Source organism: Streptomyces sp. NPDC001492 (assembly GCF_053597275.1).
Genome location: NZ_JBSFHW010000031.1, coordinates 1 through 115,343 on the forward strand (window position 1 = coordinate 1; position 115,343 = coordinate 115,343).

General features: G+C 68.9%; 76 protein-coding genes and 6 pseudogenes (1 of these 82 running past the window's edge). 46 read left to right on the plus strand and 36 right to left on the minus strand.

Going from position 1 to position 115,343, the window contains the following annotated elements:
• Window positions 1–136: 136 nt before the first annotated feature.
• Together ACWC1K_RS32785 and ACWC1K_RS32790 are read right to left on the minus strand one after the other, a co-directional pair.
• Window positions 137–1,447, minus strand: coding sequence for an AMP-binding protein (locus tag ACWC1K_RS32785; protein WP_450836561.1), 1,311 nt, complete (start codon window positions 1,445–1,447; stop codon window positions 137–139).
• 142 nt (window positions 1,448–1,589) lie between these two features.
• The gene (locus ACWC1K_RS32790) at window positions 1,590–2,840 is read right to left on the minus strand and encodes a helix-turn-helix domain-containing protein (RefSeq protein ID WP_450836562.1); all 1,251 of its coding nucleotides are present in this window, start codon (window positions 2,838–2,840) and stop codon (window positions 1,590–1,592) included.
• A gap of 553 nt (window positions 2,841–3,393) precedes the next feature.
• Here ACWC1K_RS32790 and ACWC1K_RS32795 point away from each other — a divergent pair.
• The 16 genes and pseudogenes from ACWC1K_RS32795 (at window position 3,394) to ACWC1K_RS32870 (ending at window position 29,265) form a co-directional block, all read left to right on the plus strand.
• Window positions 3,394–3,615 (plus strand): MbtH family protein, encoded by a 222-nt coding sequence (locus ACWC1K_RS32795; protein ID WP_450836563.1) that lies wholly within the window; start codon window positions 3,394–3,396, stop codon window positions 3,613–3,615.
• Window positions 3,616–3,688: 73 nt separating this feature from the next.
• Complete coding sequence (locus ACWC1K_RS32800; RefSeq protein WP_450836564.1) at window positions 3,689–4,984, plus strand: MFS transporter; 1,296 nt, start codon at window positions 3,689–3,691, stop codon at window positions 4,982–4,984.
• Between the two features lie 84 nt (window positions 4,985–5,068).
• Window positions 5,069–10,783 (plus strand): amino acid adenylation domain-containing protein, encoded by a 5,715-nt coding sequence (locus ACWC1K_RS32805; RefSeq protein ID WP_450836565.1) that lies wholly within the window; start codon window positions 5,069–5,071, stop codon window positions 10,781–10,783.
• Between the two features lie 23 nt (window positions 10,784–10,806).
• Entirely contained in the window at window positions 10,807–18,396 is a 7,590-nt protein-coding gene (locus ACWC1K_RS32810; RefSeq protein ID WP_450836566.1) for an amino acid adenylation domain-containing protein, read from the plus strand.
• The gene (locus ACWC1K_RS32815) at window positions 18,389–18,979 is read left to right on the plus strand and encodes a DUF6817 domain-containing protein (protein ID WP_450836567.1); all 591 of its coding nucleotides are present in this window, start codon (window positions 18,389–18,391) and stop codon (window positions 18,977–18,979) included. Before ACWC1K_RS32810 ends, ACWC1K_RS32815 begins: the two co-directional genes overlap by 8 nt.
• Entirely contained in the window at window positions 18,955–22,104 is a 3,150-nt protein-coding gene (locus ACWC1K_RS32820; RefSeq protein WP_450836568.1) for a non-ribosomal peptide synthetase, read from the plus strand. Before ACWC1K_RS32815 ends, ACWC1K_RS32820 begins: the two co-directional genes overlap by 25 nt.
• Window positions 22,098–23,117, plus strand: a complete 1,020-nt coding sequence (locus ACWC1K_RS32825) for a TauD/TfdA family dioxygenase (protein WP_450836569.1) — start codon at window positions 22,098–22,100, stop codon at window positions 23,115–23,117. Before ACWC1K_RS32820 ends, ACWC1K_RS32825 begins: the two co-directional genes overlap by 7 nt.
• Entirely contained in the window at window positions 23,114–24,400 is a 1,287-nt protein-coding gene (locus ACWC1K_RS32830) for a phenylacetate--CoA ligase family protein (protein ID WP_450836570.1), read from the plus strand. The genes ACWC1K_RS32825 and ACWC1K_RS32830 overlap by 4 nt, the downstream gene beginning before the upstream one ends.
• Window positions 24,397–25,629 (plus strand): aminotransferase class V-fold PLP-dependent enzyme, encoded by a 1,233-nt coding sequence (locus ACWC1K_RS32835; protein ID WP_450836571.1) that lies wholly within the window; start codon window positions 24,397–24,399, stop codon window positions 25,627–25,629. The genes ACWC1K_RS32830 and ACWC1K_RS32835 overlap by 4 nt, the downstream gene beginning before the upstream one ends.
• Before the next feature lie 27 nt (window positions 25,630–25,656).
• On the plus strand, window positions 25,657–26,403 hold the full coding sequence (locus ACWC1K_RS32840; protein WP_450836572.1) for a thioesterase II family protein: 747 nt from the start codon (window positions 25,657–25,659) through the stop codon (window positions 26,401–26,403).
• A 32-nt stretch (window positions 26,404–26,435) separates the two neighbouring features.
• Complete coding sequence (locus ACWC1K_RS32845; protein WP_450836573.1) at window positions 26,436–26,630, plus strand: hypothetical protein; 195 nt, start codon at window positions 26,436–26,438, stop codon at window positions 26,628–26,630.
• Between the two features lie 372 nt (window positions 26,631–27,002).
• Window positions 27,003–27,206 (plus strand): hypothetical protein, encoded by a 204-nt coding sequence (locus tag ACWC1K_RS32850; RefSeq protein ID WP_450836574.1) that lies wholly within the window; start codon window positions 27,003–27,005, stop codon window positions 27,204–27,206.
• Entirely contained in the window at window positions 27,203–27,697 is a 495-nt protein-coding gene (locus tag ACWC1K_RS32855) for a cysteine dioxygenase (protein ID WP_450836575.1), read from the plus strand. Before ACWC1K_RS32850 ends, ACWC1K_RS32855 begins: the two co-directional genes overlap by 4 nt.
• Before the next feature lie 182 nt (window positions 27,698–27,879).
• Window positions 27,880–28,299: pseudogene (locus ACWC1K_RS32860) on the plus strand (transposase); the annotation flags it as partial.
• Between the two features lie 64 nt (window positions 28,300–28,363).
• Window positions 28,364–28,939 (plus strand): GNAT family N-acetyltransferase, encoded by a 576-nt coding sequence (locus ACWC1K_RS32865; protein ID WP_450836576.1) that lies wholly within the window; start codon window positions 28,364–28,366, stop codon window positions 28,937–28,939.
• Window positions 28,940–29,079: 140 nt separating this feature from the next.
• Window positions 29,080–29,265 (plus strand): hypothetical protein, encoded by a 186-nt coding sequence (locus ACWC1K_RS32870; RefSeq protein WP_450836577.1) that lies wholly within the window; start codon window positions 29,080–29,082, stop codon window positions 29,263–29,265.
• A 144-nt stretch (window positions 29,266–29,409) separates the two neighbouring features.
• Here ACWC1K_RS32870 and ACWC1K_RS32875 read toward each other — a convergent pair.
• A pseudogene (locus ACWC1K_RS32875) lies at window positions 29,410–29,604 on the minus strand (helicase associated domain-containing protein); the annotation flags it as partial.
• Between the two features lie 37 nt (window positions 29,605–29,641).
• Window positions 29,642–30,055, minus strand: a complete 414-nt coding sequence (locus ACWC1K_RS32880; protein ID WP_450836578.1) for a hypothetical protein — start codon at window positions 30,053–30,055, stop codon at window positions 29,642–29,644.
• A gap of 362 nt (window positions 30,056–30,417) precedes the next feature.
• On the opposite strand from ACWC1K_RS32880, the gene ACWC1K_RS32885 reads away from it, so the two are divergent.
• From ACWC1K_RS32885 to ACWC1K_RS32905, 5 genes and pseudogenes are all read left to right on the plus strand, one after another.
• Window positions 30,418–32,241 carry an ATP-dependent nuclease gene (locus ACWC1K_RS32885; RefSeq protein ID WP_450836579.1) on the plus strand — a complete coding sequence of 608 codons (1,824 nt, stop codon included), beginning with the start codon at window positions 30,418–30,420 and terminating at the stop codon, window positions 32,239–32,241.
• A 375-nt stretch (window positions 32,242–32,616) separates the two neighbouring features.
• Window positions 32,617–33,435, plus strand: a pseudogene (locus ACWC1K_RS32890) (metallophosphoesterase family protein); the annotation flags it as partial.
• 478 nt (window positions 33,436–33,913) lie between these two features.
• On the plus strand, window positions 33,914–34,447 hold the full coding sequence (locus ACWC1K_RS32895) for a hypothetical protein (RefSeq protein ID WP_450836580.1): 534 nt from the start codon (window positions 33,914–33,916) through the stop codon (window positions 34,445–34,447).
• A gap of 423 nt (window positions 34,448–34,870) precedes the next feature.
• Window positions 34,871–35,794 (plus strand): hypothetical protein, encoded by a 924-nt coding sequence (locus ACWC1K_RS32900; protein ID WP_450836581.1) that lies wholly within the window; start codon window positions 34,871–34,873, stop codon window positions 35,792–35,794.
• Window positions 35,795–35,983: 189 nt separating this feature from the next.
• The gene (locus tag ACWC1K_RS32905) at window positions 35,984–36,241 is read left to right on the plus strand and encodes a hypothetical protein (protein ID WP_450836582.1); all 258 of its coding nucleotides are present in this window, start codon (window positions 35,984–35,986) and stop codon (window positions 36,239–36,241) included.
• Window positions 36,242–36,321: 80 nt separating this feature from the next.
• Here the strand turns inward: ACWC1K_RS32905 and ACWC1K_RS32910 are convergent, their stop codons facing one another.
• Window positions 36,322–38,712: a hypothetical protein gene (locus tag ACWC1K_RS32910; RefSeq protein WP_450836583.1), complete on the minus strand. Its 2,391-nt coding sequence runs from the start codon at window positions 38,710–38,712 to the stop codon at window positions 36,322–36,324.
• A gap of 126 nt (window positions 38,713–38,838) precedes the next feature.
• Here ACWC1K_RS32910 and ACWC1K_RS32915 point away from each other — a divergent pair, with 126 nt between their 5' ends.
• From ACWC1K_RS32915 to ACWC1K_RS32925, 3 genes are all read left to right on the plus strand, one after another.
• Window positions 38,839–39,042: a hypothetical protein gene (locus tag ACWC1K_RS32915; protein ID WP_450836584.1), complete on the plus strand. Its 204-nt coding sequence runs from the start codon at window positions 38,839–38,841 to the stop codon at window positions 39,040–39,042.
• A gap of 83 nt (window positions 39,043–39,125) precedes the next feature.
• Window positions 39,126–39,455: a hypothetical protein gene (locus ACWC1K_RS32920; protein WP_450836585.1), complete on the plus strand. Its 330-nt coding sequence runs from the start codon at window positions 39,126–39,128 to the stop codon at window positions 39,453–39,455.
• Between the two features lie 51 nt (window positions 39,456–39,506).
• Window positions 39,507–40,121, plus strand: a complete 615-nt coding sequence (locus ACWC1K_RS32925; protein ID WP_450836586.1) for a hypothetical protein — start codon at window positions 39,507–39,509, stop codon at window positions 40,119–40,121.
• Here ACWC1K_RS32925 and ACWC1K_RS32930 read toward each other — a convergent pair.
• Both ACWC1K_RS32930 and ACWC1K_RS32935 read right to left on the minus strand, forming a co-directional pair.
• Window positions 40,106–41,320: a hypothetical protein gene (locus ACWC1K_RS32930; protein ID WP_450836587.1), complete on the minus strand. Its 1,215-nt coding sequence runs from the start codon at window positions 41,318–41,320 to the stop codon at window positions 40,106–40,108. The genes ACWC1K_RS32925 and ACWC1K_RS32930 overlap by 16 nt on opposite strands.
• A gap of 4 nt (window positions 41,321–41,324) precedes the next feature.
• Window positions 41,325–42,434: an ImmA/IrrE family metallo-endopeptidase gene (locus ACWC1K_RS32935; protein ID WP_450836588.1), complete on the minus strand. Its 1,110-nt coding sequence runs from the start codon at window positions 42,432–42,434 to the stop codon at window positions 41,325–41,327.
• Window positions 42,435–42,763: 329 nt separating this feature from the next.
• Here ACWC1K_RS32935 and ACWC1K_RS32940 point away from each other — a divergent pair, with 329 nt between their 5' ends.
• A complete protein-coding gene (locus ACWC1K_RS32940) occupies window positions 42,764–43,939 on the plus strand; it encodes a hypothetical protein (RefSeq protein WP_450836589.1) in 1,176 nt (391 codons plus the stop codon).
• A gap of 195 nt (window positions 43,940–44,134) precedes the next feature.
• Here the strand turns inward: ACWC1K_RS32940 and ACWC1K_RS32945 are convergent, their stop codons facing one another.
• The 4 genes from ACWC1K_RS32945 to ACWC1K_RS32960 all read right to left on the minus strand — a co-directional run bounded on the left by ACWC1K_RS32945 (window position 44,135) and on the right by ACWC1K_RS32960 (window position 52,339).
• The gene (locus ACWC1K_RS32945) at window positions 44,135–45,883 is read right to left on the minus strand and encodes a UvrD-helicase domain-containing protein (protein WP_450836590.1); all 1,749 of its coding nucleotides are present in this window, start codon (window positions 45,881–45,883) and stop codon (window positions 44,135–44,137) included.
• Entirely contained in the window at window positions 45,880–47,763 is a 1,884-nt protein-coding gene (locus ACWC1K_RS32950; protein ID WP_450836591.1) for an ATP-dependent nuclease, read from the minus strand. Before ACWC1K_RS32950 ends, ACWC1K_RS32945 begins: the two co-directional genes overlap by 4 nt.
• Window positions 47,764–48,050: 287 nt before the next feature.
• Window positions 48,051–51,926: an NACHT and WD repeat domain-containing protein gene (locus ACWC1K_RS32955; RefSeq protein WP_450836592.1), complete on the minus strand. Its 3,876-nt coding sequence runs from the start codon at window positions 51,924–51,926 to the stop codon at window positions 48,051–48,053.
• The gene (locus ACWC1K_RS32960; RefSeq protein ID WP_450836593.1) at window positions 51,923–52,339 is read right to left on the minus strand and encodes a hypothetical protein; all 417 of its coding nucleotides are present in this window, start codon (window positions 52,337–52,339) and stop codon (window positions 51,923–51,925) included. Before ACWC1K_RS32960 ends, ACWC1K_RS32955 begins: the two co-directional genes overlap by 4 nt.
• A gap of 281 nt (window positions 52,340–52,620) precedes the next feature.
• Here ACWC1K_RS32960 and ACWC1K_RS32965 point away from each other — a divergent pair.
• Window positions 52,621–53,366, plus strand: a pseudogene (locus ACWC1K_RS32965) (IS5 family transposase).
• A gap of 95 nt (window positions 53,367–53,461) precedes the next feature.
• On the opposite strand, the gene ACWC1K_RS32970 reads toward ACWC1K_RS32965, so the two are convergent.
• The 5 genes from ACWC1K_RS32970 to ACWC1K_RS32990 all read right to left on the minus strand — a co-directional run bounded on the left by ACWC1K_RS32970 (window position 53,462) and on the right by ACWC1K_RS32990 (window position 59,945).
• Window positions 53,462–54,529, minus strand: a complete 1,068-nt coding sequence (locus tag ACWC1K_RS32970) for a hypothetical protein (protein ID WP_450836594.1) — start codon at window positions 54,527–54,529, stop codon at window positions 53,462–53,464.
• Between the two features lie 90 nt (window positions 54,530–54,619).
• A complete protein-coding gene (locus tag ACWC1K_RS32975; protein WP_450836595.1) occupies window positions 54,620–55,756 on the minus strand; it encodes an ATP-binding protein in 1,137 nt (378 codons plus the stop codon).
• Window positions 55,757–55,790: 34 nt separating this feature from the next.
• Window positions 55,791–58,016, minus strand: a complete 2,226-nt coding sequence (locus tag ACWC1K_RS32980) for a transposase (RefSeq protein WP_450836596.1) — start codon at window positions 58,014–58,016, stop codon at window positions 55,791–55,793.
• On the minus strand, window positions 58,013–58,726 hold the full coding sequence (locus ACWC1K_RS32985; RefSeq protein ID WP_450836597.1) for a TnsA-like heteromeric transposase endonuclease subunit: 714 nt from the start codon (window positions 58,724–58,726) through the stop codon (window positions 58,013–58,015). The genes ACWC1K_RS32980 and ACWC1K_RS32985 overlap by 4 nt, the downstream gene beginning before the upstream one ends.
• A gap of 196 nt (window positions 58,727–58,922) precedes the next feature.
• A complete protein-coding gene (locus ACWC1K_RS32990; RefSeq protein WP_450836598.1) occupies window positions 58,923–59,945 on the minus strand; it encodes a TniQ family protein in 1,023 nt (340 codons plus the stop codon).
• Between the two features lie 225 nt (window positions 59,946–60,170).
• On the opposite strand from ACWC1K_RS32990, the gene ACWC1K_RS32995 reads away from it, so the two are divergent.
• On the plus strand, window positions 60,171–62,486 hold the full coding sequence (locus ACWC1K_RS32995; protein WP_450836599.1) for a Helicase associated domain protein: 2,316 nt from the start codon (window positions 60,171–60,173) through the stop codon (window positions 62,484–62,486).
• A gap of 127 nt (window positions 62,487–62,613) precedes the next feature.
• Here ACWC1K_RS32995 and ACWC1K_RS33000 read toward each other — a convergent pair.
• From ACWC1K_RS33000 to ACWC1K_RS33010, 3 genes and pseudogenes are all read right to left on the minus strand, one after another.
• A pseudogene (locus ACWC1K_RS33000) lies at window positions 62,614–62,771 on the minus strand (AraC family transcriptional regulator); the annotation flags it as partial.
• A gap of 217 nt (window positions 62,772–62,988) precedes the next feature.
• A complete protein-coding gene (locus ACWC1K_RS33005; protein WP_450836600.1) occupies window positions 62,989–63,381 on the minus strand; it encodes a hypothetical protein in 393 nt (130 codons plus the stop codon).
• Window positions 63,382–63,510: 129 nt separating this feature from the next.
• The gene (locus ACWC1K_RS33010; RefSeq protein WP_450836601.1) at window positions 63,511–64,389 is read right to left on the minus strand and encodes a 3'-5' exonuclease; all 879 of its coding nucleotides are present in this window, start codon (window positions 64,387–64,389) and stop codon (window positions 63,511–63,513) included.
• Between the two features lie 282 nt (window positions 64,390–64,671).
• Between ACWC1K_RS33010 and ACWC1K_RS33015 the strand changes: the two genes are divergently transcribed.
• Entirely contained in the window at window positions 64,672–69,681 is a 5,010-nt protein-coding gene (locus ACWC1K_RS33015) for a hypothetical protein (RefSeq protein ID WP_450836602.1), read from the plus strand.
• A gap of 19 nt (window positions 69,682–69,700) precedes the next feature.
• Here the strand turns inward: ACWC1K_RS33015 and ACWC1K_RS33020 are convergent, their stop codons facing one another.
• Window positions 69,701–70,123 carry a hypothetical protein gene (locus ACWC1K_RS33020; protein ID WP_450836603.1) on the minus strand — a complete coding sequence of 141 codons (423 nt, stop codon included), beginning with the start codon at window positions 70,121–70,123 and terminating at the stop codon, window positions 69,701–69,703.
• Between the two features lie 233 nt (window positions 70,124–70,356).
• On the opposite strand from ACWC1K_RS33020, the gene ACWC1K_RS33025 reads away from it, so the two are divergent.
• The 3 genes from ACWC1K_RS33025 (at window position 70,357) to ACWC1K_RS33035 (ending at window position 74,809) form a co-directional block, all read left to right on the plus strand.
• Complete coding sequence (locus ACWC1K_RS33025) at window positions 70,357–71,772, plus strand: VMAP-C domain-containing protein (RefSeq protein WP_450836604.1); 1,416 nt, start codon at window positions 70,357–70,359, stop codon at window positions 71,770–71,772.
• Window positions 71,700–73,262 carry an SAV_2336 N-terminal domain-related protein gene (locus tag ACWC1K_RS33030; protein WP_450836638.1) on the plus strand — a complete coding sequence of 521 codons (1,563 nt, stop codon included), beginning with the start codon at window positions 71,700–71,702 and terminating at the stop codon, window positions 73,260–73,262. The genes ACWC1K_RS33025 and ACWC1K_RS33030 overlap by 73 nt, the downstream gene beginning before the upstream one ends.
• A gap of 839 nt (window positions 73,263–74,101) precedes the next feature.
• On the plus strand, window positions 74,102–74,809 hold the full coding sequence (locus ACWC1K_RS33035) for an MBL fold metallo-hydrolase (RefSeq protein ID WP_450836605.1): 708 nt from the start codon (window positions 74,102–74,104) through the stop codon (window positions 74,807–74,809).
• A 24-nt stretch (window positions 74,810–74,833) separates the two neighbouring features.
• Here ACWC1K_RS33035 and istB read toward each other — a convergent pair whose 3' ends face one another.
• From istB to ACWC1K_RS33050, 3 genes and pseudogenes are all read right to left on the minus strand, one after another.
• The gene (gene istB, locus ACWC1K_RS33040) at window positions 74,834–75,622 is read right to left on the minus strand and encodes an IS21-like element helper ATPase IstB (RefSeq protein ID WP_450711037.1); all 789 of its coding nucleotides are present in this window, start codon (window positions 75,620–75,622) and stop codon (window positions 74,834–74,836) included.
• Window positions 75,619–77,249 (minus strand): annotated as a pseudogene (gene istA / locus ACWC1K_RS33045) (IS21 family transposase). Before istA ends, istB begins: the two are co-directional and overlap by 4 nt.
• Window positions 77,250–77,480: 231 nt before the next feature.
• Window positions 77,481–77,642 (minus strand): hypothetical protein, encoded by a 162-nt coding sequence (locus ACWC1K_RS33050; protein ID WP_450836606.1) that lies wholly within the window; start codon window positions 77,640–77,642, stop codon window positions 77,481–77,483.
• Window positions 77,643–77,889: 247 nt separating this feature from the next.
• Between ACWC1K_RS33050 and ACWC1K_RS33055 the strand changes: the two genes are divergently transcribed.
• Complete coding sequence (locus ACWC1K_RS33055) at window positions 77,890–78,732, plus strand: hypothetical protein (protein WP_450836607.1); 843 nt, start codon at window positions 77,890–77,892, stop codon at window positions 78,730–78,732.
• A complete protein-coding gene (locus ACWC1K_RS33060) occupies window positions 78,710–79,873 on the plus strand; it encodes a Crp/Fnr family transcriptional regulator (protein ID WP_450836608.1) in 1,164 nt (387 codons plus the stop codon). The genes ACWC1K_RS33055 and ACWC1K_RS33060 overlap by 23 nt, the downstream gene beginning before the upstream one ends.
• Window positions 79,874–80,563: 690 nt before the next feature.
• On the opposite strand, the gene ACWC1K_RS33065 is transcribed toward ACWC1K_RS33060, so the two are convergent.
• The gene (locus ACWC1K_RS33065; RefSeq protein ID WP_450836609.1) at window positions 80,564–80,752 is read right to left on the minus strand and encodes a hypothetical protein; all 189 of its coding nucleotides are present in this window, start codon (window positions 80,750–80,752) and stop codon (window positions 80,564–80,566) included.
• 220 nt (window positions 80,753–80,972) lie between these two features.
• Here ACWC1K_RS33065 and ACWC1K_RS33070 point away from each other — a divergent pair, with 220 nt between their 5' ends.
• Together ACWC1K_RS33070 and ACWC1K_RS33075 are read left to right on the plus strand one after the other, a co-directional pair.
• Window positions 80,973–81,833: an RNA polymerase sigma factor gene (locus ACWC1K_RS33070; RefSeq protein ID WP_450836610.1), complete on the plus strand. Its 861-nt coding sequence runs from the start codon at window positions 80,973–80,975 to the stop codon at window positions 81,831–81,833.
• Window positions 81,830–83,494, plus strand: a complete 1,665-nt coding sequence (locus tag ACWC1K_RS33075) for an SsgA family sporulation/cell division regulator (RefSeq protein WP_450836611.1) — start codon at window positions 81,830–81,832, stop codon at window positions 83,492–83,494. The genes ACWC1K_RS33070 and ACWC1K_RS33075 overlap by 4 nt, the downstream gene beginning before the upstream one ends.
• 228 nt (window positions 83,495–83,722) lie before the next feature.
• Here the strand turns inward: ACWC1K_RS33075 and ACWC1K_RS33080 are convergent, their stop codons facing one another.
• Together ACWC1K_RS33080 and ACWC1K_RS33085 are read right to left on the minus strand one after the other, a co-directional pair.
• The gene (locus ACWC1K_RS33080; RefSeq protein WP_450836639.1) at window positions 83,723–83,920 is read right to left on the minus strand and encodes a hypothetical protein; all 198 of its coding nucleotides are present in this window, start codon (window positions 83,918–83,920) and stop codon (window positions 83,723–83,725) included.
• Window positions 83,921–84,220: 300 nt separating this feature from the next.
• Window positions 84,221–84,883 (minus strand): hypothetical protein, encoded by a 663-nt coding sequence (locus tag ACWC1K_RS33085; RefSeq protein WP_450836612.1) that lies wholly within the window; start codon window positions 84,881–84,883, stop codon window positions 84,221–84,223.
• Window positions 84,884–85,189: 306 nt separating this feature from the next.
• Between ACWC1K_RS33085 and tap the strand changes: the two genes are divergently transcribed.
• The 3 genes from tap (at window position 85,190) to ACWC1K_RS33100 (ending at window position 88,997) form a co-directional block, all read left to right on the plus strand.
• The gene (gene tap, locus ACWC1K_RS33090) at window positions 85,190–87,307 is read left to right on the plus strand and encodes a telomere-associated protein Tap (protein WP_450836613.1); all 2,118 of its coding nucleotides are present in this window, start codon (window positions 85,190–85,192) and stop codon (window positions 87,305–87,307) included.
• A gap of 6 nt (window positions 87,308–87,313) precedes the next feature.
• Window positions 87,314–87,868: a telomere-protecting terminal protein Tpg gene (gene tpg / locus ACWC1K_RS33095; protein WP_450836614.1), complete on the plus strand. Its 555-nt coding sequence runs from the start codon at window positions 87,314–87,316 to the stop codon at window positions 87,866–87,868.
• 277 nt (window positions 87,869–88,145) lie between these two features.
• The gene (locus tag ACWC1K_RS33100; protein WP_450836615.1) at window positions 88,146–88,997 is read left to right on the plus strand and encodes an IS5 family transposase; all 852 of its coding nucleotides are present in this window, start codon (window positions 88,146–88,148) and stop codon (window positions 88,995–88,997) included.
• A 1,503-nt stretch (window positions 88,998–90,500) separates the two neighbouring features.
• Here ACWC1K_RS33100 and ACWC1K_RS33105 read toward each other — a convergent pair.
• The 4 genes from ACWC1K_RS33105 to ACWC1K_RS33120 all read right to left on the minus strand — a co-directional run bounded on the left by ACWC1K_RS33105 (window position 90,501) and on the right by ACWC1K_RS33120 (window position 100,341).
• Window positions 90,501–91,406 (minus strand): Dyp-type peroxidase, encoded by a 906-nt coding sequence (locus ACWC1K_RS33105; RefSeq protein WP_450836616.1) that lies wholly within the window; start codon window positions 91,404–91,406, stop codon window positions 90,501–90,503.
• Window positions 91,407–91,635: 229 nt separating this feature from the next.
• Complete coding sequence (locus ACWC1K_RS33110) at window positions 91,636–92,172, minus strand: hypothetical protein (protein ID WP_450836617.1); 537 nt, start codon at window positions 92,170–92,172, stop codon at window positions 91,636–91,638.
• Complete coding sequence (locus ACWC1K_RS33115) at window positions 92,162–98,905, minus strand: RHS repeat-associated core domain-containing protein (RefSeq protein ID WP_450836618.1); 6,744 nt, start codon at window positions 98,903–98,905, stop codon at window positions 92,162–92,164. The genes ACWC1K_RS33110 and ACWC1K_RS33115 overlap by 11 nt, the downstream gene beginning before the upstream one ends.
• 854 nt (window positions 98,906–99,759) lie before the next feature.
• A complete protein-coding gene (locus ACWC1K_RS33120; protein WP_450836619.1) occupies window positions 99,760–100,341 on the minus strand; it encodes an RICIN domain-containing protein in 582 nt (193 codons plus the stop codon).
• A 330-nt stretch (window positions 100,342–100,671) separates the two neighbouring features.
• Between ACWC1K_RS33120 and ACWC1K_RS33125 the strand changes: the two genes are divergently transcribed.
• Window positions 100,672–101,208: a GNAT family N-acetyltransferase gene (locus tag ACWC1K_RS33125; RefSeq protein WP_450836640.1), complete on the plus strand. Its 537-nt coding sequence runs from the start codon at window positions 100,672–100,674 to the stop codon at window positions 101,206–101,208.
• On the opposite strand, the gene ACWC1K_RS33130 is transcribed toward ACWC1K_RS33125, so the two are convergent.
• The 4 genes from ACWC1K_RS33130 to ACWC1K_RS33145 all read right to left on the minus strand — a co-directional run bounded on the left by ACWC1K_RS33130 (window position 101,192) and on the right by ACWC1K_RS33145 (window position 106,163).
• Window positions 101,192–102,067 carry an IS5 family transposase gene (locus ACWC1K_RS33130; protein ID WP_450836620.1) on the minus strand — a complete coding sequence of 292 codons (876 nt, stop codon included), beginning with the start codon at window positions 102,065–102,067 and terminating at the stop codon, window positions 101,192–101,194. The genes ACWC1K_RS33125 and ACWC1K_RS33130 overlap by 17 nt on opposite strands.
• Window positions 102,068–102,438: 371 nt before the next feature.
• Window positions 102,439–103,581: an acyltransferase family protein gene (locus ACWC1K_RS33135; protein WP_450836621.1), complete on the minus strand. Its 1,143-nt coding sequence runs from the start codon at window positions 103,579–103,581 to the stop codon at window positions 102,439–102,441.
• Between the two features lie 671 nt (window positions 103,582–104,252).
• The gene (locus ACWC1K_RS33140; protein WP_450836622.1) at window positions 104,253–104,915 is read right to left on the minus strand and encodes a hypothetical protein; all 663 of its coding nucleotides are present in this window, start codon (window positions 104,913–104,915) and stop codon (window positions 104,253–104,255) included.
• Window positions 104,916–105,104: 189 nt separating this feature from the next.
• Window positions 105,105–106,163 (minus strand): hypothetical protein, encoded by a 1,059-nt coding sequence (locus tag ACWC1K_RS33145; RefSeq protein WP_450836623.1) that lies wholly within the window; start codon window positions 106,161–106,163, stop codon window positions 105,105–105,107.
• A gap of 178 nt (window positions 106,164–106,341) precedes the next feature.
• Between ACWC1K_RS33145 and ACWC1K_RS33150 the strand changes: the two genes are divergently transcribed.
• The 4 genes from ACWC1K_RS33150 to ACWC1K_RS33165 all read left to right on the plus strand — a co-directional run bounded on the left by ACWC1K_RS33150 (window position 106,342) and on the right by ACWC1K_RS33165 (window position 109,612).
• On the plus strand, window positions 106,342–106,605 hold the full coding sequence (locus tag ACWC1K_RS33150) for a helix-turn-helix transcriptional regulator (protein ID WP_450836624.1): 264 nt from the start codon (window positions 106,342–106,344) through the stop codon (window positions 106,603–106,605).
• Between the two features lie 170 nt (window positions 106,606–106,775).
• Window positions 106,776–107,633, plus strand: a complete 858-nt coding sequence (locus tag ACWC1K_RS33155; RefSeq protein WP_450836625.1) for a DUF6083 domain-containing protein — start codon at window positions 106,776–106,778, stop codon at window positions 107,631–107,633.
• A gap of 3 nt (window positions 107,634–107,636) precedes the next feature.
• Window positions 107,637–108,113, plus strand: a complete 477-nt coding sequence (locus ACWC1K_RS33160) for a hypothetical protein (protein WP_450836626.1) — start codon at window positions 107,637–107,639, stop codon at window positions 108,111–108,113.
• The gene (locus tag ACWC1K_RS33165) at window positions 108,110–109,612 is read left to right on the plus strand and encodes a UvrD-helicase domain-containing protein (RefSeq protein ID WP_450836627.1); all 1,503 of its coding nucleotides are present in this window, start codon (window positions 108,110–108,112) and stop codon (window positions 109,610–109,612) included. Before ACWC1K_RS33160 ends, ACWC1K_RS33165 begins: the two co-directional genes overlap by 4 nt.
• A 246-nt stretch (window positions 109,613–109,858) precedes the next feature.
• Here the strand turns inward: ACWC1K_RS33165 and ACWC1K_RS33170 are convergent, their stop codons facing one another.
• A complete protein-coding gene (locus tag ACWC1K_RS33170) occupies window positions 109,859–110,164 on the minus strand; it encodes a hypothetical protein (protein ID WP_450836628.1) in 306 nt (101 codons plus the stop codon).
• A gap of 1,670 nt (window positions 110,165–111,834) precedes the next feature.
• Between ACWC1K_RS33170 and ACWC1K_RS33175 the strand changes: the two genes are divergently transcribed.
• The 3 genes from ACWC1K_RS33175 (at window position 111,835) to ACWC1K_RS33185 (ending at window position 114,690) form a co-directional block, all read left to right on the plus strand.
• Window positions 111,835–112,506 (plus strand): hypothetical protein, encoded by a 672-nt coding sequence (locus ACWC1K_RS33175; RefSeq protein WP_450836629.1) that lies wholly within the window; start codon window positions 111,835–111,837, stop codon window positions 112,504–112,506.
• A 658-nt stretch (window positions 112,507–113,164) separates the two neighbouring features.
• On the plus strand, window positions 113,165–113,548 hold the full coding sequence (locus ACWC1K_RS33180) for an effector-associated constant component EACC1 (RefSeq protein WP_450836630.1): 384 nt from the start codon (window positions 113,165–113,167) through the stop codon (window positions 113,546–113,548).
• Window positions 113,545–114,690, plus strand: a complete 1,146-nt coding sequence (locus tag ACWC1K_RS33185) for a caspase family protein (protein ID WP_450836631.1) — start codon at window positions 113,545–113,547, stop codon at window positions 114,688–114,690. The genes ACWC1K_RS33180 and ACWC1K_RS33185 overlap by 4 nt, the downstream gene beginning before the upstream one ends.
• Window positions 114,691–115,160: 470 nt before the next feature.
• On the opposite strand, the gene ACWC1K_RS33190 is transcribed toward ACWC1K_RS33185, so the two are convergent.
• Window positions 115,161–115,343, minus strand: partial view of a hypothetical protein gene (locus ACWC1K_RS33190; RefSeq protein ID WP_450836632.1) — the final stretch only. 393 nt of this gene lie beyond the right edge of the window; only the last 183 of its 576 coding nucleotides appear in the window; its start codon lies off the right edge, out of view; its stop codon occupies window positions 115,161–115,163.

Sequence of the window (115,343 nt, forward strand, 5' to 3'; positions counted from 1 at the left end):
GGTGTAGTGGTGCGGGCTGGCGGGGGGCTGGGTGGTGGTGGGGGGTTCTGTGTTTTTGGTGGTGGGGGGGGTGTGTGTGGTGTGTTGGGGGGTGTGGGGGTTTTTTGTGCGTGTGGTGGTGGGTGGTGGGGGTGGGTCAGGTGGTTGTTGTGGGTGGTTCGGTGAGTTGGAGTGTGCCGTTGGGCAGGCGTCGTCCGGTTATTCCGGAGTGCAGTAGTGGTGTGTGCTGGGGGGTCGGTGGGGTGTGTCGGGGGTGGTGGAGGGTGTCGAAGGGGAGTGCGGGGCCGGTGGCGCATACTTCGCCTGTCTGTCCGTCCGTGAGGGGCTGGTTTTGGTGGTCTATCACGCTTACTTGTATGTGGGGTCCGGGAGTGCCGGGTGTGTCTGTGCGGGTTGTCGTGGCGTGGGTTTGTGTGAATTCGTGGGATGTCCAGGGCAGGGCGCCGTCGGCGGGGGCGAAGTCGGCTCGCAGCCGGGTGCCGGGCAGTGCTGTGAAGTGCCGGGTCACGAGGTCGTGGGGCACGGGCTGGCCGATGAGTTGTACGAGCCGTGGTCGGACGGGGAGGACGTCCACGAGGGCGTCGTACTCTTCGGGGCTGAACACGGCGGCGGAGGGTGTCCCGTTGTGGTGTGCGGGGGTTCTTGTGCCGGGGAGTGTGCGCAGTGATGCTGCGCCGGCGAACGCCCACCACATCGCGGACAGCGCCGGCCGGCCGGCGGGCGGGCCGGCCACGAAGACCCGGTGCGGAGCGGGGCCCGCTGTGCGGATCCGCTCGGCGACGGCGAGTCGCCAGGCGTAGTGGTCGACCAGGTATCCGGTGAACCTGTGCCGGCGGCCGTTGCGGACGAGCAGGTAGGCGGCTTCCCTGGGGTGTGAGAGGGGGAGTGCGGGTTCCGGCCGCTGAGCGGTGATCCGGCGGCGGGTCTCGTCGTCGTCGAGCGGGAAGGCGGTGTGCCGCCGTGGCCAGGCGTCCCGGGTGGAACGGCTGCACAGGATGGTCGAGGCGCCGCTGACCGCGGCGATGCCGCGGAGTTCCGTGCGGCCGAGACCGTGGGTGGCGGGCACACAGACGCCTCCCGCCTTCAGGACGGCCAACTGCGCTATGAGCGCCTGCCGGTGGTCGTCGCAGTGGATGATCACGGGATCGCCGAGCTGGACTCCCCTGTGCACCAGGACCGATGCCAGCCGTGCGGCCCATGACTCGGCCTGGGCGAAACGCAGTTCGCCTCGGGCGTCCTGGACGGCCACAGCGTCCGGGTGGCGCTGGGCCACCTGGGTGAACAGGGCGTCCAGGGTGGTTGGTGCCGGCGAGGGCGGGGGCGTCCGTTGGCCGGCTGCGGTGCGCGCACCGGGACGCGCGGGGCGTGCCGGGGGGAGGGCGGTTGCGGCATGAGGTGTACGCGCGGTGTGCGGACGGCGGGTGGCCGGGGCGGGATCGGTGATCACTGTGCTTCCTCCAGCTCAGGAATGAACCCGCCTCTGTCCTCCTTCGCTGAAGTCCCTGGTGCATGCCCGTCCCGCCGCGCAGCGGAAAGCGGGGCGGGCGGACTGCGGGGGCGGGGACCAGGTGGGGGCTGTGAGGCGGGGACTATGAATGGACTGCCCCGGGGCCTGACTTCGCCGACTGGACGAAGGCCAGGGTTTCCGCGAGGTTCTTCCAGATCTGCGCGGCGAGATCCATGTTGGACGCCTCGTGCGCCTGGTCGGCCAGCGCCTCGATGGCGCGCACCCCGGCCTCCACCTGCCCGGAGATGATGTCGAGCAGATGGATCAGTACCTCGAACCGGATCATGTCGCGGAACTCGAGCTTCTTTGCGTCAGGGCGGATCTCCTCGCACAGGGTGCGCGCCGCGTCGAGTTCCCCTGCCTGGAAATGTGCGTGGGCGCGGATCGTGCGGAACTCCAGGTGCTGCCTGGCGTCCCCGACCAGGGCGAGTGCGGGCTCGGTCTCCTTGAGGATCTGCTGGGCGTCGGAGAGCCGGCAGGGGTGCATCTGCAGGTAGAGCGACGCGGCGGCGAAGCGCAGCCGCATCCACAGCCGGAGGTCGTCGGCGCTGCTGCTCAGTGCCAGTGCCTCGGCCAGCCGGTCCGCGGCGGCCGGGTGGTTGCCCTGCCGGACGTACACGCTGGCCGCGGTCCACAGCGCTTCGACGCGCAGGGCCCGCGTGGTGTGCTTCGAGAGCACCTCCAGGTCCGCCACGTACCGCAGTGCGTCGTGCAGCCGGCTCTCCTCGGCCTCCGTGGAGATCAGCACCATGAGCGCGCGTACCGTGTCGGCTCTGGGCACGTCATGTCCGATCGCGGTGGAGTAGGCGTCGTCGGCACAGGCGTTGGCCGCCTTCATGTCACCGAGTGAGCGGTGGAGGCGGGAGACCAGGACCAGGGAGCGGACACGCAGCTCGGGGATGCCGCACTCCTCGGCGGTCTGGAGCAGCTCCTGCGCCAGGGGCAGTTGGGCCTCGTGCGTGGTGCCCTGCGACCGGATGCCGGCCAGCGACCACAGGGCCAGCCACCGCAACGGCAGGGACAGACCGGTCTGGTGGTGTGTCAGGCGTTCCAGCAACTCGCCCGCCTGGCCGTCGCCGTCAGCGGTGACCGCTCTGACCAGGTCCGCGACCGGTGCCTCGTGCGCGGCCGGCGGGCCGTCGAAGGCGGACGGGGACACACCGAGCCGTTCGGCGAGATAGCTGATGATCTTGGGGGTGGGCGGTCGCGCACCGGACTCCAGGCGGGATAGGTAGCCGGCGGAGATCTCGTCACCGGCCAACTGCGCCTGGGACATGCCTCGTTCCTGCCTCAGTGTTCGCAGTCGCTTGCCGAAGTCTGACCGATCGGACACCGCTCCATCCTTCCTTGCCAATGGGTATGGGGGCGGGGAGAGCCGTTGGTCGCGGCTCTCTCCACCCCCATGTCACCGACAGTTTGGCAGTTGCCGGATCAGTTGTCAATTTTTGGTAAACACCCTGGGGTCGGGTTGGCAACTTTCCGGCATGTCCGTCGCGGGACCTCGGGGGGACCGGCGGTCACGGCCAGTCGATCGCGGGACCTCCGGAGCCTGCCTGTGAGGCCGTCCAGGTCGGGCTTGGCTTCCCTGTCCCGGTCATGCCGTAACCAACGGCGAAGATGACCGCGACCAGACCGAGAACGGCGCAGAGTCGGTGTAAACATCGCATGCCAGGGGATCCCCTCGTGAAGCGCGGAGAGAGCGTCGCTGCCGTGGTGTCCGAGTCGGACGTGACGTCACGCTAGCGGTCAGGCACAACATTTGACAAGGGTTGCCAAAAGTCTGTGCGTCATGGAAAGGTGATGCCATCGATGTGACAACGTGAGTCCCGTGAAGCGGTCTGCTGTGGCACGCCGCTGGGACGATCGGGCATGGGAGGAGTGAACCGATGGTGAACGCGTTGGACGATCCCGGGGGCCGTCTGGTCGTGGTGGTGAATGGCGAAGGGCAGCACGCGCTCTGGCCGGACCACTGCACCGTGCCCGCCGGCTGGACTGTCGTGCACGGCCCGGCGGACCGGCCGACGTGCGTCGCCTACGTCGACGCGCACTGGACGGACATGAGGCCGCTGAGCCTGCGCCTTTCCGCGGGACGTCCACCTGTGGAGTGACGGCCACCAGCCATGCTGCCCACTCCTCCTCTCCCTCCCCCCATCTCGCTCCCGCCGACACCGGAGGTCTGCCGTGGAGGCACCCCAACCGCCCGGCTCCCTCTTCCGGAACAGGCCGTTCGCCGTGTTCTGGTCGAGCCAGTCGATCTCTTTCCTGGGCACACAGATCACCTATGTGGCACTGCCCCTCACCGCGGTCGTCGTCCTGCACGCGTCACCGATGGAGGCCGGCCTGCTGAGCGCCCTGGAGACGCTCCCCTTCCTGCTGTTCGGACTCTTCGTCGGTGTCCTGGTGGACCGGCGGGCCCGGCGGCCCATCCTGATCACGGCGAACGCGATCAGGTTCGCCGCGCTCGCCTGGATCCCCACCGCCTACGTGCTCGACGTGCTGACGGTCCCCCAGCTTCTCGTCGTGACCTTCCTCGTGGGCGTCATGACCGTCTTCTTCGAGATCGCCTACATGTCCTATCTCCCCGGACTGGTCGGCCGCGAGCGATTGATGGAGGCCAACGGCAAGCTGCAGGCCTCCGCCTCGACCGCCGAGGTCGCGGGCCCGGGCATCGCCGGGGGACTGATCGGCGTGATGAGCGCCCCCCTGGTGATCGCCATCGACGCCGTGAGCTATCTGCTCTCGGCTCTCGCCCTGACCAGGCTGCCTGCGGACACCGCGCCCCCGGCCGACCGGGACGCCCAGGGCAAGCAGTCGGTCCGGGCTTCACTGCGCGAGGGATTCGCCGTCGTCGGCCGCAACCCCCTGCTCCGCTGGTGCACCGCCGCGGTCTTTTTTCTCAGCCTGTTCTTCAGCTCGGTCATGGCCGTCTACTTCCTCTACCTCATCCGCGAGGTGCGACTCGCTTCGACGGCGGTGGGACTGATCGTGGCCGTCGGCAGCGTCGGCGGGCTCGTCGGTGCCCTGCTGTCCGAGCGGTTGAACGCCCGGCTGGGCATCGGCGCGACCCTGGCGGCCGCCGTGGCCCTGCCCGGCGTCGGCTTTCTCCTGCTGGCCGCCGTGCACGGGAATTCCCTCGGTTCCGCCGCGCTGGCCGGCCTCGCCACCTTCATCGGGTTCTTCGGCATTCCCGTGTGGGACGTGACCGTGATCAGCTTCCGTCAGTCGATCACCCCCGACCATCTGCAGGGCCGGGTGAACGCGACCGTGCGCTCCCTGTCCTGGGGAACCCTGTCGCTGGGCTCCCTGATGGGCGGTGCCCTGGCCGGCGTCTGGGGCCTGCGCGAGACGGTCGTCGTCTCGGCGGTCGGACTGTTCGTGCCCTCCCTGGTCGTACTCCTCTCCCCGGTGCGCGCGATGCGGCACCTGCCCGAGCAGGTGGACGGGCCGGCGCAGCCGAGCCCGGTCAGCTCCTCCTGAGACATCCCGTCCGGCGAGCAGGCCCGATCCGAAACCCCGGCTCCGTCCCCGGTGAGCCATGCCCTTTCGAAGGAGAAGCCCGACGTGGCGGACATCGCACACGAGCGGTACCGGTCCGACGAAGCGCCCTCGTCGCCCGTATGCCCCACCGACCGCCTGCGGTCCTCGACGCGCGGTGAACCGCGCGGTTCGGTGAGGATCGCACTCGGCGACCCGGTTGCACGGCGTGTGGACCGGGTCGCGACCGCCCACGACACCGACCGGTTCACGACGCTGACGGCCGTGTTCGTCCTGCTGGCCGGCCGTTACGAGGGAGCGGCCGACGTCAGCGTCGGCGTGTCGCCCAGGGCTCTTGCGAACGCCCCGCTGCTGCTGCGCTCCCGCTGGGAGCCCACGCGGGCCTTCGGGGAGTTCCTCACCGGAGTCCGGGACGGCCTGCGGGACGCCGCCGAGCGCCCGGACCAGCGAGACGACTGTGCCGGGACGGCGCGGTCGCGGCTGATGACGGCGATGCGCGACGCCTACCCCGCCACCTTGCCCCCCGGCCTCGACGTCGGCCTCGCCCTGCTCTGGGACGGGCCGTCACCGGACGGCACCCTGCGCGGCACGATCGAGTACGACACAGCCCTCTTCGACCGGGCAGCGGCGCAACGGTTCGCGGACCACTTCACGGCCCTGCTGGAGTCCGCCCTCGACTCGCCCACGTCGCCCCTGTACCGGCTCGTGCACACGTCCGCCGAGGAGCGGGCGCTGCTCGCCGCGTGGGGAACACAACCGGTACGGACGGCCGCCATCAGCGTGGTCGAGGCATTACGCGAGCGGTCCCGGGCCGCCCCGGACGCCGTGGCGTTGGTGTTCCGGGACGCGACCTTGACCTACGGAGAGCTCCATGCCCGGGCGGAGCGCCTGGCGGGGGCCCTCCTGGAACACGGGGTACGGGCGGAGAGCGCCGTCGGACTCGCCATGGAGCCCTCGGCTTCGCTGGTCGTCGCGATGCTGGCGGTGCTGATGGCCGGCGCCGCCTATGTGCCGCTCGATCCGGGGCATCCCGACGCACGGCTGGCCCACATGGTGGCGGACAGCCGGGCGCGCCTGGTGATCGCCGACCGCGACGTCTGCTTCGGAGGCGATGTGCCCGTGGTCCGGGTCGGCGAACTGCGGCCGCGGCCCGTCGCACCGGCGCCACTCCAGCCGCCGCATCCCGACCAGCAGGCCTGCGTGCTCTACACCTCCGGCTCGACCGGCCTCCCCAAGGGCGTCACCATCACCCACCGCGGGATCGTGCGCCTGGTCCGCGACACCGACTACCTCGGCTGGGACTCCTTCGATGTGGTCGGCCAGGTCGCCAACACCTCGTTCGACGCGGCCACCTTCGAGATCTGGGGGGCGCTGCTGAACGGCGCCCGGCTGGTGGGCGTCCCCAAGGACGACGTCCTCTCGCCCCCGGCGCTCCGCCTGCGCATCGAGGCCGACGGGATCACCTCGATGCTGCTCACCACCGCCCTGTTCCACAAGTGCGCCGACGCGGACCCGGCGATGTTCCGGCCGCTGCGCACGCTCTTCTTCGGCGGCGAGGCCGCGGACGCGCGGAGGGTGCGGGCGGTCCGGAACGCGGCCGAGGGCGTCCGGCTGGTGAACGCCTACGGCCCGACCGAGGGCACCACCATCGCGAGCTGCCACGACATCGGCACCCCGCACGCCGACGCGCGGGTGCCGATCGGCCGGCCGATCGCCGGAACCGACCTGTACGTCCTGGACCCCCAAGGCGGCCACGCCGGCATCGGTCTGCCCGGTGAGCTCCACATCGGCGGTCCGGGACTGGCCCGCGGATACACCGGACGCCCCGGCCTGACCGCGGAGCGGTTCGTGCCGTCCCCGTTCGGGAACGGGGAACGCCTCTACGGCACCGGGGACATCGTCCGCTGGCGAGAGGACGGCGTCCTCGAGTACCTCGGACGAGCCGACTCCCAGGTCAAGCTCCGCGGGGTCCGTATCGAGCCGGACGAGATCGCGAACGTGCTCCGTGCGTGTCCCGGCGTGCGCGAGGCGGTCGTAGCCCTGAAGGGAGAAGACGAGCGGCGGGCCCTGGCCGCCTATGTGGTCATGACCGGCGGGGTGCGGGCCGAGCCCCGGGTCCTGCGCTCGTTCCTGGCGCAGCGGCTTCCCGCGGCGATGGTCCCGACCTGGTACGTGCCCCTCGACGAGCTGCCGGTCACCCCGAACGGCAAGGCAGACCTCAAAGCGCTCCCCGAGCCGGACGAGCGGGACGGCGTGCGGTCCGGGAGCCGTGTCCCGCCGCGGGGCGCGAGCGAGAAGCTGGTCGCGAGGGTCTGGTCGCAGCTGCTGCGGGTGGCGGAGATCTCCGCGCACGACGACTTCTTCGTGCTCGGCGGGAACTCACTGCTCGCGGCCCAGGCGGTCACCCGCGTCGCCGCCGAACTCGGCACCGTGCTCGGCATCCGGGACATCTTCGAGGCGCCCTCCGTGTCGGCGTTCGCGCGGCGCGCCGCGGCGGCCCGTTCCACGCGCGCCGCATCACCCCTGCTCCCCGCCGGACCGGGCCCCAAGCCCCTCTCCTTCGCCCAGCAGCGCCTGTGGTTCCTCGACCGGCTCGACCCCGGCAGCCCGCTCTACAACGTGCCCCTGGCCGTGACGCTCACGGGGGCCCTCGACCTCACGGCCCTGCGCGGCGCCCTGCGGGAACTGGTGCGGCGCCACGCCTCACTGCGCACCCGGCTGGTGGGGACCGAGGCCGGCGATCCCGTCCAGGTGGTCGACGAGGCCCGTGCCGTCCCGCTGGAGAGCGAGGACCTCAGCCGTCTGCCGAAGGCCGCGCGGACCCGGACGGCGGCCGAGCGCGCCCGGGCCGAGTGCCTGCTCCCCTTCGACCTCTCGCAGGGCCCGCTCGTCCGCTTCCGCCTGCTGCGTCTGGACGAGCAGCACTCCGTCCTGCTGGTGACGATGCACCACGCCGTCTGCGACGGCTGGTCGGTGGGCGTGCTCCTGCGCGACCTGGTGGCGCTGTACCGGGCGCAGCTCGCCGGCACGGCCGAACCGCCGCCGGCGCTCCCGGTCCAGTACCCCGACTACGCCGTCTGGCAGCGGGCCCTCCTGGACGATCCCGGTCAGGACGGACGGCTCGGCTACTGGACCGACTGCCTGGCGGGCGCACCGCCCGTTCTCGACCTGCCCACCGACCGCCCTCGTCCCGCCTGCCCCCGGCATGCCGGCGACACGGTCCCGGTGCGGTTGTCGAGAGAACTGACCGCCCGGCTCGGTGAGGTGAGCCGACGCTTCGGGGCCACCCGCTTCATGACCCTGCTCGCCGTCTTCACGCTGCTGCTGGGCCGGTACGCGGGGGTCCGGGACGTCAGCGTCGGCACGCCGGTGTCCGGCCGGACCCGGCCGGAACTCGAAGACATGATCGGGTTCTTCGTGAACACGCTGGTGCTGCGCTCCCGCTGGGACGAGGAGCAGACGTTCGCCGAGTTCCTCGCGGTCGTCCGGGAGAGCGCGCTGAGCGCCTTCGAGCACCAGGACGTCCCCTTCGAACAGGTCGTGGAGGCCGTCCGGCCGCCCCGTGACCCCAGCTGGACGCCCCTGTTCCAGGTGATGATGGCGATGCAGAACGTGCCGGGAGACACCGTCGTCGTGCCGGGGCTGTCCATGACGGTGCACGAGTCCGTCAGCCCGGTGGCGAAGTTCGACCTCACCCTGGTGTGGGAGGAGTCCTCGCTGGAGTCGGGGGCTCTGCGCGGTGCGATCGAGTACGACGTCGACCTGTTCGACCGGGCGACCGTGGAACGGCTCGCGGGCCACCTCACGGCCCTGCTGGAGTCCGCTCTGGCCGCCCCCGAAGCACCGCTCCACGAGCTGTCCGTACTCGGCGCGGCCGAGCTGGAGGCTCTGGTGGCAGGCCCCCACCCGACGTCCGGGACGGCCACGGACACGCTGGTGCGGCTCCTGGCCGAGTCCTGCGCCCGCTGGGGCGAGCGCACCGCGGTCAGCCAGGACGGCCGGTCCCTCACCTACGCCGAACTGGACGCCCACTCCGACAGGATCTGCGCCCGTCTGCGCGCCCGCGACGTCCGGCCGGGCGACACCGTCGTCGTGCGCATGGCGCGCGGCGTCCTGTGGCCGGCCGCGCTGATCGGGGTCATGAAGGCCGGGGCCGCATACGTCCCGGTCGACGTCACCACCCCGCAGGACCGGTTCGAACAGGTGCTCGCGGACTCGGGCGCGGTCCTCGTGGTGGGCTCGTCGGCGACCGGCCGGCCCGCATGCGGTGACCTTCCCTTCGTCTTCGCCGAGGAGGCGCTGGACGCGGACGGACCCGACCCGGACACCGCCCCCTGCGCCACCGCCCCGGCGGCGACGGCCTACGTCCTGTACACCTCGGGGACCACCGGCACCCCGAAGGGGGTGTGCGTGAGCCAGTCCAACCTCGCCCACACCTTGCAGACGGTCGCGGACCGCTACGGCCTGCACCCCGACGACCGAGTGCTCCAGTTCGCCTCCACCGCCTTCGACGTGGCGGCGGAGGAGCTCTTCGCCACGCTCGTCCGGGGCGGCCACGTCGTCCTGTCCCCGGCGGGGCCGGTGCCCGGGATCGCGGAGCTGACCGAGCTGGTCCGACGGGAGCGGCTGAGCGTGCTCAATCTCCCGGCGTCGTACTGGCACGAATGGGCGGCCGAGCTCGACCGGTACCCGCCCGCCGCCTGCCCCACCCTCCGGCTCGTCGTGGTGGGCAGCGAGCGGGTCGACGCCGGACGGCTCGCGCAGTGGCAGGCCGCTGCGCCGACCGCAGTGCGCTGGCTGAACGCTTACGGCCCGACCGAGACCACCATCACGGCCACCCTGTACGAACCCGGCCCGGGGGAGTCGTACGGCGCCACGACCGTCCCCATCGGCAGGCCCCTGCCCGGTGTCCGCGCATACCTGCTCGACGAACGCCTCCGGCCGCTCCCGCACGGCGCCCACGGCGAGCTGTACCTGGCGGGCCCCGGGGTCTCCCTGGGCTACCTGGGAGACCCGGGGCGCACGGCGGCCTCGTTCCTGCCCGACCCCTGGGGACCTCCGGGCGAGCGCATGTACGCCACGGGCGACCGGGCGCGCGCGGCCGCCGACGGGACGCTGGAGTTCCTCGGCCGCGACGACCACCAGGTCAAGCTGCGTGGTTTCCGCATCGAGCTCGGCGAGATCGAGGCCGCCCTCAACGCACACCCGAGCGTCACGGACGCGGCGGCCCTCCTGCGCGAGGACGTTCCCGGCAGACCCGAGCTGGTCGGCTACGCCGCCCTCTGCGGCGCTGTCACGGAGGCCGAGTTGCGCGGGCATCTCGAGCGGAAGCTGCCGCAGTACATGGTGCCCGGCTCGATCGTCCTCATGGACGCGCTGCCGCGGGGCGAACGCGGCAAGACCGACCGGCGCGCCCTGCCGCCCCCCTCCCGAGCGGCCGCCCCCCCTGCCCGGGTCCCGCTCAGCGGCGCGCTGGAACGCCTGGTCGCCGCCGTGTGGAGCGAGGTCCTGGCGGTCGAGCAGGTGGGTGCCGAGGACAACTTCTTCGAGTGCGGCGGGCACTCGCTGCTCCTGCTGCGGGTGCAGGCCCGGCTGACGGAGCGGCTCGAACGGCAGATCCCCGTGGTGGACCTCTTCGCGTTCCCCACAGTCCGGAGCCTGGCCCGGCACCTCGCCGACGAGGGACGCAGCCCCGCCACGGCGGGTGACGCGGGACGCCGCCGGGCGGTCGCACGCAAGGCGCGTTCGCGCGCACAGGCACCGCGGAGGACCGCGCGGTGACTTCCGACATCTTGGAGACAGGAATGACGAACGACATCCTGGACGACGGCGCAACGCCCGCCGGCGCGGTCGCCGTCGTGGGCATGGCCCTGCGATGTCCTGGCGCGGAAACCCTGGACGCCTTCTGGCGGAACCTGAGCGACGGCGTCGAGTCGATCACCACGTTCACCGACGAGGAACTCCTCGCCGCAGGCGTCGCACCGGACGAGGCGGCCCGGCCGGACTATGTGCGCCGGCTCGGTGTGCTCGGCGACATGGAGGGCTTTGACGCGGCCTTCTTCGGCTTCTCCCGACGTGAGGCCGAGATGCTCGACCCGCAGCACCGGCTGCTCCTCGAGTGCGCCTGGGAGGCCCTGGAGCACGCGGGGTGCGCCCCGGGCACGACGGACAAGGTCACCGGCGTCTACGCGGGTGTCGGCGAAAGCGCCTATCTGCACCACAACCTGCTGCCGAACGGCGATCTCGTCGCACGGGTGGGTGAGTTCCAGACGTCCCTCGGCAACGACAAGGACTTCGTGCCGACGCGTATTTCTTTCAAGCTGGACCTGCGGGGGCCGAGCGTCAGCGTCCAGACGGGGTGCTCGACGTCCCTCGTCGCCGTGCACACCGCGTGCCAGTCCCTGAACAACGGCGAGTGCGACGTGGCGCTCGCCGGCGGCGCCACCGTGATCCCGCAGCGGCGGGGACACCTTCACGAGAAGGGCGGCATCAAGTCGTCCGACGGCCACTGCCGCGCGTTCGACGCCGCGGCGGACGGCACCGTGGCCGGCAGCGGCGCCGCCGTGGTGGCGCTCAAGCGGCTCGACGACGCCCTCGCCGACGGCGATGTGATCCACGCGGTGATCCGGGGGTCCGCCGTCAACAACGACGGCGCGCGCAAGGTCGGGTTCACCGCACCCAGCGTCGAGGGCCAGGCAGACGTGATCGCGGAGGCGCTCGCCGTCGCCGACGTCGACCCGTCCACGGTCTCGTACGTCGAGGCCCATGGCACCGGCACCCCGCTGGGCGACCCCGTCGAGGTGGCCGCGCTCAAGAGCGTCTTCGGCACGGGCCCCGCCGGCAGCTGCGCCCTCGGCTCGGTGAAGACGAACATCGGGCACCTGGACACGGCGGCCGGTGCGGTCGGCCTCATCAAGGTGGTTCTCTCGCTCCGCGCCAGGCAGCTTCCGCCGTCCCTGCACTTCACCGAGCCGAACCCGCAACTGGGACTGGACGACAGCCCCTTCTACGTCAACACGGCCCTGGTGCCGTGGGAGGGGGAGCGTCTGCGGGCCGGCGTCAGCTCGTTCGGCATCGGCGGCACCAACGCCCACGTCGTCCTGGAAGAGGCCCCCGCGCGTACGCCCGCCCCCACCGGCCGCACCCGGCACGTCCTGCCGGTCTCCGCCGCGACCCCCACCGCGTTCGCGACGGCCGTCAGCCGGCTCGCCGATCACCTCCGGGCGAACCCGCATGAGCGCATCGACGAGGTCGCGTACACCCTGCAGCGAGGCCGCCGCAGGCTCGCGCACCGAGGTTTCGTCGTCGCCGGCGGCGTCGGCGAGGCCGCCGAGGCGCTGGGCGCCGGCCTCCCGGCGCGGCACAGCGCGGCCGGCCCGTCGCAGGACCGCGAGGTGGTCCTCGGCTTCCCCGGACAGGGTGCCCAGCGTGTGGGCATGGGCCGGGCGGCCTACGAACAGGAGCCCGTCTTCCGGGCGGAAGCCGACCGTGCCGCGTCCCTGCTGTGGTCGCTGACCGACAAAGCCGTCGACGTACGGCCGGTGCTCGGTCTCGACGGCCCGGACTCCGGCGACGGGGCGACGGTCGACCAGACCTCCGTGGCGCAGCCGGCGCTGTTCGTCCTGGAGTACGCGCTCGCCCGGCTCTGGGAGTCCTGGGGTGTGCGCCCCGTTGCGATGGTCGGACACAGCCTTGGTGAACTGGTGGCCGCCTGCGTCGCCGGAGTGATGTCCCTGGAGGACTCGCTGCGTCTGGTTGCCGTGCGCGGCCGGCTCATGCAGTCCGCGCCGGCCGGCGTGATGACGGCTGTCCCGCTGCCGGAGAGCGAGGTGGCGGCGCTGCTCGACGGCGTGGACCTGGCCGCCGTCAACGGACCGCGCGAGTGTGTGGTCGCCGGCTCGGCCGATGCGATCACCGTCTTCGAGACGCGGCTCGCCGGTCGCGGCATCGTCTCCAAGCGGCTGCGCACCTCCCACGCGTTCCACTCGCGCCTCATGGACACGGCGGCGGCCGCGTTCGAGGAAGAGGCCGCCCGCGTGAGGCTCTCGCCGCCGCGCATCCCGTTCGTCTCGAACGTGACGGGCGACTGGATCACCGACGAGGAAGCCACCAGCCCCGCGTACTGGGCACGGCAGATCCGTGCCACGGTCCGCTTCGACGACGCCCTGACCGCCGTCCGCGACACCGGGGCGGTGCTCCTGGAGGCCGGTCCGGGTCAGGTGCTGACCCGGCTGGCCCGGGCCGCGGGCGTCGACGCGGTGGCGTGCCTGCCCGCCACGGCCGGGACCGACGGGCCGGAACTGCTGTCGGCCGTCGGCGAGCTGTGGTGCGAGGGCGTAGCGGTGGACTGGGAGGCGCCGGCCGGCGGGGCCCGGCCGCACCGCACGGTGGTGCCGTCCTATCCCTTCGAACGCGAGCGGTGCTGGATCGACCCGCCGCTCACCGCAGCCGCCGGCGGCTGCGGCTGTGCTACCGGGCAGAGCGCGGCGCAGGAGCCCGTGACGCGGGAGCCGGCGAAGACCGCCGCACCCGACTACCCGGATCCCATCGAGCGGGAGGTCGCCGCAGTCTTCGCCGACCTCCTCGGCGCCCCTGCCATCGGCCCCGAGGACAGCTTCTTCGAGCTGGGCGGGCACTCGCTGCTCGCCACCCAGCTCGTCTCCCGGGTACGTGTCCTCTTCGGCGTCGACGTCCCGCTGCGCACCTTCATCGAGTCGCCGACCATCCGCGGTCTGGCGCGTGAGCTGGCTGAGACGCGCGACGAGTGCGGGGACGGCGCCCCCACCGCGCTGCCGGTCGCCCTGGCCGACCCGGCCGCCGAGGCGGAGCCCTTCCCGCTGACCGATGTGCAGCAGGCCTACTGGATCGGCCGTACCGGAGTCTTCGACATCGGCAACGTCGGCATGCACGGCTACGAGGAATTCGAGGTCACCGGCCTCGACCTGCCCCGGCTCGAGCACGCGTTCCGGCGGCTCATCCGGCGGCACGGCATGCTCCGCGCGATCGTGCTGCCCAGCGGAGAGCAGCGGATCCTCACCGACGTGCCCGACTACGTCATCGTCACCCAGGACGTGCGCGGGCGGCCGGACGACGAGGCGCGCGAAGCCCTGGAGACCACCCGCGACGCCATGTCCCACCAGGTCTTCGCGCCCGAGCGATGGCCGCTGTTCGAGCTGCGCGCCACCCTGCTGGACGGCGACCGTACCCGCCTGCACTACAGCATCGACGGTCTGATCACCGACGCCCGCAGCTCGAACATGCTGCTCCACGAGCTCGCCGACCTGTACCGGGACCCGGACGTCGACCTGCCCGAGCTCCAGCTCTCCTTTCGCGACTACGTCCTGGCCGAGCAGAGCCTGGAGGAGACCGGCCTGTACCGCCGCGCGCAGGCGTACTGGTGCGAGCGGGTGCCGGACTTCGCCCCGGCCCCCGAGCTGCCGCTGGCCCGCGAGCCGCGCACCATCGACACGCCCCGCTTCAGCCGGGTGAGCGGAACGCTGGACGAGGAGCGCTGGAGCCGGCTCAAGGCGGTCGCCGCCCGCCGCGGCATCACCCCCACCGCGCTCACCCTCGCGGCCTACAGCGAGGCGATGGCGACCTGGGCCACGAACCGCAGGTTCACGCTCAACCTGCCCATGGCCAACCGGCTTCCGCTTCACCCGGGCGTGGATGCCGTCGTCGGCGACTTCACGTCGGTGACGCTGCTGGAGGTCGACACGGCCGGCACCGGCTCGTTCGGCGAGCGGGCGCGGGCGGTGCGGGACCAGCTGCTGACCGACATCGACCACCGTCTGTTCAGCGGTGTCCGCGTCCTGCGAGAGATCAAGAAGGTGCGTCCGGACGCGGCGATGCCGGCGGTGTTCACCAGTCTCTTCCTCGACCACGGCCAGGACACCGGCATCGGCCGGGAGGTGTTCAGCATCTCCCAGACGCCGCAGGTGTGGATCGACGCCCAGGTCTTCGAGTCGGAGGGCTCCCTGGCCCTGGACATCGACGCGGTCGACGAGCTCTTCCCCGACGGACTGGTCGCCGCGATCCACGGCGCCACCCTGGACCTGCTGCGGTGGCTGGCCGACGACGAGGCCCGGTGGGACCTGCCCCTGCCGTCGCTCCTGCCGACCGCGGACGCGGTGGCGCGGCAGGAGTACAACCGGACGGCGGGCCACCTGCCCTCGGGCCTGCTCCACGAGCCGTTCTTCGCCATGGCGGAGCGCGCTCCGGACCGTCCGGCCGTGATCACGCAGACCCGGACACTGAGCTACGGCGAGCTCGCCGGCCGGGCCCGGGTGATCGCCGCCCGGCTGACCGCGCTGGAGATCAGGCCGAACGATCTGGTCGCCGTGGTCATGGAGAAGGGCTGGGAACAGAGCGCCGCGGTGCTCGGCATCCTGGCCTCGGGTGCGGCGTACCTGCCGGTGGACGCGGAGCTGCCCGAGGAGCGGATCCGCTTCCTGCTCGCCCAGGGACAGGTCCGGGCCGTGCTGACCCAGTCGTGGATCGCCGGGCGGCTGACCGGGCCGCTGGGGCCGGACGGCACGGTGTTCCCCGTGGACACGCTGCCCTGCGACCCGGGCGCGCTGCCCGCCGCCCGGCCGGCCACTCACGCCGGCGACCTCGCCTACGTGATCTTCACCTCGGGCTCGACCGGTGTGCCCAAGGGCGTGATGATCAGCCACCGCGGCGCCCTCAACACGGTCGTCGACGTGAACGACCGCTTCGCGGTGGGGGAGAACGACCGGACGCTGGCCCTGTCGTCGCTGAGCTTCGACCTGTCGGTCTACGACATCTTCGCTCCCCTGGCCGTCGGCGGCGCCGTCGTCGTCCCGGACCCGGCCTCGCACCGTGACCCGGCGGTCTGGCTCGACCTGGCCGAACGGGCCGGGGTCACCGTGTGGAACTCCGTGCCGGCGCTGATGGAACTGCTCGTCGAGCACATGACGGTGGGCGGTGCGCACAGCGACGCGCTGCGGCTGGTGATGCTCAGCGGCGACTGGTTCCCCGTCACTCTGCCGGAGCGCATCCGGCGGGTCCTGGGAACGCCGGAGATCGTGAGCCTCGGCGGTGCCACGGAAGCGTCCATCTGGTCCATCCTCCACCCCGTGGGCGAGGTGCCGGCCCACTGGCCGTCGATCCCGTACGGCCGGCCGATGCGCAACCAGACGTTCCACGTCCTGGACGAGGCGTTGCGTCCGCGTCCGACCGGTGTCCCGGGGCAGCTCCACATCGGCGGGGCCGGCCTGGCGGAGGGCTATCTGCGCGACGAGGCGAAGACCGCTGCGAGTTTCGTGCGGCACCCCGTGACGGGCGAACGCCTGTACAGGACGGGCGATCTGGGGCGGTTCCTGCCCAGCGGCGAGATCGAGTTCCTCGGGCGCGAGGACTTCCAGGTCAAGCTCCAGGGGTACCGCATCGAGCTGGGGGAGATCGAGACGGCGCTGCTGCAGCATCCCGGCGTGCGCGGCGCGGTGGCCGTCGTCCACGGCCGCCCGCAGGGAGCCAAGCGGCTGATCGCGTTCGTCGTGCCCCAGGAGGGCGGGCGGGTCCCGTCGGACGTACGGGAGTTCCTCGCCGCGAAGCTGCCGGGCTACATGGTGCCCGAGACCGTCCTCGGGATCTCCGGGCTTCCGCTCACGGCCAACGGCAAGGTCGACCGGAAGGCCCTCGTGGTGCCGGACGAGCTGGACGAGCCGACGGTGTACGAGGCACCGGCCACGGAGGTCGAGAAGGTCGTCGCGGCGGTGTGGAAGAGCATGCTGAAGGTCGAACGGGTCGGCCGGCGCGACCACTTCTTCGAGCTCGGCGGCGACTCGCTGACCGCCATGCGCACGGTCGTGCGGCTGCGCAAGGCCCTCGACGTCGACATCCCCATCCGGGTGATCTTCGACAACCCGACGCTGGAGCGCATCGCGGCCGCGATCGACTCCGAGGACGGCGGCGGCACGTCCCGTTCGGTGTCCGGGCCCGTCCGCACGGACGACGGTGAGGCCCTGGTTCCGCTGACGGCCGCCCAGGCCCGCCTCTGGTTCCACGACCAGCTGGTCCCGGGCAGTACCACGTACAACCTGGTCCAGCCGTTCCGTCTCACCGGTCCGCTCGACGTGACCGCCCTGCGCGGTGCCTTCGACACGTTCGTCGACCGGCACGACGTGCTGTCGCTGTCGTTCGAAGCGGCCGCAGACGCCCCCCACCAGATGCCCGGCACCGGCAAGCCGTTGGACTTCCAGGTCATCGACGTGTGCGACGACCCGGAGAAGCTCGCTGTGGAGCGGGTGATCGCCGAGGAGGCACGCACCCCCTTCGACCTCGCGAGCGGACCCCACTTCCGGGTGCGGCTGCTGCGGGTCGCCCCGCAGGAGCACGTCCTGGTCGTCTCCGTGCACCACATCGTCTGGGACGCCTGGTCGACCTCGATCATGGTCCGTGAGATCAGCGCGCTCTACCGCGGCCAGAACGCGTCCGTCCTGCCCGAACCCGGTGTCCGTTACGCCGACGTCGCCCGGTGGGAGGCCGAGCAGGCCCGATCGGGGGCGTTCCGGGACCAGATCGACTTCTGGCGCCGCGAACTGGCCGCTCCGCTGCCCGTGCTGGCCCTTCCCACCGAGGGGACGGTCGAGGACTCCGAGGTCATCGAGGGGGCCCGCGCGCCGCTCGCGGTCGACCCCGTGGTGGCCGCCGGCTTCAGGGACGTGTGCACGGCCGAACGCGCGACCACGTTCATGGGGTACCTCGCCGCATGGCAGGTGCTGCTCCAGTGGTGGTGCCGCCAGCAGGACATCATCGTGGGCGTCCCGGCCGGCCACCGCGCCCACCCGCAGTTGGAGAGCACGATCGGGTTCCTGGTCAACAGCCTCGCCATCCGGACGCGGTTCACGGGCGACCCCACCTTCACGGACGTGCTCAGGGAGGTCCGTGAGAGGGCGCTGGAGGCCTACGCGAACCAGGACGTGCCCTTCGACCACGTTGTCCAGGCCATCAGGCCAGAACGCCGCTCGGGCGAATCGGCACCGGTGTACCGCACCTGGTTCCTGTTGGAGGACGTCCCGCTGCCCGACTGGGACCTCCCCGGCGTACGCGCCGAGGAGATCGACGCGGAATTCCTTCTGTCGGTGCACGACATCAAGCTCACGCTCGTAGCCGACGAGAAAGGGGGAATGACGGGCGGAATCGACTACCGTGTCGGCCTTTTCTCCGATTCCACCGTCCGCCGTCTGACGCGCTGCCTGAGCGAGCTGGTGAAACTCCTGTCCAACGAACCGGACACGAGGCTCAGCCTTGTCAACCGCACTCTGGAAAACCTGTGGGAAGGCAAGGAAGAGACACGGAAGAAGCGGTCATGGAACGACATCCGGTCGCAGCGGCGACCGCAGGACAATCGAGGAATGCTGAATGCTTGACGCCGAACGATATCGAAGCGACCTGGTGCGGCTGGGCCTGCACAAGATCGCGCACCAGGACGAGACCCTCCTGGACCACATGTTCCGGGCCTGCACCATCCTCCAGGACATGAAGGCCGGGGAGCACGTGTGCCTCGCCGGACTGTTCCACGGCGTCTACGGCACGGAGGGGCTGCACAACGACAATGTCGAGTCCATTCCGGACGAAAGGCGGGTCGAGGTCCGAGCGGTCGTCGGACCGCGAGTGGAGCAGATGATCCACACCTTCTCCGTCATGAACTACGCGTCGCTCGGCAAGAGCTTCCGTAACATCATGCGCCCGAAAGGGGAGCCGGCCCTGAAGGACCGGCGGACCGGCGAGGACATTCCGCTGGACCGGGATGAATTCGAAGACCTCCTCCGCATGAAACTCGGCGACGTCCTGGCGCACATGCCGCAGCAGGTCAGCCATTCCCATCTCAACCTCCCGGCCGAGTACGCGGGTTTCTGGCAGATCGCTGCCGAATACCTCGGTCCGGACGCAGTCAACACATGGAACACGTTCACGAAGGGGCAGCTGTGGATCGAGCCGGAGCAGAACTGAAGTCCCAGGCCTGGGAAGGCTTCCGTCTGTCGAAGCAGCAGGCGCACGTCCTGACGCTCGTGGCCGGCGGACGGGCCGGCCGTACGGTGGCCCGGGCGGGCCTCGCCACCCCGCTCGACCGCGAGGTGCTGGAACGCGCGGTGCACGACGTGGTGTCGGCGCACGAGAGCCTGCGCACCGTCTACCGCAAAGTGCTCGGTGAGAACAGCACCGTGCTGATGGTGATCGAGGACCGTCCGCGGTTCCACCTGTCGGAACGTTCCGGCGACGAGGCCGCGCTGAGCGCTCTGGTACAGGAGGAAACGCGTGCGCAGACGACCGAGGAGGACGCGGACCCCCTGCGCCTGACCCTCTTCACCCACACCGACGGGCAGCAGTCACTCGTGGTGTCGGCGCCGCGGATGAGCATGGACGCCCTCTCGGCCGAGGTCTTCCTCCGGGACCTGCGGCAGGCCTGCGCCGCGCGGCTGCACGGCACCCCGTGGAGCCGTGACGGCATCGTCCAGTACGCCGACTACGCCCAGTGGCAGCTCGAGGAGGGGGAGGCCAGCCCGCGCCAGAAGGAGCTCGCGGCCGACCGCGCGGCCCGGCTGACCGAGCTGCCCCCGCTGAACCTGCCGCTCGAACTCCTCTCCGACGACACGGCCCTCGCCGACCTGCGGTGGACGGTCCCCGGGCCCCTGGCACAGCGGCTGCGAAGCCTCGGTGACGACTGCGACGGCGGTCTGCGCAGCGTTCTGCTGACCGGCTGGCTCGTCGCCCTGTGGCACGCCGCCGGACGGCCGGAGCGCCTTGCGGTCGACGCGCTGCTCACCCGTCGGCCGTTCCCGGAGCTTCGGACATCGATCGGCCTGTTCGAGACGCCCGCGCCGGTGTTCGCCGCGGTCTCCGACGAGACGACGCTGACCGATCTGCTGCGATCGGTGGACCTGGAGCTCGACACCTTCGAGCAGGCGGACGAGAGCTCCCTGGACCCGGCCGGCCAACACGCCGCCGCCATACCCGGGTTCGCCTTCCACGACGTCACCGCGTTCGGCCCGCCGCAGGAGCCGGCCGTGCGCGACCTGTGGATCGAACCGTCCGACGACGCCCACAAGGTCGCACTCGCGGCGCAGGTCCTGGACGGGGAGATCCGCCTCACCCTGCGCCACCAGGCCCTCGGCATGGCGAAGGGCGGTGCCGAGGCGCTGCTTGCCTGCCTGCGCGCCGCCCTGTCGGCGCTGGGCGGCGATCTGGGGGCCGCCGTGCCCGACCTGGCCATGCTGGACGAGGACGCCGCGCGGGAACTCGTCGCGGCCACCCATCCTGCGCAGCCGCCGAAGCCACCCGCGGAGCACTGGCACCGCCAGGTCGAGCGGACCGCGCGGTTCGCCCCCGACGCCACAGCCCTCAGGACGGCCACCCGCTCCTGGACGTACCGCCAACTCGACGAGGCCGCAGGCCGGCTGGCCAACGAGCTGTCCGGGCGCGGTGTGCGCGCCGGCGAACTGGTCGGTCTCTGCCTCGAACGCTCCGACCTGGCAGTCGTCGCCATGCTGGCGATCGCCAAGGCCGGGGCCGGGTATGTGCCCATCGACCCGAGCCTGCCCGTCAAGCGCCGGTCCGCGGTCATCGAGGCGGTCGGTCTCTCCCACGCCGTGGCGACCGCTGAAACGGTCCGGACCCTTCCGGAGGACTGCGACACCGTCCTCCTGGACGCGGACCTGACGGTGTGCGCCCACCGCGCGAGCGACTCCCCCCACGTGGCGACCACCGACGACGACCCCGCCTACGTGATCTTCACCTCGGGTTCCACCGGCGCGCCGAAGGGCGTGGTGGTCGGTCACGGGCACCTGGCTGCCTACCTCGACGGTGTACTCGACCGGCTGGAACTGACCGGCCCGATCGACTCGGTCGCCCTGAGCACCCTGGGCACCGACCTCGGCAACACAGCGCTGTTCCCGCCACTGGTCACCGGGGGCGAGCTCCTGGTCGTCGCGCCAGAGGTCTCCGCGGACGCGCAGGCACTCGCCGAGCTGCTCTCCCACGAGAGCTACGACCTTCTCAAGATCACCCCCTCGCACCTGGAGGCCGTCTTCACCGTGGCCGAGGCACCGGAGCGGCTGATGCCGCACCAGGCCCTGGTCGCGGGCGGCGAGCCGTTCGGCTGGGGCTGGTACAACCTGTTCAAGGACTACCTGGGCGACTGCAGGCTCTACAACCACTACGGCCCGACCGAGACGACCGTCGGCGTGCTCTGCGGGCAGGCCACCTCCTCCGACGAGCTGACCGCCCTGGCCTCCAGCGTCCCGCTGGGCACCCCGATGCGGCACGCCCGCGCCTACGTCCTGGACTCCAGGCGCCGGCCGCTGCCGGCCGGTGTGCCCGGCGAACTCTGGATCGGTGGATCGTCCGTGTCGCACGGCTACCTGTCCGCAACCGACGACCAGCGGGACCGCTTCCTCACCGATCCGTTCAGCCCGGACCCGTCGGGGCGCATGTACCGCACGGGTGACAAGGCACGCCTCCTGCCCGACCACACCGTCGAGTTCCTCGGCCGCGTCGACCGTCAGATCAAACTGCGCGGCTTCCGGGTGGAGCTGGGCGAGATCGAGGCGGTCATGCGCCAGCACCCCCGCGTGACGGGCAGTCTGGTCGTGGAGGCCGGTGAGAGCACAGGCGCCCACCTCGTGGGATACCTCATCGACGCCGAGGGCGGCCGCGGCAGCGCGGAGTGGCTCCGCGAGTTCCTGGCCGAGCGACTCCCGGACTTCATGCTGCCCGCCCACCTGGTGGCACTGGACGCCTTCCCCCTGACCAGCACCGGGAAGGTCGACGCCTCGATGCTTCCCGAACCAGGCTTCTACACCCAGGGATCCGCCGCCTACGTCGCACCCCGGACCGAGACCGAGAGGCGGGTCGCCGACACCGTCGCGCAGCTCCTGCTGCTGCGTCAGGTGGGTGCCGACGACGACTTCTTCGAGATCGGTGGGCATTCGCTGCTCGCGACTCAGCTGATCGCCAGGCTGCGGGACGACTTCAAGGTGAGTTTCAAGCTGCGCAACCTCTTCGAGTTCCCCGTCGTGTCGGAACTCGCCGAGTTCATCGACCAGCTCCTCGAGAAGAAGGCAGCAGACGCGTGTTGACCCAGACGACAGGTAACGGCGCCGAAGGGCGCTTCACACGGACCCGGAAGTCCGTCGCGGTCAGCAGCGAGGCGCTGGTCCGCGTCGCTGCGCTCGTCGACGGGGCGCGGGCGGTGTCCGTCACACCGACTCTCACCGGCCTCGACGCACGAGAGTGGCTGGCGGGCTCGGGGAACGCCCTGGCCCGGCTGCGTGACGAGCACGGCGCCGTCCTGCTGCGCGGCTTCGCGCCGCTGGACGCCACAGGCCTGGCCGAACTCGCCACCGGGCTCGACGGCGGGCTGCGCGACTACGACAACCGCTCCACGCCTCGTCGGCGGGTCGACGGCAACGTCTTCACGTCGACGGAGTACCCGGCCGACCAGACCATCCCCCAGCACAACGAGATGTCGTACACGGACTCCTGGCCGGCCACCCTGTTCCTCACCTGCGTCGTCCCGGCGGCCACGGGTGGCCAGACGCCCATCGCGGACAGTGCCCGCGTCCACGCCCGGCTGCCCCGGGCCACGCGTGAGCGCTTCGAGCGGCACGGCGTGATGTACGTGCGCAACTTCGGCCACGGCATGGACCTGAGCTGGCAGGAGGCGTTCCAGACCGAGGACCGCGCCCAAGTCGACGCCTACTGCCGGCGGCACGGCATCCAAGCGGAGTGGCTGGGCGGCGAGCGGCTGCGCACCCGGCACGTCGTGCAGGCCACCGTGAAGGCGAGGGCGACCGGGGAAACGGTCTGGTTCAACCAGGCGAACCTGTTCCATGTGAGTTCGCTTCCCGAGCACGTCGAGCGCGAGCTGCGCGAGAGCTTCGCCGAGGACGAACTGCCCCGCAACGCTCTCTACGGTGACGGCACGCCCCTGGACCCGGAGGATCTGGCGCAGATCCGCTCGGCCTATGCGGCGGAGGAGATCGCCCTGCCCTGGCAGGCCGGCGACATCATGATCGTCGACAACGAGCAGTTCTCGCACGGCAGGAACCCCTACACCGGGTCCCGCACCGTCCTGGTGGCCATGGCATGAACGACTCGACGACGTTCGAAGCCGTGCGGGAAGAGATCGCCTACGCGTTCGGCAACACCGTCTTCTTCCGCACACACATGGAAGCCAGCGGTCTGCGGCCGGAGGACATCCGGAGCCTGGCGGACTTCCGGCGGCTGCCGCCCACCTCCAAGTCCCACTACCGGCGCAACTTTCCCGCGGGTGTACTGGCCAAGGGCTACACCCTCAACTCCCCGCATGTCATGCGATTCCAGAGCTCCGGAACCTCCGGCGAGCGGCTGAACAGCGCCATCCTGTCCTACGACCTGGCAAGGAGGCAGGCGACCGCGCTCGGCGTGAACCGCCGCTTCGACGAGCTGTGGCGTCCCGGCAGCCGGCCCAGGATCTGCCGCTTCGCTCCGCCGAACTGCTCGGACGTGGAGTGCGCGACGGGATTCTCCACCATGGAGGACCGGATCCTCGCAGACGGCACCCTGGTGCTGACCGTGGCCCACGACCTCCTGGCCACACCGGAGTGGCAGATCGTCAAGGCCCTCGACGAACTCGAGCTCTACGAACCCGATCTGCTGGTGGTGGACCCGACGCACTTCGCCTTCCTGACCCGGTGGGCGCGGCGGCTGGGCCGCAAGATCACCTCACCGCGCCGGCTGCACATGGTGTGCGGATACACCCTCATGACACGGGTGGCGCGGCGCCAGATCGAGGACTTCATGGGCCCGGACCTGCCGATCGGCGACATGATCGGCATGTCCGAGCTCGGCTACCTCGGATTCGAGTGCCACCTCGGGATGCGGCACATCAACGACCAGGACTTCCACGTGGAGTTCATCCGCGACGGCGAGCCCGTCGCGGACGGCGAGACGGGCGAGCTGTACGTCACCACCAAGGACGACGCCCTCGTCCCCCGCATCCGGTACGCCACGGGGGACCACTTCACGCCCGTGGGCAGCCCCTGCGGCTGCGGCAGCGAGCTGCCGCTGGTGCGGATCGAGGGCCGCGCCACCCACATGATCCAGCTGGCGGACGGCCGTGTCGTCACGCCGGGCGCCGTCGACGCCGCGGTCGGCGACGCCCCCGGCATCGAGGTCTACAAGCTGGAACAGGACCGCACCGGAGCGTGCACCTTCCGGTACATCCCCGACACCAAGGCGCCGACCGACGGCATCGCCGCGCTCGCCCACCGCCTGACCGAGGCCCTGACACCGAATCCGGTGCGCATCGAGGCCGTCGACTACATCGCCAGCGAGCGCAGCGGCAAGTTCCAGCCCTGCGTCTCCGAGATATCCGCGGAAGGTGTGCGATGACCGTGCCAGACAACCTCCGGGAGGACTTCCCGGCCCTGCGGCGGAAGATCGACGGGCAGACGATCTCCTACCTGGACAACGCGGCCACGACCTTGAAGCCACGGCCCGTCATCGAGGCGATCACCGAGTACTACGAGACCAACGGCGCGAACATCCACCGCGGCAAGCACCGGCTGTCCGAGGAGGCCTCCGACGCGTACGAAGCCTCCCGGGTGGCGATCGCCGCTCACCTCGGCGCCGCCGCGAACGAGGTGGTGCTGACCCGGAACACGAGCGAGGCCCTGAACCTGGTCGCCCAGGGACTGGACCTGGAGCCGGACGCCTACATCGTGGGGTGCATGGACGCGCACCACTCGCAGATGCTGCCGTGGCGGCGGGCCGGCCGCCTCGCGCTGACCCGGGTCGACGACCACGGCAGACTCGACCGCGACCACTTCCGCGAACTGCTGCGCGGCCGGCCGAACGTGGTCGCGCTCACGCACTGCTCCAACGTCACCGGTGTCGTCCACCCGGTGGCGGAGCTGATCGCCGAGATCCGTTCGGCCACCGACGCGGTCATCGTCCTCGACGCCGCGCAGTCCCTGCCCCATGAACGCATCAACGTGCACGAACTCGACGTCGACTTCCTGGCCTTCTCGATGCACAAGATGCTCGGCCCCACCGGGGTCGGCGTCCTCTTCGGCCGCAGCCGGCTCCTCGCCGGACTGCGCCCCCTGTCGGTCGGCGGGGGCATGGTCGACTGGGTCGATCTGGACAGCAGCGTGGACCGGCGCACGCCCTTCAAGTTCGAAGCCGGGACGCCGGCCATCGCCTCCGTCATCGGATCCGGCGCAGCAATCCGCTACCTGGAGTCACTGGACGCCCCCGCGCTCCGGCGGCGCGAGCGCGAACTCGCCTCGGCCCTGGTCGGCGGGGCGCTCACCCGCCCGGGGGTACGTCTGGTCGGGCCGCCGGACCTCACCGACCGGATCGCACTCGTGAGCCTGCGCCTGGAGCAGGGCGTCCCCACCGGCGAAGTCGCCCGCATGCTGAGCGATTCCTACGGCTTCATGGTGCGCAGCGGCCACATGTGCTCGCAGCCGCTGGTCACCGACCTGGCCGGCGGGGAGATCCTCCGCGTCTCCGCGTACCTCTACAACGAGGTCCTGGAGATCGAAGCCCTCTACGAGGCGCTGGACGAACTGCTCAGCTGGATAGGCCCGGCCGCGCCCGTCGCCACGCGCCGCTGAAACCACCGATCGACAGAAGGTGTTCACATGTCTGGCCTGCGGACCCTGACCCTGGTGTGCTTCCCGCACGCCGGCGGCGGGCTGGGACGCTATCGGAGCTGGCGGGAAGACCTGCCGGACGGCGTCGAAGTGATCCTGCCCGACCTGCCCGGCCGGGAGGGGCGGCTCTTCGAAGAGCCCCTCCCGGACGTCGCCTCGGTGAGCGCGTACGTGATGCGCACGCTGGCCGCTCAGATCGCGAACACCGAGCGACTGGCGTTCGCCGGCATCAGCTACGGGGCGCTCGTGGCATACGACATGACCGCGCGCCTGGAGGCGTCCGGGAAGCGAGTCGAGGCCCTGTTCGCGGCGAGCCAGCGGGCGCCGTCCACCCCCCTGCCACCGATCGACTGGCACTCGATGGACGACGCGGAACTACTCGGTGAACTCGCCGGGATCGGTGGACTGAGCCCCGACCTGACGGACGAGGACGAACTTCTCGAACTGTTCCTCCCCACCATCCGGGCGGAACTCCACGCGAGCGAAAGCTATCTCAAGCCCGCGACCCACGACCGTCTGCGGTGCCCGGTCTTCCTCTACCACGGCACCGAGGACGCCGTGATCCCGGCGTCCTCGGCTCTCGCCTGGCGTGACGAGACCGACCGCCTCTCGTGGCGAAGCCTGAAGGCCGCGCACTTCCTGACCGGACCCGACGGCACGGACCTGTGGTACGAGGCGCTGCTCCAGGACTTGGCCTCGTGCACACCCTGGCCCGCTCTCGGCCGCACCCCGTGAAGCGATGGCATTCCCTGAAGAAAGGATCAGCGATGAACGGAACACAGACCCCCGGCCTGCAGTTACCACGCTGCTGCGCCCACCTGGTGTCATGGGACGACCAGCCCCGCACGGACCATGCCGTGACCGATGGCGACACCCGCGACCGCGACGCGGAGGCCCGGCGCAGCGGCGGCGAGTTCGGCGGGCAAGGCGGCCTGTCCGCAGAACAACGTGCGGTGCCGTAGGCAGCAGTGGAGTCGGCCGATCATGCGGCTGAAGAGGTTGCGCATCTGAGAGCTGCCTGCGTCCCGGCGTGTCTGGAGTGCCGCTTCCACGTGCCGGGCAGACCGTGCTCCGAGCCAGTCCGCACAACCCTGCCGCACCACCCCACAGCACGGGCTCGGGACCGCAGGCGTGCACCAGGGCGCCCTGCGCAAGTACGGCAAGGAAGGCGACGCGCGACGCGCGGCTTCACCCGCCATGCTCCGCCCGGCGACCACTTCCTCCTGCCAGCGCGCCAGGCGCGCTCCCGGACACAGTCCGCACCGCGATCACGGCTACCACCAGGGAAGGCGCCCGACCGACCTGGTGAACCGACCCGTACGAAAGGAGCAGTGATGAACACGACACAGACGCCCGGACTGATGCTTCCCCGGTGCTGCGCCCACCTCATGACCTGGCACGAGGACCCGCTCACCGCTCGCACCCCCGCCCCCACCACTGGCACCGGCCTCCGGGCCGAAACCCCGGCCCGCGAGCCCGCCACAGCTTTCGTCCACGGCGTGCTCCGGCTCTCCGAAAGCCAGGCGGTCCGTACGTGAGCGACAGCGATCTCCAGATCGCCGGCGACATCCTCGAAGTCCCGCACCTCCTGCCGCCCCCGCGCAAGCACCCGGCCACCGTCGCCGAATTCGTCGGCCTGGCCCGCTCCCTCGCCACCGACCGCTCCCAGTGGGAGCACCTCGTCCACTACGACGCCACAGCGCGCTGGTACCACCGGCTGCGCACCGGCCCCGGTTACGAGGTGTGGCTGCTGTCCTGGGTGCCCGGCCAGGGCAGCGGGCTGCACGACCACGGCCCCTCCTCCGGTGTGCTGACCGTCCTGGAGGGCACGCTGACCGAGCGCACGGAGCACGGCACGCGCGCGTTAGAGGCGGGCACACAGCGGGTGTTCGCGCCGGGGTACGTGCACGAGGTCGTCAACGACACGCTGGAGCCGGCGGTCAGCCTGCACCTCTACTACCCGGGCATGAGCGAAATGCGGATACACACCGCAGCCCACTGCGAGGCACGCACACAACTGGTCCGGTGACTGCCTGACGCATAGTCGTACCCGCACCCAGAAGTTGCCCCAGCCCCACTCGCGAAGGAACGGCCTTGCGGGGCGCGCGATATGTGCCGCGCGCCCCGCGGGGATCCTTCGGGACCTCCCCAGGCGGTTGGCCACCTGCAACTCACCTTGATGAACGGCCAGTTCAACCCAGAAGGTGCACGCTGGCCCTGCCCCAGTCCGACCTTCTACGGCTGCCGGAGCCACTACGTTCGGCGGACGGGCTCGAACTCGACCGCTCGGCGGCTGAGCGGACGCTCCAACAGCCGACCGAGGCCGAGGCGAGCGCGAGGAACGGCGTGGAGTGGAACGAGCACACCGCGCGCACCGCGTTGCGCAACCGGCACCGGGACAAGACACCGACCACTCAGATCAGCGACCTGGACCTGGCCATGCCCAAACTGCGCTCGGGCAGCTTCTTCCCCAGCCTGCCGGAGCGCCGCATCGACCAGGCCCTGTTCGCCGTCGTGATGGAGGTGTACGTCCACAGAGCGCCCACCCTGTCGGTCGACGAACCGGCCAAGGCCTTCGGCGCGGACAGGGGGACCTCCAGGAGCGAGATCCCGCGAAGCTGCGCCGACCTGTGGTGAGCCGATGACTGCCCCAGTTATGCTGCCCCGTCCTGTCAGGCCAGGAAGGATCGTCACCATGAGCGGCACCCCGTTACCCTTTCCCGATCGGATCGAGCTCACAGGGGAAGGACTCGTCCTGCGTGACTGGACGGAAGCAGACCTGGCCGCGATGCCGGACTTGTTCGACCATCCCGACATCGCGTACTGGACGCCGATGGTCTCACCCTTCGACGAAGCTGCCGCTCGCGCACGGCTGGACCGGGACCGGCAGATGCGCGCGGAGGGCACGACCATCCTGCTCGCCATCACCCTTGACGGCTGCGCGCCGCTCGGCGAGGTGATGCTGCGACGCGCTCCAGAGGGCACAGAGATCGGCTACGCGGTCGGCCCGGCGTACCGCGGCCAGGGACTGGCCGCGCGGGCGGTGCGGGTGATGGCCGCATACGCCTTCGAACAACTGGGCGCGGAACAAGTGATCCTGGAACTGGAGGCCGAGAACGCCGCCAGCGTCGCCGTCGCCACCAAGGCGGGATTCAGCCTGCTTGACGTGCCGCTGATCGAGGGGGAGGAGAAGGGACGGCCCTATGCCCTGCAAACGTGGGGCCTGCGGCCAACATTGTCAGGCCGTTCAGGGCGACCATCCCACCGCTGAACAGGGCGTCCGGCAGCATCGTCATGCGTGAGGCGCAGGCACCGGCAAACACACACTCATGGAAAGCCGCTGACGCGTATGAACCGGCGACCCGTCCGTATGGTGTTCGAGACCTGCTGTGAGTGGAGAGGATCGGGTTCATGACGACAGCAGCGCGACGCTACGGCTTGACGTGGACCGACCCCGACGGCGCTGCACAGGCATCCGCTGGCGTCTTCGACAAGCAGGCCGCCATCCGGCGCCGGCGAGCCCTCAAAGCCGCCGGATGCACGCACGTGAAGGTCGTGAAGGTACACGTGGGCGAGCTTCCCCAACCCGCCATCTGACCACTTGCACAGCTGACAGCAGTCCGGCATGACCATGACCCGCCGTCGGTGCGCAACGGGCCCTCTGAGGGTCACAGAAAGCCGCGAGGGAAGGGCATCAACTGCGCCTCCCGTGCAACCCCGGCAGGCTCTGCGAGATCACGCTCACCAGCGCATGCCCACCGCACCCAACGCCGCGCGCCGTTCCGGGCTCAATTTGCCGGCCCTGCGCCGGGCATTAGCGACGAACGACCCCAGCCCGACCTCCTCACCGTCGACCAGTTCGACGTGCTTGCGTCCAGGGCGTAGATGACCTTCCCGCGCGTGGAACTGGCGCGCGGCGGCAAGATTGACCGCCCACCGCTCGTCCTGGCTACGCCGACCAGACCCCGCCGCGTCACCCCAGGCCCAGGAAGGCTCCCAGGATCAAAGACGTCGGAGTCCACGTATGGTCAGTCAGGTAGTAGAACGCCGCGCCGGTCTGCGTGTGGACGGACAGCGCCACCTGCTCCAGTTGCCAGCTGCTGCCGCTGTGCGGTCTCACCTGCCAGGGGATGGCGTAATCCGGCAGATCGACGGCGCGGTGGACGGCGATGACGGAACCGTGCCGTTCCACCACGTCGCCCGGCTTGGGCGAGTAGCCCTGGATCTCATACGGAAAGAGCGAGCCAGCAGGCAGAGTGCGAAACGCCCGCGCAGGCCGGGCGCCTTGAGGATCGGGCGAGAACACGGGCGGCCGGGTGATTTCCCCGCGCTCGATGCGGCGGTTGAAGCGCCGATTGAGAGTCAGATTGCAGCGGGGCGAGCACACGTGCCGGTCGCGGTGCTTCCAGTGCGCCCTGGCCGGGACCGGCTCCCCGCAGACTTGACACGGTTCTCCCTCGGCCACCATAGGTCACGCCCGTCCAGCCGTACGGTGTGGTCCTGATGACTTGCCCTGTGAGATGACCACCGTGTGGCATGCGCCCGGCCTGTACGCACAGTGATCGCCCGACCGTGAGCCTCACGGCAGGGAGACGCTAACTGGCGCAAAAGGGGGAGCTGTTGCTTTGTGTCCCTCTAGGATGACTGCCTGCGATGAGTGCTCAGGTGCCTCATCCGCACGCGTAACGCCCGCACGCCACGCCCCTGCCCGTCGCCCGGCGGAGCGGGGAGATACGGAGCAGCTCGACCGTGCACCTCATCCGCTTCTCCGCGTGCGGGTTCCGCTCGCTGACCCATGTGCAGGACATCCCGGTCAGCAGCCCGACGATCCTGGCCGGCCGCAACGACGGCGGCAAGAGCGCGGTCCTGGCCGCGCTGGCCTTCCTGCTGGGCGAGCACCGTCTGACGGACGAGGACCGCACCTACCAGCAGGACGAGGGCGTCAAGGGACAGCGCTGCGCGGAGACATGGGTGGAGGGCGTCTTCCGCTTGGACACCGTCGAGCAGGCCGCCGCCCCCTTACCGGCGGAGCTCCGCATCCGGCGCCGCTCACGGGCCGGTGAGGCGGCGTGCTGGGAGTTCTTCGGATCGCAGCCCGCCGACAGCCGTCTGCAGGGCCTGGGGCGGCTGATGAAGAAGGACCTGACCGAACTGGTCGCCGAGTTCGGACTTGCCCCGTCGGGCACGCTGAAGGAAGACCTGCTGGCCGCGCTCACCGCACACGCCGCGACCGTCCCGCAGACCGAGCAGTGGCAGCCGCTACCGAAAGACCTCGAGGCACGGCTGCCGCGGCTGCTGGCGTTCGGCGGCAAGGACGAGAGCCCGGACGACGCGGTGCGCACCGCGCTGAGCAGCTGCTACGAGACCCACCTGGAGGACGAGACCCTCCAGGGACAGGTCCGGGAGATCGAGAAGGAGATCACGCAGCGGCTGGAGAAGGAAGCGGACTCCCTGTGCCGGCACATCCGCCAGCACTGCCGTGAGTTCGTCGGCGTGGAGGTCAAGCCCGAGGTCTCCTTCAAGGGCGGCTTCAAGAGAGCGCCGCTGGAGGTCTCCAAGGCCGACGGCGAGCCTGTGGATCTGACCCGCTCGGGCCAGGGCAGCACCCGGCGCATCGCCCTCGCCGTGTGGGAGTGGACCAGCAGCCTCCTCGAAAGCAGTGAACTCGCCGCGACGGGGGAGCAGGACGAACCGCAGCCCACCCAGACCATCGTCGTCTACGACGAGCCCGACACCCACCTCGACTACCGCCACCAGCGCACCGTCATGGACATCATCCGCAAGCAGTGCGCCCTGCCCCACGTCAACGTCATCGTCGCCACCCACTCGATGAACCTCATCGACGGCGTCGACATCGCCGACGTCGTCCACCTCAAGCTCAGCGACAGCGGCCGCACCCTCGTCGAGCGCCTCGACGGCGACACCCACGACGGCATCGACTTCCACCTCGGACAGATCGCCGCCGCGGTGGGACTGCGCAACTCCGTCCTGTTGCACGAACGCTGCTTCCTGGCAGTCGAAGGCCCCACCGAGCAGCAGTGCGTGCCCCTGCTCTTCCGCCTCTCGCAGGGACTGCCCCTGCAGGCGGCCGGCATCGCCCTGTGGGCCTGCGACAACAACGAAGGAGCACTCCACCTCGCGGGCTACCTCGTCAAGCACCATCGCACCGTCATGCTGATGGTCGACGCCGACAGCCGCGCAAATAAGCACTTCAAAACCGAGAAACTCATCAAAGCCGGTCTCGACCTCACCAAGCAGGTCTCGTACGTCGGCGAGAGCGAGGGCTACAACGAACTGGAAGAGCTCTTCAGCGACCTCCAGTGGGCAGCCGCCGCCAACGCCCACTGGCCCCGCCCCGAGGGCCAGCCCTGGAGCGCCGACGACTTCAGCGAGCACCGGGGCGGCAAGTTCAGCGAGCGCATCCTCTACATGATCAAACAGCAGGCCGCAGAGAGCAGCCCCAACGGCAAGGCCGACATGCTCTACGCACTGGTGTCCATGCTCACCACCCCCGAAGAGGTCCCCCAGCAGCTACGGGACATCTTCACCGAGGTGCAGGCCCTCGCCTGCTGACCTGCTGCTGCGTTCGCCGCTGCAGCATGCGCTCCTTGCGCTGCTCAGTGGTCGGCGCCGTCCAGGCGTGCCATCCGGCCTCCGCAGTCCATTGCCGCGCGTGCGCGCGGGCTTCGATTCCGCACCACCGGCAGCCCCCGGGCGCCACAGTGTGCTCGGTCCTGGCAGAACGCGATAACGACATCACATCCTCCTTCCCCCACTGCTTATTTTGCCTCCTGCCACTGACAATCACCCTGCGAGCCGCGTCCGGCTCCGCCACCCGGCGGCGCATACAAAGAAACCTTTCCCTCACGTGCCCCAAGCCCCCGAAACAAGACCGTTTATCGGGAAAACCGCCCGTAGCTCCCACCACTCTGGTTACGGTCTGTGCCCATGAGGTTCCTGCATACCTCGGACTGGCATCTCGGCTGCCGGTTCCACGGGGAAGATCTGATCGACCACCAGCGCAAGATCCTGGACCACATCTGCGCCACCGCCCGCACCCAGAAGGTGGACGCCCTGCTGATCGCGGGCGACATCTACGACCGTGCCATTCCGAGCCTGGACGCGGTACGTCTGTTCGACCGGGCTCTGCACCAGCTTGCCGACCTTGGTATCCCCACCGTCATGATCAGCGGGAACCACGACTCGGCCCACCGTCTCGGTACTGGCTCCGGCCTGTACGCCAAATCCGGCGTTCACCTGCGCACCGACCCCGCCGACGCTGCCCGCCCCGTCCTCCTCGACGACGAGCACGGTCCCGTCGCCGTCTACGGAGTGCCCTACCTCGAGCCCGCCCTGGTACGCACCCAGTTGGACGCAGAGACAGCCTCCCACCAGGCCGTTCTCACCTCGGCACTGGACCGCATCCGGACTGACCTCGCCACCCGTCCGGGCGCCCGCTCCGTCGTCCTCGCCCACGCCTTCATTACCGGTGCCACCACCAGCAAAAGCGAACGCGACATCAGCGTCGGCGGAGTCGCCCACGCCGGCGCCGACCTCTTCGACGGCATCGACTACACCGCCCTGGGCCATCTGCACCGCCCGCAGAGCGTCAACGACCGCATCCACTACAGCGGCTCCCCACTGGCCTACTCCTTCTCCGAGGCCAACCACACCAAATCGATCACCCTGGCCGACCTGCCGGCCGCCGGAGCCCCCACGATCACCCGCCACAACATCCCGGCCGACCTCCATCTGCCGCTGGCCCGGTGTGAGTTCCCGGCTCTGTGCAGTGTCTGAAGGTTTGTTGAGCTGGGGAGTCGGCGCAGGTCTGGATTCTCCTGGGGAGTTGGTGCGCCCATCTGACCAGCTTGTACTGCGGAGTGTTGACCTCTGGTCAGAGGTGCATGGGTCTGCGACCTGCCGATACGTGGCAAAGCTGGAATATCGCGGATGCCTCGGGAACCCCTGTGGATTTGGCGGCGTTTGTGCAGCTCAGGGAGCTGATGGAGTGCAGGGGCGGTTTGCTGTTCGTGGGCGACCGTCCTGAGAGGCGGCAGGGCCCTGTCGGGGGCGCTTGCGATCATGGCTCGCCGACCGGGCCGTGAGGCCCCAGTCCGGTCAGCGGTGCGGTACCCGAAGAGCGCTGAGCACGGCCCCGGTGGTGGCAGGGGAGCTCATCCTCGTGCCGCCGCACGATATAGGACCAACCAGGTCCCGTCCGTGAATCGCGGACGGGACCCTTCGCGTGCGCTGCCGGAGCTCACGGCCGGTTGGCACCTTCACCTTCCAGCACCGCGACGGACACCACCAGCAGCACACCGTGCTGCTCACCGACGGCGGCGTCTACGACAACCTGGGCCTGTCCGTCCTCGAACCCGGACGCTCACCCCACCACACCCAGCACGTCTATGACGTGCCCTTCATCATCGCGTGCGACGCCGGCCTGGGCGAACTCGCCCTGAAGGCACCGCACTTCATGGCCGGCCGCCTGAACCGCTCCTTCGCCACCGTCCACCGCAAAGCCCAGGACTCCGCCCGCTCCCGGCTGCACGAATGGGCCGCCAGCGGACGTATCGACGGCTTTGCACTGGCCTACCTCGGCATGAAGGACGACCGTCTGCCCGCACCGCCCGCCGACCTTGTCCCCCGCAGCGCGGTGGCCACCTACCCGACCAGCTTCGCCGCTATGAGCCGCACCCACTTCGACGCCATCACCACCCGCGGCGAACAACTGATGCGCACCGTCCTGCCGATGTACCTGCCCTCCTCTCGGCACTGACGCACGGAAGCACATCACCCGACAACACCAGCAACAATTGCCCGTCCTGCCCGTGCCCTAGGCGGGAAGGCCACCCAGCGTGGCATCCGGCGTGCTCAACACCTGGGTGCTCAAGCCCCGGCAACAGCTTCAGGCTCCTCCCGCCCTCAGATCGGTCACGCGCTGCGCGAGCAGGCAAACAGGGAAAAGCAGCCCGAGCGGCAGCCCGCGGGCACTAGCCTGCTCCTAGGCCGAGCGCATCGGCCCAAGCCGGGGTCGGCCCATGAACGGCCCCACACGGCAAAGGTGCCCGGGCATCCGGAGCGATAGCCGCATCAACTGCGCGTACCACCAGAGCTGTTCACCAGCCTGATCAACAGGTCCGCATGCGCCCGATCCCACGCACCGGATCATGGGGCCGGAGCGCAGACTCGAGGCCATCGCATGACCAAAGAACACGCGCGCAAAGGCCGGGCACGGCGCACCGCCCGCCGCACCGGCGCCCCCTACACCTCCGCCCGCGCGGGCACCCTGCACACCCATCCTGCCCCCATCCTGCCCCCGGTCAGCGGTAAGCCCTTCGGTATTTCCGGCAGGGCCGACATGACCGCAGCCGCCGCCGCCGTCGGCGCGCGGCTCGCGGACTGCGACCCCTGCCTGACCTCTGCGGTGGACCGGATGACCAGGGACTTGCCGCTCGTCCTGGCGGCCCTGGCCGCGTCGCTGCCGGTCGAACTCGGCGACGGCTTCACCCCAACCACCCTCGCGTTCTGCCAGACCGTCCCCCGGTACGGCCACCACGAGGCGTATCGGTTCGCCGCCCATCTCACGGAAGACGAACTCCACGACTTCATCACCGACCTGGTCGACATCTGGGCGTACGCCATCCCGCAACTGATCCACCTGCAGACGGCCGGGCCCCTCAGCTCCCTGATCATCGACCTGACCCCGCCGAGGCCGCCTTTCTACGTGGCCGCGCACACCGGCTTCGTCCCCGTACCCGGAGGATCCTTCCCGGCGCTCACCCTCAACTCGCCGGACCTCACGGGAACGATCGACGACCTCGCCGAACGCTGCGCCTTCCCGCTCTACACCTGGAACACCCTGCCCGGCATCACACCGTGGATCCTGCAACAGCACCCGGACACCCACCGTCCCTGGGGAGTGAGCCGGAGCGGCACGGACACGCCCGCGATCACGATCGGGTCTCGCGAGCATTCAGCCGACGCCAGCGATCAGTGGATTCAGGCGGCACACCGCGCGGGCTCGGTCCTGGTCCTGGGCCTGTGGCATCGGGAATTCTCCTCCATCAGGGCCTCGGCGGAAGACCATGAGATCTTCGCGGTGCGGGCACAGGTACAGCCCTGACCGCTGCTCCTGTCGGAGGCCGACGCGGACGGGCGCCGCGGGTGAGGCTTGGAAAACACCACTGCGCCGGCCTCTGGTCTGACCGAAGTCCTGTTGTCAGTGGCCCGGAGTACCGTGATGGCCGGTCAGACCCATCGCTGCGGGCCGCAGCGTTCGCACGTGCGGGGGTCCCTTCGGGAAGGAAACCGTATGGCCAGCTTCAACTTCGACGAGAGTGCCATCAAGAAGGTGGTCAACGACGGTTTGGAGAGGATGGCATCCGACCTCACCCTGGCCCTGAACGGGATCACCGCGGAGTACCAGGGCAAGCCGTTGGAGGAGATCAAGCCGGAGGTACAGCGCGTGTGGGCGGCGCACACGGGCGGTGGGGAGCTCGACGAACAACGGTTGACGGCGTTCGCCGAGCAGATCAAGGCCGGTGGCCATGTAGTGGTGCGCTCGAGCTAGTCCCGGCACGGACACCTGAAACCCCGGGCCCCGCAGGGCGATCCGGTGATGGGGGTGTGCCGGCACATCGGCCAAGCCGGTCAGCCGGGCAGGGGCGCTTGCCAGGGGGCGCTGGGGGTGCCGTCGGGGTCAAAGCCGTACGGGCACAGGTCCTGCCAGGCGGTGTCCTGGGCCCAGCTGATGCGGTGGACAAGGTCAACACCCGCTGTCTCTGCAGCCTCCCGGTAGGCGGCCAGAGCGCCCGCCGTGTCGTGGACCTGCTGCCGCAGACGTGCCACGGCCATGAGGTGTTCGTCGTCGCCGTACTCCGCCATTCTTCGGTGCCAGTGCTCCGCTCCGGCGATGTCTCCCGCTGCCTCCAGATCCCAGGCAAGCATGCGCACCGCCTTGATGTGGCCGGTCTCTGCTGCTCTGGAAGCCAGGTCCATGGCGGCAGTATGCTCTTCGGCCTCGGACTTCCGGACAGCCAGCTGGTACAGCGCCTCCGGGTGGCCAGCAGCGGCTGCAGCCTCGCAGAGACGTTCCCAGACCTCACCGTTGCCGGTCATCGACCACAGGGAGAACAGGTAGCCGTAGGGGTCTTCGTAAGCATGATCCTGGGCCTGGCGTCGCAGCCGCGCGTAGCCCGTGTCGGTCCAGGACTCCTTTGTCAGTGCGGTCAGGTAGTCGACCATGCTGGCGTACCCTCCGGCGGCCACCGCCGCTGCCTGTTCGGCGGCGAACTCCTCGTCCTGGGCGGCTTGTTCTTCTTCTGACATGTTTGCCGCCGAGACGCGCAGGGTCGCGATGAGATCGCCGGCGTCGGCGGCCCGCTGGTCGATCAACCGGGCGGCGTCCTCGTCGCCCGCCCGTATCCGCTTCCAGTACAAGTCGCCGAGGGCAGCGACGGATCCGGCGTCCGCGGCTAGTCCATACAGCCTCTCGGCATGCTGATCGCTGCCCAGGACGTAGTGGACGCGCGCGAGTCCCAGCAACGCTTCTGGGTGACCGGTCGCGGCCGGGGCCCGGAAGAGCTCGGCGGCCATCCCCAACCGCCAACGCAGCCTCGCCGCTTCGCCGAGGGCGACTCGATCGTCAGCAGCGGTGAGGTGGTCGCATACTCCGTACCAGAACGAGGCCGGAGGACACAGCAGCCGGCGCTGACTGCGGCCGTGCTGCTCGAGATAGTCGGCGAGTCGGTAGACGGGTGCCGGGCTGGTGAGGACGCGTGGTGCCGAACGCGGGCGTACGCGGCGCAGGGGAGCGAGGCTGCCGTGCACGGGACGGCTGAGATCGGCGAGGGCCTGCTCGAGCCAGTTGTCGGCGAGGTCGTCGTATGCGTCGTCGGTGAGATAGCCCTCCGCCGCCGCTTCCAGGAAAGGCAGAGGCTGGTGGAGGCCAGAGCCCAGGCGGCGGGCGTCCACGGCTGCGTCCAAGACCGCCCGGGCCGCCGGCGTGGCCATCTCGTAGCGGCGCAGCAACTCAGGCGCTCCCGCAAGGAACTGCGTCAGCCGCCCATCGCTTGCACTTTCCAGAGCATGCGCAAGCTGCCGGTCGCCTGCAGCGGCCAGAGCCTGCGCAGCGGCCTTCGCGGTCGCGTCAAAGCTGTCCGGCAGGTGGATCATTCGGCCTGCCAGCAGCTCCCGTACCTGCGAATGCGGATCCTCCTCGCCTGCCCGGGGGACCTTGGCATACGCCTCGGCGTACTCGGGCCACAACGTGCCGAGCACCAAGACCGGACCCCGCGCCGGGTCGGTGAGCAGGCCGTGCAGTGCAGCACCGATGCGCTCGCCCAGCCCGCGGCCCGCGCCGAGATAGTGCTGCGCCTCGTTGAGCCACACCACCGTGTGCGGATCCACCCGGGCGAGGTCGGCGAGCGCCGCCTCGGCCCGGGTCGGATCGAAGGGATGCCACAGCCGCCACCCCGCCTCGGCCAGCGGCTGGACCGCCTCCCAGCAAGCGCGCGTCTTCCCGGTCGAGGACGAACCGACCAACACGGCCATCCTGCTGCACTCATCCGACACCGTGGCGGCAACCAGCTCGGCCAGCTGCCCATCGTGCGGGCGGCGAACGTATGCAGGCAGCGCGGAGGCTGCCCGCTGCTGCCCAGCCGAGACCGGTGAACTGCCGTCCCCTGTCGGCGGAGGAGCGGCGGCCGGGTGGACTTCGAGGTCGTGGGGATTGCACTGGGCGATCGGCCGTCCGACCGACGTCTCGCCCTCACCGGCTATCTCAGCCCTGCCGACGGCGGCGGTACGCAGAGCCAGCAGCAGCCCAGGATCAAGACCGAGGGCACGTGCCAGCGCCCCTACCGTCTGCGCCGACGGCACGTCGGCTGCACTGCTGAAGGCTTCGCTGACGGTCGTACGACCCAGCTCGGCACGGCGGGCGAGCATCGTCTTCGTCAGGCCGACCGCAGCCAGCCCGGCCTCCAGGCGGGCACGCAACTCGCCCAGCGCCGCCGCCGGGTCCTCGAAATTCTGGGTGGTCACTCGCTCGCCCGGCTCCTTCCCTCGGCTGTTCGCCTGTGTTCGTCTTCGTCCGCTCGCACCGCGGCGAACGGGCACTTCACGAAGCTCGGCCACGACAGCCCGTCCTGGCCGAAGAGGAGTGCCCCCATGTCCGTCCGCACCGCCGTGATCATGCTCGCGTGCGCGATGACCGTCCTGGTCGCCGTTCTCATCGGTGGCGCGGCCGGCTATCTCGCCCGCCGCGACCACGCTACCTACTCCGTCGCCGTCACCCGCGCCGCACTCGCCTTCGCCGCGACCCTCACCCTCGCCGCGACGGTCGCCAGCACTCTGGCCAACGCGTTCTCCTGACTGATGGCAAGGATGTCGCCGGCAGGCATGACCCGTTGCGCCGCGCCCTTGACATATGATTATCGATTAGCGAATCATGAACTATGTCTCAAGAGGCATTGGAGCGGCTGCGTGAGGCGTCCGTGCGGGTCTTCGGCAACCGCTACCGGGCGGAGCTGATGTGGGCGCTGGCGTCAGCGGACGAGCAGGGCGTGTGCCTGGGAGACCTCGCCGCCGCCCGTAACGCACCGCCGAGCGTCTATCAGGCGCCGATGCGGGCCCTGGTGGAGGCCGGGCTGGCCGAGAGGCTGCCGCGCGCGCAGGGGGAGCGGCGCCGCTGGTACCGGCGCAGCGAAAACGAGGGGCTCTGGCAGTGTCTTGAAGGCCTGTTGAGCTGTTTGGCAGAACAGTCCGTACCCATGCGGGTTGGATAGTCGGCGGGGCCGCTGCGCGCGGCCGGAGCCCGGTGAGGCAGGGTGGGGGCCATGGTGACCTTGGCGAACTCCGTGATCGGCCGTTCCGTGCGGACGGCATCGGCCGCCCTGCTGGAGGCGGGCACCCAGACCAAGGTCGCATCCCTGCAGGGCGCCGAGGCCCTGTTCTTCCACCGGCTGGATGCCGCCGAGCACGCCCGGCGCCAGGACGCCGCCGCAGGGCGGCTGGACCGGATGGCGGCGCTGGAGACGCTCCTGACCCTGCCGGTGGGCATCCCCGTCCCTCTCGCCTCGCTCGAGGCCGGACAGCGGCGGGCCGTGCGCGCTCTGCCCGCAGGCGCCGCGGACCGTGACCGTACGACGGTGACCCGGCGCGCGGTGCGGCCGGTGCGCGTGGACCTGGCCGTGGTGCGCGCCGCCGGATGGCGCCAGGGGCTACGGGAAGCGGGCCGGTTCGCCCCGTTCTGCCGCCGTGCCATGCTGCTCACCCGCCGCCCCGCACACCTGGAAGAGCTGCTGGTCGAGGCCGACTTCTACGGCATCGGGGTGTTCCTCGCCACCGGGCAGGGGGTGGAGATGATGCTCGCGCCGGAGGAGCACCGGCCGCTGCGGCACACCGCCGCCGCGTGGTGCTTCGCCGAGGAGCTGTATCAACTCCTGGGCTGATCCTGTGCCGTCGTTTGTCCGTTCGGCGCTGCGGTCGGGGCGGCCAGGGCCCACCGCTTCAGCTGCTGGGGCACCTTGAATGCGTCCGGCTGTCGCAGCTGCGCGTTGACCAGCGGATACCGCTCCACCGCCGCACGGCAGCGCTCATGCCACCACGTCTGGCGTGCCAGCCCGGGAGCGATCGCGGTCAGCGTGCGCAGCCACTCCATCAGTACCGCCACATTGTGCGCGGCGGCCCGTGCCTGCCGTTCGCCCGCGTTGCTGGCGAACTCATCCAGCGCCCACAGTCCCTCACACGCTGCGCAGCCGCAGAGGGGAGCCTTGGCGCCGGCGAAGCGGTCGGCCAGCGTCTTGCCGAGGAAGAAGTCCATCAGCTCGGCGAACAGCACATGCGGCGACGTCGAAAAGCCCTTGCTGGTCTTGGCCTTCTCGCCCGGGGCGACGATGTGCCGCAGTCGGCTGCCGGCACCGAACGCCGCAAACGTCGCCCCGGCGGCCAGCGCACCGAAGGCCGCAAGGTCGGTGCGCAGCAGTGCCGCGCCCGGAACCTCTTCGATCACCCGCCGCAGGTGGTCGACGGCCCGTGCGTGGCGTGCGAGGGGGTCCATCTGCCCACCCAACATGATCGCCTTCGGCCCCTTCACCAGCCGCAGCCAGGCGATCAGCTGCCGCACCGCGTCCTCCTCCCGCAGCCAGCCCACATCGACCGGAGCCGCGAAGACGACCTGTGCATCGTCCAACGCGGCCACCCGCCGCACCGCCGCCTTCAAAGCATCGGAGTCTTCGGCATGGATGTAGCCGGTCGGCGTGATCGGGGCGGTGACCCCGACCGCCCGCTGCTCGGCCAGTGACACCTCCAGCGGATCGTCGAAGGCGAAACCCTCCGACACGTGGAGGAACGGCCCCTCCTCGCTGGCCGCCTGCACCTCGTATGCGGCCGGATCGACCAGCAGCGGCCCGGTGAACTGCTCCTCCTCGCGCAGCTTTTTGGCCTTCCGCAGCGCGTCCTTCCCACACAGCACCAGCCCGCTGCGGCTCTCATCGAGCTGTCCACGCAGATAGCCGACGCGGCGAGGCGTCACCTGCAGCAGCATGCGTCCCTGCAGAACACCCAGCGCACCGGACAACACCTGCGGTGCGTCGGGAGGCTCCGTCAGGTCGGAGCGCGGACGCGGCAGCGGAGCAGACGGGTCGATCATGTCCTCACCTTCGAAGCGGCTCAGGGGATAACGAGCGGTCGCCTGCCACATACAGGCGCTTGAAGTCCTCGGGCAGCAGGCGGGCGCACGCGGCCGCCTCGTCGAGTGCCAGGCCGCGGTCGGACAACACGGTGTCCACCAGCGCCGGGACGCGCGTGGGCCGCTCCGGCGCCACCTCGACCGGTTCGGCGGTGCGGTAGCCGAGCGCCGACATCTCCACCATCACGGTGCGGTACTGCCATTCGGTGATGGCGTTCAGCGTGAATGCGCGCCGCAGCAGCGCGCTCATCGATACCCGCCAGACGCGCTTGAGCTCAGCCAACCGCGCGAGATCCACACCGTCGGCGAACGCCTGCCGGATGTCGGCTGCGGGCATCAGGAACTCCGCGGCGAAGGCGTCGGCCTGCTTCTCCTGCTCGCTTGACGTGCCGGGTTCGGGATGCATCACCAGGTGCCCGAGCTCGTGCGCGACGCTGAAGCGGCAGCGATCGCCCGGCGCATGGTCGTTGACCAGGATCAGCGGCGCCTGGAGGTCGTCCCACTGGCTGACCGCATCCAGCAGCTCACTGCCGAGACTGCGCATCACGACCAAGCCGCCGGCGTCCTCAATCGCGGCGATCACGTCGGCCACCGGCCCCCGGGGCAGATCCCAGGCGCGGCGCACCTGCCGGGCCGCGTCCTTGGCCGTCGTGAAGTCGTCCAGGAGCACGCGCGAGAAGCGGTGCGGCTCGTCCACCGACGAGGCGGCCTGCGCGAGGCCCGTCACCTGCAGTCGCACCAGGGCGAGTTGGGCGTGAACGCGACGCAGCGCCGACGCTGACAACGAGGCCTTCTTGCGGTGATGGATCAGTCCCACCCCCACCCCGCTCACCTGGGGATCCAGGCACAGCAGTTCTGCCGGGTAGCCCAGGGCGGCGGCGTACAGCTGAAGGCGGTTGTCGGCGACCGCAAGGCGCCCCGACTCTGCACGGCTGACATATCCCTGAGACACCACCGCAGCCCCCGCAGGCGCGGCCTTGGTCATGGCGGCGGCCACGTCAACCTGCGTCATGCCCCGCGACTCGCGCGCGAGCGCGAGCATGCCGGGATGTGCCTGCAGGTCACCGGACGCCATCACACCACACCACCTCGGATCAGACCTCAAAACATTAACACGAAATATTCTGGGGTTGATTCGGCTTTCTGGTGGGCTCCGTCACAGCCAACGGCCCGCTGCCGAAGGCGCGATGAGGCAAACCGGAAACCGCGGATTCGGGCCTGTGAGCGACGGCAGCGTCTGCGCAGCCGACCTGCAGACAGCACGCCGGTGCACGCAGGATGGTCCCGGGACAGCGGCATGATGTGAAGGTCCCCTGCACGCGGGGGAGTTGCGCACTGAATCAAGCCGAGTGCCACGGGCGGGGCGGTGCGCGGTGTGTCGGAAACGAGGAGAGGAACGCGTACGTGAACACGGTACGGGCCCGGGTGTGGCAGTTCCGGGTGGAGGGGCCGATGGTGACCGTCACGCAGGTCGGGCAGGGCGATCTGTCGGTGGGACTGGCCCGGCTCATCCACATCAACGCGCTCGCCTGCGACCACAACCGCGTCCTCGACTACCGGACAAAGCAGCTCGAGGTCCGTCTCCTGGCCAGTTATCTTGATGCTCCCGGGACGGGCGGCCCGCTCCAGGTCGATCACCGGGCGTTCGTGGCGAGCTCGCGGCACATCCGCGGCTTCGTCGCCGAGAGTTCCGGCCTGGGCATGCTGACGGCGGCGAGCGAAGCACTGTTTGCCTGGGACAGCACATCGCATGCGCTGCACAGTTTCGACGCGCTGCCCGGCCGCATGCTGACGGACTATCAGTCCGTGGGTGTCAGACCGGACTTGCTGTTCCATCTGCCCGGCGGCCGGGTCGCGGGGGAGGCCCGGGGCCGACACCGCCGGGCCAAGGCACTCCTGCCGAAGCATCCGCTGGCCGAGCAGAAGAGCCGGCTGCAGGAACTTGCCCTCTGGTCCGCTTCCCACCGCGACCACGCCTACTTCATGAGTTGGGTCTGGATCGGTCGCTCCGGCGTTGCCGTGGACATCTTCCTTCCCCGGGACAAACGCTGGGATGGCGCGCTGGATCCCCAGTGGAAGCGACAGAGCGAAGGCCATCAGTGGCACTTTCCTGTGCGTGAGCAACGGCGTAGACCGCCCGAGCGTCCCTTCGGACAGCCGCCAGCCGATGATCCGGAACCTCTGCTCGACACCTCGCCCGTCACAGACCCACTGCAGACGACGATGTCGCTGCCCGCGGCGGCCCGCGCACAGCCCACGGCCGACCCGCTCTCGCGGACCGGCCGCCTGGTGCAGCGGCTGTACGACACCGCCCCCGAACTCGATGCGGAGCTGGCTGGCATTCCCATGCGCGGCACCTGGGCGCCCGCCGACGCGCTAGGCCCCGCCCAGCACGAGGTACTGCTGGCCGTCCTGGCCGAACAGCCCCCACACCAGGCCGGTGTACGAGAGCGCCTTGCACGGGCCGAAGGCCGCTTCGATGCCTGCCTCGACGGCCGCGTGCTCACCGTCGTGCGCTCCGCAGCCCAGCCGCCACCCGGCTGGCAGGACCTGGAACGGGTGCTGTTGAGCACGGAGTGAAACACCAACGCCGAGGACCCTGGCTGGTAACGGGGTGTGCGCCCGTCGAACGAGGCGGCCCGCGGGCACTGCCCTGTGCGCGCGATGCCTTCATGCCAGTGCTGCAGCAGCGCATCGGTGATGCTCACGACGGTGGACACGCACGCGCCCACTGCACCTGCGCCCCTGGACCAGTCCGCCTGCGTGCGAACGGGCTCATGCGACGCGGACCGGTACCTGGCGTCCGGTCAGCAGCCGAGCCAGTGCATCGGTCTCCTGCTCGGGCAGAGCGATGGCGGCGAGCCGACGGGCGCGGGTGACGGCGACGTACCAGACGCGCAGGACCTCGTCGGTGGCCGGGTCCGCGCTGGCCCAGCGCTGGACACTTCCGGCATCGGGCAGCAACAGCAGGACGCCGTCAGCTTCATCGCCCTTGAGCTGGTGGACGATGTTGGTGCGCATGCCGGTGGCCACCTGCGGGCGGGAGACGGTGGGTTTCCCGGCGGGGCGGCCCTTGCCGCCCTGCGGAGCAGCCCCGGGTGGAGCGGGCCAGGCCTTCATGGCCTGCCACACCTGCGGACCCCATTCCCTGTGGGGCGCGGGCAGGCTGTGCAGGAACGCGAAGGCCGTGCGGTTGACCTGGCCGGCCGAGAGGCGGTGGGCGGCCATGATGCGGTCGGGGCCGCCGGATTGGCCCGGATACCAGTAGCCGAACAGGACGCGCACAGCGATCGCGCAGGCCCGGGTGAGGTCGTCACCGGAGGCGCCCGGGGTGTGGGCGACGGTGCGGGCCCAGGCCAGGCTGGTGATGGCGTTGGTGTTGGGCTTCTCCCGGCTGATGCCCGGCAAGGTGGCGTACTTGTAGGCGGTCACCAGGCAATCCTTGGCCTGGACGGCGTACTCCTCGGCGAGCGTGCGGAAGGCGTCGACGATGCCGACACCGGTCGGGGCGTGCAGGTGACGGCTGCCGGAGGCGGCGAACTGGGTGGGCAGCAGTAGGACGGGGACGTCGTCGTCGCGCACGACGGAGGTGTCCGGCGGGCGCTGCCCCGTGCGCAGGGTGGCCGCCAGTCGGCAGATGACGGGGGAGCTGCGCCAGTTGCCGGTCAGCTGGTGCGGGGTGGGAGACAGCTGCGTGGAGAAGGACCGGAGAGCCTGGGGTTCGGCACCGCGCCAGGCGTAGATGGCCTGGTCCGGGTCGCCGACCAGGACCAGCGGCAGACCGGCGTCGTGCAGCAGTTGGAGGATCGCCAGGTCGGCGGTAGAGCAGTCCTGTGCCTCATCGACGATGACTTCCGCGAACCGGGAGCGCAGCGGGGGCAGCAGAGCGGCGGCGGTCTTGGCGTGGCGCAGGTTCCACAGGGCCAGGACCCGCGCCTCGTGCCCGGTGAAATAGCCCTGGGCGCACCACGACTTGCGGGTCTCGAAGATCTTCTCCTCCCACGCCGTGCGGCTGTAGGAGCTGGCCTCGATGAGCTGGCGAGTGTCGTAGTCGAGATTGTCCCACGCAACCGTCGCACGCGCCGGGTTGTGCGAGGGGTCCAGGACCATGGGGAAGCGGTGCAGGGAGATCTCCCGGTCCATGCCCTCCACCGGGGCCTTGACGCTCGCCCAGGACTCCAGCAGACGGGGCACCGGATCGGCTGCCCGCAGCGGCTTGACCAGGAACTCCCACAAAAACGAGTCGAGCGTGCCGATGAAGTGCGGCGCCTGGACCAGGTCCGCGCGGCCCGCCTGGCGGCAACGGCGGGTCATCTGGTCCCGCGCCACCCGTGTGAACGAAATCAGGGCCCGCCCCTGCCGCAGCCGCCGCCTAGGCGACTGCAGATGCCGGCTGGTGATGACATGCGTCTTGCCCGCGCCCGGGCAAGCAGGCACGAAGGCAGGCGCGGCCACAGCCACGGCGGCTTGCTGCTGCGCCTCTGCGGCGGCCCGCACCGCCGTCGTCTGCTCGGCGGCGGTCACGGCGCGCCCACCGCGGGGGTGCCGGCGTCAGAGGCGGTGATGAAACGGATGGCGTCCGCGAGATAGGCGGGCACGGTGAACGCCACGGTCGGGTCGGCCAGCACGTCGGCCAGCTCCTGGGCGAACCGCCCCTTGGAGATCTTGGTCCCCTTCGCGAGCTCTCCGTCGGTGCCGATAACGGTCCGGCTGGTCTTGGTGACGAACAGCTCCCCGAACGCCACGGCGGGTTCCGCCGCCGTAACGACCTGCTCCCAGCGATCCTCCGAGCGTGGCGCGCAGCGCAGGAATGCCGCCCGCAAGGCAGGGACATTGCCGGCCGACCACAGAGCCGGCTCCAGCGTCCGAGGCGCCGCGGCCAGATGCAGCACGCCGGGAGATGCCCAGCGCAGCGGAAGCTCCCGCAGCGACTGAAGCCGGGCCGGTTCCGGCTCTCCGGGCGCCACATCCGTGTCGGTGATCAGTGCCACCCGCCGTCCCAGACAGATGCCGTCCACGGGCGCCAGCAGCACCCGCAGGTAGACCTCGAACCCGACACCGTCCACGATCACCCGCGTGGTGCCGAAGAACCGTTCCAACGCCTCGAACGCCTCCCGGGCCGCCTGCGGGCCGGCGTCCTGTCCGGCGGCAAGGACACGCTCGGCCAGAGCCGGCAGCAGCAACAGCTCGGAAATGCCCTCGACCAGGATCGCCCGCGAGGAGAACAGCAGGGCACTTTTGGTGGCATCCAGGTAGCGGTCCAGGTGGCGCACCCGGTCCGGGCTCAGATGCAGGCGGGGGATGGGCAGAGACCTGGCCTGCCAGCCATCCGACAGCCCGCTTGGGCAGCGCGCCATGACCACCAGGTCCTCCACACTGGCCGCGGCCGACAGGACGGGGGAGTGCGTGGTGACCACCACCTGCAGATGCCCGGCCGGCCGGGCCGGGTCACTCAGAGGGCGTCGGCGCGAGGCCCCCGCCTGCTGTTGCAGATAGCGCAGCAGCAGGGTCTGCAGCTGCGGATGCAGGTGTGCTTCCGGCTCCTCGACCAGCAGCACGGTCAGGTCGGCCTCGGCCGCCGCGTCCAGCTCCGCCATCACTGTGGCGATGAACAGGGTGTTGGCGTAGCCCAGTCCCGAGGCCGACAGCGGAAAAGGCTGGGCGGAGGCATCACCCAACAGCACACGCAGCGACCGGGCGATCGACGCGAACGTGGGCTCGGCCAGGGCCAGTTCACTCATCTGGGGATGCGCGCCGACGGTCAGGTCCAGCAGCGGCTCGTTGATTTTCTCGCTGACCCTGGCCACATCCGGGTCCGCGGCCACCTTCTTCAGCTCGGTGCCGATCCGTTCCACGAAGGCATCGACCTTCTCGTCGTCGCCCAGCAGACCGCGAAGGATCATCCGCACCCGGTCACCACCGGCCGAGGCCAACTCCCGCTCCGCATCACGCAGCGCCGGCAGGTAGACATGCCGCACACCGCCCCGCGCGGGAGGCTCGCCCGTGACCGGAAGACCCGCACCCTGGGCCCACACGGTGCTGCCGCGCCGCTCGCCCGTCTGCGGCGGTGTCCAGGACACCTGCCACCGCGCGGTACGGGTGTCAGGAGATCCCTCGGGCAGCAGCGCCTCCAGATAGGCGCCGCTCTGCTGCGGACCTATGCCGGCAACGTCCAGCTGCAGGCTGGGGCCGCCCAGTTCGACGGCCGGCTTAAGCACGTCGGCTTCCTCGAAATAGCGCACCCGGCGCCCGTCCAGGGGATCCGTGAGCAGGCGCATCGCATCGATCACGCTGGACTTGCCCGCGTTGTTCTCCCCGACAAGGACCGTCACTTCCGGCCGCAGCGGAATCTGTACCCGCTCGCAGGAGCGGAATCTCTCCACCAGCACCTCGGACACGTACACCGCTCGCCCCCCATCCCTGACACGCCACCTCGAGCGATGATGATCAGCAGATGATGGTAGGCGGAGTATGCGCCGACCTGGGTGGTGTACGCAGAATTCGGCGGGGTGAATGCGCTCACCGAGCTCCGACACTCGAGCGCGTAGTGCTACAGACGGCGTGGGATAGGAGTACTAGTCCCTCACACGGACGACGGTTCGATGCAACCGCGATGGCTTGTCGCGGAGTTGGCCGAGCAGCCCCCCCGGCCGGGAGGTATCGCCGGGCGGATCAAGCGCAAGGATGCGATTCAAGGGCTGATCGAATGTGGCAAGCATGGTGGTTTGTAAGGGAGCCCGGGGACGCGTTGCTGCCATTGGGTGCGCCTCAGTGTGTTCCTGGTGACCTCGCAGATCCGGTCGATCGCCTGTCCGGTGTCCAGGCCCCACAATCGCAGCGCGAAGTCCTCTCCGCCGCTTGCGAGCAGTTTTCCGTCCGCGCTGAACGCCACGGCATCGACGCTGTAGGTGTGACCGAAGAGTTGCCCCAGCGATGTGGGGCGAGTGCGCCGGCCCATGTCCCACAGCCATACGCTGCCGTCCCCTCCACCGGCGGCCAGCGTCCGCCCGTGCTGGCCGAACGCCAGCGAGCCAACGGATTCGGGACCGGCCAGTGGCTTCCCGAGCGGTTTGGCGTGTGCCCGGTCCGTGAGGTCCCACAGCCGTACGGACGGACCGCTTCCGCCGCTCGCCAGCGTTCGCCCGTCGGAGCTGAACGCCAGAGCTCCAACGGAGTCGGGGCTCGTTAGAGGCTTTCCGAGTGGTTTGGCGTGCGCCCGGTCGGTGAGGTCCCACAGCTGAACGGCTACGTCCCGGGTACTGGCGAGCGTGCGCCCGTCTGGGCTGAGCGCCAGTGCGGAAATGTCCTCGCCGCCCGTCGGCAACCGCCCCAGCAGTCTGCCGTGTGCGCGGTCGGAGATGTCCCACAGCCATATGTGGGCGTCGTCCCCTGCTCCGGCCAGCATGCGTCCGTCTGGGCTGAACACCACCGACATGACCCAGCCCTGGCTCTTGAACTCCTGGCTCAGGGGGTGGCCGAGCAGTTTCGGATGACCCCGGTCGGCCACGTCCCACAGCAGTATGGCGTCGGTTTCCCCCGCCGCGGCCAGCGTCCGTCCGTCCGGGCTGAACGCCACGGAGTAGAAGGCGAAGTCGTCCGCGTTGTCCGGGGTGACGGGTTCGGCAGGGTGCAGCGGCACGCCGAGTGGCACAGGCCGGGCCGGATCGGTCAGATCCCACAGGCGTACGGTCTGATCCTCGTAGCTCCCGGCGCTGGCGAGCGTATGCCCGTCTGGGCTGAAGGCCACCGCACTGACATTGCCGGTATGGGCAGTGACCAGGGTGTTGGGGAGGGACCACAGCATCACGGTCCGGTCGTCCCCGCCGGTGATCAGAGTGTCACCCCGAGGGCTGAACGCGGCCGCGGTGACGAGGGCGTGGGAACCGAGGGGTGCCCCCAGCGGCCCGGCCCTGTTCGGATCGGTCACGTTCCACAGCCGTACGGTGTTGTCGTTTCCGGCGCTGGCCAGGGTGTGGCCGTCCGGGCTGAACGCCAGCGCGCTGATGGAGGCGGAGTGTCCGGCCAGCGCGCGGCCGCTTCGTCGGACGGGATGGCTGCGGTCGGTTATGTTCCACAGCTGCGGCGACGCGTCGGCGCCGATCGCCAGGGTGTGCCCGTCCGGGCTGAAGGCCAGCGCCCACAGTCGATCCGCGCGCCCGATCGCCTGCCCCAGCGGTGTGGGGCGACTGGGGACAGTGACGTCCCAGAGCCGCACGCCCATTTTCTCGCCTGTCGGGCCGACTCCGCCGGCGCCGGCCAAGGTCCGCCCGTCCGGGCTGAAGACCACCGTGTCGACGGTGCTGGTGAAGTTCCCCAAGGCACGGCCGAGTGGCGTGGGCCGGGCGGGGTCGGTCACGTTCCACAGCATGACCCCGTCATCCGTCGCGCCGGCGAGAGTGTGGCCGTCCGGACTGAGAACCACAGCGAGGACGCGGTTGTACAGGCCGGCGTCGATGGCACCGAGCGGTGCGGGGCGGGCGGGGTCGGTCATATTCCACAGCCGCACGTCTTTTGTACCCCGCGCGCGGTTGTCCGCCTGCACCGCGACGGCTAGCGTCCGCGCGTCCGGGCTCAGCGCCACGGAATTGGCCGGATCCTCCTTCGTGATGGGCTTGCCAAGCAGCACGGGCCGGGCCGGGTCGGACACGTTCCACAGCCGCACGTCCCGACCCGCGCTGGCCAGGATGCGTCCGTCCTTGCTGTACGACACCGAAGTGACCGGGCCAGTGTGGCCGGTCAGCGGGATGGACAGGGGGGTGTTCGCGTCGGTGATCAGGCGCCCGTACAACTCTTCTGCCGACGGCTTCATCCAGTGGGCCGCCACGTCGAGTTGGGCAGCCAGCGAGGCCTGTGAACCGCGGAGCCGCTCGGCCTCCGCCGAGACCTGGTTGAAGCGTGCAGAGTCCCGCTCGGAGCGCGCGGTAGAACGCTGCTGGAAGGCAAAGCCGGCGGCCGAGAAGGCGATCAGCGCCAGCGCGGACAGTACGGCGATGATGGTACGGCGCAGCTGTACGGACCGGACCGCGGCTCGGGTCGAGGCGGTGAGGAAGACGGCAGCGGTGGGGCTGGGCCGATCCTGAGGCCGAGCACGCTCGGCCCAGCTGCGGGCGGTCTGCAGCCGCTGCCCCCGGTAGAGCATCCCGCTGTCCCGGCGGGCGCGCTCCCAGTCGGCTGCAGCCTCTTCCAGTTCCTGGTGGACTATGTGTCCGGCCCGGTCGGTGTCGATCCACTCACGCAACCGGGGCCACGCCTGCAGCAGAGCCTCGTGTGTGATCTCCACCGACTCCTGGTCCCGGGTCAACAGCCGCCCCTGCGTGAACGTGTCGATGACCCGTGACGCCCCGCCGTCCGTCCCCACATCGGCGTTGGGCAGGCGCCGACGGGTGTCGTCGCTGCTCTCGCCGATCTTGACCAGCCGGAGAAAGAGCGCCCGCGCGGCCTCCTGCCCGGCCGGATCGAGGCGGGTGAACAGCTGTTCCGCCGTCAGCGCGACAGCATGATGGATACCGCCGATGGCCCGGTAGCCATCCACCGTCAGCAGATGTCCGTGCCGCTGCTGCCAGGTGGCGCGCAGCGCGTGCGCAAGCAGCGGCAGCCGCCCCGCCTCGTAGTCGCCCCCCTCGTAACGCCCGCCGAGTGAGCGTCTATTGCCAGCGTATGTTCCGAGATCGCGCAGCATCACCTCAATCAACCCGGGTTCGACCTCAAGCCCTGCGGCCCTGGCCGGAAAGAGAATGGCCTCCCGAAGTTCGGGCTCTGTCATGGGCCCGACCACCAGTTGGGCAGACTGCAACGCGGCCCGCAGCTCGGGGTAGTTGGCGCACGGTGTATAGAAGTCCGAACGCAGTCCGTAGACCACCAAGTCGCCCGGGCTCCTGCCATCAGAATCCGGAGACGCGAGGCCGCCCAGCAGTTCGACGAATTCGCGTCGCTCCCGTGCGTCCGCGCACAGCGTGAACAGTTCCTCCAACTGGTCGACGACCAGCACCAGCCGGGACCCCGGCGGCAACAACGTGGTCCGTAACTGCCCGACTGCCGCCTCAGGGCCGGCTGCCAGCGCCCAGGCGACCGCCTGTGGTGCGGCGCCGGTCACTTCGACGAGCCGGGCGGCAAGTGCCGCCATCGGGTGCGCGGTGGGGGTGAGCAGCACCCTGGGCCAGCCGCCGGAGCCAGCGACCGGCAGGGCACCGCGGGCCAGGGCGGGCAGCAGCCCGGCCTGAAGCAACGACGATTTGCCCGCACCTGACGGGGCGACCACCACCAACGGTCCGCCGATACGCAGCCGTTCATCGAGCCGTACCAGCAGATCGGCAGTCAGCGAGTCCCGCCCGAAGAACCAGTGAGCCTGTGCTGCGCCAAACGCAGCCAACCCCGGATACGGGCACTCCCCGGGCAGCGTGTCCCCGACCGCTCGCCTGGCGCTGCGTACACCGTCCTCATAATGCAGATGCAGATCTCGTCCCACGATCTGCTGATCCCGCCCGGCCTGGTAGATCCGCGCGCTGTCCGAGGCTCGGGCCTCGAATTGTCTCTCACCGCCGGGCGGCGAGTTCTCGGGCGCGCTCATCCCTCGGTGATGTGCTGGTCCCGCCCGGCCTGGTACACCCGGCCGCTGCCGTGGGCCTCTGCCTTCATGACCAGGAAGCCCACCTGGGACCGCTCGTCGGGGGCGAGTAACGGCGTGAGCCGCGTGTCCAGCAGGTTCCTCAGCTCGTCGGCAACTGCCGGGTCTGCCCGCAGCAGTGCCTGCAGCCGCAACTGCCAGTCCGCGGCCAGGGCTTGTTCCGTCTCGAGCTCACCCGCCCCTCGCGCCGACAGCAACTGCGCACGGGTTTCGGCCAGTTCCGCGTCGACCGCGTCAGCCTGCTCCGGGCGCACGCGGCGCCACAGGGCAGTGACCGCCGTACGGGCGCCCTGCCAAGCATCGTTGGCCATGGCCCCTACCAGGGCGGTCCCGGCCGCGAGTGCAATCGGATCCATGACGCATCCCCCTTACGTCCAAAACACACGCTACAGGCGGCGATGAGGAAAAGGCATCCTTTGCGCCGAAAATGCCCCCCAACGCGCCATTGATCGCGGGAAGTTCGGACCCGCCAGGAACGGGGCCACAAGCAGGCCCTCGTGCCGAGCAACTCGAAGACGCCTAGCCAACTCAGTCGGCGGTGCGGTGTCTCGGTACGGAGATGCAAGACTAGGGCGTTTCTGATGGCTCTTGCTGGAGTGGGTGGATCAGCCATGGAGCCGGGCAGGCGCGTCTTATGGTGCGGCGACATGAACTGACGGACGCGCAGTGGCAGAAGATCGAGCCGTTACTGCCCGCCAACGGCATGCCCGGCGGCCAGTGGGCCGATCACCGTACAGTGATCAACGGGGTGCTGTTCAGGGCCCGCCACCTCCTGCCCGGGCCCATCAGCACGCGGCCGGAGCCCGGCACCGGCCACCGCGCGACTTCCCGCAAAAGGGGGCGGGGCACGCGTGGAAGCCGATGGACGGGAGGCGCTGGGACGCTCACGGGGCGGACTGACCAGCAAGATTCACTTGCTCTCCGACGACCGGGCCCGGCCGCTGACCTGGCAGACCTCCCCGGGGCAGAGAGGTGACAGCCCCATATTCATCCCCGTGCTGGACGGCTTACGGATCCCGCGCCGCGGACCCGGCCGGCCGCGTCGCCGTCCCGATCGTGTCCGCGACGACAAGGCCTACTCCAGCCGCGACAACCGCGCCTATCTGCGGCGGCGGGGAATCAAGGCGACCATCGCCCAGCCCGATGACCAGCGGGCCAAGCGCAGGCGCAGGGCCCAGCCGGCGGGCGCCCACCGGCCTTCGACAAGACCCAGTACCGCCGCCGCAGTGCCGTCGAGCGGTGCGTGAGCAAGTGAAAGCAGTACCGCGCTGTCGCCACGCGCTACGACAAACGCGACTACATCTTCAATGGCACCCTGACCATCACCGCGACCCCGTCATCTGGCTCCGCGACACAGTCCAAGAGCCATCAGAAACGCCCTAGTCCTCGTGAGGGCTACGTGGTGTCCTCGGCCCAGAGAGACGGGAGCTTGCAGATACCCGAGACAGCAAGCAAGGGTGCCGTGGGGTCCCGGGAGGTCAGATCTCGTCATCGTCGGGATCGGTGAGGAGCCCCAGTTCTGGATCGTAGAGCAGCGGGGAGCGCACATAGCCGTTGTGGAACTGCCAGCCCTGGCGAAGCACCGCCCTGACCGGCGCGAACGCGAGGTTGCCGACCCTCGTTCCGGCGCCGAGCGTGGGAACGGCGGTCTGCCTGGGCTCAAGGTAAGGGATCTCCACGATCAAGCGGTGCCCGAGACCCGGCAGATAGACGTGCCACGGCGCCAACTGTGCTGGCAGGTACCCCGGGTAGGGCCGCTCCTCGGTGACCTTTCCATCCAGCTGAAGCTGGCGGCGCAGGATCTGCGCCAGCCCCGGCCGGTCGCTGCTGCTGGCCGGGATCACACGGTGCACCGCCCGGGATTCCACACCCGTGCGGCGCAGATGCCCGCGGATGTCCTGGCTGGGGGCCACGGATTCGCGGTACACCAGCAGACCACAGGAGATCGCCATCCACGTAAACAGCAGGGCCCGGAACTGCAGGTGCTCCGGCAGAGCGGGGTCATCGGCCTGCGACGGCCAGAAGTCGGGCTCGGCGTAGGCTTCTTCGTGGAAGGTCAGCCCTCCGTGGATCATCAGCATGGTCGGCTCGGCGATGCCGGCGCGCACACAGGCTGCCGTATCCGTCCACCAGGACCACCAGGTGCCGCCCTCATAGGCAGGCCCCCAGGAGACGGCCCGCAGCACAACACCCCTCTCGATGCGTACCGGTGGCTCTTCCCACACCATCAGTCCGGAGGGTGAGGGCACAATGCTGGCGATCTGGGCGATGCACGGGATGCCTTTCAGCCCCGCGACGCTCTCGGCGGCTTCCCGCGTGATGTAGAACAGGTCCGCTTTGCGTAGCCGGCGCCTTTCCGCGTTGGCCAGGGCGGCCGCCTGATCCTGCACCCGCTCAAGCGCCGCCACGGCGGGCGGCATCAAGAACGTCACTCCCTCCTGCTGCAGCGCCTCCGTCCACACCTGGGGCGCGTTGTAGTGAAGGAAGTCCAGTGCCTGCAGCCACAGGGCATGCACGTCCTGGATGCCAGTCCGGTCCACGCTCATAGCTGGCTCGATCCTCCAGAGGATGCGGACGGAAACGTCGCTGGCGCGGGGGCGGTTGTGGCCTGTGCCGCCTGGTGCTCGCGGGCGTGGTCAGTGGTCGGGCAAGATCTCTTCCCGCCCGATGCGGATGGCCTCCAGGTGCTTGAGGGTGATGTCCTCGGTGCCGTCGAGGATCCCTGCGACGGCGGCGCCGCAGATGAGCTGGGACAGGTAGAGGAAGTAGCCGCCGGTCCGTGCGTGCAGATACTTGGCGTGCTGGGTGAGAACGTCCTTGCTCAGCTTGCGCATGCGCAGGTTCTTCTCGTAGCCCTTGAGCACCGAGATGAAGGGTCCCTGGTCGTCGCCGCTGTAGGGCAGCGGGTCCACCCAGGTGACCGGCAGCAGGCTGCGCAGGTTCTGCTCCTTGGCCACGGCCGCCCTCAGCGTGTTGGCGTCCTCGGGGTGCAGACGCTTGTAGGAGGTCCACAGCGCCTCGTCGCGGCGGTCGCAGCCTTTGCGGGCGGCGTGGACGATGTCGGTTGCCCCGGTGCCGCAGAAGATGGTGGTGATGCCCAGCCGGCTGCGCAGAAAGTCGAAGTAGTGCAGGACCGGGCCGAGTTGGCTGGGGGAGACCCGCTGGATGTCGTCGACCAGCAGCAGGCGGGTCTTCTTCCGCTCCATGACCGTGCGCACGGGCAGGGACAGGTCGGGGACACGACGCAGCTGACGGGCTTCCGCCTCGTTCTTGGGCTCAGGGGTCAGGGCAAGGAAGGAAGCGATCTCCCATATCCAGTTGAGTTCGTTCTCCGGGTCGTGCGGGACCGTGATGTGCACGACCGGGATCCGGTCGCTGAAGTGTTTTTCGACCCTGCGCTGCAACTCCCGGCCGATGAGCCGCAGCAGGTACGTCTTGCCGGTGCCGGCCGGGCCGTCGATCACCATGTCCAGCAGGCCCTCGTACCGGTTGCCGTTGACGCCGAAGGTTCCTCGGGATCGCAGCAGACACTCCTCAAGGAACGTGGTCTCGATCATCAGCAGATGGCGGTGGTAGTCCACCCGCGGGTCGTCCTCGTCGACCTCCACGTCCGCGGGTGCGCAGTCCAGCAGGTCGGGCGGCTTGAACTCGGTGCGCACATACCGGTCCCAGCCTTCCCAGGAGAAGATCCATGCGGGCAGGGGCGGTGCGGTACGCACCAAGCGGGCGATCTCGGCCCGGGCATCGGATCCGGCGGGCACGGTGATCTTCATCAGCTCTCCTCGGCAGGTGATGCGAGATGCGGGGTCATGCGGGCGCAGCGGTGCCGGCCGGTGGCGGGCCGTCCTCGCTGCTGGCCGGGGCCCAGGTGGGCAGGGTGTAGCGGCCGTTGTCGAGATCCCGGGCCGGCACGGGCAGCGAGGGGGCGGCGGGAACGGTGTCGGGGTCCAGCGGTGTGGCCGGCACCCCGGAGTCGGATGTGTCGCCGGTCTCCAGGCGGATCACGCCGCGGAACGGCAGGCGGGGCTCGGCCGCCTGCTGGGCGGTCGGCCCGCGGCGGGTGCGGCGGTGACGCTCCTTCACGGCCAGGGTGATGGCCACCTCGTCCTCGCGGCTGCCTCCGCCGAGCACGTGTTCCTCGGCGGCGTCCTGCCAGTGGTAGTGCGTCCAGGGCAGGTCGGCCAGCATGTGCCGGTAGAGGAACTCCACCGGGATCCACCTGCCGGCCAGCCGGTGGTCGTACAGCCAGGCGACGTCGGGATAGTAGGGGTTGTAGCGGGCCTCCCACCGGCCGTTCACGTGCGCGAGCCCGGAATCGAGGCCCTCCAGGTCCCGCAGCCGCCCATCGGGGCGGCGGTAGGTGCGGTTCTCGATCTGTACGCCCTTGTCGGTGACCGTGACCCAGGCCGGCACCAGCAGCTTCCGGTTGTCCTCGGCCGTCAGCTGCCGGGGCCGGTAGCCGTAACTCGCCACCAGCCGGTCGTACATCTGGTTCGGGGACAGCACCATCCCCGGATACAGGGGGCTGCGCAGCCCCTCGTGCGGCTGCTGCTGGTAGTCGAGCGCCACCCACTCCTCGGCTATGGCCTGCATTTGGTTGAGGCTGAACAGGCGCTGGCGTTCGACCCCGTAGCCGCGCTGCTCGAAGCTGCGGCCCGTCCAGCCCTTCACATACTGGGCGCAGGTGTCGGCGAAGCCGTGGAAGAAGGCCTCGGCCAGCGGCTTGTCGGTGGGCGTGTCCTTGCGGGCGTATTCGATGCTGATGCCCAGGAAGCTGCACACCATCTTGAAGTGGTCGCTCAGATACGGGCTGCCCTGGTCGATGACGATGGTCCGCGGATGGATGACCGGGCGGGCCGCGACGGCCCCGGCGAAGCGGGCGTCGGCCGCACACAGCTGGCCGTAGGGCAGGGCCGAGTTGCGGGCAGCGGTCAGCGGGTCCCAGCCGGGCCGCATGGGCAGCGGGGCGAAGCACTGTGCCAGCAGCAGCACCAGATCGAATGCCTTGGTGGCGCGGCCGCCGATGCGCCTGCCGGGCGGCCCCTCCCCGGTCACCACGGGAACGATCATGAGGGCCATGCAGGAGCGGGAAGCGACATCGATCGCGGCGGTCAGCTCGGCCGAGACGGCACGGCCGTCATCCCCGATCACCTTGATCTTCAGCGGGGAGGTGTCGATCTGCACCAGCTGGCCCGGCCGCAGCGCCACCTGCGGCGTGTACGGGCGCGGCGGCTTGCTGTCCTGGCGCGCGCGCCGGCGGGTGGTCTTCTTCAACTGCTCGGTCAGCCCGAGCTCCCGCATCCGCGTGTAGAACGTCGATCGGGGCAGCAGCAGCCGCTCCGCCTCCCGGGGATCCTTCAACTCCCGGCGATAGCGCTGATGGACGAGCGCCTCGACGTCCTCGTACACGCGGTTGACCCGGCCGCCGGACTCGCGTGCATGGCGGGCGGTGACCTCGTGCATCAGCGCGATGACCCGCTTGTCGGTGCGGCCGCCCGGGTCCGGGGTGCGGGTCTTGCGGCCGTCGTACAGCAGCACCAGCGGATTCTCGTCGGCGTCCTTCCAGGCACGGCGCCGGTCATCCAGCACCCGCGCACTGAACTCGAAGCCAGCGGCGGCGAGTTCGGCCGACTTGGTCTGGCAGCGCTGTTTGAAGGTGGTGGTGTCCGGGTCGTAGCCGGGACGGGCGGTTGTGCAGCCGGGCCGCAGCCCGGTCTGGAGCTCCTTCATGTGCTCGTGCCACCACAGAGCCTTCTTACGCTCGGCGGGGGTGACACCCTCCAGCAGCTCGCCCAGCGCCGGCAGGCGCTTGCGCGCCACGGCCTGCCCGCCCGCGTCGAGGACGGCGAAGTCCGGGGCGCTTTCCACCTCCCGCCACAGCGTGTCCACCGGAGCCTCGCCACCCGACTGCGGCCGCAGGGTGATCTGCCGCCCCTTGAAGGCACTGACCTCCCACAGCGCGCCGCGCCAGCGCACCAGATCCCCCAAGCAGACCCGGTCGGTCTCGAACCAGCCCGACACCGCGCCCGTCATCGCCGCCCCCTCGCCACCCAGACCGGGGAGAAGGGCAGCAGCGGCCGGCCCCAGTCGAAGTCCAGGAGACGGCGCCAGATCAGCCGGTACACATGGTCGCGGCCGAGGCACTCGGGCACACCGCTGGCCAGCACGCCCTCGTTCAGCGGCCGCGGCCGCTGAAACGCGGCCAGCAGAGCCCGCTCCTGCGCCTGATCGCAGACCGCAGGCTGCCGGTAGTCCGCCACCAGCAGCAGATTCTCCCGCCGCACCCCGTGCGGCACCGTGCGCAGGCACACGCTCCAGCCGGCCCGAGCGGCGACCTCACGCAGCGCGGCCAGACGTTCGCGCCACTGCGGGCCCATCCGGTGCGGAGCGAGCACCACGGCCTGGCGTTGCTGGTCACGGTTCAGGGCGATGAAGTCAGGCCGCCACCGGTGCCGGATGCGGCCCTCCTCCCAGTGCAGTTCGACCGGCTCCCCGGCGAACCGGCTGACGGCGGGATCGAAGTCCAGCTCGGCGGCCACATACGAGCGCCGCTTGGACCCGCACACCACCAGCGTGCCCGTCGTCGCTGACCACCAGTCGCAGAGCTTGCCCTGCCGGCCGTGGTGGGCGACCGGGTCCGTGGGGGGCTGGCGCTCCTCCAGTGCCACCCCCCACAGGGCCTCCGGCGCCACACACGCCAAACTCCCAACATCGTTGAGATGCCACGCCTTCACATCGCGCATCCGGGCCCTCCCTCCGCGTCTGCCGGCCGGAGCCCGTCACCCGAACCGGGACGTGCGGCCAGCCTGGCTGTCTGCCGCACGCAGCAGTCAGCACACCGAAGAGGTCATCACTCGAACGGGTGACAGCCTCTTGACGGGCCCGCAGGTTTCGCGTCGGAATCAACTCGCCTGCCTGGTAGGCGAGTTGCCCAAGGTGTCACAGCATGCAGGAGCGCTCGGGCAGCGAACCGGACGGCTCGGCGAGCCGGCTGTGCCCCACGGCCAGCACTCGCCGACGCCGACGCCGAAGGTGCCGGCCGTTGTCTGGCGCGAAGGGGCTCGCAGCGGGCCGGGCATGGTGATCCAGCCACTGGACCAGCTCGCCCAGGCCCTCACTGCCCTCCAGCCCCCAACCGTCCATTAGCTGCTGCACCTGCTCCACCCACACTGCCCGCGCAGCCCGCGAACGCGCGCCTTCCTGCTCGTAGCGCAGCATCTCCCACGCCAACTGGACGGCCTCCGGATAGATCACCAGCGGTCCCGTGCGCAACTCGCGCGCCTCCAGGCCCACCCGCCAGGCCCGCTGCGTCCAGCTCCACACGTCGCCGCCCATCCGTGCCCACCAGCACGCCACCACCTGGAAACCGTCGGCGAACAACTCCGCTCCCGCCGCACCGAAACGGCGCTCCAGCCGCAGCCGGTCGGCGTGCGCACGCACCACCTCCGGCAGCCCTTCCAGCGGCACCACGTACGGTCCCTGACCGCGATGATTGTCGGTGAACCGCCGGTGGCGCAGGCATACCCGCCACTGATCCGGCCACAGCAGCCACGCCGCCTCATCCACGCCCCGGGCACCGGCACACAGATCGCAGCAGCGCACCACATACCCCGTCTCTTCCCGGACCTTGAACGGCCACTGCCAGCAGGCCGGATCATCTCCCGACAGCAGAAAACGATCTTGGAGGCTGGTCAAGGCCAGCTGCAACTGGTGAGGCGTCCGGCCGGACAGCACCGCCAAGTTGTCCAGTGCTTCCCGGTTGACGTACAGCTCCGCCAGCGACGGAAGCCGGGGATTGACCGGCTGGCGGCCCGTACCCACCCGGTCCAAAAACATCCCCAACTCCAGGCCGTGCGCATGCGCCAGGCGATTGGCGAACGACCCGGTCGACTCGCCAGCCAGGCGAGGCACGGAGTCATTCAGCCGCCGCTGCGGCCCCCATACGGCCGCCCTGTCTGCCATCACAACTCCCGCGTCACCGGCGCCTCGGCCCGGCCGCACTCCCGCGACGGCCAGGCTCAGGACGCGACGAAACTTCCGTATCCCAGTCCCGACCGTGCATGAGCACAAGCCCCCGTCACCCGTTCGAGTGAAGCGCGGGCGTCTGTGCATCGCAGGCAGCCACGCCCCCCTTCCACCCTCGAAACGGATCCTGACTGCCTTGCACAGCCCGAAAGGAGCACGGTCATGGCCCAGTTACCCCCGTTGCGCACCCCGCTGCGACCCTTCCAGCAGCAGGCGGTCGACAACTGCATCACCGAATTCGTCCTCGGCGCCCCCCGCGCCCGCATCGACGCCCCCTGCGCCAGCGGCAAGACCCTCATCGCCCTGCACATCGTCAACCACATGGCGCCCACAGGCACCTCCGTCACCATCGTGCCGACCCTGGAACTGCTCGAGCAGACCGCCCTCTACTGGCATAAAGAAGGCCGCCCCGGCCGCTACCTGGCCCTGTCCGGAGACCAGTACCTGCCCAGGAACCCGGCCCTGCGCGGCATCCTGACCGCCGTCACCGATTCCGCCACACTGGCCGCCGAGACATCCCAGGCCGACGGCCCGGTCAACGTCTTCGCCACCTACCACTCGCTGGGAAAGATCGCCGAAGCCCACCGGCTGTTCCACACGCCGCCATGGGACATCCTCGTCTGCGACGAGGCCCACCGCTCGGCAGGCAACCTCCACAAGCCCTGGGCCCAACTGCTGGACGGCCACCGGATCTTCGCCCACCACCGGCTCTTCACCACCGCCACCCCCCGCAACTTCCAGCCCATCCCGGGCCAGGACCTCCCCGTTGACATCGAGGTCGCCTCAATGGACGACCTCAACCTCTACGGCCCGGTCGTCTTCCGCCTCTCCATGGCCGATGCCATCGACCAGGGCCTGCTCGCCGACTACCGCATCGTCGCCGTCGACGTGGACGACGCCGACGTGCGCGCCATCCTCAACCGCAACCCGATGCTCGCCGCCGACACCGAAGGCCTGCGCGTGGCGGCCGCCCAGGTCGCCCTGCTGCGCGCCATGCACGAACACGACCTACGGCGCGTCCTCGTCTTCTGCCCCCGCATCAAGGTCGCCGAGGTCTTCGCCGAAACCCTTCCGGAAACGGCCGCCCTGATGCCCAAGCGGATGCAGGGCCCGCTCCAAGTCGGCACCGTCAACAGCGCACAGAGCCGCTACGAGCGGCTCACCGCCGTCAACGCCTTCAAAGAAGCGTCCCTGACCTCCAGCGACAAGAAGCCGCTGCGGGCCGTCCTGACCAACTGCGCGATCTTCACCGAAGGCGTCGACGTCCCCGCCATCGACGCCGTACTGTTCACCAGCCCCAAGACCAGCACCTATCAGATCGTCCAGGCCGTCGGCCGCGCCCTGCGCCCGCTGCCCGGCCAGGCCAAGGTCGCCCACATCATCGTCCCCATCTACAAGGCCCCCGACCAGGACCTCGCCGATGCCGCCAAAGGCACCCCTTTCAACACCCTCTACCAGGTCCTGTTCGCCCTCTCGCTCTACGACGAGCACGTCTTCCACCGCGTCTACGCCCTGGGCCACTCCATCAGCAACCCCCTGCACCCCGCCGCCCTCCCCGAACGCGCCGACGAACTCATCCCTCTGCTCAACCTGTACGCCGAAGACCCCCACAACAGCGTCTGGGAACTCGGCCTGGAAAGCGCCCGGCGCTACCGCGAAAAGCACGGCCACCTCAAAGTGCCCAGCACCTACTGCGGCCCCGACCGCTTCTACCTCGGGTGGTGGCTGGGCAACCAGCGGTCCCTGCGCATGAACCACGGCCTCAAACCCGAACGCATCGAGGCTCTCGACGCCCTGGACATGATCTGGGAACACCCCCGCAGCAGCATCGAACACCGTTTGAACATCGCCCGTGCCTACCACGCCCAGCACGGCCACCTCGTGCCCGTCCGCGAGGAACGCTTCGGCGGCACCGGCATCGGCCGTTGGATGAGCGGCTTCCGCACGAAGGCCCGCCGGGGCCAACTGCCCGACTGCTACCAGCGCGCCCTCAACGACATCAACCCCTGGTGGAACGCCGGCTGGGACGATGACGGGCGCTGGCGGCGCAGCTACGCACGCGCCCTCGCCGCCGCCCGCCGCGGCGAACTCACCTTTCCCGACCTCGCCCCCGACCAGGACGACTCACCGCTGGAGTCCTGGCTCGATGAACAACTACGGGCCCTGCCCAGCCTCAGCCGCGACCAGCACAATCTCCTCGGGGCACTGCCACTGCACCACCCCCTCGCCCTGCTGCTGCGACCGCCCCGCAGCCAGAGCGAACGCGCCTTCGCCCACGGCCTGCGCTACGCCCACGCCTTCTGGCGGGCCAATCAGCACCTCAATGTCCCCTACAAACATGTCATCTGGGACCGCGGCCGCTCCTTCCGCTTAGGGGAATGGCTCTCCGATAAACGGCTCCGCCCCTACCACCTGACCCGCGAACAACTCGACGCACTCGAAGCACTCGACATGCGCTGGACCCGTACCCCGGCATAAGGTGCCGTCCCGGCGCCGGCGTTCAGCACACCAGGCTGCCGGGACGCAAGGCCCAAGACAGCCCAGCTGGTCCATGAAACGGCCCCCTCGTACGTCGTTGGCCCCAAGACCGATGCCGATCACGGCCGGGGTCGGACAGGTCGCGGCGGGTGCGGGCCAGGCGCTGGCGGCGCACGAGAGCGGCGACAGGTCCACGTCCTGGAAGAGGTGGTGGAGATAGCGGAGGGATATGTGATGCGCTGCGGCGATCACGGGCGGCTGTTCACCGTCGTGCAATCTGCGCTGCGCCCCCACCGCGCTGGCAGGATCTGGAAGAGGTACTGCTGAGTTCTGAGTGAGGCACTCAGTATCCAGTCCTGTCCGATGACGGCCGGGCTACTGCAGGTGCCACCTGCCGGAGGAGCAGGCGACGGGAGGCGTGCGGTGGTCGCTGACTGTGTGCGGGCCGGCGGCGTGACCGGGAGCGAGCTGGGACAGCCAAGGCGAGCCGCGAGGCACCGCCTCACCTCTGCCGCTCCCGCACCACACCCTGAACGATCATGATCTCGTGGGCGGACCACCTGCGATGGCAGGCGGCGCACACGGTCATACGCCAGCCGCCCGGCTCGTCATTGCGAGTACGGACGCCACCGGGTGCGCCGCAGAACTCGCAGGTACGCACCGACTCCGCCTCTGCCGCAGCCACCACGGCACGTAGCGCGGAACGGTCGGCCCCCTCGGCCTCCACCTGAACCCGCAGCCCGCCGAGCTTCTCCTTGAGGCCGGTGAGCACATAACCGGGGGCGAATGTGCACAACTGCTGGTGCAGGCAGGCCAGGAGTTCGTGCCAGCCCGGCCCTACCGCATGGGCGCGGTCAGGGATCTGCACTGGCACCGCCGCGCTATATTCGTCCATCCCGCCATCGTCCTGCACCCGCTGGTGACCAGGCCTGCGGTACACGCGGTGAGAGAGGCCGCTTCACTTTGGGCTCACCGCAGGAACAATGGTGAAGCCTCGCGGCCCAGCGAAGTGCCCCCGCAGGCATCACGCTCCGCCAAAGACAGCCGCTGGCTCGTCGATGTGGGGGATGAGCGGCGCAGCGTCCTCGGGACGGACGAAAACCACCATGTGGCGGGCGCGGGTGATCGCCACCCGCAGCAGGCGCCGGTTGGCCCGGATACGCTCCTCGTCCCACGTGACGTCCAGCAGACGGCTGTGGTGGGAGCCCTCGGCGATGACCACGCCGTCGAATTCCTTGCCTTTGGAGCGGTGCATGCTCATCAGGCTGACCGCAGCGTTGTTCTGCTCGGGTAAGGCCAGTTGGCCACTGGTCAGGGCGCGGCGTACGGCGGCGGCCGCATCGGTGTAGGTGACGGCTCCGTCCCAGTCCTGGGCGAGGGCGAGTGCGTCCGTGGCGTTCAGCAGACGCAGCATCCGCACCTGTTTGAACAGTTCCTCGAGCTCGACGGAGTCCCGCAGTTGGGCCCGGACCTCCTGCCAGTCGGCGACGGGCTGCCCCGCCAGCTTCAGGCCGGCAGCGTAGGTGGCCAGCAGAACCTGGGCCGTCTTGGCGCGCACTGGCTTGCCCTCGGCCAGGGCGACCATGGCCCGCTCGATGGTCTGGATCTTGGCGCGAGCGCCGGCGGTGCTGCGGGCGAACTTGGTGCGGTAGAAGTCCGACACAGCGCGCAGGGTCTTGGCGAGCGCCTCTTGGCGGGGCAGGGCGGGCCACTCCAGGAGGGAGGCGACGACGAACCCGGCCGCGGCCGCGAGCTCGGCCCAGTGCAGGTCGTGCTCCACCGGCGGCAGCACGCCGCGGGCAGTCACGCTCTCGACGCTGATCTTCTCGGAGATGCGGCCGACGAGACTGTTGGTGGTGGCCAGGACAGCGAGGGTGGGCTCGCGTCCGAGCTCGGCCCCCAACTGCGCAGTGGGTACTTCGTTCGGGCCGCGGGATGCTGGACGTCGGCGCGTGTGGCCATCTGCAGCAAGCCGCCTTCACCGGCCCGCGCGGGGCGCCCCACACGAACACCCGTCCGCATGCCGTCCCTTGCTCTCTCGCGGCTCTCTCGCGCTGCACTGGTGTGCGTGGGCTGATGTTGCGCAAGAAGGGGTAGTCATATGCCGCACCCCGCTACACTCGCGCGGTGTGATGTAGGCGACACCGAGTGTTGCGGGGTGTCGTCGGGGGTCGGGGGAGAGCGTATGGATGCCATGGCCAGATTCGCGCCGGGATGCGACATTCCGGAGGGCGAGTGGGACGACATCGCTGCCGCGCTGGCCAATATCGCGTGTGATGAGCCCGGGACTCGAGGGTACTGGCCTGGCGGAATCTCCGATGTATGGGTGCTGCGTCGGATCGCCGGCGGCCGCAGTGGCTCCGAAGTGCTGGAGCTGCGCCTTGAGTTCGAGGACGGCGACTCCTGTCTGCAGGTGGCCAAGGTGTCCGGCCGCGCGGCCGCCATCAAGGAGTGGGAAGCATTCCAGCAGGTCGACAAGAGTGCGCGCTTCGCCCTGTATGTGCCTATCGTGGCCGTCAGCCGCGGAGTTTTGGACCAGACGCCGCACTCGCCCTACGGGCACGGCCGGCAGGTGGTGGTCTATCAGCACGTGCTCGACCGGGACGCCAGCGGAATGACCTTGTGCTCCTTGGAGGAGCTGATTGCCGCCGGGGTGAGACGCGAGGGAAAACTGGAACAGGCGTGCACGGCGGTGCGGACGGTGACGACCGCGCTGGACCGTCAGCTGCACCGCAATCCGATAGCAGCGAACCGGACGCTGGCACCGCTCAATGCGGGCCTGGGTGCCGATATAGAGGCGAAGGTCGAGAGGGTCCGCCCCACCGACGTTGACGTCGCGCTGGCCGCCGGTGCGCCCAAAGCGGATCAGGTGGCGGCGGGCCGGCGCGGGGGGCGCGCCATCCTGGAGAACTCCACCGCTCCTCCAGGGACATCCCGCACTCTGTCGCCGGGCGAGCGGATCACGGTGCGCCTCGATGAGATCACGCTGTCCAAACACCGGGTGGAAGGAAAAGTGGACAACGTCGCAGTTGTCCGGGTGGTCGCCGAAGGGCTTGCTGCGGAGAAGGATCTGTCTGCTGAGTTCGACGGTGAGAGGAGCCTTCTCGTCTGCGCGGACGTGATGGACATCCGAGCCTTGCGATGGTCACGCCGACTGCAGCATTTTCTGCGCGAGTTCGGAGAAGTCAGGGAAACGGAAGACGAGTTGGTGTGCGGGCAGGTAGTCGTAGCGCATCCGTTGCGCAGCCTGCACCGGGTGCTGACCCGGCCCAAGGAACACCGGGAACTCTCCGCGGTGCACGGCGACCTCAACCCCCGCAATGTCCTGCTGTGCGGCACCAATGTCTATCTGATCGACTTCGCTGCTTCCCAAGAGTCCGACCTGATGCTTGCGGACTATGCCTGGCTGGAAGTGTGCGCCCTGCGTGAGATGAAGTCCGCTGGGATCTCTTGGCCACAACTGGTCTGCCTGCAGCGCCAGTTAGCCGTTCTGAGCAAGCTCGCGACCTCAGTGGACCTGGACTGCCTGGACAAGATTGTCACTACATGGGGCGACAGCAGCCCATCGGCTACCGCCCGCTGCCTGGCCCTGCTGTGGGAGATCCGGCGGACAGCGCTGTCCCTGGCCAAAGGCGTCTGCGGACAGCAGGCGGCCCGCCACCTCTTCGAACACTTGACGCTCGCTGCCTGCCGGGCATTGAAGTTCCCCGACGACGAACAGACCGGCTACAAAGTGGCCGTCTGCGCGGCAACTGCCGGAGTGGCCGCGGAAGCGTTGAACGGGCCCGCCACGGCACTTTTCTGCGACTGGCCCGAGCATCATGCGGAGGCCCTGTGCACTGCCGTGCTTTCTTGCGGCCAGGCGCAGCAGCCGAATGTGGTCGACCTGCTGATCGCGGCCCAGCCCTCCTGCACGGTGACCGCTGATGCATCGGACGAACCGATCGGCCGCTCCCTCCTGCAGACCATCCTGCGCGGGCCTCTTGGTACGGCCATCGAGCAACGGCGCCAGCAGTGTCCGGGAGTCGTGCCGTTCATTCCTCTGACCGGCCGGATACTTGAGGCGGGCAAGCCGCTGGTCCAGCAGGGTGAGGGAGCCCTGACCGTCGCGCCGCGGCCAGCCCTGGACCTGCTGCTCGAAGCAGGCCGACGCGTGCTGCTCGTGGGTGACTGCGGGGCCGGGAAATCCGTCATCGCCGCAGAGTTACAGGCCCGGCTGCTGCGGGGCGGCCTGGAGATGGCGGAAAACGCTGCCGAGGACGAACTGCCCTGCTGCCTGCCCGTGGAACTGAGCGCACTGGAACTGAGCGAGACTCTGCGCCAGGCTCGCAACTCACCTCGGCACACAGAAGCCTCTAGCAACGAGCAGCCCTCACCTCTCGCGGTCTTGCGCCGCTGCGCCGGCATCGGCCATCAGTGTTCCGATGACATGATGGAACACCTTCTCGAAAAGGGCGGTATCCAGCTGGTCGTCGATGACTTACACAAGGTCGACGTCTTGGAGAAGCCGTTCGTACTCGCCTGGATCCAGCACATCAGTGAGCACTATCGGCAGCTGCGCATCGTGGTCTGCCAGCGTATGTGGGACTACCAGCCCGACGATGCGCTGCGCTGGCCGGCCGTGGTGCTGCACAAAGTACGTGCTCAGCAGGCCCACGACTACATCGAGGACCGCCTGCGTCAGCGCTTCCCTCAGGCTTGGCGTGAACGGGTGCGGAGCCTTCACCGGGCGATCTTCGACGACCAGGATGCGGGAAGTCTGAGAGACCTCGCAGGCAAGCCGCTGTTCCTGCGCATGATGGTGGAACAGTATGCGGAAGAAGAGACCGTCCTCAACAACCCCGGCAGGCTGGTGGAGTTGTACCTGCGCCGCATCGTCAAGGTTGCGGACGAGAGCGAGACCGAGCGCCGGCTGGAACTGCTGAAACAACTGGCCCGGCACATGGACGAACACGGTGCGGCCATCCGCTACGACGAAGCCCTGACCGTGCTGCGGGCGCTGAGACCGGCCAACGAAATCCTCACGCTGCAGACGCTGCTGAACAGCGAGGCCATTGTCAGCGACCACAGCCGCAGCTGGGTCACCTTCTGCAACCCGATTGTCCACGCCTACTGCGTGGCCGCCGTTCTCAGGGAGGGCGTGGCCAATCGCACCACGGCCACCGAGCGCATCCTGCAGTTCCACTGGCGTGAAGCGGCCCAGCTCCTGGTCGCAGACCCGCAAGCCGACCACGACATGGTCCGCCATGTCCTGACCATCGCGCTGGACGCCAATATCGTCTACGGAGCGTGGCTGCTGCAGGCGGCACCCCGCGGGACCTTTGAGGACCTGCGGGAACAATTGCTGGACACCACGCGGGCCACGCTGGCCTCCATCGACAGCGGTGCACCCGCCTGGCACCAGGCCGCCTACGCACTGGCCAAGTACGGTTCCGCGGAAGCGCTGCACATCCTGAAGACTGTCGCAGAACAGGGAGACGCCGCTCCCGCCGCCGCCCATGCCCTTGACGGACTGGTGATCATGCACCAGTGGTTCGTCCCCGGCGCCACACACGCCCTTACCCAGGTCCTGCAACACCTGCTCGACCAGCCTGCCACGCACCTCAAACTGGACCTGACCGTCCGCGCGCTGCGCAGTATTGCCACTGCGGGCCTGCATCCGCTGGCTGGCTACGTCTGGACCCGCATCACCGCCCAAGCGCCCTGGCCGGTGATCTGCCAGGCCTGGCAGGCTCTGGAACAGCTCGAGGTCCTGCCTGACGCCCAACTCAGACGCGTGTATGCCGACGCGAGCGCACGCCGTCTCTCACAGATCGACGAAGACCTCTCCCGATCCGCCGCCACGGCAACCGCGCAAGGACTGCAAAAGGAGCGCATGAACCTGCTGCATGTCCTGGCCGAGGACGGGCAGTTGGAACTCCTTGCAGCCCACCGCTTCCGCCCGGGTCTGGCCGACCACGGGGCATGGGCTGAACTGCTGCACACCGCGGCCAGGCGGCGCCAGCGCACCGAGCCAGGTGACGCGCTGGCCGGGCTGCTGTGCGAAGCCGACGACACCACCGACTGGCTCGAGCTCCTGCGAGGAGACGACGACACCAAAGCCGCCCTTGCCGCCCACGTCATGCTGCACCAAGAGCAGTTCCTGGACGCGCAGACCCTGCAGAGCCTCGGAGAGGATGCATCGCCCGCCCGTCTGCTGGCCCTCACCGGATTTGTGCACGGCCTGAACAGTGACGCCGTCGCCGTCGTAGACCACATTGTGCGGACCCACACGCCTCGTCTGTCCCGCGGCTATCTCGAGCCGCTGTCGGCACTGGTCGGTGCCGTGGGCAAGCTCGGCCCCGAGATCCGCCCCCGCACCGCCTTGCTAGTCGAGGAGGCCGCCCGTACCTTTGCCGGCCCGTCAGCTCGGTACTGGCCCTGGGCTGCCACATGGCGTGACAGTGTGCCCGACCGCACCGAACTGGCACTGTTCCTGGACACCCCCGGCCACCAGGGCAGCGATCTTCTCAAACTCATCAGCACCACCGACGTGCTACTGGATGCACCGCCCTTCGAACCGGTGCGGCTGAGCGTGGAGCACCGTGAACGCCTGGCAGCCCTGCAGCCGGGAGACCCGACCAGCCTGGACGCCCACCGTTTCGTCATGCTGGCAGCGAGCGCCGGACTCCACGAATGCCTGGCCTTCATCCAGGAAGTGGCGCGGCACATCACCAACGCCACCCGTACGGTGAGCCACTCTCACCCGTTGCACGGCGAGACCGAGGTGGTCCTGGCCGCGCACGCCACCGCTGCCGCGGGATACCTGACCCGCCTGGCCGTCCAGGAAGCCGCCGGCACCGCCAGGCAAGCGCTCGCAGAGAACAAGAAGCTGGCGCAGATGGTGACGCTGAGCGACGGACAGCACCCCAGCCTTCAGCGAGCCCGCCTGGTCGCCATGGGCTTTCTCGGCGACTGGGAGGAAATCCTCGACAGGCTTGCCCCGGACGACCCCGTCATGCACCACGCAGCCGGCAACATCGTGCTGCACTGGCTGCCGGGACCGTGCACTCCCACGAGTGATTCCCACCTGACCGATGTCGCGGAATGGATCAGCCGTAAGCTGCGCGAACCAGGCCTACCCGCAGCAACACGCGCCGCCCTCACGCGAATCCGCGACAGTATTGAGGCCAGAATGGGGCGCTATGTCCGGTAGTTTGCGCGCGGTGCTCCCATCACAGCAGGCCCATCTCCCTCTTGGCCGCAGACACCACCGACCGCCGCCCCGCGGCGGCTGCGGTCAGAGCCCGCTCGCGCTCCGGCCCGGCAGCAGACTCCTGCACGGCCCGCTGCAGCCGCAGCAATTCCTCCCCGGCACGCAGCACGTCATTCGTGGCCAACAGCCGCAGGCGCGTCAGCTGATTGCGCATCTCCCGGTACTGCGCCGCCATGTCCTCTGCCGCTCCGCCGTCAGATGCTGCCTCTTTGGCGAGGTCCGAGTGCTTCCAACTGGCCGAGAGAAAGGCCACGAACGCGTCAGTGAGCGCATCCCGTACCCATCGGTGATGATCCCGACGCCCCCCCACATAGGTCGTGACGACCAAAGTGGCCGCACTGGTCAATGCGGCCAGCCAAGCGGCAATTCCATTGGCGTCCATCGGCCCCCCGATCTCACCCTGTGCTCATCTTCAGGGCAGCGCAGACACCGCGGTCGCATGCTGCGGATGCCCCCTGCGCGCACCCTAGCCACCCCGCCACGCGTCCTCGACAGTAGGGGCACCACGTGCCTCGCACCGGTTGACACGCTCACCCGCCACCGGCACCGCAGGAGCGACACGCTATGACGGACACTGGATCCTCCCAACCCGCCAACCCCTCACCCCCTGCGGCAGTGCTTGAGCTGCAGCGTTCGATGACGGAGCGGCTGACCCGGCACCCCGCACTGAGTTCACAGGCAGGGACCAGGGCACTACTGCGGCGCCTGGCTCGTCATCCCGATGCCGTTCCGCACCTGGTCGACCTCCTGGCACCGTCGACCGGCCAGCTTGAGCATCTCCTGCAGTTGTGCAGCGATCGGCCTGAGCGGGCCGATGCGCTCGCCGATGCCCTCGACTACATCACCGGCGAACCTGAGACCGCCCTTCCGCTAAGGACCCTCGCCGACCGACTTGCGGCCCTCAAATGGCTGGAAGACAGCGAACTAAGCGACCTCCAAGGCCACTTACTTCCCGTCCCGGCCATCAACCTGCACGCCATCGCCCAGGCCTGCCTGCCCCCCCTCGCCGCGGACCTGCCTCGACACTGCACCGCGGCCTGGCCCACAGTGCTGCACCTGCTGCGCCGCAACGTGCTGCCGAACGGCCTGCCCCCGTTCATGGCCTTCCTGGAATATCTGGCGGCAACCAACTCCGCACAGTGCGACGCCCTGCAGACATGGACCCAACGCAGAGCCGAACAATGGGACCTGCTCGACGCGCTCCTCGCCTGCCGAGCAGAGGCGAAAGGCTACCGACTGCCCCAACCGGAACCGGGCCGTGTCATGTTCGTCTTCCTGCCCGACGGCCTCCAAGACGACTACTACACGCTGCGGATGTGGCACCGTGAAGGCGCCACACGCGCCATTCCCGCGCTCAGGGACGAAGACACCCAAGCCGTCGGCCAGCGTGACCTCGCTCGCACCGTCTGCCACCGCCTGCACCAATGGATCCGTGACGCCGGTACTGCGGCTCGCAATCTGACCATCGAGTTCTGGCTTCCCGTGTCGCTGGTGAACCAGCCTGTCTGGGAATGGTGCCAGGACGTTGACGAACCCATCACCCCCCAATGGCACGTCGTCATCCGCAGCCTGGACCGCCTGCAAAGCCCCACCATTCAGAGGGCATGGCACAGCCGGTGGAACAACTTGATGAGCGAGCCCACCACCTCCATGCCTCGCCCCGCGACTGAGCTCGTGCACGACCCGGACACGCCGCAGCCACCCGACAGCGATCTGGTCATCCTGCGCCATCCGCCCGACGAGCAGCCCGGCCGCGTGCAGTTTCTGGACGCATTGCGCCGCGGGGCGCCGGTCATCCTCTGGCACCGCCACGATTGCTCCGACGCCTTCCTCACCACCGCGCGTCAGCTCATCGCGGAAGGCCCGCTCAGCGAACTGCCCTCCCGTATCAGCGCCTTACGGGCCGGCACTTTGCCCCCGGGGGCAGCGGGCGACGGCCTGCGCGACATCACCCTGCTCTGGGACGACCCGGACAACACGCTGCCACCACTACGCCAGCTCGTGGCCCCCAGCGAGGCAACAGCGCCATGAGCGAGACACACTCCGAACACTGGCTCGTCACCACGACACCGCAGGACAACCGGCACCTGCAACTCGACCTGCACGCAAGAGCCTTCCCGCTCCAGCCCGTCTTCGCCGACCCACCCAGCACCTGGCCGCAGCCCGTACCGGCACCCGCTGCTCCCGCCGCCGCCCGCGCCCTGAACATCCTGCACGTGCTGGACGCTCTCGACTTGGACAAAGGCAGCAAGAGCACGTTCTTCGTGCCCAACGCGCCAGGCGTCGGATCCCGCCGCACCGCACGCCCTCGCGCATGGGACCTGGTGCTCGTCATTGACACCGGCGCCTCCATGACAGCCTGGTGCCCGACCATCAACTCTTTCGTTGCCAGCGCATACCTGGTCCCCCTGTTTGCCGACGTCCATATCATCAAACTCCACAGCCAAGGATTGGCACCGAGCAGAGAACTATTCGACGCCACCGACATCAGCAACGCCGGCGTGGACAACAAGGACCGCAAGAAAGTGGTCCTCGCCATCACCGACGGCGTGGGACCCGCGTGGCGCGGCCAGCTGCTGTGGCAGCAGTTCTCCAAGTGGGCGGCCTGCCACCCACTGGCCATCCTGCACGTCCAGCCGCATCCTCACTGGCCACGCTCAGCGCTGCACACCCGACCACTCATCCTGCGCTCGCGCCAGCCGGGCGGAGCCAACGACACCATGGAAGTGAAGGCCCCCGACGCTCCCAGCCTCGACGAGACCCTCACCTCCTCCCAGGAGGGAACGGCGCCCGACGACCACGGCCTCGTCATTCCGGTGCTGGAACTCAGCAAACGCTGGGTTGAACAGTGGTGTCACCTGCTGCACTCCAAGCAATGGGTCCGTCAGCAAGTCATGCTCATGCAGCACCAGACGACGCCCAAAGTGCCGCCACCGCGAAGCGAAGAACGACCAACCCCTGGGGAAGCCACCGCCGAAGATTTCGTCGTCAGTTTTCTCTCCGACATCTCCGAGGAAACAAAACAGCTGACCACTCTGCTTGCTGCAGCACCGCTCAATCGGCACACCATGCAACTCGTCGCCGGTCAGCTCATGCCCCAGACCGGTCCGGGCAACCTCGCAGAGATACTCAACAGCGGACTCATCACGGTGACCGACATCCGAGACCCCGGAAGCGCGCCAGCAAGCCAGATTGTGTTTGACTTCCGCCCAGGTGTCCGCGCTGCACTGCTCACTCATCAACACAAGGGACTCGCCGACTGCCTGTCTGTAGCCCGCCTCATCGACACCTACCTCTCCCCCCTCGTGCCGGATGTCCAAGGTCTTGCCCAGCGCATCGAATCCCTCACGCCCCCTGACGAACTCACCGTGACAGCCGAAAACCTTCCCTTCCTCCAGGTCGAGCGGTCCATCTTCCAAGCCATGCCCCCGGGGCGGCACAACGCGGCCGTGCAGCGAATGGAAGCCAACATCGACGCCTTCCAAAAGAGCCAACTCGCCGGTTCCAGCTCGCCCCCATGACCCTGCAGCAGCGGCCCTGAGCCCTGACGAAGGACGCCGGCCCCTCCCGACTGTCCGGGGCTACGCGGCGGACTCCACGTCCGCAGTCCTGCGGACAGCGAATCAGGAGGATGGGCCTCGGCGCCGTGAAGCCACCAGCTCGTCGGTGAGTCTGAGGTCAACCGTCTCGGGCGGAATGAATGCCTGCGATGGCGGTGCACAGGCGGCTTCCTACACGCTCGGCCTCGACCAGTGCCGTGCCTGCAGACGAGGCCTGTGCGAGGCGCGAGGTGCCGATATCTGCAGTGAACACATTCGGATTCCCGCGGCGCTCGGGAGCAGCGGGTACTCCAGGATCCTCGGGATCGAACCATGCGCCCTTTGCCAGAACCGGCAGCCGGCCCTGACGGTGTGGACGTCGGCCGAGGTCGCCGAATGGGAGGAGCACCTTGCACGAGCCTGGATCACTGGCCCGGCATCGGCACTACCTGCACGAGGAATACCCCGAGCGGACGGTGCTGCTCCTCCGGGACTGAGCGGGCGGGGCCGGCGCTCTCAGCGCCCGACGGTAGCGCCACATGCCTGCGGTGCAAGTCGGATTCGACTGGATCGCGATGACCGATCTCGGAGCTGGCGCCGCCTGTGTGGCATTAACGCTCTGAGGCGGCCCCACTTTTCCGGTCCGAACTGGCCCCAGGTCCAGGGCTGGAGGGGTGAAGTTCCGGCTTGGACTGGCCCCGGGTTCCGGACCGGGCTGGCCCCAGTTGGTGGTTGCCAACGGAGCTTGTGACCGGGCACGTTGCTATCTGCTGAAGGCGAAGCGGCGAGTGCACGGCTTCGACGGTGCCTAGGTTGTCCCTATGGAGATCGTTGAGCTGTTGCCGGAGCTGCATATGCTCCGTTTCGAGGTCGGGCAGGCGTATCTGTGGCGTGACGCGGACGGGCTCACGTTGATCGACTCTGGGGTTGCGGGGGCCGGTCGGGCAGTCGCCGATGCCATCGTGAGCATAGGCTCGAAGCCCGGTGACCTGCGGCGTGTCGTGCTCACCCACTTTCATGAGGACCATGCTGGCGGTGCTGCCGAGATCGCCGAGTGGGGTGGGGTCGAGGTGTTCGCGCACCGTTTGGACGCCGGGGTGATCCGTGGGGAGTCACCGGCTCCGTCGCCGGTCTTCACGGATGCTCCGGACTGGGAACGTGCCTTGTTCGAGAGCAAGCCGAAGCTGCCACCGGCACCGCCGGTGCCGGTGGACCATGAGGTGGGTGATCAAGATGTGCTTCCCTTCGGTGGCGGGGCTCGTGTCGTGGCTGCGCCGGGTCATACTCCGGGCAGCACTGCGTTTCATCTCCCTGCCTTCGGGGTGCTCTTCCTGGGCGATGCTGCAGCGAACGTGGGCGGCAAGACCATGGTCGGCGTGTTCAACACCGACCGCTCTCGTGCACTGGAATCCTTGCGGGCCTTGAGCCGACTGGATGCGGAAGTGGCCTGCTTCGGCCACGGCGAGGCGATCGTGGGATCGGCTTCGGCAGCTCTGCGTGCTGCGGCAGCTTCGTCGAACGGCAGTTGAGGATGCGCCGGACATGACGGTGGATCACTTATCTGAACCTTGCTGTTTGGCTTTGGTCCGGGCAAGGCGGTAGGACTCGGTGCCGGTCTCGATGATCGTGCCGTTGAAGGTGAGGCGGTCGACGATGGCCGCGCAGAGCCGTGGGTCGGTGAAGGTCTTCGTCCAGCCTCCGAACGACTCGTTCGAGGCGATGGCCACGCTGTTTTTCTCCTCGCGTTCGGTCAGAACCTGAAACAGCATCTCGGCTCCTCGACGGTCGAGTTCGAGGTAACCGAGTTCATCGATGCAGAGCAGGTCGACGCGTCCGTAGCGGGCGATGGTCTTGGTCAGCTGCTTGTCGTCGGCTGCCTCGACCAGCTCGTTGACGAGTTTCGCGGCAAGCACGTAACGGACCCGGAAGCCGGCCATCGCGGCGGCCGCTCCCAGGCCGATCAGCAGGTGGGACTTGCCGGTGCCGGAGTCGCCGATCAGACAGAGCGGCTCGCCCTTCTTGACCCATTCGCAGGTCGCAAGGTTGTTGATCAGAGCGGGGGTGACGTTCGCGTTCGCGGTGTAGTCGAAGTCGGACAGCCACTTCTGGCGCGGAAAGCCGGCCGCGCGGATGCGCCGTTCTGACCGGCGGCGGTCGCGGTCCTCGCACTCGGCCATCAGCAGTTCGGCAAGGAAACCGCGGTAGGACAGGTGCTCGCGTTCGGCACGGGCGACGGTGTCGGCGAACTGGGCCCGCATGGTCGGCAGCCGCAGCACCCGGCAGGCGGTGTCGATCGCGGCGTCGGAGGCGGGTTCGGTCAGGGTGTGGTGCGGGCCTGTCATGGCGCTTCCCTTCCAGGACGGTGCAGCAGTTGGTCCCAGCGGTCGAGGGCGGGCAGGGGACGCTGGTCCGTGGGCAGCCGGGTGGCCCGGCGTTCGGTCAGGCTGGGCAGCTGCAGGTCGGGCGGCGTGACCGGCTCGGGCAGCGGTGTGGTCGCGGTGACGGTCGGCGAGCGGCCCTCGGCCTCGGCGGCCTTGCGTGCCTCCACTGCGACCACGTCCGCGGTGCAGACACTGATCGCGAGGGCGGCTCGGATCCCGGCGACCACGTCGCGGTGCTGCAGGTGGCGGTGCAGCAGCAGGACGTGAACCAGGGCCTTGGTCCCCTCGCTCTCGCCCAGGCCATGCTTGGCCGCGGACCAGAACGCCTCGTGAACCGGGGTGAAGGTGCCCTCGCGACGGGCCTGGTCCAGGGCCTCGGAGCCGGCCAGCGCGCCCGGCTTGGCCAGCAGCACTTCCAGGAAGTGGTCCAGCACGAGCCGTTCGGCGCCCTTCGTCGTCAACCTGGGATGGCGGGCGATCTCGGTGCGGCCGTGGAAGACCACCACCTCGCTGGATCGCAGCATCACGTGGACTTTGCGGCCGATGAACCGGACGGGCACCGAGTAGCGGCAAACGCGGACCGCGACCATGCCGTAACGGTCGACTCGCGGGGTGAACGCGATGCCGGTCTCGAACCCTTCCTCGGGCAACGGAAGCAGCAGCGGGGCCTCCTGGGCGAAGTCCTGGCCGATGGTGCGGATCCGCATCCCGATCCGCCGGGCCTTCTCCGCCCTCTCGAACTCCGCGAAGCGGGCGTTGAGCTCTTCAAGGGAGTCGACCCGCGGCACCGGGGTCAGGTAATTGCGGCGCCAGTAACCGACCTGACCCTCCACGCCTCCCTTCTCATGGGCGCCGCGAAGCCCCGGCTCGCAGTAGAACGGCGTGATGCCGAACCGCTGGCGAAAGTCCCTCCACCGCGGATGCTCCTCTCGCGACCGGCTCTTGCGGATCACCCTCGACACGGCCGGGGAGAGGTTGTCATAGCGGATCTGGCCGCCCGGAACCCCGCCCAGCGTGCGAAACGCGTGGACGTGTCCTTCAAGGAATGCCTCCTGGCCGCAGGAAGCCGTGATGCGGTGCACCGCCTTGCCGGAGTAGGCCAGCCGGAATGCGAACACGTAGCACTTGGTGCGCTCGCCGGCCAGATCGACCCATGCCTCACCGAAGTCGACCTCGGCATCCATGCCCGGCTGGTTGTGCCGGATCACAAATCCCGCCGAGGGCGCCGCTCCGGCCGCCTCCACTATCTCCTGACGACGCCGGCTCACGTAGTCCCACACCGTCGAATAGGCGATGTCGGCCCCGAGTTCCTGCTGATCCGGGTCAGGATCCGCTTGACGGTGTGCCGCTGCTTCGGCGGCGCGTCCAGATCGTCCAGCAGCCACTGGTCGATCGTCTTCTTGAACGGCTCCAGCCGCGGTGAATGCCGCCGCGGCGTCCGCCGCGGAGCAGGCGCACTCGACGACAGCGCCTCCCGCACCAGCCGCCGGTGTACCCGGTACTTGCGCGCCAGCGCACGAACCGACAGACCCTCCCGCCACGAATCCCGCCGGATCAGCAGGAACAACTCTTCCTTCGTGGACGCCACCCGGCATCGCCCCCTCACGGCGGCCCGCACTGAGCGTCTCAGTCCGGCCCACCGGGCGGGGCCAACTCAAGCCGGAACAACCCCCGAACACTCCCGTACGCCCCGACAGTGGGGCCAGTTCGGACCGGAAAAGTGGGGCCGCCTCAGAGCGTTAATGCCAGCCTGTGGCCCCTCCCTGGGCGGATGTGCGCATGTCGCTGTGGTGGAGCCCGGCCTGGCACGTGGCGCATATCAGCCGATGAGGGTGCGCAGGACGGGCACGCTGCCTCCGGCACTGAGGAGGCCGGCGAGAACGGCACTGGCGGTCGGATTGCCACTGAGGAACGTGAGGCCGCCGACGACCAGACCGATGACGAACGCTGCCAAGAGGATGATGGCAGTGTGCTGCGTCATGAACGGGCCTTGCTGTACCAGCTCGGGTTGATTCGGTGGCGTAGGAGAGGGCGCTGAACTCACGTGCTGCTCCATGGTGTTGGTGTGTCGGATGCCCGCTTCTACGTCGCGCCCAGCCCTGCACCCCACGGATTGATTCGGGGCTCACATGGCCTCCGGAAAATCTTGAGAAGATCCGTGGGGTGTCCCGGAGTGGCGCACTTACAAGAAAGGCGACCGGACGGCCGGACGACCGGAGGGGAGAGGTATGGAGGGCGACGAGGCGGGCGGGCAGTCAGCGGCCGCGCGTGCTCGCGACTTACAGCCCGACCTCTTGGGTGCTCCCGTGTCCGAAGACGGCCACTCCCAGCTGAATGGGGGCGACCGCCGCGAGGCCGAGCAGCTGCAGGACAGGATCGATGCCGACGAGCAGCTCTTCGCCGTGCTTGCCCGGGATGGCTTCGCGGGGACGCTATACGAGCGGTTCGTGGACGAGCTGGTCCGCTACGGCATTTCGGTTCTGCGGGGTTGGATGTACTCCGGGTTCATCTTCACTCTGCTTGCCGACCGCGGCTTCGGCCTCCACCCCCGCGAGTGCGAACTGGAAAAACTGGTTTCGGACGGCGACCTGCGGGAGGAGCTAGCGATCATGACCGTAGCGACCGCCCTGCCCCGCTTCAGACAGCGAGCGTTCATCGAAGGCGGCTGGACCTCTGCCGGCGGCGCGAGTATCACCACCTACTTCGTCGGAGCCTGCGCCTACGACTTCCCCAACGAGTTCCGTCGGTGGCAGACCGGCGAGGAACGGCACCGCCTCGCCTTGCAACGCCTGCAAGAGCGCTACGAGGCTCCCATCAGCCAGGTCAGCGCCGCCGATGAAGTCCTAGGCAAAATGGAGGTGCAAGAGTGCCTGAGCCGCATCAAGGACGCACGGACTCGGGCGGCCGTGGCTCTGACCATCGACGACTATTCGCAGGAGGAAATCCGCCAGGCCTTGAGTGCAGCATCGGTCCGCGTGATCGAAGGCTTGATCCACCGATGGCGGACCAAGGAGAAGCGGGACTGGGACAGGGAAGAAGGTGACCAGCATGGCCAACCACAAGGACGATGACTTCGAGGCATTGCTGGAGAGGTCGTCCCTGGGTAGCCCGGCCGCCCGACGCCTGCGCGAACGCACCCCACTCAGCCGGTCCGGCACCGTGCGCAGGATCATCAAGCTGCGCAATCAGATCGCACATCATGGTGATGACCTGGATGGGGCTCGGCAGTCCGCCCGCGAACTTATCCAGCTGCTTGATGACATGGGTTTCCGCACCGAAGGCGAAATCCCCGACGAGCTGCGCAGCGCAGCTCGGCTCGCCGAGAGCATGCTCGCGCCTGACGTTCCTGATGATCTCCGGGGCACCGACCGTCCGATCCTCCCCCAGTCGACACCGGCACGTCAGTCCCCTGATCGGCGCACCGTACCACCTGCCGCGGACGCGGAAGACATGCCGGAACTCTTGGAAAGTCCTGCTTTCGTCCTCACCGGCTCCGACAACCAGACGACCCAAGCGCACGAGCAGTCTTCCCAGCCGTGGCCCCCACGCAGCCTGCTCGGAACGCTGACACCACCGGCGCGACAAGAACTGCTCGGCCTGGGTACGCAGGTCCGGTTCGATAAGGGCGATGTGCTCCTGAGGGAGGGGGCGACTGACCGCCATTCCCTTCTGCTGGTGTCCGGTATCGCCAAGGTCACAGCCCGCGCGGAGAACGGTGATCCCTTGCTCATCGCCTTCACGGCTGCTGGGGACACGGTTGGAGAGATGGCGGCTCTGGACGGGGCGCCACGCTCAGCGACGGTCACCGCCTGTGGCCCGATGACCGCCCGTGCGTTGCACCCAGGCGTGCTGCGGGAGCTGTTGATGCGCCGCCCTGAGGTCGCGGCTGCCCTGACTGCCATGGCTAGCAACCGGCTGCGCTTCGCGAACCAACAGCGGTTGAACTTCCTCAGCTACCCGGCGAAGGTGCGCTTGGCCCGGCTGTTGGTGGACCTCGCCGCGTCGTATGGATCTCCCACGCCTTCCGGAATAGTGATCCGCCTCCGGCTGACACAGTCAGAGCTGGCCACAATGGTCGGCACTGCCGAGCCCACGATCCACAAGGCACTGCGTGAACTACGCAATGAGCGCCTGCTGGAGACCGGCTACCGTTCGACTGTCCTCCCGGACCTGCGCCGACTCACGGAGTTTGCGGAGCTGGCAGCCGAGTGACCGTAGACATGGAGAGCCAGGCGGGCGGTAGAACACGCATCAACGAGCCCGGCGCTTGAACCGGCTGGTCGTGCTTCACGATCACTTGGGATCAGAAGCAGGTTGCCGATCACCTCGACCTGGGGCGTGGGCCTGTACTCCTGCCGCGGCCAGTCCTCCAAGACCTTTGTCTATGAGGTCGATGCATCAGTATGCGCACCAGGGCAATGGAGTGACCGTGATCTTCTGTGGTGCCGCGACGCCAGGAGAAGGAGACCGGCGCGATCGGATTCGACGAGCACGATCACGATCAGGTTGCGACAGAGGTGGACTTGGCGTCCTGGATGGATACGCGCGGCGCCTACCGCACCGTGCTGGAACGCATCGTGCCCCTCAGCCACAAACAGCGAGAAGTGATGAGCCGCTGCGAGGTTGCCAGACAGCCGCTGGGAGATGCCGCGAAGGAGATGGGCATCCAGATCGCGACGGCACGGGTGCACCTGTACCGCGCCCGCCAGGCGCTGGAGGACGCCCGCAGCCAACTGCAGGAACCGGGTGTCTCGGCCCACTCCTGGCCACGAAGCACGGGGACCGCCCCGACGGCCAAAGGTGGGGCGTTGGGCGGCGGGCAACCGCCGTCTGTGTGCGGGGGGCTTTGGCGGACCCGGGCGGGACCACAGTCCCGGACCCGCCAAAGCCCCCCGGTCGGGTTCAGGCGATGATCGTGTGGAAGAAAAGCACCGCCGCCGCGAAGGCGGCACCCCCGGCGAGGACGCCGCTGGCAGCACTCCCGCCAGCCAGCACGGTCAGGACGCCCGCGCCGAGCGCGGTCAGCACGCCCAGCAGCAGGATGATCGCCGTGCGCAGGCCAAGCAGCGGCTGAGGATTCTGGCTGTTCACATCAACTCCCATGGAAACAAAGGGAAACCGCCGCATCGGAGCGACGCGGTCGTTGATGCTGTAGCGGCTGCCCCGCCACCTCCCCCCGTGTGACGTGAATCACGTGCCAGTCGGGGGGATTTCTTCACCAGGAGGCGGGGGGAGACGCCCGGCGGCCGCCTAGGACCTGAGCATCAGGTCCGTTGGCCCACCGAGGCCGTGGTGATGCGAGGGAGCGAATGTGCCGGAAGAATTCAGGGAGGAATTCGCTCCCGACGGCGACTTGCCAGCCGACAACCCCGAGCAGACGGAACTCAGTTCAGCCGGACTGCTGAGCCTGGAGGCCGACCTGGCACTCGGCACGCGGGTACGGGAGAGCGCCCCAGCACGGGCGGCGCGCCTCGAGGCAGACCAGCGCCTCGTCGACATCCTGCGCGGCGACGACTTCGAAGGCCCCCGCTACGAGAAGGCCGCCGCCGGCTGGTGGAGCTACAGCTGGCGCACCATGGTCAAGTGGACCGGCAACGGCGAAGTCTTCCGCCGCTCGCGCCTGGCGGGCCGCCCCGTGGCCTCCGACATGATCACCACCACGTGGAGCCAGGACGACCGCCATCAGGTCGCCACCGAAGCCGTCATCGGGGGCATGGAGCTCTTCCGCGAGCGCGGCCTGATCCAAGGCGGCTGGAACCCGCACGGCGGAGCCAGCCTCACCACCTACGCCGTCGGGGCAGCCATCCGCGCCTTCCGCCCCGCCTATATCGCATGGTTCCGCGGCCGCCAGATGGGGCAAGCTGAGCTGGACACCGGCCCCGGCCACGGCGTCGGCGACGAGCCGCAGCGCGACATCCCCGACCAGCGGGCCACCGATCCCTACTACGCCGCGGCCATAAACGACGAACTCGCCCGGATCCTGCCCCACATCACCGACCCCCAGGTCCGTGAAGCACTGGGCTGGCGGGCCATGGGTTACTCCCAGGCCGAGGCCGCCGAGCGGGTCGGCCTGACGGAAAAGGCCCTGGAACGCCGCACCAGCCGCACCCGCGTCAGGATCCGCGACACCTACCTGCGTCAGCCCGAACTCGGAGAAGGGGGAGCACGATGATCGTCCGCAAGGACGCCACTGACAACTTCGCTGCGACCGAGGACGACGACTTCGACGCCCTGCTCAACGCCTCCAGCCTGGGCGCCCCGCACGTCGTCGCCGAGACCGAACCCATCCCCGCCGACATCCGCCGCCGCCTGTCCCAGGCGGCGGCCCGCCCCGCCCGGCGCGAAGCCACCCCGCCGACATCGAAGGAGGCCGACTGCGCCCCAGGAAACTTCCACGGGCGCCTGTCGACCCACTTCGACGACGCCCTGCGCAAGTTGCGCGAGTCGATCATGGTGGTGCTGGTGGGCCAGGCCAGCTCGGGCAAGACCGCTCTGCTGCGAAGCCTGCTGCTGAGTGAGCTCGCTGATCCGCGGCCTACGGCATGCTCTGCAGCTTCGCCGACGTGGCGTCAGAAGGCGTGGCAGCGTGCACTCCAGGACTGTGGCCACCTCGCATGGGAGCCGTGGGCCAGCTTCAGCATGGGTGACGTGGAACCGACTCCTTGGCCCGTGGGCGGCGGTGGTTCCCGCTGTGGTGCGTTGCTGCTGGGATCCTTCAGCCGGAATACGTTCTGCACTCCCTATGCCGGCCTGCCGTTGTATGGGCGGGACAACCCGCCAGCCTCTCAAACTCCTCGGCGCGTCCTCCGGCCGGCGCAGATGACCGACCTGCTGTCTCTCGGACATGCCGCACCGACGGCACCTGCCCTTCTGCCATGGCCCGAATCACGCCAAGAGGCCCCTCAGAGAAGGCTGGTGCTCCTGGACTGCTGCTCGCACACCACGAGTCAGCTTCGGCCTGCTTGGGAACCATTCCCGAGTTGGCCGCAGCAACCGGTATGGCGGGGAGCAGAGTATGGCCATCTGCTCGCGCTGCCATCGAGCGATGTGCTGTCGAGACTGTACGGTTTCCCCCCGGGGCCAGTAGACCTTCATACCTACGGTCGCTACCTGCCACCGCCATTGCCTTGTGCGGGTACCCGCCACTGGCGTGATCTGATGCCCCGCGGGGAGGCCTGGCCCCTGCGGGCTGACGATGAGTTGCCCGACGGATACAGGGACTCGTGCTGGCGCCAGGACAAGGCCGTAAACACCAGCCAGTCCCGCGACCCGATCCTGGTGTATTTCGCAGGTCATGGATTGAGCGCAGCCTGCACCCGCTGGCGTCGGGAACCGGCTGAGACATGGCCGGAGTTGATGTGGAGCGAGCACGTCGACGACGGAGCGATCGAACACGCAGTGATGCCCATGATCGTGCATCAGAAGAAGGGCGGAAAGCAGGCGGAGGTGCCGGTCCGGGTGACCTACCGATCCGGTGATCCCTACGCGGTCGAGGCCGTCTTCTACCGCGGAGATCCGGGTGACGAGGTGGTGTGGTGTTTCGCACGTGACCTGCTTGTCGAAGGACTGCAGCACAGCGGGGGAGAAGGCGACGTCACCGTGTGGACTCCGCCCGATCCGCCGACACGGCATGCGGAACGCCGCACCTTCATTCAGCTGAGCTCGCCAGAAGGAAAGGCGCTGCTGTCTGCTTCGCATGCCCAGTTGAAGCGGTTCGTGGACAAGACGCTGTTCCTGGTTGCCGCAGGCACCGAGCACCAGCGGTTCGGAGGCACACTCGACAGGCTCGAGAGTGAACTGGGTGAGTTGACCTGCCCGGGATTCGGCGACTAGAGCTGCGAATGGCCGATCATGCCGAGTCGTTCACGGATGGCGTTGGCGAGGATTCACCCCGGCCCACTGCCGTGCTGCGGGACGAGGTTGGGATATCCAGACCAACAGCTCTCGCCAGATTCTCTGCTTCACCTCCGCACGCGAGGCGACAGGGCGATATGGCGTGCCCAAGACGACTCAACTGTCTCTCCGGCGGGACAGGCGCGCAGGTGTTTTGAACGGGTGCGCTTATGCCTCGCGTGATGGGACACGCGCCGCCAACTCCGCCGCGAAGCGCCCGGCTTGGGTAGCCCAGTCATCACCTGCGGCGCTGAAATGATGCAGTACATCCAGCAGTTCATGCGCCTCCGACAACGTGAACAGCATCAGACGCGGCTCGGTCAGCGCCGGCATGGCGTAGTCGGCATCGAGGAGATCGTCTTCCATGCCGGACAAACAGCCGACACTCCCTTCCAGTTACGGGCACCAAAGCCGTTGTGTTGGCCCTCTCGCGACGCCTCGAAAGAGGGGGAGGCCCACCGTGCCCTCGAAACGGTCGTGTGACGACGCGCCCCGATGCGTGTCCGCGGCACACCCGGCCAGTCCCTGCAGTTCGACACCGGGATGAATCCCGACGCCCCCCGGTACGGCCGTGACGCCGACACCGGTCCGTATTTTGCCGACTGCGGCTCTCGGCAGCGGTTCGGGCAGGAGCTGAGGAACCTTGGGGCGGTCGCCGCAGGTACGTCATGTCCGAACGTCGTCGGGTCCCTGCGTTGGCTTCGGCTTGTCGGTCGTCTTCGTGGCCAGCCGGTCTGCAGCACCCCGGTAGGCCGCCCATGCAAGGAACAGGATCTCGACGCCCGCGGCGATGCCCGCGGACCGGAAATTCCCTGAACCTGTCGAAGGAGTGCCCAGCAGTACTGGGACCTCCCCCCGGGGATCCACCGTGACGGTGACGGTCTGGCCGGTTTTCAGGCCGTCCCCGGACACCGTGCCTGGCAACGGCTGTCCCGACGGATCGGCCAGCTGCGCGGCGTGAGCTGGCGGATCGGCACCCTGGTCGACCCAGTACACGTCGGTCACCGTCGCCCGCTCTTCCCGGCCGCGGGCGTGCAGCGTCCGCTGGTCCAGGCCCGAGGAGGTCTGGTACGTCACTACCAGAGCAGCGATGGGCACCACGATCATCGCCATGATGACCCAGGCCTTGGACCAGCCCTCAAACTCCTCCATGTGCGGCACTATCAGCGCGAGGAGAAGGAACGCCAGGAGATAGAGCACGGGATACACGAGCAGCGCCAGCCAGATGTTCTGCGTGACGTGCAGCAGGATGCCACTGCCACCCTCAAGGCCCAGGGACACCACTATGGAGCCCACCAGGAACAAGGCGGCCAGGGCCAGCAGGCGCACCCGCCTCAGTAATCGCCCGGCCACAACACCCCCATCACCGAAATGTTCCGCGTCGACCCGCCACCGAGAGGCACGAGCCACTCCCTTTGGCTCCCCTCGTTCAACGTCACCTGAACAGTGCGCCATCGACCCCGGTGGCATCAAGTGGATTCGACTCAGGGGTCCATGGCGAAGGCGCCCCGCACTGGCCAACCATCATCGCGAGTGGCCAAGTGCCACTGCGAGTCATACCGATGGCTATCCAGCCTTGGGTGCGCCATGTGTGTTTTGTGTGCGATCCAATGTTCGTTTCGGGTAGGGTGGGGAATGGAGGTGGCTCTTGTGTCCAACGAGCAGAGTGGGCTTTTCGCGTCCGTCGACGCCCTGCTGGAGCAGGCGGCAGCGGAATCCCTGCCAGTCCCCGCTGAACGCAAACGGCTGCGCGAAGCCGCGGGCTTGAGCCAAGACCAGGTCGCGAAAGCGCTGAATGTGCGACGCGAGACGGTCACCGGCTGGGAAGCGGGCCGCACCGAACCACGCCCTCCCACCCGGGCCGCCTACATCCGCCTCCTTGACGGTCTCGCTGCCCGCTTCCCGGCCCCAGAGTCGCCCTCCGACTCGACACCCCGACCTGGCGTCGGCCCATCTGTCATCTCGCAGCCGCAAGCCCCCACATCGCCCGTCGCGCCCCCGGCAGATGCGGCGACCCCGGTCCGGCCGCCGGTGACAGCACGCCGGGCGACAGCCCAGAAGACGGCGGCCGGGCCCCCGGCGGACGCACGCTTTACTCATGGGCCACTCGCCGTCGTTGACGGCGACGGTACGGCGTACTGCGCCGACGGCCTGGTGCTCGAAAGCCCGCTTACCGACCTCCCGTCGCTGATCAACTGGGTGCTGGGCGAGGCGAAGTTGGGCGCTGCACGCCTGCACCGCTCGGGCAAGGATGCCGACCCGCTGATCGTGCTGACCGCCTCCGCCGTCCAACGCCTCGGTCTGCCAACCGAGTTGGAGGACCGGCGCGGCCTACGCCTGCCGGACGACCACCAGGCACTCAAGCAACTCACCAAGGCCCGGTGGAAGCTGACGAAGCGCGGGTTCGGCCCCTGGGCCAGGGTCTATCGCACGGCCGACGGCGCACGCCGCCAGTGCGTGCAGTTCGCCGTCCTGCCCTGGGGCGCGCTCGACACCCGCTCCTGGGGGACGGCAGACCAGCTGCCACCGGCCGAACTCGCCCGCCTGCTCGGCACCTACGCCACCCGCGTGCTCACCCCATGTGGTTCCACCGCCGTCACCGGCCTGGAACTGATGACCGCGCTGCGCCCGCCCACCCGCGCGGTGAAGGACCCGGCCACCGGCAGCTGGGTCTCCGGCCCGATGCCAGGCTCGCTGACCGAGCCGGTCGAGTGCGCGCCGCCGGAGGCCCCCGACGGCCACCCCGTTGTCGCCGCCCTCTATCCGCGCTTCCACCAGCGCACCCCCGACCAGGTGCTGGACGAAGAGGCCTACCAGTGGTCCCGGCCGCTGACCGACGCCGAGTGCACCAAGCCCTACGTCGTCGGCATCGACGTCAACATGGCCTTCGCCGCGGCCGCCAACCGGCTGACCGTCGGCTTGTCCGCCCCCGTCCACGTCCACCGCCCGGCCTTCGACGCGAAACTGCCCGGCTCCTGGCTGGTCGACCTCTCCCACATCACCTTCGACGAGCGCCTGCCCAGCCCGTTCACCCCGCACGGCGAACGCCCCACCGGTCCGGCCTGGTACGCCACCCCGACCGTCGCCTACGCAGTCGAACTCGGCTACACCGTCACCCCTCTTGAGGCCTATCTCCGCTACGAACACGGCCCCTACCTGGACGCCTGGTACACCCGCCTGCGCGACGCCTACATCGCCACGATGGCCGACCTCGGCATTACCCCCGGCATGCCCGAGAAGCAGTTCCTGGCCGCGATGGCCGGACACCAGCACACCGACCCCGTCCTCGCCGCCGTCCTCAGCGCCATCAAGGCCACCGTCAAGGGCGGCCTCGGCAAACTGCGCGAGCGGGCCCGCAGCGGCGGCTGGCGGCCGGGCGAGCCCTGGCCCGCGCTCGCCCGCCCGACCTGGCGCCCCGACATCCGCGCCGCGGTCATCGCCAACGCGCGCGTCAACATGCACCGCAAGATGCTCAAGCTCGCCACCCACGCGGACCTGTACCCGGTCGCGATCCTCTCCGACTGCGCCGTATACCCCTCCGACGGACCCAGCCCACTCGACTTCCTGCCCTACCAAGACGGCAAGCCCCTGCCCGGCAGCTTCCGGCTCGGCGTCTCACCCGGGATGGTCAAACACGAGGGCACCCAGAGCGTGCTGTGGGCCGAAGGCCTGCTCGAGGAGTACGGCCCAGGCGTGAACATCGCCCGGCACATCAAGACCGGCAGCGTCTCCGGACAGGACGAGGGGGAATAGGTCCCGATGGGCATCATCGCCGACAGCCTCGACAAGGCCGACGCCGCACACTTCACCCGCTCCATCCCGAAGTCGGCCCAGAAGCAGATGCAGTACCTGGTCAAACAGACCAAAGGCACCAAGGCCGCCGCCGACCTGCTGGGTATCACCCAGCGCACCGTCGAGCGCTACGTCAAGGGACAGCTCAAGCAGCCCCGCCACAACCTCGCCCAACGGCTCGCCGACGAGGTCCGCAAACGCTGGCAGCCCCGAGTCCGCGACCGGGCGAAACGACAGGCCGCCACGACCGGCGGCATCGTCATCGACACCCGGGCACGCTTCGGATTCACCGCCGCCCCCGGCACCACCGACGACCCGCGACTGCGGCCCATCACCCAAGGCCTGCCCCCGGCCTACGCAGCACGACTCTTCGACGCCCACGCCGCCGGAGCCACCGAGCAACAACTCCAGGACATCGTGGCCGAAGGACTGCAGGAGATCTACTTCAAAGACCGCGGACGACGCGCCCACGGCCTGCTGGTGGACTTCACCGACCTCGACTACCTCGACGTCGACTACTGACCAGAGCGACCCTCCCCGCCAAGGGCTCTCCGCTGTGACTACGCGTCAACTGGCCATTGAGTGCTTCCCTAACGTTGTTCGGCAGTTGACAGCTCCCAGCGCGCCCGCCAGCTTGAAACGCGGCCTTACGTGTCCCCGCTTGCAGGGTGCCAACGCCGCGCGGCCGGCAGGGCGCCTCATGTTCGATTGCGTCCGAGTAAGAGGGCAACTGATCTGGTTTGCAGGTGATTTGGGGTGTTCGTAGTGACCGTGGCGACGGTAGGTCGTTGCGTGACTCGTGAGTTCTCGACGCCCGTACCGCAGTGACGTCTCGGATGCCCGCTGGACGTTGATCGAGCCCGTGTTCGTGGCATGGCGGGCCGCTCGCACCGGTCCGGGAACCGCGGCGCGGGTGCATGATCTGCGGGAGATCGTGAACGCGATTCTCTACGTCAACCGCACAGGTATCCCGTGGGAGTACCTGCCGCACGACTTCCCTCCGTACAAGACCGTCTACGACTACTACGCCAAGTGGGGAGTGGACGGCACTACGCAGCGGGTGCACGATCTGCTGCGCGACAAGGCCCGCCGTGCCCAAGGTCGACCTGCAGCCCCGTCGGCTGCGGTGATCGATGCGCAGAGCGTGAAGACCTCCGCAAACGTCGCAGAGGCCAGCCAGGGCATCGACGCCGGCAAGAAAATCAAAGGCCGTAAGCGTCACGTGGCCACGGACACGCTCGGCCTGGTCCTGGCCGTCATCGTCACGGCCGCCTCGGTGCACGACTCCACCGGCGGAAGACGTTTGCTCGACGAGCTCGCCGCCTCGCATCCCAGCGTGACGAAGGTCTGGGCCGACGGCGGATACCAGAACAGCGTTTTCCAGCACGGAGCCGCGAGGGGCATCGACGTCGAGGTCGTGAAACGGCCCACCACCAAAGGATTCCAACCCCAGGCGAAACGCCGGGTGATCGAGCGAACATTCGGCTGGCTGATGCAGCACCGGCGCCTCGTCAGAGACTACGAAGCACTGCCCCAGCGGTCCCGCGCAATGGTCCATTGGGCCATGGCTAACAAAACCAGCCGCGAGCTCACCGGAGAATCCACACCAACCTGGCGAATCGAAACCGGCGAATCGGGCAGAGCGACCTGAACATTGATCAGATGCTCTCTAAGCCGAATTCGCTTGCTCGCACAGCCGCTGCACCTCACCCGGCACCCGCCTGACCAGCCAAATGTCACAACTTCGAGGAAAGAGGCCACTGTTGTGGGGCGCGAAGCCGGGCTGGCAGCGCATTGGAAGGGAAGGTAGGGCATGGAGCCTGTGATCGTCGGTGCGGTGGTGACCGTGGCCGTCAGCGTCGTTAACGGCATAGTGAGGATCGCCCAGCGACAGCTGAACGCCTCGGTGGAGATTGCCCGTATCACCGAGGCGGCACACACCGCCCGGGTCCGCTGCCTGACCGGGCAGGTCGCGGCAGCACCCCGCCTGGCCCGCCGTCCGGTGCCAGTCCCAGCCGACAGGATCGGAGGTGAGGACCGTGGAGGACGCCCTCGGAACTGACGTCGACCTTGCCGAACCCCTGGAGACAGCCTCCCAGCCACAGCCGGGCATCCAGCTTGCAGGCGTGCTGCATGACCAGCAATTCCCCGCGCTGGTGCGCTTCCTGCTCCTGCACGGAGCGTCCTGGCCCGAGGCTCAGGACGCCGCCCAGGACGCCTCTACCTGTTCGGCGTCAACGCCGTCACTCAGGACCTCATCGACGACCTAGCCCGCGGCTGCGAGGAAGCCAACGGCCTTGCCAGGGCCGTCGCGGAAGTAGAACGGGCCAGCAACGACTTCGTCGGCGCGGACCTCACCAACGCGAAGCTGGACGGACTGCCCCTGGAGGGGATCCTCTGGGACGCCGCCACTCTGTGGCCGCCCCTGTGGGAGACCCGGGTGCGCCACGCATCTTTGCTGTGCGACGAACAGGAGGGGATTCTCGTCGTGGCTGCCGAGGGATCCGAATCCGTAGTCCACGCCGAGGCGTAGCACGCCTAGCGGAGGCTGAGCATGATCGGGGCGCGGGCACCTTGGGTAGTCCGAGCCAGCAGCCGGGACCACGCCGCAGGACGATTTCCAACTGACCGCGGTCAACAGGACTCCGCTCGGACTGCTTCGATCCCAGTACGGGCTCTACGACGTGGACGTCCCGAGCTGCGACCACGTTCCGGTGATCACGCACAGACTTGCGGATCCCTCGGACAGGCGCGCCCCGACGCCCGGAGTGCCCTGTTGTCGTCGACGGGCGGACCCCCAGGGCAGCGACCAGATCCGGACCGTGCACGGCCGAGCGCCTCCGCCAGGTCCGCCAGAACCGCGGCCGTGGCGCGCCCTCGGCGCCACGCCACCGCCCCGATCACCTGCCCGCCGGCCAGCATCGGCGGCCAGAGGAAGCCCAGTACGGCGTATAGGAGCGCCAGCCGCCTAGAAGTGCGGCACGGGCGCATTGTTCGCGAGCCGCCTGTATGGCCTGGAGCACGCTGTCCGGCATCACTAGTCACAGCCGTGATCAGCAGAAGGCGCACGCAAGCCAGCCGCGGTGTTGGATTCCGCCGCTGCTATCCCGCGCGAGCCCCAGCGGGCGTCACGCACCATCAAAGGGGATCTTCCTCAGGCTACTGCGTCGAGCCAGGCGTCGCCGGAGGGTGGGACGAGGAAGTAGCCGCCGCCGACCGTGAGGGTGTATTTGGCCATGGCTTCGCCTTGCAGCCGGTGCTGGACGGCTTCGAAGCCTTCCGCCAGGTCGCGTTGGAAGCAGGAGAAGATCAGTCCCTGGTCGTCTGTGCTGCGGTGGTAGTTGTAGCCGCGGCGGACCAGGGGCGGGAGGTGGCGTCGGTCGGGCGCTGCTTTGCGGACGTGGGCGTCGAGTGGCGTGGTGAGGCCGTGCGGGTCGGCGGCGAAGACGGGCTGTTCGGTGCTGGGGGTGCCGTCCAGCCAGCGGCCGTTCCTGCGGCGGCCGATGATGCGCTCCTGTTCGGTGACGGTGTCACGGTCCCAGAAGTCGGTCGCCAGACGGATGATGCGGATCACCTGGTAGCTGCCCCCGATTGCCCAGGCCGGCTCGTCTTGGTCGGCGGTGATGACGGCGCGCTCGGTGACTCCGGCCGCGGTGGCGGGGTTTCCGTAGCCTTCGGTGAAGCGGAAGGGGTTCTGAGCCAGCCCTCTGCCGTTTTCTGTGCGGTTTTCGGGACGGACGCCGTCCAGGCGCCAGCGTGTCCGCCACTGCGGCAGCGCGCGCAGCGCCTTTTCGGTGGCATCCCGTACTGCAGTGGAGGATGTTCCTGTGATCTGGAGCAGCAGGTCCCCGTGTGACTGCGCCGGATCCAGTACGTCGCCGGGGAAGGCTGGCATCGGCTTGAGACGTCGGGGCGTGTTGGCGGATTCAGGAAGCACGTTTGCGCCCAGGGCCAGCCAGGCAGCGATCTTGCCTCCGTCGAGGGCTTCGACGACCTGGTGGGCGGTGCGCAGGGAGCTGCCACGCTGCTCGTCACCCGCAGCGAGGTCGAGGGAGATCACCTGTGTGAATGGCAGTGGCGCGGTACCGCGAAGATGGGCCGGTGCCTGTTTTGAGTCGGATGCCGTGTCGCGCAGGGCGGCGGCACTTACCGTGGCCAGCCCACCGGCGCCGATGGCGGCAGCGATGGTGGTGTACAGGACCCCCCGCCGGCTGCGCAGCACGGAGGGGCGATTCCTGCCAGCCTCAGCAGGTTCCATACAGATTCCCCCGGACGGTCAGGAACAGGCGTCAGTCGTAGAGAAAGGTCGGTCCGCTGCCTGTCCTTCTGAGCCCCATGGACTCAAGCGACTTGTCTCGGTCTTGCCGCTGGTCAAAATCCTGAATTGCTTTCAAACCGGCTTGAGGTACTACACGCGACACGTCGGCGAGGACCGTCTGGAGGGTGGTTCCGACCAGGGTTGCGGCATCGTTGAGGGCAGCGAGCACGAACAAGTTGTCGTACGGCTGGTCGAGCCGCCCCTCCGCCAGGCTCACGGCGACAAGACCGCGCTTGAGGGGCTCCACGGACATGGTCCGGACTGCCGTGGACGCCATCCGCTGCCCGTGAGCGCTGAGTATTGCAGCGGCTCTCCTGTCGGTGCTTTCAACCATTTTCTGCCTGGCTTGCGCGGATCCGGACATATACGCGACGACGATCGCCTCGACCTCTGCGTCCAGTTCATGCGGAAGCCGGATCCTGAGGTAGCCGTTGAAGCGTTTGTCGCGAAGGCGTGACAGCGAGGCTTCCTGTCCCTGTCCGCTGTTGGCGTCCTGCCTACGGGACAAGATAGTCCCCTTTCCATCGGTACCCGGCTTGCAGCAGTTGCTGAATCTCGCGTGCGAGGACTGAAGGCTCCTGGCGTTCTGTGTTCCAGTACGTTCCCTTTGTGGGTGAGGCGACGTACACGGTGCCACGCTGGTTGATGATGGTCTGAATCCACGCGTCATTCTTGGCGAGATTCCAGGGATCGGCAACGAGCTTGGCATAACCGGGCCATTGACCTCCCACGGCGGTGTCCGGAAGCCGCCCGATTACCGGTATGCCCTGGCTGGGGTGCCAGGCTTCGCCTGGGGCAAGTACGTCGGTGGAGGCGTTCGGGGGAGCCCATCTGTAGCCTCCACCGCAGTTGTGCACCAGAAGAGACGTCGTGCCGGCGAGCACATAGTAGGTGTGCAGGTCGTCGACGGTGAGGTTGTAGACCGAGGCCTGCTGGGTGTGGTGTCGGATCGCGGTGATCTGGACCCAGGTGCCGCTGCTGGTCTGCAGCCACTGTCCCGCTTTGAGGTCGCCGGCGTCGACCCATTGGTGGAGTTGGGGGACCCAGAAGGGGTGGCCATCGGTGGCGGTGATGCTGCCGGTTTTCGTTCCGGTGGGCCCGTCGGTGTCGAGGGTGAGGTCGACGAGCTGTTTGTCCCCGTCTCCCTTGATCAGTGCGGTGACCTTGCGGGGCCCGCTGTCGCCGGTTTCGGGGTCGGCGGCGATGACGGTGTCGCCGATGGCAACGTCCTTGATGGGTTTACGGGTGCCGTCGGCCATCAGCACGGGGGTGTCGCCGGTAAAGCTGTTCGGCAGCGCGCAGCTGCCAAGTTTGGAGCCGAGTCTGCCCTCGAGCATGGCGCCGAAGCCCTCGCCGAGCATGCCGGCCAGGCAGCCGGTGGCGGCGGACTGGCCGACCTGGCCCCAGTTGACCTTGCGGCCCGAGAGACGCTGGCTGAGCCAGTCCAGGCCGCCGTCCATGAGGCCGCCGACGACGCAGGCAGCGATCATGGGGTTGTTGCCGGAGGGGTCGGTGTAGGTGGTGGGGGAGGCGAGGGCGTACTGGTAGAGGTTGGCGCCGCCGGCTTGGCCGCTGGGGTCCTGGGAGATGAAACGGCCGGTCTGCGGGTCGTAGTAGCGGTCGCGGTAGTAGAGCAGGCCGGTGTGGTCGTCCTCGCGTCCGGTGAAGGTATAGGGGTTGGTCGAGGTGGCGCCGGAGGCGGTGGGGGTGCCGTTCGGGTCGTAGGCGTAGGTGGTGGCGACGGTGCCGTCGGTGTTGGCGAGGCCGACCACGCTGCCGAGAGCGTCGGTCAGGTAGAGCTTCGTCGTGCCGCCCTCGCTGCGGGTGAGGTATTTGTCCAGGCCCGAGGCGGCCACAGTCGCCGTGGTCGTGCCTGAACTGTCCTGTTCCACCAGCGGGTTGGATCCGTCGGTGAGGTACCGACTGGTGGTGGTGCCGATGGTCTTGGAGACGCGTCCGCCGAGCGGGTCGTAGCCGAACGCCGAGGCGATGCCTGCCTTGGTCAGCCCAGTCAGCTGTCCGCGGCCGTTCCAGGTGTAGCTGCGCAAGCCGTCGTTGGTGAGCTGGCCGTCCGTGTTGTAGGTGAAGGTGCGGCCGTCGTAGCTGGTGATGCGGTTGTCTTTGCCGAACTGAGTTCCGGTCTCGGCGGCGGGCAGGGCCACCTTTGCCAGCGAGCCGGTCAGGCCCGTCTGCAGTGCCCGCTCGTCCCGCGTGTAGGTCAAATCCCCGATGGTCTTGGTGCCTTGGGCATACGCGATGGACTTGATGACGCCGGTGGTGTCGTAGCCGGTGGTGCGGGTGATGCCGCCGGGCAGGGAGGCAGTCTTCGCCCGGCCCACGGTGTCCAGGCCGAAGGTGACCTGCTGACTGCCGGAGGTGACCGAGGTGAGGATGCTCGACTTGTCCCAGCCGTAGGAGGTGCTGGTGCCCGCCGTGGTCATCGTGGAGCGCCGGTCGGCGGCGTCGTAGCCGTAACTGACCTTGCCGGTCGGGCCGGTGACGGAGGACAGCCGGTCGTAGACGTCGTAGCCGAACGACTGGGTGCCGGCCTGGCTGTCGGTGATCTGCTTGGGCAGGTCGTGGTCGTCGTAGTCGTAGGCGGCAGTGGACTCGGGTTGGCCGACGGCGTTGACCCCGTACTGGGCGGTCTTCAAGCGCCCGAGCAGGTCGTATTCGGCGGTGGCTGCCTGGCCTGATCTATTGGTCGCCTGCTTGAGGTGGCCGGCCGCGTCGTAGGCGAACAGGGCCTGCGCGCCGAGTGGGTCGGTGGCCGTCTTGGGCCGGTCTGCGTCGTCGTAGGCCCAGGTGGTGGTGTTGTCGCGGGCGTCGGTCAGGGTGGTGAGGTTGCCGTTTTCGTCGTAGCCGAGGCCTGTGCTGTTGCCCAGCGGGTCGGTGATCTGCCGGGGCTGGTTGAGCTTGTCGTAGGTAACGGTGGTCAGCGAGCCCGCCTCGTCGGTCAGGGCGGTGATCCGGCCGGCCGCGTCGGTGAACTGACGGGTGGTGCGGCCCTCGGAGTCCTTCACCGACGCCAGGTCGCCGTGACTGTAGGTGTATTCGGTGACGGCGTTCGCATTGTCGGTGACCGTTTTGATCTGGCCGTCCGCGCCGAGGCTGAAGGTGGTCTTGCGGCCTTCCGGGTCGGTCGCGGTCTGCAGGTCACCTGCCGCGTCGTAGGTGAAAACGGTGCTGTTGCCCAGCGGGTCGGAGGACGTGCTGGGCTGGTCGTAGGGGCCGTCGAACGCCGTGGTCCCGCTTCGGCGGGCATCGGCCGTGCCCGCCAGCTCGAGCGAGGAGGTGGCGTGCCCGTGAGCGTCGTAGGACAGTTCGGTGCGCCGCCCGTAGGGGTCGATCACCGCGCTGACGCGGTGATTGGTGCCCCGCTCGTAGACCGTCTTGCGGGCCAGCGATGTCCCGTAGGCCGCGGTCTCTGCGATGCCGAAGCCGGCATCGTCGAACTCCACCCGGCGTACCGCGCCGCCCGGTTCGGTCACCTGCGTCGCGGTGACCTGTCCGGTGCCGGTGGTGGTGTAGGCGAAGGAGTACTCCTGCCCCTCGGCCAGCGTCTGCTGTTTGACCCGGCCGTTCGCGTCGTAGGTGTTGGTCATGTAGACGATGCCGCGGGCGTCCTTGGCCGTCTTGATGCGGTTCGAGGTGCCGTCGTAGGTGTACGAACTCACCTTCCCGGCCGGGTCGGTGACCGTCTCCAGCCGTCCCGTGCTGTCGTAGCCGTAGGACGTCGTGCGGCCCGTGTTGTCCCGTGCGCCGGTAACGCGGTGCTGGCTGTCGTAGGCGAGGGAGATCCAGCGACCGCCGGGGGTCGTGATGGTGGTGATGTCGCCCTTGGAGCCGTTGGACCGGGTCAGGCGGATCGCGTTGCCGTGGCGGTCGCGGATCTCCTTCAGCGGCCCGTACCAGGGGAAGATGTAGTCGCTTCCGTCGCGCAGCCGCAGGTTCCATCCCCCCGACTCCTGCTGGATCTTGGAGCCGTTCAGGGCGGTGGGGGTGCCTTCGGGTTCGAAGACGGCGTCGCCGTAACTGCCGCCGGCTGACGTGCGGACGAAGTGCACCTTCTTTCCGCCCGGCAGGTACAAGTCCACCTCTGTGTAGAGGTGTCTGGAGTGCAGGTACATGTTGTACGACAGGTCGCGGCCGATGCCGAAGGCGCGCGAGCGGGAATCGCCCTGCCAGTAGGTGCGGGTGACCTCGGCCGACCCCAGCGGGTCGGAGACGCCCAGGTCGGTGCGGGAGTCGGTGAGCAGCCCGGTCTGGAGGTCGACCGGGTCGCCCGACAGCCAGTCGAAGAGGTCCGCGATGGCGGAGATGTCGAAGGGGATCGCGTCAGAGACGCTGATCATGGCGCCGGTGAAGGCCCAGATCTTCGTCTTCTTGTCGGGGACGACCTGCTTGCCGTCGCGGGTGACCGTGCCGTGCCCGTAGGTGTGCCAGCCCTTGCCCGCCGGATCGTAGGCGAGGAAGTCGACCCGGGAGCCGGGGGCTTCGTCGGTGTAGTTCGGGTAGATGATCTGCGCGCCGTCGGGGAAGACATAGGTGCCGCCCGGCTGCACCGTGAAGAAGATCGGCACGACGCTGTTCTTCGGCAGCGGGAACGGCGAGCGGTCCACCGGGATCGCGGTGATGCCCAGCTCGGTGACGGTTTTGCCGTGCTCGTCGCGCACCACCGAGCCCTTGGGCAGGCGGACCTCAAGGCCGGGGATGTCGGGCGTGGTCAGCGTGACGTCCGTCTTGGCCGGGGCGTCGAAGGCGACGGTGTGCTTGGTGTCCAGCGGGCTCATCCAGACGGGGAAGCCCAGGTCCGTGCTGTGGCCCGCCACCGGGTGGATGCGGATGTCGTAACGGCCGTAGGTGCGTTTCTTGGTGTTCGCACTCGCGCCGTCCACGGTCAGCGTCTTCGCCGCCGCGCTGATGCCGGCCAGCAGGAAGCGGCCCTTGGCGTCGGTGCGCACGCTCTGCTTCCCGATCCGGACGCTCACCCCGGCCAGGGGCTTGCCGTCCAGCTTCAGGACGTGTCCGGTCAGGGCCGTGCTGTTGGGCGGGGCGCGCAGCCGGGCCGGGGCCTTGGGGGCCGCTCCGCGCTGGGTGAGCCAGTCGCGGCCCTTGAGGTTGGCCGTGCCCGGATGCCAGGCGTCCGCTCCCCTCGGCACGATGCCCGCGGCCTTCTTCGCCTTCTCCACCTTGGCCGCGGCCTGCCGCTGGAGGGCCTCGCACCGGTCGGCGGGCACCTGAAGCCAGTCGGGCCGCGGCACCAGGAAGCCCTGGGCCAGCTGCTCCACCAGGCATGCCGAGCGCATTGAGGGGCGCGGCAGATCGGTGGTGAGGGCTTTGGCCGCGGTGGCCGCGGTTGCTGTCTTGAGCGTCAGATTGACGGTGCCGGTGGCCAGGCTGCTGGGGTTGATCTGCACCCTGTAGGTGCCGGATTCGGCGACGTTGGTCAGCGCGATGGTGCCGGAGGCACCGGCCGACACCAGCCGTCCACTGACCACCTTGGTGCCGGAGGGGGCCAGCACCGTCACCGACAGGCTCTTGGTGAACGTGTTCGCCGCCAGCCCCAGCGACAGGTTGTTGCCCGCCTGCGCGCTGAACGAGGCATGGATGTTCTGCCCCGGTCGGGTCACCGTCGCCTTGACCGCAGCACCACCCAGCGGCAGCGTCCCCACGTCGGCCGGCTTCGACAGGGTCAACGTCACCTTGCCGGTCTCCAGCTTCCTACCGGTCACCCGCACCGTGTACGTGCCCGCCGCCGTCAGCGCCGTGCTGTCCCAGTCGCTGTCACGGCCGGGGGCCGAGGTGAAGCTGGTGACCGACTTGCCGTCCGGTCCGCTGATCGCGACGGTCGCGTACGTCGGCACCGTGGTCGCCGTGGCTCCCAGGCTGAGATAGTCCCCCACTGCGCCGGTGAAGGTAGCGACGCCGTCCTGCCCGGGCCGGGCGAGGTTCAGGGTCGTCGACGCGCCGGCCGCATCGAGCCTTCCGGCCTGGACGTAGTGCGAGATGGTCACCTTCAGCGTGCCGGTGCCGCCGGAGTCGGGATCGCAGCGCAGCGTGTACTGGCCCGTCTGCGACAGCGAGTCGATGTCCAGTGAGTTGCTGTCGCCGTCGGGAGCGGGCAGGTAGTCACCTCGCGTGCCGTCCGGCAGATACACGTAGCAGCGGGTGTAGCTGCTCATCGCCGTGGCGTCCACACCCACGCTCAACGACTCGCCCTTGGCCGCGGTGAACGCCCAGGCACCGTCCTGCCCCATCCGGGACAGACCGGTCGTCACTGTCGGCCCGTCGAAAGCCACCGCCTCGCCCACCGGCTTGGACAGCAACACGGCCACGGAGCCGGTGTCGGTGCTGCTGCGCGGGTCGATGACGAACTGGTACGTCCCCGTCTCCGGCAGGTCGAGGACCTCCCAATCGGCCGACGTGCCGGAGAAGTTGCTTGCATCGACGCTGCTGCCCTGCGGGGAGATGAGGCTGATGTCGGCGAGGGCGGAGAATGTGGCCCCCTCAAGCCCGAATCCGATGGCATCGCCCCGGTTCGCATCGAACAGGATCCGCGCCTTGTGGCCGGCGGCCGCCACCGAGACCTGTGACGGGTCCGTATCGGTCACCGAGGCGCGCATGGTCGTGTCGTAGAGCGCCTCGTTGGCGTCTGCGGTGACGGTGAAGTCGCCCGGCGCAGTTGCCGATCCGTCCGGGGTGTCCAAGTCCACGCGTCCGGTGCGGGCGGTGGGCGGGACCTCGACCGTCAGGGTCGTGTTCGTGCGGTCTTTGACCTCGGCGACGATGCCGTTGAAGCGCACGACGTTCTCGGTCGCGGCGGTCGCGAACCCCGTACCGGTGATGACGACTTGGGCACCGGTCGCACCCGAGGCCGGCTCGACCTTTGAGATGGTGGGACCGGCAGCAGCTACCGTGAACGACTCGGTGGCCTCGACCGTCTTCCCGGCCACAGTCACGGCCACCTTCCCGCTGACCGCATCCGAGGGCACGCTCACCACGAGGCGCGTGGCGGAGGCCGACGTGACGGTGGCGGCCTTGCCGCCAAAGGTCACGGCATTGCTGGCAGCGGTGGGGGAGAAGCCGGTGCCGGCGAGGGTGACCTTCGCATTCACCTTGGCCCGGACGGGGACCACCGACAGCACCGACAACGTGCTGGAGGCATACCGGTCGATGCCCAGCCGGTTGCCGGCCTTGTCGTAGCGGTAGCGCGCCGTTTCACCACCGGGATCGGTCACGCCGACCAGGCGACCCGCGGCATCGTAGGCGTAGACAGCGTTGCCAGTGATGGGTTCAGCAGCGGCGGAGTCCGCAGGCGTGGGGGATGCGGCTTTCTGCTGGAGCGGTCCTGCCTGCGAGGAGGCGGTGGCCTGGGAAGGTTCTGGTCGTGGTGGCATGGCGTCGGCCGACACGGTTCCGGCAGCCAGCGCGAGAACCAGCGCGCCCACCGGTATCAGCCGTCGTCGGCCAGATCTGATAGCACGAAGAAATCCGCCCCGCGATCGCATGCGCCCTCCCCAGAGCACTTCACAGGGCACCTGCACCCCGTGAACCCCACCCACAACGCACGATCGCCACATCGTAGGCACGGAAAGTCATGTACGCGCCATGTGTGGCGTTGTCTGGCCGAGACCTAGCCCCATCCCTGCCGGGTACCGGAATGCTCCCCCTGCGCGGATGGGGCCCGTATCCGACTGGCGAACCGACGTGAGAGAGCCAGCAGGGCCATCAAGCGGAAGACACCTCAGCGGCATGGGCGATGGCTGGAATCCGGCGCGGTGAGCAAGGCAATCCAGTGGCACGCACCGGTGTTCCTAGGAGCTCCGTTGCTGGATCAAGCGGTGCAAGACCGCCGGCCCTGGTGCCGATCTGCCGTCACGAGAGCATCCAGACGCGCCCGTACTGTCCTGATGAGGTCATCCTCGCCTCTTGGAGCATGGCCTTTGCGTTGCCACGACGGAAGAAGCAGCAGCCCAAGACTCCCTCCGCGGCACCAGGGCTGCGGACGCGCCGTATGCGAGCGAAGTGGCTGCCGTCAGGATCCTTGGAAAGCCGGACAGGCCTGGCATCGCTGCTGGACAGCTCGCCGCTCCTACCCTGCGCCACCCCAAGGGACTGCTACCCAGCTCTGGTTGAGCGACCCGTCGCAACGGAACTGCGCAGCCTGCGCGTTGTTGGCGGTACTTGCGTTCGAGATGCCCAAGCAGAGGCCGCTCTTGCGATTCTTCAGCGCGAATACACTGCTGGAGACCCAATCGATCAGCCAGTCCTGGTTGAGGTCGCCTGACCCCCTCGCCTGGATGGCCGCCGCGCCAGCCGAGGTGCTGGCGCCGTCGATCCCGAGGTTCAAGCCGGATTGTCGGTTCTCGAAGCTGGAGTAGTTGCCTTCTGAGTCAAACAGCAACCACTTTTGCGCGGTCTCGCCGGTGTAAGAATGCTGGACGATCTTGGCACCGACGTCGACGCTGCCACCTGAAGGCTGCAGGTACTTCTGGGACTTGTAGTTCTTGATTCCCACGTCGATGTACGTGCTCGCGCCTGAGATGCTTGAGGGCGACAGGGGTGTCGGGTCGCTGCTCTGCGGCGACTGGCCCTGAGCGAGCGCGGGACTGGCCACCGCCGTCAGCGCCCCGACCACAATTGCCGTGACGATGTTCCTGGCATGTCTTCGCATATCGCCTTCCTCCGCCTCGCGATTCGGTTGACGGGTACACAATCAGACCGCTGGAGGGTGCCGCTAGATCGCTTGGACACTTAGACTTAAATCGCCCGCTTGACGGGGCATGCCTTGAATGCTTTGGAGGCAAGCGCGGCCCGGGGTCGGGTCATGCGAGGCAGAAGGCCCCGGCCGGACGAGGGAGACCAGCCGGGGGCGCAGGTGGCGCAAGCGGAGGGCGGTCGCCTCTCGGCGGAAGGCTCCACGGGGGTTCAGCTAGGCCGTGTATCGGAAGTCCCAGGTAGGAAGGCTCGGGGTTCCTCTGTGAGCCAGAATGCTCGGATGGTCATGCTTGAGACTCCCCGATTAGTCCTGCGTCGTTGGCGCGCGGATGACGTTGTGCCCATGGCTGCTGTCAATGCAGATCCCGAAGTGATGCGGTGGATCGGTGACGGCAGTGTCCGTGACGAACAGCAGACTCGCTGCGGCATCGAGGCAGCAGAGCGCGAGTGGGACAGGCAGGGCTTCGGCCTGTTCGCCGTGGAGATCCGCTCGACGGGCGAACTGGCCGGATTCACCGGTCTTTCGGTCCCCGAGTTCATGCCGGAGCTCCTGCCTGCGGTTGAGGTTGGCTGGCGGCTGGGGCGTACCTACTGGGGGCAGGGCCTGGCTACGGAGGCCGCTGCGGCTGCAGTGCGATTCGGCTTCGAGGACTGCGGACTGGGCCGGATTGTCAGCATCGTCCAGCTGGACAACGGCGCCTCTGAACGAATCATGACGAAACTGGGGATGCATCCGGTCGGTGAGGCCGTCGATCCCAGCTGCGATCGTCGGGTGCGGGTGTTCGAACTGTCATCGGACCAGTACGTCACAACCACTCGTTGATGGCGGCAACGAGGACTGTCGCCTCATAGCGAACCGCCAGCTTGTCGTAGCGCGTGGCGACGGCGCGGTGTCTCTTGAGGCGGTTGATCCCGCACTCGACCGCATGACGCTCGCGGTGGTCGTCTGGGTCGAAATGTGGTGGTCGGCCGCCGCGGGAGCCGAGCTTCTGCCGGTTGCGGGCCTGGTCGGCCTTGTCGGGAATGGTGCAGCGGATGCCGCGGCGGCGCAGGTAGGCGCGGTTCTTGCCGGAGGCGTACGCCTTGTCCGCCCGCAGGCGGTCGGGGCGGATGCGTGGCTGGCCCGGCCCGATGCGAGGCACGCGAACCTTTGCCAGCACGGGCTCGAACTGCGGCGAGTCTCCACGTTGTCCTGCCGTCACCACGATCGACATGGGCTTCTGACCTTGCTCGACGGCCAGGTGGAGCTTGGTGGTGAACCCGCCGCGCGACCTTCCCAGCCCGTGATCACGGGGCTCAGTGAAGAGGCCACCCGGTGGTTCCTTCTGCAGGTCGCCCTGCTTGCGGGCTCCGGCCGCATGTTGGTGGGCGCGGCAGACGGTGGAGTCCACGCTCAGGTCCCAGACGATCGTGCCATTCATGTCGGCTAGGGACTGGAGGTGGGTGAGGATCCGGTGCCAGGTGCCGTTCCGCTGCCATCGGCGGAACAGGTCATAGATCCGACCCCACGGCCCGTACTCGACAGGTACATCCCGCCACGGAACGCCGGTCCGGACCCTGAACCGTATGCCGTCGATCAGCTGCCGCCGAGGCCAGACAGGCGGCCGCCCCGCCCTGGCTCCCTTTGGCAACAGCGGCTCCAGCACCGCCCACTGCTCGTCCGTGAGATCTCCCCGACCCATGAACCATGATCATTCGGCTCAAGATCCACTTTCGATACACGGCCTAGACGATCGTCCCCACGGGTTATAGATGAGGCCTGGGGGCGGCCCCCTCCGCAGCCACGTACGGAAGTAGGGCGACCTGCCGCTGCCTGTTCCTTCGTTGGCGACAGAGAGTGCCGTCCCGTGCGGCGCCATGACCGTCGGCCTTTTGGCCGGCATTCGCCCAATGTGCAGCGTCTACAGGTTGATACCCAAGACCTGCGCCACCGCAGCGACCGGCCGCCGCTGGAAAGCAGCGCTTGGTCGCGACGACCCAGCCCTCGCTCCAGATGGGGTCTCCGCGCCACGAGGGCAGGCGAATTCGCCTGCAGAGCAGCGCCATCGCACCGTCAGCTCTCGCCGGGCTGTCCCTCAGAGTGCCGCTGACGGCCTCTCGCACTCGTACCGGTCCAGTGGGAACGCCCCAGTGCAATCATGGATTTCCAGGATCTGTTTCGCTTGAAGGGCATCTCGAATATCTGGGAGAACAGCCATGCCGCGAGCACCGAAACCGGCAGGGCCAAGACAAGCGTGAACCAGAACGTGGGCAGGCCCGCCGACACGAAATGCGGGGCGACTCGGCGAATCACGGTCATAACGATCGGCAGATGGATCAGGTAAAGGCTGTAAGAGAAGCTGCCGAGACCTTGGATGGGGCGCGTGGTCAGGAACCGTACGAGGGCGGCGTGTCTGCCGGTGGCGACCGCCGCAAGGACCATTGTCATAGCGGGCGCGATGGCAAGATCCACCCAGAAGTAGTGGTTCACCGTCCAGACAGAACCCTGAACGACGCCAAGAACCAGGACGGGTATGGCGGCCAGGACGGCGAACCACGCCCACGGCAGGCGTTGAACCCTGTCAGACGCAACGACGACTCCCGCGCCTACCATGCCTGCGACGAACACCGGAGCGAGGTGTGGAGCCAGCCAGTTGTCACCCTCCGTAGGCGTTGCGCCAGTCGCCATCAAGCCACCGATGGTAACCGGGAGTGCCACGCAACCCATCAGGACCGCAGCGCTCAACCGCCGCCGGACAAAAAGGAGGAGGGGAAAGAGGACATAGAGTTCGATCTCCACTCCGATCGACCAGAAAGCGCCGTTCGGTGTTGGAGCGGTGAACATGTCCTGAGCGACGAGGCCATACACCCAAACTGTTGCGTCGGTGGGTGGTCCGAAGTGTGAAGCCGGCACCACGAGCCAGGAAATGATCAGACTCACGGCCAGGGCTGCCCAGTACGGGGGCAGGATGCGCCAGGCGCGCCGGCGCAGGAACTGGGCTACACCGCCCGACCGCCAACCGTGACGCGCCGGAGAGATCGCCAAGGAGAAGCCCGACAAGACCAGGAAGAAGACGACGGCGAGTCGCCCGAACATCAGCCCGTCCAGCCATCCAGGCGCCGAGCTTTCGGGATATCCCGGGAAGGTGTATAGCCAGCAGTGGAACAGGACCACGTACAGTGCCGCCAGACCGCGAAGGCCGTCCAACCCCAGCACTTGCCTATGACCATCGTGTGCTCCGCTCGCCTGCTCCTCCTGCCCCGCTGGAGCAGCTAAGTTGGCATCGCTGCTGACCGGACGGCTCGAATCCACTGAAATGGCTCAACCCTTTCTCTAGACGGCGTGTTTGCTGCACGCAGCCGACGCCTCGGCAGTCGTTGCATGGTGCAACCTGCGGCAGGCATCTCCGCCGATCCGTTTCCCCGGCAGGGAGGGGTGGCGCGGTGGCGCCCACAGTAATCGGTACGTTGCGTCCGGCTGAGCAGTTCAACGCTCCGGCATGCATGATCCACGGCTCGTTCGGACAGATCTGCGCTCACGCAGAGGCAGTTCCAGCCAGGCCGATCTGGCCCAACGGACTGCACCTCAGCGGCACTGAGGCGTTCGAGCCCCAGGAGCCGGAACTGGGCGCCGCTCGCTCCTCGGCGCTGCCGAGACCATCTGAGTTGCTGGTTCACTGATCGTCATGCAGGTCAGATGGCGGTGAAGTACTGAAGCCGGTGACAACTGCCCTGCCTCCGCGCTGCTGGTGACAAGTAGCGTGCCGACCTGGTGACAACTACCGTGCCTCGCCGTACCGAAGCCGCAGGTCAGTGGCCGCCGATGATGACAACTATCGTGCTTCGACACATGTGATCCGGCTACCCGAACCACACCAAGCCAGCGGTTCAGGCCGGCGTGTGAAGGGCAGTGTCTTCGGGCTGCGCGTCGGTCTGCGAAGCAGCCGTTGGCTCCAGTACGTCGGGGGCGGTGTAGAAGACTGAGCTGCCTTGCTTGGTGCGCTGAGCCTGGCTCTTGGCCACGAGTCCTTCGAGCGTGACGCGCACGACCTTGGTCTTGATGCCGCGTTCGGGATGGGCCTGGCCGAGCGTGTCGGAAATCTCCGCAGCGGAGCGTGGTTCGCTCTGGTCGGCGAGGTGGCGGCGGATGAGTTCTACCAGGGTGGGCTGGGTTGTCTTCGCAGCGGCTGCGGTCTTGGCTGCGGGCTTCTTGGCGGCTGTTTTCCTGGCTGTCGGGCTTGCCTGCGCGGCCGTGGCCTTCCTCGCCCTGCGCCTGCCGCTCGGTTCGGCGCTAGATTTCTGCCGGGGAGAGGGCACCGCGGTGCTCTCGGGCGTGACCGCCGGCTCGGCTGGTGCTTCGGTGATACCGAGCGCCTGCTGCATGTTCACCAGCACGGTGTGGTCCTGCTGTAGGGCGGTCAACTGCTCTTGCAAGGCGGCGATTTCCGCACCGACGCGCTCCTGTTCCTTGAGATTGTGTTCGAGGTCGTCGGTCACCCGGGCGATGTACTGCGATGTCAGTTCCGTGGTGCCAGTCGTGCTCTCGGACATGGCGCTTGACCTTTCCTCGTGTGCGGCCGTGAGGGGGACGTCTGCGGGTCGCTCCTGACGGGGCAGCGTCCTGCCAATCGGTGCCGAACGGCGCCGCAGAGCTCACGCCATCTCTGCAGTATGTGCCTTGGGGTAGTGATGGTACGGACCGGCGGAGCTTCAGTGACCTCCCTCGGCCCGCGGTCGGCCTCAAGGCAGTGGTGCCTGGCACCTGCGGGACGGCACTGCTGGGCGGCCTCGGGTACGGGGCTGGGGCAGTTGCCAGAACACTTCGTCGGTCTCCCGGTTGTGATGCCAGGCTCCCAGCGTGCGGGTGGTCACCAGCCGGTCGAGCAGTTCTCCGGTCTGCTGCGGGGAGTGCCCGCACAGACGGGCGAGGACGTCCATGTCGGTGCCGTGGTCGACGCAGGCGTGTGCGGCCAGTACCAGGGCGGTCAGCCGCAGGGCGGGCGGTGCGGCCGGCAGGGCCAACGGGGCGGGGTGCAGCGCCCAGTGGGCGGCGCGACGGCGGGCGCAGCGACCCGGTGCCTGGTCCAGGACCGCGGCATCGAGCAGCCGCACCCGCAGGGACGGCGACCTCACATCCGGCGGCTCCAACCAGTCGGCGTGGGCCAGTTCCTGCCACAACTCCCGGTGCCCGCGCAGGCGCATGCCGCGCAGCAGGCCCGCCGGCAGCCGCACGTGCCCGCGAGTATCGGCGCGCAGGGCGCACTGCAGACCCAGCAGTCGGGCGCCGGGGGAGGAGAACCGGGGCAGCGCGACGCCGAGGTAGGTGAGCATCTCCCGCACGCGCACCCGCTCGTCGAACTCCGTACGACCTCCGGTGCGTGCAGCAGACGGGGGATGGGTGGCGGGCTGCGGCCGGGGGGAGCTGAGCAGGGTGTCCGGCACCACGGCGGTATGGCTGGTCGCCGCCGCGCAGGCCGCGCAGGTGTCGGCCAGCCGCCAGGTGCGGCCGCTGCGGTCGCGAGTAAGGGCGAGCAGCACCCGCCCGGCACAGCCGCGATGGCGCGGATGCCACACACAGCCCTGCAACCGGCACTGGCAGCTGCGCAGATACACCGGCAGCGCGTCCGCGCGGGCATGGCAGGCCAGATGCGCCAGGACGGCCGACCGTGCGGAGGACGCCTGGAGAGGAGAGGTGCGGGCGGTACACGAGGGGCAGACCAGTGTGGGGCCGCCCGCCTGCGGACGCAGCTCCACGGTCCAGATGCGCCGCACTGCGGCATGCGCGCCGGCAAGCCTCATCGGCTGGTTGTCCTCCCGTCTGTCCGTGCCGTGGCGGGGGCTCACCGTGTCAGGCCCCCGAGACGGACGCACCGTAGTGCAGATTCCCGCACCGCGAATATCGCCCTCACTCCCACCTCCGGCGAAAGTGCAGAAACCCGCACTGACAGGGCAGGGGTCTGCACCGTCGGATGGTCGGGTGACGATCTTGCCGCCCGACCCCGACCTCACCGCGCTGCGCGTGACGCTGGCGCGCCTGCGGGGCGAACGCGGCTGGACCTTCGACGAACTCGCCGACCGCAGCGGTCTTGCCCGGCGCACCCTCATCGACCTCGAACACGGCCGCACCACCGGCAGTATCACCACCTGGCACGCCCTCGCCCACACCTTCGACGTGCCCATCGAGCACTTCCTGGGGACCCTGTGCGACGACCACGCCCCGCCCGGCACGGCCGCTCTCTGAACCCTCACTCCGTCCCGGTGTGCACCACCTCACGAATCACCCGATCAGGCACTCAGGTCTCGAACGGTCATCCGCGATAACGCTCATGTGTGCGGGCTCGTTGGGCCGGCCGTGGGACAAACCCCCGACGCGTTGCTCACGCCTGCGTGTCGCCTGGCACGGTCCGGGCCATGTGCCCCACGCCCGCCCCCAACGGCCGCCACTGGGACGGCAGCCCCCGCGCCGCCCACCACCCCCGCCCGCTCCGGGTGACCACCACCAGCCCCAGCCGCCTGCTGCGCGCCGGACAGACCGGCCGCTGCCGCCACTGCGGCAGCCGCATCGACCTCTACCAGCGCGCCGACCAGCGGCCCATCGCCCTTCACCCCGACGAACTGGCCACCGCCGACGTCCCCGAATCCTGCCGCTGGCACCTCAGCGGCGGCATCGCCTACCCGCACGGCGACAACAGCGCCTGGTGCCGCATCCCGCATGCCGTGCTCTGCCCCCACCGCATCCCCACCTGCCGGCCCGGCCCCCGCATCGAGGCGATCCGCCGCCAACTCGCCGTCCGCGCCCGCCGCCTGATCGACACCGGGACCCTCACCCCCGCCCCACGCGCTACCCCGCAGCCCGACGCTCCCCAGACCGGGGGACCCGACCGCCCCGTCGTCCAGCTGCTGCTGTGCCGCTACCTCGCCCAGCAGCGGATCGAGGACCTGCGCTGCGTCGCCCAGACCCGCCACCGCCACCGCCCCCACCCCGTCCTCACCCCTGGCCCGGCCGGGATGTGGAAACTGCTGCCCACCACCGCCCAGCACGGCCAACTCGCCCTGCCCGACGCCCTGATGGCCGTCTACGACCTGGGCCACCTCTCCTACAACGAACAGCTGCGCTGGCGCACCCAGCGCTGCCCGGCCCACGCCACCGCCCCCGGCACCGCCGACCTCGCCCTGGCCTGCTGGGAACCCTTCGACCCCCTCCTGCACGCGGCACACATCCACACCCGCCTGCCCCACCCCCCGCCCCGCCCGCACCGAAGGGGATGACCAGTGCCACACCACGCCCTGGAAATCACACTCACCCGCCCCCTGCCCCCGGCAGCCCTGCACCGCGCCACCCGCGTACTGCCGCTCGCCGCCAACCACGACGCCACCCGCCTGATGGCCCTCGTCGCCGCCAAGACACCGCAGCGCGCCGCCCACCGGCTGCGCCACCGCCTCGGCACCCGGCTGCCCATCGACGTGATCACCACCCACTACCTGGACGCTGACCACACGGTGCTGCTCAACGTCGCCTTCCCGCCCGCCGTGCACACCGCGCTGACGGCCGACGCCCGCCGCGCCCGCCAGACTCCCGAGCGCTTCCTGGAACTGGCCCTGCGCCGGGCCCTGGCCGAGCACGCCGAGCAGGAGACCGACCGGCTCGACCGCGCGGTGCGCCAACTGCTGGCCCACACCACCCCCGCCTACCTGCTGGCCGCCGTCGGGCACGCACTCACCCGGCTCCCCGAAAGGCCCACCCCGTGAACCCCACCGACGAACAAACGGCCGCCGCCGACGCTTTCCACGCCGGCCACCACCTCGCCCTGCAGGCCGGCGCCGGCACCGGAAAGACCACCACCCTCGCCCTCCTCGCCCACACCACCACCCGCCGCGGCCGCTACCTCGCCTACAACCGCGCCATCGCCCAGGACGCCCGCACCCGCTTCCCCACCACCGTCCAGTGCAAGACCGCACACGCACTCGCCTACGCCGCCGTCGGCCACCGCTACACCCGCCGCCTGAACGCCCCCCGCCGCCCCGCCTGGCAGACCGGACAGGCCCTCGGCATCACCAAAACCCTCCGCATCGGCGACCGAGACCTCTCCCAACGCGCCCTGTCCAACGCCGCCCTGCGTACCGTCACGCGCTTCTGCCACACCGCCGACGAGGCCATCACCCCCCACCACGTCCCCCGCCTACGCGGCCTCGAAGACACCGACCTCCACGACCAACTCGCCGCCCACATCGTGCCGTTCGCCCGCAAAGCCTGGGCCGACCTGCAGCACCCCGACGACGGCGCCGTCCGCTTCGACCACGACCACTACCTCAAGATCTGGGCCCTCACCCGGCCCCGCATCCAGGCCGACTTCCTGCTCCTGGACGAGGCCCAGGACACCAACCCCGTCGTCGAACAGATCTTCCTGGGCCAGCGCGACCACGCCCAACTGGTCATGGTCGGTGACTCCGCCCAGGCCATCTACCACTGGCGCGGCGCCAAAGACGTCATGACCGGCTTCGACGGCACCCCACTCGCCCTGTCCCAGTCCTTCCGCTTCGGCCCCGCCCTCGCCGCCGAAGCCAACCGCTGGCTGCACCTCGCCGACGCCCCCATCCGCCTGACCGGCACCGCCAGCGTGCCCACCGAACTTGGCCCCGTCACCCACCCGGACGCCGTACTGTGCCGCACCAACGTCGGTGCTATGGCCCAAGTCATGACCCTCATGGCCGCCGGATACCAAGTAGCCCTGGCCGGGGGAGGAGACAGCCTCCAAGCCCTGGCCCACGCGGCCCGCGACCTGAAAGAAGGCCGCCACACCCACCACCCCGAACTCATCCTCTTCCCCTCCTGGGGAGACCTGCAGGACTACGCCGCCCACGACCCGGCCGGCCGCGACCTGCAGCCCCTGGTCAACCTCGTCGACACGCACGGCACTGACGCCATCCTCACCGCGGTCGCCCAACTCACCCCCGAACCACGCGCCCAGGTCACCGTCTCCACCGCCCACAAGGCCAAGGGACGTGAATGGCCCCGCGTCCTCATCGCGGACGACTTCGCCCGCTCGAAAGACGACACCCCCGCCGACCAGACCAACACCCCAACACCACCGGACCCCATCGAGGACACCGAAGCCCGCCTGGCCTACGTGGCCGTCACCCGCACCCGCCAGCGTCTTGATCTGGGAGGCCTGTCCTGGATCTACGACCATCCCGACGGCACCCCGGTCTGGCAGCCTCAGCACCCTCGGCCGGCTGACACGTCATGAAGCGCGCCACCCAACGAGAACGCCCCACCATGCCGATGCTCGGCGGAACACGGTGCTGAACAACAGCCGCACCAAGGCCCCGAGCACCGTCGGCCTGCGCCATGGAGTCGGTTGCCGCGGGACAGCAGGATCTCTGGCTGCGTACGCGAGAACGGGAATCGTTTGTTCAACGGCTTCGGCACTTCACCGCTCACCCGTGATCGATGTCGATGAGTTCGGGGGCATCAGCCGCAAACAGGGAGTGATCTACTGTGCCCAGTCCCAGGTGGTGGTGCGAGGCTGGGCGCCGATCTCGGACATGAACGAGTCGGTGCCGTCCGCCGGAACTGGGTTCTGCTTGGAGGCCAGCTCGGGCGCGCACACCTGCCAGTACAAGGTCCGGGTCCCATATGGAGCGATGCCCGCGTCCTGAGCGAGCGTCTTGACCGGGCCGTCCACTTCGTCGGGGTACTCACCGTCGGCGTGCTTGGGCGTGTACAAGGTCTGGAACTTCTGAGTGATCGAGATGACTGCGGTATCGGAGCGGTTCTCGTAGACGGTCATGACGTTCACGCACTTGTTCGTCGCGTCGCCGTCGTGCCACTCGGTCAGGGCGACTGATCCCAGCGGGGTGCGGGCCGGGGCGGGCGCAGGAGCCGAGGAGGAGGCCGGGGTGAGGATGGCCGAAGTGTGGCTGGTTACAGGCGTCGATGTCGGGGTGGGGGTGGGCGTGATGGTCTGAGTGACCGTGACCGTAGGGGCTGCTGCAGCGGGCTGCGGGGCGTGGCTGCTACAGCCAGCGCCCAGGACTGCGGCTGCGCAGGCGGCTATCGCAGGAAGGAACCGGCGGGCCATGTCTGCCTTTCACGTTCAGCGAGAAGACTGCGGCAGGCGCTGCTTGGCCGGTTCCTGTGGGGGACGAAAGCGGGGTTGCCGCCTGACGTTCGGTACGAAGGGGATCATACCGGTGGGTACGACTGCCTTCACGGCCTCGCCTCACTGAGTGCCGCCCGCCAGTTGCCACTGATCGAGCTGATCGTGATAGCCGGCGGTCACACTGCTGGGGCGTTGCCCTAAACCGGCCGGAGAGCGGGGGCGGACCTGTACCAGCGGGCCCGCCCCAGACGCCCTCCCGCATCGCGATACCTGGACATACCGGCATAAAGAGGGAAGTTGAGGGTAAAAAAGAGCCGCGAAGCAATCAGCTTCACGGTCCGGCTTGAAATTCCAGCAGAATTTCTACCTCTGACTGGCTCGAGAATTCGAGTAGTCTGGCACCGCGGCAGTAGGTGGCTTATGTGACGAGGAATAGCGCTCCAACGTATTGATGAGCTGATAGGGGTGAAACCACAGCACTATTCCTGTAAGGAGTGCGACCGCCCCGGCCCTGAGCTTCCGCCACGGCGGGACCGGTGCGCGAAAGAGGAGCTGACCGTAGGAGATGCGAAGGGTGCGGTCAGGCTGGTTGGGCATGGACATACTGATCCTCCTGTGAGTGCGACTGTTTTTGGGCATGCGAAAACGAACTTCTGGTTCCTGGATACAAAAAGACATCCGAGACCCCTTCGGCCTAGTGGTGCAGACCTCGGGACGCACTAATCCCACTCCTGGGATTAGACGTGCTCGGATGTTACGCGTGGTACTGAGTGCTCGACGCTTCCGCCGGGCTGATGGTGAGAACCGTAGCCTCGACCTTTCTTGGAGTCAAGTGCCCCCGGATTTCGATGAGCTGACTTCCCTTCAGGCCCCTGGTCGCGAGGATGAGAGAATTACAGTCGGCCTGCCTTGGGCTGTCAATTCCCTGGGTTCTGACCTGCTCATTTGGTGCCTGCTGCTGTGAGCCGTTCTGGGGCCCCGACCGCAGCAGATGCCTTCCGTCACCAGTCACCGCTGGAGGACTGGCCGCAGATCCAGGGCGTTCTACACGGCAACACGGCCAAACTTCTCCTTCCTGGACTGACGTGAAGCCCCAGGCAGATGGACGACCACGGATCCGGCGGTCGTCGCCAAGGGCGCCCCGACGGTCGTGCTATCCCCCACCTCGTGCGCATTGAGCGGCACGCAACTCCCTGCGGCAGCCCGCTGGCGAGAAAGCACACCCTGTGGACTCGCAGCCTGTGGAGGGACCGGCCGCGCTTAGCCATGCGACGGGCGTGCGCCATCGCGCCGCACCCCCGCATGATAAGGCGGCAGCTCGATAGGGCAGCATCTGCTCAGCCGTCGCCTGCCTATGAGGGGTCATCATGCGTTCCACCCGCCGCGCCGCATCCACCGTGGTGCTCGCCTGCCTATTGCTGGCGGGCTGTAAGTCCGGCTCGCTCGGCACGTCGACGTCGTCCGAAGGCCGGAGCCCAGCAGCGGGTGCATCGGGTACGGCCGCGCCGGCCGGCGGGTCGTCTGGCCCGATCGCGGTGGGGGCGGGTCCGCAGAAGCACTACACGGTCCAGAAGCAGCCGGCCGCGGGTTCCTGCCACTACCGCTACGAGCACGGCGAGCCACTGGAGGACCCGAAGTGCACGCCGGGCGCGATCTCCCCGGCGGTCACGCAGGCGAATCTGAAGTCGACGATCTGCCGCACGGGCGGCTACACCTCCGGGGTGCGCCCGCCCGCGTACGTGACCGGCAAGGAGAAGCGGCTCAACGCCGCCTCGTACAGTTACACCGGCCGCATGGGCGATGCCGAGTACGACCATCTGATCAGCCTGCAGCTGGGCGGGGACCCCAACGACTACCGGAACCTGTGGGTGGAGCCCGCCGACCCCGGTCACAAGGGCACGGGGGTGAACAACAAGAAGGACCCGGTGGAGACGAAGCTGCACACCGCGGTCTGCAAGGGCCAGGTCACGCTCGCGGCCGCGCAGAAGGCGATCGTCACCGACTGGACCACCGCCCTGACCACCCTCCACCTCAGCTGAGCCGAGCAGGTGGTGAAGGGCCGCCGGCAACGACCAGGGTGTCCTTGACCGGGCAGTGTCGGCCGCGGCACGGGAAAGCCCCGGCTGGACGGGGGAGACCAGCCGGGGCCGTAACGCGGTGACGTGCGGAGGGCGGTCGCCTCTCGGCGGGATGCTCCATGGGGCTTCAGCCGGACGATCGTCCCCATGGGCTATAGGTGAGGCCCGGGGACACTGTCCCCTCCGCAGCCACGTATAGGTGAACGGTCAATCACTCCGAGGTGTTCCCGGCCCTTCGTCTTTGCCGTGGTGAGCTGTGGCACACCACGGCAAAGGGCTCAATCGACGAAGTCGGCGATCTGGGCGGCGAATTCGTCCGGGGTGGCCAGGCGGATGCCGAGGGTTTCGGGGTCATCGCGCCGGTGACCACGACCGTCATCCCGGCCAGCGGGCCGTCCGCCGCTGCGGCCTCCTCGTCGGCGTCCGTGTCCCCGGTCGTGGGGCGCGGGCGGGGCGGCGCCTGGTTTCCGCGCGGGCCGGGTCGTGATGGTGGGCGCAGGGCAGGACGGCCAGAGTGGCCAGGTCGGTGACGTTCGGTAGGGACCTTGCGGGCCGTACTGGTCCGGGGTGTGGTGTTGTGGTGTAGCGGGTTTCCCGGTCGGTTGTGCATGGTGGGTGGGTGTTCGGATCAGGGGAGGTCGAAGTGCGGTTAGAGCTGCAGGTCGGGCTGGGTGCGGGGGAGTTGCGTTCGCTGCAGGGCTGGTTGCGTGCGGATCCTGTGGTGCGCCGGTCTGTGGTGGTGGGGGTGCGGGGTGGTGTGCCGGGGCCGGGGGAGATGGGCACGGTCGTCGATGTGCTGGAGCTGGTGACGGGAAACGGGTGGAGTGCGGCGTCGTTCGTGCTGGCGGTCGCGGCGTGGCGGCAGAGCCGCCCGCAGCGGCCGCGGGTGGAGATCCGCCGGGGGGAGACGGTCATCGTGCTCGCTGAGGGTTCGCAGGAGGAGATCGCGCGGGCGGTTCGGGCGCTTGAGGCCGTCGATGGCGGTGAGGGCGGCGATCGGTGAGTGTGCTGCCTGATCCGGGCGCCTCAAGGGCCGTGCTGGTGGGCACGAGCCGCTATGAGTACCTGGAGCCGTTGCCAGCCGCGGCGAATAATCTGAGGGCTCTTGCCGATCTTTTGTGCAGCCCGCTGTCGCTGCAACTGCCCGCCCTGCACGTAACTGTGGTGGAGGATCCGGTTGCTGCGCACGCGGTGGTGGGCGCGGTGCGGCAGGCGGCTGCCGGGGCCACCGACACGCTGATCGTCTACTTTGCCGGGCATGGGCTGGTTGATGCCCAGGATCAGCTTGTTCTGGCTCTGCCGCATACCGAGTTCGGTCGTATCGAGACGGCTCTCCCGTATGACTGGGTGCGTCAGGTGCTGCTGTTGGACTCCCGGGCGGAGCGGCACGTGGTGATTCTGGACTGCTGTTACAGCGGTCTGGCGCTGGGGAGGATGAGCGCCGGGCCGGGGCTTGCTGACCAGGCGGCGGTGGAGGGCAGTTTCCTCCTGGCGGCCGCCGCGGAGACCCGCACGGCTCTGGCGCCGGTGGGGGGCACCTATACGGCTTTCACCGGGGCGCTGCTCGATACCCTGCGCCAGGGCATACCCGGCGGTCCCGCGCTGCTCGATCTGGGCTCCCTCTACCGGCATTTACGCCTGAGGCTGGAGGCGCGGGGGCATCCCGTTCCGCAGGCCCGGGACCGCAACAGCGGTGCCCAGGTCGCACTCGCACGCAATAACGCTGATCTGCCGGCCGGACCGGTTGCGGCCGGTGCGGCCGTAGGGGAGCGTCCATGGCCGGATCCGTCTGCGATCCGTACCGTTGCAGGGTTTCTCACCGCCCTCGCGCAGGTGCGGGTGGTCAGCGGACTGACTCATCAGGCGGTCAGCGAGCGTTCGAGCGGACGCATGGCGGCGGGCACCGTTGGCCGTCTGCTCAACCGCAGTACTCTTCCCACGACTTGGGGCACCACGGGCGTCTACCTGTCAGCGTGCGGTGTTCCCGATGAGCAGATCACGCAGTGGAAGGCCGTCTGGCAGCAGCTGCGCACGGAGGATGCGTCGGACACCGCGGAGATCCCGTCAGGCCCCGTCGGCACCGTCTCCAAGAAGGGAAGGTGGCAGCGGCCGTTGTCGGTTTTCCGCCGGGGGCGGGGTCAGTGACTGGGTAGGGCAGAGTTCGAAACGCTGGTCGTCTGTGGCCGGGGTGTCTGGTCCCGGTGGTCGGATCCGCCTCCGAACAGGGTGTTCCACGCGGCGATCACCACAACAACGCCCACCAGGACCAGGCCCATCGATGGACTCTTCCACCGGCTGGAGACCGTCGCCGGCTTCACGTAGTGCCCGGCCCGGTAATAGCCCTTGCGGGTCTGCGCCTTCGTCTTCGCTTTCGCCACAGCTACACGCCCCCGTCCAGTGCGACTGTCTGACAGAAGATTTTTGCAGCGATCGGACCATGTCGTTTCCTGAACGGCTCAGGACGGCTGATTTCGCACTACTGGGGGTTGTGCCAGTTCTGCATCCGGGGCTGGCTGGTCAGCGGGTTCGGGTGGGGCCGAGATGAGATCTGCTCGGCAAAGTCCTGCCCGCCTGGAGGCCAGGCGCCTCTTGGTAGATGTGTCAGTGATGGGAGGTCACTCGGGTTTGATCATGGGTTGGTCTGCCGGTGGAGTTGGCCGGGGCTCGTGTGCCGGCTGGTCGGTGTGCTGGGCGAGGTCTGCTGTGATGCGTTCACTGGTCTTGAGGATGGCGGTGGTGGTGGGGGGTGCGGGCCAGGCGGTCAGCCGGTAGTGCTCGGGGGGGTTGGCGTCGGTGCC

Coding starts and splice junctions, on each gene's coding strand:
- ACWC1K_RS32985 (WP_450836597.1), bottom strand. CDS start 58,726: ATGCGCGATGTGAAGGCGTGGCATCTCAACGATGTTGGGAGTTTGGCG.
- ACWC1K_RS32865 (WP_450836576.1), top strand. CDS start 28,364: ATGAGCGGCACCCCGTTACCCTTTCCCGATCGGATCGAGCTCACAGGG.
- ACWC1K_RS32870 (WP_450836577.1), top strand. CDS start 29,080: ATGACGACAGCAGCGCGACGCTACGGCTTGACGTGGACCGACCCCGAC.
- ACWC1K_RS32930 (WP_450836587.1), bottom strand. CDS start 41,320: ATGATCGACCCGTCTGCTCCGCTGCCGCGTCCGCGCTCCGACCTGACG.
- ACWC1K_RS33035 (WP_450836605.1), top strand. CDS start 74,102: ATGGAGATCGTTGAGCTGTTGCCGGAGCTGCATATGCTCCGTTTCGAG.
- istB (WP_450711037.1), bottom strand. CDS start 75,622: ATGACAGGCCCGCACCACACCCTGACCGAACCCGCCTCCGACGCCGCG.
- ACWC1K_RS32845 (WP_450836573.1), top strand. CDS start 26,436: ATGAACGGAACACAGACCCCCGGCCTGCAGTTACCACGCTGCTGCGCC.
- ACWC1K_RS33060 (WP_450836608.1), top strand. CDS start 78,710: ATGGCCAACCACAAGGACGATGACTTCGAGGCATTGCTGGAGAGGTCG.
- ACWC1K_RS32795 (WP_450836563.1), top strand. CDS start 3,394: ATGGTGAACGCGTTGGACGATCCCGGGGGCCGTCTGGTCGTGGTGGTG.
- ACWC1K_RS33080 (WP_450836639.1), bottom strand. CDS start 83,920: ATGGAAGACGATCTCCTCGATGCCGACTACGCCATGCCGGCGCTGACC.
- ACWC1K_RS32830 (WP_450836570.1), top strand. CDS start 23,114: ATGAACGACTCGACGACGTTCGAAGCCGTGCGGGAAGAGATCGCCTAC.
- ACWC1K_RS32925 (WP_450836586.1), top strand. CDS start 39,507: ATGGTGACCTTGGCGAACTCCGTGATCGGCCGTTCCGTGCGGACGGCA.
- ACWC1K_RS32835 (WP_450836571.1), top strand. CDS start 24,397: ATGACCGTGCCAGACAACCTCCGGGAGGACTTCCCGGCCCTGCGGCGG.
- ACWC1K_RS32850 (WP_450836574.1), top strand. CDS start 27,003: ATGAACACGACACAGACGCCCGGACTGATGCTTCCCCGGTGCTGCGCC.
- ACWC1K_RS32810 (WP_450836566.1), top strand. CDS start 10,807: ATGACGAACGACATCCTGGACGACGGCGCAACGCCCGCCGGCGCGGTC.
- ACWC1K_RS33050 (WP_450836606.1), bottom strand. CDS start 77,642: ATGACGCAGCACACTGCCATCATCCTCTTGGCAGCGTTCGTCATCGGT.
- tap (WP_450836613.1), top strand. CDS start 85,190: ATGGAGGTGGCTCTTGTGTCCAACGAGCAGAGTGGGCTTTTCGCGTCC.
- ACWC1K_RS33175 (WP_450836629.1), top strand. CDS start 111,835: ATGCGTTCCACCCGCCGCGCCGCATCCACCGTGGTGCTCGCCTGCCTA.
- ACWC1K_RS32960 (WP_450836593.1), bottom strand. CDS start 52,339: ATGGATCCGATTGCACTCGCGGCCGGGACCGCCCTGGTAGGGGCCATG.
- ACWC1K_RS32900 (WP_450836581.1), top strand. CDS start 34,871: ATGACCAAAGAACACGCGCGCAAAGGCCGGGCACGGCGCACCGCCCGC.
- ACWC1K_RS33140 (WP_450836622.1), bottom strand. CDS start 104,915: ATGTCCGAGAGCACGACTGGCACCACGGAACTGACATCGCAGTACATC.
- ACWC1K_RS32995 (WP_450836599.1), top strand. CDS start 60,171: ATGGCCCAGTTACCCCCGTTGCGCACCCCGCTGCGACCCTTCCAGCAG.
- ACWC1K_RS32935 (WP_450836588.1), bottom strand. CDS start 42,434: ATGGCGTCCGGTGACCTGCAGGCACATCCCGGCATGCTCGCGCTCGCG.
- ACWC1K_RS32975 (WP_450836595.1), bottom strand. CDS start 55,756: ATGAAGATCACCGTGCCCGCCGGATCCGATGCCCGGGCCGAGATCGCC.
- ACWC1K_RS32815 (WP_450836567.1), top strand. CDS start 18,389: ATGCTTGACGCCGAACGATATCGAAGCGACCTGGTGCGGCTGGGCCTG.
- ACWC1K_RS33155 (WP_450836625.1), top strand. CDS start 106,776: ATGTGCCCCACGCCCGCCCCCAACGGCCGCCACTGGGACGGCAGCCCC.
- ACWC1K_RS32955 (WP_450836592.1), bottom strand. CDS start 51,926: ATGAGCGCGCCCGAGAACTCGCCGCCCGGCGGTGAGAGACAATTCGAG.
- ACWC1K_RS33020 (WP_450836603.1), bottom strand. CDS start 70,123: ATGGACGCCAATGGAATTGCCGCTTGGCTGGCCGCATTGACCAGTGCG.
- ACWC1K_RS33005 (WP_450836600.1), bottom strand. CDS start 63,381: ATGGACGAATATAGCGCGGCGGTGCCAGTGCAGATCCCTGACCGCGCC.
- ACWC1K_RS32915 (WP_450836584.1), top strand. CDS start 38,839: ATGTCCGTCCGCACCGCCGTGATCATGCTCGCGTGCGCGATGACCGTC.
- ACWC1K_RS32980 (WP_450836596.1), bottom strand. CDS start 58,016: ATGACGGGCGCGGTGTCGGGCTGGTTCGAGACCGACCGGGTCTGCTTG.
- ACWC1K_RS33015 (WP_450836602.1), top strand. CDS start 64,672: ATGGATGCCATGGCCAGATTCGCGCCGGGATGCGACATTCCGGAGGGC.
- ACWC1K_RS32990 (WP_450836598.1), bottom strand. CDS start 59,945: ATGGCAGACAGGGCGGCCGTATGGGGGCCGCAGCGGCGGCTGAATGAC.
- ACWC1K_RS33125 (WP_450836640.1), top strand. CDS start 100,672: ATGCTTGAGACTCCCCGATTAGTCCTGCGTCGTTGGCGCGCGGATGAC.
- tpg (WP_450836614.1), top strand. CDS start 87,314: ATGGGCATCATCGCCGACAGCCTCGACAAGGCCGACGCCGCACACTTC.
- ACWC1K_RS32840 (WP_450836572.1), top strand. CDS start 25,657: ATGTCTGGCCTGCGGACCCTGACCCTGGTGTGCTTCCCGCACGCCGGC.
- ACWC1K_RS33120 (WP_450836619.1), bottom strand. CDS start 100,341: ATGCGAAGACATGCCAGGAACATCGTCACGGCAATTGTGGTCGGGGCG.
- ACWC1K_RS32970 (WP_450836594.1), bottom strand. CDS start 54,529: ATGAGCGTGGACCGGACTGGCATCCAGGACGTGCATGCCCTGTGGCTG.
- ACWC1K_RS33075 (WP_450836611.1), top strand. CDS start 81,830: ATGATCGTCCGCAAGGACGCCACTGACAACTTCGCTGCGACCGAGGAC.
- ACWC1K_RS32920 (WP_450836585.1), top strand. CDS start 39,126: ATGTCTCAAGAGGCATTGGAGCGGCTGCGTGAGGCGTCCGTGCGGGTC.
- ACWC1K_RS33130 (WP_450836620.1), bottom strand. CDS start 102,067: ATGGGTCGGGGAGATCTCACGGACGAGCAGTGGGCGGTGCTGGAGCCG.
- ACWC1K_RS33055 (WP_450836607.1), top strand. CDS start 77,890: ATGGAGGGCGACGAGGCGGGCGGGCAGTCAGCGGCCGCGCGTGCTCGC.
- ACWC1K_RS33145 (WP_450836623.1), bottom strand. CDS start 106,163: ATGAGGCTTGCCGGCGCGCATGCCGCAGTGCGGCGCATCTGGACCGTG.
- ACWC1K_RS32905 (WP_450836582.1), top strand. CDS start 35,984: ATGGCCAGCTTCAACTTCGACGAGAGTGCCATCAAGAAGGTGGTCAAC.